At 48.0% G+C, this 115,343-nt stretch carries 112 protein-coding genes and 2 riboswitches (1 of these 114 running past the window's edge); of the genes, 80 read left to right on the top strand and 32 right to left on the bottom strand.

The genetic code is table 11. The features are described 5' to 3' along the window. A protein-coding gene (locus tag BMW94_RS15165) for an FAD-dependent oxidoreductase (RefSeq protein ID WP_090999631.1) crosses the window boundary here: on the top strand, positions 1 to 196 show its 3' end. 1,148 nt of this gene lie to the left of the window's left edge; 196 of the gene's 1,344 nt are visible here — the last part of the coding sequence; its start codon lies off the left edge, out of view; the stop codon is at positions 194 to 196. A gap of 113 nt (positions 197 to 309) precedes the next feature. On the opposite strand, the gene BMW94_RS15160 is transcribed toward BMW94_RS15165, so the two are convergent. From BMW94_RS15160 to BMW94_RS15145, 4 genes are all read right to left on the bottom strand, one after another. Continuing rightward, positions 310 to 960, bottom strand: coding sequence for an amino acid ABC transporter permease (locus BMW94_RS15160; protein WP_063566273.1), 651 nt, complete (start codon positions 958 to 960; stop codon positions 310 to 312). 120 nt (positions 961 to 1,080) lie between these two features. Continuing rightward, complete coding sequence (locus BMW94_RS15155) at positions 1,081 to 1,803, bottom strand: amino acid ABC transporter permease (protein WP_064642730.1); 723 nt, start codon at positions 1,801 to 1,803, stop codon at positions 1,081 to 1,083. A 102-nt stretch (positions 1,804 to 1,905) separates the two neighbouring features. Next, positions 1,906 to 2,736 carry a transporter substrate-binding domain-containing protein gene (locus BMW94_RS15150; RefSeq protein ID WP_090999585.1) on the bottom strand — a complete coding sequence of 277 codons (831 nt, stop codon included), beginning with the start codon at positions 2,734 to 2,736 and terminating at the stop codon, positions 1,906 to 1,908. A 32-nt stretch (positions 2,737 to 2,768) separates the two neighbouring features. After that, positions 2,769 to 3,521, bottom strand: a complete 753-nt coding sequence (locus BMW94_RS15145; RefSeq protein WP_090999583.1) for an amino acid ABC transporter ATP-binding protein — start codon at positions 3,519 to 3,521, stop codon at positions 2,769 to 2,771. Positions 3,522 to 3,958: 437 nt separating this feature from the next. Between BMW94_RS15145 and BMW94_RS15140 the strand changes: the two genes are divergently transcribed. Further along, positions 3,959 to 5,572: a glycoside hydrolase family 28 protein gene (locus tag BMW94_RS15140; RefSeq protein WP_090999581.1), complete on the top strand. Its 1,614-nt coding sequence runs from the start codon at positions 3,959 to 3,961 to the stop codon at positions 5,570 to 5,572. A 115-nt stretch (positions 5,573 to 5,687) separates the two neighbouring features. Here BMW94_RS15140 and BMW94_RS15135 read toward each other — a convergent pair whose 3' ends face one another. Next, positions 5,688 to 6,539 carry a helix-turn-helix transcriptional regulator gene (locus BMW94_RS15135; RefSeq protein ID WP_090999580.1) on the bottom strand — a complete coding sequence of 284 codons (852 nt, stop codon included), beginning with the start codon at positions 6,537 to 6,539 and terminating at the stop codon, positions 5,688 to 5,690. 258 nt (positions 6,540 to 6,797) lie between these two features. Between BMW94_RS15135 and BMW94_RS15130 the strand changes: the two genes are divergently transcribed. Continuing rightward, on the top strand, positions 6,798 to 7,256 hold the full coding sequence (locus tag BMW94_RS15130; protein WP_063566267.1) for a cupin domain-containing protein: 459 nt from the start codon (positions 6,798 to 6,800) through the stop codon (positions 7,254 to 7,256). Positions 7,257 to 7,583: 327 nt separating this feature from the next. Here BMW94_RS15130 and BMW94_RS15125 read toward each other — a convergent pair whose 3' ends face one another. Beyond that, the gene (locus tag BMW94_RS15125; RefSeq protein WP_090999579.1) at positions 7,584 to 8,411 is read right to left on the bottom strand and encodes an aldo/keto reductase; all 828 of its coding nucleotides are present in this window, start codon (positions 8,409 to 8,411) and stop codon (positions 7,584 to 7,586) included. A gap of 336 nt (positions 8,412 to 8,747) precedes the next feature. Here BMW94_RS15125 and BMW94_RS15120 point away from each other — a divergent pair, with 336 nt between their 5' ends. Together BMW94_RS15120 and BMW94_RS15115 are read left to right on the top strand one after the other, a co-directional pair. Next, the gene (locus BMW94_RS15120; protein WP_090999577.1) at positions 8,748 to 10,004 is read left to right on the top strand and encodes a DUF445 domain-containing protein; all 1,257 of its coding nucleotides are present in this window, start codon (positions 8,748 to 8,750) and stop codon (positions 10,002 to 10,004) included. 486 nt (positions 10,005 to 10,490) lie between these two features. After that, positions 10,491 to 10,859: a hypothetical protein gene (locus BMW94_RS15115; RefSeq protein ID WP_090999575.1), complete on the top strand. Its 369-nt coding sequence runs from the start codon at positions 10,491 to 10,493 to the stop codon at positions 10,857 to 10,859. 68 nt (positions 10,860 to 10,927) lie between these two features. Here BMW94_RS15115 and BMW94_RS15110 read toward each other — a convergent pair whose 3' ends face one another. Continuing rightward, a complete protein-coding gene (locus BMW94_RS15110; RefSeq protein ID WP_175480704.1) occupies positions 10,928 to 12,037 on the bottom strand; it encodes an amidase domain-containing protein in 1,110 nt (369 codons plus the stop codon). Positions 12,038 to 12,480: 443 nt separating this feature from the next. Here BMW94_RS15110 and BMW94_RS15105 point away from each other — a divergent pair, with 443 nt between their 5' ends. The 3 genes from BMW94_RS15105 (at position 12,481) to BMW94_RS15095 (ending at position 14,063) form a co-directional block, all read left to right on the top strand. Beyond that, positions 12,481 to 12,762, top strand: coding sequence for a hypothetical protein (locus BMW94_RS15105; protein WP_063566264.1), 282 nt, complete (start codon positions 12,481 to 12,483; stop codon positions 12,760 to 12,762). Positions 12,763 to 12,879: 117 nt separating this feature from the next. Next, positions 12,880 to 13,737 carry a Tle-like phospholipase domain-containing protein gene (locus tag BMW94_RS15100; RefSeq protein WP_139209344.1) on the top strand — a complete coding sequence of 286 codons (858 nt, stop codon included), beginning with the start codon at positions 12,880 to 12,882 and terminating at the stop codon, positions 13,735 to 13,737. A 53-nt stretch (positions 13,738 to 13,790) separates the two neighbouring features. After that, on the top strand, positions 13,791 to 14,063 hold the full coding sequence (locus tag BMW94_RS15095; protein ID WP_053780102.1) for a hypothetical protein: 273 nt from the start codon (positions 13,791 to 13,793) through the stop codon (positions 14,061 to 14,063). A gap of 175 nt (positions 14,064 to 14,238) precedes the next feature. On the opposite strand, the gene BMW94_RS15090 is transcribed toward BMW94_RS15095, so the two are convergent. From BMW94_RS15090 to BMW94_RS15075, 4 genes are all read right to left on the bottom strand, one after another. Further along, a complete protein-coding gene (locus BMW94_RS15090) occupies positions 14,239 to 15,009 on the bottom strand; it encodes a YcnI family copper-binding membrane protein (protein ID WP_254790241.1) in 771 nt (256 codons plus the stop codon). Between the two features lie 276 nt (positions 15,010 to 15,285). Next, the gene (locus BMW94_RS15085) at positions 15,286 to 16,980 is read right to left on the bottom strand and encodes a copper resistance CopC/CopD family protein (protein ID WP_175480703.1); all 1,695 of its coding nucleotides are present in this window, start codon (positions 16,978 to 16,980) and stop codon (positions 15,286 to 15,288) included. Between the two features lie 180 nt (positions 16,981 to 17,160). Then, complete coding sequence (locus BMW94_RS15080; RefSeq protein WP_063566261.1) at positions 17,161 to 17,817, bottom strand: response regulator; 657 nt, start codon at positions 17,815 to 17,817, stop codon at positions 17,161 to 17,163. 1 nt (position 17,818) lies between these two features. After that, positions 17,819 to 18,649, bottom strand: coding sequence for a sensor histidine kinase (locus BMW94_RS15075; RefSeq protein WP_090999572.1), 831 nt, complete (start codon positions 18,647 to 18,649; stop codon positions 17,819 to 17,821). A 302-nt stretch (positions 18,650 to 18,951) separates the two neighbouring features. Between BMW94_RS15075 and BMW94_RS30510 the strand changes: the two genes are divergently transcribed. Next, complete coding sequence (locus BMW94_RS30510) at positions 18,952 to 19,119, top strand: hypothetical protein (RefSeq protein WP_162842449.1); 168 nt, start codon at positions 18,952 to 18,954, stop codon at positions 19,117 to 19,119. 127 nt (positions 19,120 to 19,246) lie between these two features. On the opposite strand, the gene BMW94_RS15070 is transcribed toward BMW94_RS30510, so the two are convergent. From BMW94_RS15070 to BMW94_RS15060, 3 genes are all read right to left on the bottom strand, one after another. Then, positions 19,247 to 21,079 carry a bifunctional diguanylate cyclase/phosphohydrolase gene (locus BMW94_RS15070; RefSeq protein ID WP_090999570.1) on the bottom strand — a complete coding sequence of 611 codons (1,833 nt, stop codon included), beginning with the start codon at positions 21,077 to 21,079 and terminating at the stop codon, positions 19,247 to 19,249. Between the two features lie 251 nt (positions 21,080 to 21,330). After that, entirely contained in the window at positions 21,331 to 21,963 is a 633-nt protein-coding gene (locus tag BMW94_RS15065; protein WP_175480702.1) for a DUF5317 domain-containing protein, read from the bottom strand. 240 nt (positions 21,964 to 22,203) lie between these two features. After that, positions 22,204 to 23,646, bottom strand: a complete 1,443-nt coding sequence (locus BMW94_RS15060) for a hypothetical protein (RefSeq protein WP_090999568.1) — start codon at positions 23,644 to 23,646, stop codon at positions 22,204 to 22,206. A 278-nt stretch (positions 23,647 to 23,924) separates the two neighbouring features. On the opposite strand from BMW94_RS15060, the gene BMW94_RS15055 reads away from it, so the two are divergent. From BMW94_RS15055 to BMW94_RS15030, 6 genes are all read left to right on the top strand, one after another. Continuing rightward, entirely contained in the window at positions 23,925 to 24,956 is a 1,032-nt protein-coding gene (locus BMW94_RS15055) for a BMP family lipoprotein (RefSeq protein ID WP_090999566.1), read from the top strand. Positions 24,957 to 25,060: 104 nt separating this feature from the next. Further along, complete coding sequence (locus BMW94_RS15050) at positions 25,061 to 26,560, top strand: ABC transporter ATP-binding protein (RefSeq protein ID WP_090999564.1); 1,500 nt, start codon at positions 25,061 to 25,063, stop codon at positions 26,558 to 26,560. Then, positions 26,557 to 27,624 (top strand): ABC transporter permease, encoded by a 1,068-nt coding sequence (locus BMW94_RS15045; protein ID WP_063566254.1) that lies wholly within the window; start codon positions 26,557 to 26,559, stop codon positions 27,622 to 27,624. Before BMW94_RS15050 ends, BMW94_RS15045 begins: the two co-directional genes overlap by 4 nt. Beyond that, positions 27,608 to 28,531 (top strand): ABC transporter permease, encoded by a 924-nt coding sequence (locus BMW94_RS15040; RefSeq protein ID WP_024632282.1) that lies wholly within the window; start codon positions 27,608 to 27,610, stop codon positions 28,529 to 28,531. The genes BMW94_RS15045 and BMW94_RS15040 overlap by 17 nt, the downstream gene beginning before the upstream one ends. Before the next feature lie 46 nt (positions 28,532 to 28,577). Further along, entirely contained in the window at positions 28,578 to 29,249 is a 672-nt protein-coding gene (locus BMW94_RS15035; protein ID WP_090999562.1) for a sulfite oxidase-like oxidoreductase, read from the top strand. 1 nt (position 29,250) lies between these two features. Continuing rightward, positions 29,251 to 30,009, top strand: a complete 759-nt coding sequence (locus BMW94_RS15030; protein ID WP_090999560.1) for a nucleoside phosphorylase — start codon at positions 29,251 to 29,253, stop codon at positions 30,007 to 30,009. 183 nt (positions 30,010 to 30,192) lie between these two features. On the opposite strand, the gene BMW94_RS15025 is transcribed toward BMW94_RS15030, so the two are convergent. After that, complete coding sequence (locus BMW94_RS15025) at positions 30,193 to 31,080, bottom strand: LysR family transcriptional regulator (protein WP_090999558.1); 888 nt, start codon at positions 31,078 to 31,080, stop codon at positions 30,193 to 30,195. 210 nt (positions 31,081 to 31,290) lie between these two features. Here BMW94_RS15025 and BMW94_RS15020 point away from each other — a divergent pair, with 210 nt between their 5' ends. The 3 genes from BMW94_RS15020 to BMW94_RS15010 all read left to right on the top strand — a co-directional run bounded on the left by BMW94_RS15020 (position 31,291) and on the right by BMW94_RS15010 (position 33,519). Continuing rightward, complete coding sequence (locus BMW94_RS15020) at positions 31,291 to 32,181, top strand: DMT family transporter (protein WP_090999557.1); 891 nt, start codon at positions 31,291 to 31,293, stop codon at positions 32,179 to 32,181. A 170-nt stretch (positions 32,182 to 32,351) separates the two neighbouring features. Next, positions 32,352 to 32,867, top strand: a complete 516-nt coding sequence (locus tag BMW94_RS15015) for an HXXEE domain-containing protein (protein ID WP_090999555.1) — start codon at positions 32,352 to 32,354, stop codon at positions 32,865 to 32,867. Between the two features lie 40 nt (positions 32,868 to 32,907). Next, positions 32,908 to 33,519, top strand: a complete 612-nt coding sequence (locus BMW94_RS15010) for a hypothetical protein (protein WP_090999553.1) — start codon at positions 32,908 to 32,910, stop codon at positions 33,517 to 33,519. Between the two features lie 65 nt (positions 33,520 to 33,584). On the opposite strand, the gene BMW94_RS15005 is transcribed toward BMW94_RS15010, so the two are convergent. After that, positions 33,585 to 33,770, bottom strand: a complete 186-nt coding sequence (locus BMW94_RS15005) for a hypothetical protein (protein ID WP_090999551.1) — start codon at positions 33,768 to 33,770, stop codon at positions 33,585 to 33,587. A 137-nt stretch (positions 33,771 to 33,907) separates the two neighbouring features. Here BMW94_RS15005 and BMW94_RS15000 point away from each other — a divergent pair, with 137 nt between their 5' ends. The 9 genes from BMW94_RS15000 to nfsA all read left to right on the top strand — a co-directional run bounded on the left by BMW94_RS15000 (position 33,908) and on the right by nfsA (position 41,669). Further along, a complete protein-coding gene (locus tag BMW94_RS15000; RefSeq protein WP_090999550.1) occupies positions 33,908 to 34,246 on the top strand; it encodes a hypothetical protein in 339 nt (112 codons plus the stop codon). A 47-nt stretch (positions 34,247 to 34,293) separates the two neighbouring features. Beyond that, positions 34,294 to 34,476: a hypothetical protein gene (locus tag BMW94_RS14995; RefSeq protein WP_063566250.1), complete on the top strand. Its 183-nt coding sequence runs from the start codon at positions 34,294 to 34,296 to the stop codon at positions 34,474 to 34,476. A 150-nt stretch (positions 34,477 to 34,626) separates the two neighbouring features. Then, on the top strand, positions 34,627 to 35,109 hold the full coding sequence (locus tag BMW94_RS14990) for a GNAT family N-acetyltransferase (RefSeq protein WP_090999548.1): 483 nt from the start codon (positions 34,627 to 34,629) through the stop codon (positions 35,107 to 35,109). A 156-nt stretch (positions 35,110 to 35,265) separates the two neighbouring features. Then, positions 35,266 to 35,667 (top strand): metal-sensitive transcriptional regulator, encoded by a 402-nt coding sequence (locus BMW94_RS14985; protein ID WP_090999546.1) that lies wholly within the window; start codon positions 35,266 to 35,268, stop codon positions 35,665 to 35,667. 48 nt (positions 35,668 to 35,715) lie between these two features. Continuing rightward, the gene (locus BMW94_RS14980) at positions 35,716 to 35,916 is read left to right on the top strand and encodes a copper ion binding protein (protein ID WP_053779829.1); all 201 of its coding nucleotides are present in this window, start codon (positions 35,716 to 35,718) and stop codon (positions 35,914 to 35,916) included. 161 nt (positions 35,917 to 36,077) lie between these two features. After that, on the top strand, positions 36,078 to 38,606 hold the full coding sequence (locus BMW94_RS14975) for a heavy metal translocating P-type ATPase (protein ID WP_090999544.1): 2,529 nt from the start codon (positions 36,078 to 36,080) through the stop codon (positions 38,604 to 38,606). 337 nt (positions 38,607 to 38,943) lie between these two features. Next, positions 38,944 to 40,104: a YhgE/Pip domain-containing protein gene (locus tag BMW94_RS14970; RefSeq protein ID WP_090999542.1), complete on the top strand. Its 1,161-nt coding sequence runs from the start codon at positions 38,944 to 38,946 to the stop codon at positions 40,102 to 40,104. Positions 40,105 to 40,333: 229 nt separating this feature from the next. Further along, a complete protein-coding gene (locus BMW94_RS14965; protein WP_063566247.1) occupies positions 40,334 to 40,942 on the top strand; it encodes a TetR family transcriptional regulator in 609 nt (202 codons plus the stop codon). Beyond that, positions 40,926 to 41,669, top strand: a complete 744-nt coding sequence (nfsA, locus tag BMW94_RS14960) for an oxygen-insensitive NADPH nitroreductase (RefSeq protein ID WP_090999540.1) — start codon at positions 40,926 to 40,928, stop codon at positions 41,667 to 41,669. The genes BMW94_RS14965 and nfsA overlap by 17 nt, the downstream gene beginning before the upstream one ends. A gap of 107 nt (positions 41,670 to 41,776) precedes the next feature. On the opposite strand, the gene BMW94_RS14955 is transcribed toward nfsA, so the two are convergent. The 8 genes from BMW94_RS14955 to BMW94_RS14915 all read right to left on the bottom strand — a co-directional run bounded on the left by BMW94_RS14955 (position 41,777) and on the right by BMW94_RS14915 (position 49,287). Further along, complete coding sequence (locus BMW94_RS14955; protein WP_090999539.1) at positions 41,777 to 42,583, bottom strand: TatD family hydrolase; 807 nt, start codon at positions 42,581 to 42,583, stop codon at positions 41,777 to 41,779. Positions 42,584 to 42,678: 95 nt separating this feature from the next. Next, positions 42,679 to 43,578 carry an ABC transporter ATP-binding protein gene (locus BMW94_RS14950; protein WP_254790240.1) on the bottom strand — a complete coding sequence of 300 codons (900 nt, stop codon included), beginning with the start codon at positions 43,576 to 43,578 and terminating at the stop codon, positions 42,679 to 42,681. Between the two features lie 43 nt (positions 43,579 to 43,621). Next, entirely contained in the window at positions 43,622 to 44,380 is a 759-nt protein-coding gene (locus BMW94_RS14945; RefSeq protein WP_063566244.1) for an ABC transporter permease, read from the bottom strand. Further along, positions 44,380 to 44,670, bottom strand: coding sequence for a thiamine-binding protein (locus BMW94_RS14940; protein WP_024632265.1), 291 nt, complete (start codon positions 44,668 to 44,670; stop codon positions 44,380 to 44,382). Before BMW94_RS14940 ends, BMW94_RS14945 begins: the two co-directional genes overlap by 1 nt. Before the next feature lie 221 nt (positions 44,671 to 44,891). Then, positions 44,892 to 45,932 carry an ABC transporter substrate-binding protein gene (locus tag BMW94_RS14935; protein WP_090999537.1) on the bottom strand — a complete coding sequence of 347 codons (1,041 nt, stop codon included), beginning with the start codon at positions 45,930 to 45,932 and terminating at the stop codon, positions 44,892 to 44,894. Positions 45,933 to 46,153: 221 nt separating this feature from the next. After that, positions 46,154 to 46,266, bottom strand: a riboswitch (TPP riboswitch). Positions 46,267 to 46,411: 145 nt separating this feature from the next. After that, positions 46,412 to 47,167, bottom strand: a complete 756-nt coding sequence (locus BMW94_RS14930; RefSeq protein WP_090999535.1) for an NAD-dependent epimerase/dehydratase family protein — start codon at positions 47,165 to 47,167, stop codon at positions 46,412 to 46,414. A 16-nt stretch (positions 47,168 to 47,183) separates the two neighbouring features. Then, a complete protein-coding gene (locus BMW94_RS14925; RefSeq protein ID WP_090904118.1) occupies positions 47,184 to 47,570 on the bottom strand; it encodes a VOC family protein in 387 nt (128 codons plus the stop codon). Between the two features lie 481 nt (positions 47,571 to 48,051). Next, on the bottom strand, positions 48,052 to 49,287 hold the full coding sequence (locus BMW94_RS14915) for an MFS transporter (RefSeq protein WP_090999530.1): 1,236 nt from the start codon (positions 49,285 to 49,287) through the stop codon (positions 48,052 to 48,054). A gap of 381 nt (positions 49,288 to 49,668) precedes the next feature. On the opposite strand from BMW94_RS14915, the gene serS reads away from it, so the two are divergent. From serS to sdaAA, 30 genes are all read left to right on the top strand, one after another. Beyond that, on the top strand, positions 49,669 to 50,967 hold the full coding sequence (gene serS / locus BMW94_RS14910; RefSeq protein ID WP_090999525.1) for a serine--tRNA ligase: 1,299 nt from the start codon (positions 49,669 to 49,671) through the stop codon (positions 50,965 to 50,967). 217 nt (positions 50,968 to 51,184) lie between these two features. Next, positions 51,185 to 51,832 (top strand): response regulator transcription factor, encoded by a 648-nt coding sequence (locus BMW94_RS14905; RefSeq protein WP_090999523.1) that lies wholly within the window; start codon positions 51,185 to 51,187, stop codon positions 51,830 to 51,832. Continuing rightward, on the top strand, positions 51,825 to 53,210 hold the full coding sequence (locus BMW94_RS14900; protein ID WP_090999521.1) for a sensor histidine kinase: 1,386 nt from the start codon (positions 51,825 to 51,827) through the stop codon (positions 53,208 to 53,210). The genes BMW94_RS14905 and BMW94_RS14900 overlap by 8 nt, the downstream gene beginning before the upstream one ends. Positions 53,211 to 53,376: 166 nt before the next feature. After that, a complete protein-coding gene (locus tag BMW94_RS14895; protein WP_090999519.1) occupies positions 53,377 to 54,402 on the top strand; it encodes a polysaccharide biosynthesis protein in 1,026 nt (341 codons plus the stop codon). Further along, the gene (locus BMW94_RS14890) at positions 54,351 to 55,457 is read left to right on the top strand and encodes an undecaprenyldiphospho-muramoylpentapeptide beta-N-acetylglucosaminyltransferase (RefSeq protein ID WP_090999517.1); all 1,107 of its coding nucleotides are present in this window, start codon (positions 54,351 to 54,353) and stop codon (positions 55,455 to 55,457) included. Before BMW94_RS14895 ends, BMW94_RS14890 begins: the two co-directional genes overlap by 52 nt. Positions 55,458 to 55,907: 450 nt before the next feature. Then, complete coding sequence (locus BMW94_RS14885; protein ID WP_090999514.1) at positions 55,908 to 57,014, top strand: Ig-like domain-containing protein; 1,107 nt, start codon at positions 55,908 to 55,910, stop codon at positions 57,012 to 57,014. A gap of 306 nt (positions 57,015 to 57,320) precedes the next feature. Beyond that, positions 57,321 to 57,872, top strand: a complete 552-nt coding sequence (locus BMW94_RS14880) for a GrpB family protein (protein ID WP_090999512.1) — start codon at positions 57,321 to 57,323, stop codon at positions 57,870 to 57,872. Positions 57,873 to 57,875: 3 nt separating this feature from the next. After that, positions 57,876 to 58,277: a ribosomal maturation YjgA family protein gene (locus BMW94_RS14875; protein WP_090999510.1), complete on the top strand. Its 402-nt coding sequence runs from the start codon at positions 57,876 to 57,878 to the stop codon at positions 58,275 to 58,277. A gap of 18 nt (positions 58,278 to 58,295) precedes the next feature. After that, positions 58,296 to 58,853, top strand: a complete 558-nt coding sequence (locus BMW94_RS14870; protein WP_090999508.1) for a GNAT family N-acetyltransferase — start codon at positions 58,296 to 58,298, stop codon at positions 58,851 to 58,853. 51 nt (positions 58,854 to 58,904) lie between these two features. After that, a complete protein-coding gene (locus tag BMW94_RS14865) occupies positions 58,905 to 59,234 on the top strand; it encodes a DUF952 domain-containing protein (RefSeq protein WP_063566229.1) in 330 nt (109 codons plus the stop codon). 27 nt (positions 59,235 to 59,261) lie between these two features. After that, positions 59,262 to 59,858, top strand: coding sequence for a DUF1572 family protein (locus BMW94_RS14860; RefSeq protein ID WP_090999506.1), 597 nt, complete (start codon positions 59,262 to 59,264; stop codon positions 59,856 to 59,858). Then, positions 59,855 to 60,445, top strand: coding sequence for a histidine phosphatase family protein (locus BMW94_RS14855; protein ID WP_090999505.1), 591 nt, complete (start codon positions 59,855 to 59,857; stop codon positions 60,443 to 60,445). Before BMW94_RS14860 ends, BMW94_RS14855 begins: the two co-directional genes overlap by 4 nt. Before the next feature lie 3 nt (positions 60,446 to 60,448). Then, positions 60,449 to 61,279 (top strand): DUF2785 domain-containing protein, encoded by an 831-nt coding sequence (locus BMW94_RS14850; RefSeq protein WP_090999503.1) that lies wholly within the window; start codon positions 60,449 to 60,451, stop codon positions 61,277 to 61,279. A gap of 39 nt (positions 61,280 to 61,318) precedes the next feature. Further along, positions 61,319 to 62,029, top strand: coding sequence for a 5-oxoprolinase subunit PxpB (pxpB, locus tag BMW94_RS14845; RefSeq protein ID WP_090999501.1), 711 nt, complete (start codon positions 61,319 to 61,321; stop codon positions 62,027 to 62,029). Then, entirely contained in the window at positions 62,026 to 63,051 is a 1,026-nt protein-coding gene (locus BMW94_RS14840) for a 5-oxoprolinase subunit C family protein (protein ID WP_090999499.1), read from the top strand. The genes pxpB and BMW94_RS14840 overlap by 4 nt, the downstream gene beginning before the upstream one ends. Continuing rightward, positions 63,051 to 63,818: a LamB/YcsF family protein gene (gene pxpA / locus BMW94_RS14835; protein WP_090999497.1), complete on the top strand. Its 768-nt coding sequence runs from the start codon at positions 63,051 to 63,053 to the stop codon at positions 63,816 to 63,818. The genes BMW94_RS14840 and pxpA overlap by 1 nt, the downstream gene beginning before the upstream one ends. Before the next feature lie 63 nt (positions 63,819 to 63,881). Further along, positions 63,882 to 64,340, top strand: a complete 459-nt coding sequence (locus BMW94_RS14830) for an NUDIX domain-containing protein (RefSeq protein WP_090999495.1) — start codon at positions 63,882 to 63,884, stop codon at positions 64,338 to 64,340. 510 nt (positions 64,341 to 64,850) lie between these two features. Beyond that, positions 64,851 to 65,267 carry a pyridoxamine 5'-phosphate oxidase family protein gene (locus BMW94_RS14825; RefSeq protein ID WP_076290637.1) on the top strand — a complete coding sequence of 139 codons (417 nt, stop codon included), beginning with the start codon at positions 64,851 to 64,853 and terminating at the stop codon, positions 65,265 to 65,267. 477 nt (positions 65,268 to 65,744) lie between these two features. After that, on the top strand, positions 65,745 to 68,003 hold the full coding sequence (locus BMW94_RS14820) for a bifunctional 2',3'-cyclic-nucleotide 2'-phosphodiesterase/3'-nucleotidase (RefSeq protein WP_090999493.1): 2,259 nt from the start codon (positions 65,745 to 65,747) through the stop codon (positions 68,001 to 68,003). Positions 68,004 to 68,216: 213 nt separating this feature from the next. After that, on the top strand, positions 68,217 to 69,260 hold the full coding sequence (locus BMW94_RS14815; RefSeq protein WP_090999491.1) for an EAL domain-containing protein: 1,044 nt from the start codon (positions 68,217 to 68,219) through the stop codon (positions 69,258 to 69,260). A gap of 182 nt (positions 69,261 to 69,442) precedes the next feature. Beyond that, entirely contained in the window at positions 69,443 to 71,539 is a 2,097-nt protein-coding gene (locus tag BMW94_RS14810; protein ID WP_090999489.1) for a methyl-accepting chemotaxis protein, read from the top strand. Between the two features lie 189 nt (positions 71,540 to 71,728). Then, positions 71,729 to 73,021: an arsenic transporter gene (locus BMW94_RS14805; RefSeq protein ID WP_090999488.1), complete on the top strand. Its 1,293-nt coding sequence runs from the start codon at positions 71,729 to 71,731 to the stop codon at positions 73,019 to 73,021. 779 nt (positions 73,022 to 73,800) lie between these two features. Next, a complete protein-coding gene (locus BMW94_RS14800) occupies positions 73,801 to 74,724 on the top strand; it encodes a phosphate ABC transporter substrate-binding protein (RefSeq protein ID WP_090999486.1) in 924 nt (307 codons plus the stop codon). A 139-nt stretch (positions 74,725 to 74,863) separates the two neighbouring features. Next, positions 74,864 to 75,772: a phosphate ABC transporter permease subunit PstC gene (pstC, locus tag BMW94_RS14795; protein WP_090999620.1), complete on the top strand. Its 909-nt coding sequence runs from the start codon at positions 74,864 to 74,866 to the stop codon at positions 75,770 to 75,772. 2 nt (positions 75,773 to 75,774) lie between these two features. Next, positions 75,775 to 76,662: a phosphate ABC transporter permease PstA gene (pstA, locus tag BMW94_RS14790; protein WP_024632234.1), complete on the top strand. Its 888-nt coding sequence runs from the start codon at positions 75,775 to 75,777 to the stop codon at positions 76,660 to 76,662. Positions 76,663 to 76,674: 12 nt separating this feature from the next. Continuing rightward, positions 76,675 to 77,430: a phosphate ABC transporter ATP-binding protein PstB gene (pstB, locus tag BMW94_RS14785; protein WP_063566217.1), complete on the top strand. Its 756-nt coding sequence runs from the start codon at positions 76,675 to 76,677 to the stop codon at positions 77,428 to 77,430. A gap of 188 nt (positions 77,431 to 77,618) precedes the next feature. Continuing rightward, positions 77,619 to 78,755: a phosphotransferase enzyme family protein gene (locus BMW94_RS14780; RefSeq protein ID WP_090999484.1), complete on the top strand. Its 1,137-nt coding sequence runs from the start codon at positions 77,619 to 77,621 to the stop codon at positions 78,753 to 78,755. Between the two features lie 30 nt (positions 78,756 to 78,785). Next, positions 78,786 to 80,063 (top strand): MFS transporter, encoded by a 1,278-nt coding sequence (locus tag BMW94_RS14775; protein WP_090999482.1) that lies wholly within the window; start codon positions 78,786 to 78,788, stop codon positions 80,061 to 80,063. Positions 80,064 to 80,400: 337 nt separating this feature from the next. Further along, positions 80,401 to 80,524, top strand: a riboswitch (glycine riboswitch). Positions 80,525 to 80,782: 258 nt separating this feature from the next. Further along, the gene (sdaAB, locus tag BMW94_RS14770) at positions 80,783 to 81,472 is read left to right on the top strand and encodes an L-serine ammonia-lyase, iron-sulfur-dependent subunit beta (protein ID WP_076290630.1); all 690 of its coding nucleotides are present in this window, start codon (positions 80,783 to 80,785) and stop codon (positions 81,470 to 81,472) included. Next, a complete protein-coding gene (sdaAA, locus tag BMW94_RS14765; RefSeq protein WP_090999480.1) occupies positions 81,462 to 82,406 on the top strand; it encodes an L-serine ammonia-lyase, iron-sulfur-dependent, subunit alpha in 945 nt (314 codons plus the stop codon). The genes sdaAB and sdaAA overlap by 11 nt, the downstream gene beginning before the upstream one ends. Positions 82,407 to 82,604: 198 nt before the next feature. Here sdaAA and BMW94_RS14760 read toward each other — a convergent pair whose 3' ends face one another. Further along, positions 82,605 to 84,359, bottom strand: coding sequence for an alpha-glycosidase (locus BMW94_RS14760; protein ID WP_063566210.1), 1,755 nt, complete (start codon positions 84,357 to 84,359; stop codon positions 82,605 to 82,607). A gap of 279 nt (positions 84,360 to 84,638) precedes the next feature. Here BMW94_RS14760 and BMW94_RS14755 point away from each other — a divergent pair, with 279 nt between their 5' ends. The 7 genes from BMW94_RS14755 to BMW94_RS30205 all read left to right on the top strand — a co-directional run bounded on the left by BMW94_RS14755 (position 84,639) and on the right by BMW94_RS30205 (position 92,458). Further along, complete coding sequence (locus tag BMW94_RS14755) at positions 84,639 to 85,322, top strand: response regulator transcription factor (protein WP_090999479.1); 684 nt, start codon at positions 84,639 to 84,641, stop codon at positions 85,320 to 85,322. Next, complete coding sequence (locus BMW94_RS14750) at positions 85,319 to 86,863, top strand: HAMP domain-containing sensor histidine kinase (protein ID WP_090999477.1); 1,545 nt, start codon at positions 85,319 to 85,321, stop codon at positions 86,861 to 86,863. The genes BMW94_RS14755 and BMW94_RS14750 overlap by 4 nt, the downstream gene beginning before the upstream one ends. Before the next feature lie 83 nt (positions 86,864 to 86,946). Next, complete coding sequence (locus BMW94_RS14745; RefSeq protein WP_090999475.1) at positions 86,947 to 87,861, top strand: ABC transporter ATP-binding protein; 915 nt, start codon at positions 86,947 to 86,949, stop codon at positions 87,859 to 87,861. Further along, the gene (locus tag BMW94_RS14740) at positions 87,858 to 88,574 is read left to right on the top strand and encodes an ABC transporter permease (protein WP_090999473.1); all 717 of its coding nucleotides are present in this window, start codon (positions 87,858 to 87,860) and stop codon (positions 88,572 to 88,574) included. The genes BMW94_RS14745 and BMW94_RS14740 overlap by 4 nt, the downstream gene beginning before the upstream one ends. 1 nt (position 88,575) lies before the next feature. Further along, on the top strand, positions 88,576 to 89,310 hold the full coding sequence (locus BMW94_RS14735) for an ABC transporter permease (protein WP_090999471.1): 735 nt from the start codon (positions 88,576 to 88,578) through the stop codon (positions 89,308 to 89,310). A gap of 276 nt (positions 89,311 to 89,586) precedes the next feature. Next, positions 89,587 to 92,301: a PAS domain-containing hybrid sensor histidine kinase/response regulator gene (locus BMW94_RS14730; RefSeq protein WP_090999469.1), complete on the top strand. Its 2,715-nt coding sequence runs from the start codon at positions 89,587 to 89,589 to the stop codon at positions 92,299 to 92,301. Next, entirely contained in the window at positions 92,276 to 92,458 is a 183-nt protein-coding gene (locus BMW94_RS30205; protein ID WP_139209343.1) for a hypothetical protein, read from the top strand. The genes BMW94_RS14730 and BMW94_RS30205 overlap by 26 nt, the downstream gene beginning before the upstream one ends. Here BMW94_RS30205 and BMW94_RS14725 read toward each other — a convergent pair. After that, on the bottom strand, positions 92,426 to 93,379 hold the full coding sequence (locus BMW94_RS14725; protein WP_090999467.1) for an L-lactate dehydrogenase: 954 nt from the start codon (positions 93,377 to 93,379) through the stop codon (positions 92,426 to 92,428). The genes BMW94_RS30205 and BMW94_RS14725 overlap by 33 nt on opposite strands. Positions 93,380 to 93,879: 500 nt before the next feature. Between BMW94_RS14725 and BMW94_RS14720 the strand changes: the two genes are divergently transcribed. Continuing rightward, complete coding sequence (locus BMW94_RS14720) at positions 93,880 to 94,539, top strand: MerR family transcriptional regulator (protein ID WP_090999465.1); 660 nt, start codon at positions 93,880 to 93,882, stop codon at positions 94,537 to 94,539. A 113-nt stretch (positions 94,540 to 94,652) separates the two neighbouring features. Then, positions 94,653 to 95,495 carry a serine/threonine protein kinase gene (locus BMW94_RS14715; RefSeq protein ID WP_090999463.1) on the top strand — a complete coding sequence of 281 codons (843 nt, stop codon included), beginning with the start codon at positions 94,653 to 94,655 and terminating at the stop codon, positions 95,493 to 95,495. A gap of 86 nt (positions 95,496 to 95,581) precedes the next feature. On the opposite strand, the gene BMW94_RS14710 is transcribed toward BMW94_RS14715, so the two are convergent. After that, positions 95,582 to 95,788, bottom strand: coding sequence for a hypothetical protein (locus BMW94_RS14710; RefSeq protein ID WP_090999461.1), 207 nt, complete (start codon positions 95,786 to 95,788; stop codon positions 95,582 to 95,584). 207 nt (positions 95,789 to 95,995) lie between these two features. Between BMW94_RS14710 and map the strand changes: the two genes are divergently transcribed. Both map and BMW94_RS14700 read left to right on the top strand, forming a co-directional pair. Beyond that, on the top strand, positions 95,996 to 96,742 hold the full coding sequence (gene map / locus BMW94_RS14705; RefSeq protein WP_090999459.1) for a type I methionyl aminopeptidase: 747 nt from the start codon (positions 95,996 to 95,998) through the stop codon (positions 96,740 to 96,742). A gap of 174 nt (positions 96,743 to 96,916) precedes the next feature. Continuing rightward, the gene (locus BMW94_RS14700) at positions 96,917 to 97,930 is read left to right on the top strand and encodes an NADP-dependent oxidoreductase (RefSeq protein WP_090999457.1); all 1,014 of its coding nucleotides are present in this window, start codon (positions 96,917 to 96,919) and stop codon (positions 97,928 to 97,930) included. Positions 97,931 to 98,032: 102 nt separating this feature from the next. Here BMW94_RS14700 and BMW94_RS14695 read toward each other — a convergent pair whose 3' ends face one another. Beyond that, complete coding sequence (locus BMW94_RS14695; RefSeq protein WP_175480701.1) at positions 98,033 to 98,518, bottom strand: CcdC family protein; 486 nt, start codon at positions 98,516 to 98,518, stop codon at positions 98,033 to 98,035. A gap of 461 nt (positions 98,519 to 98,979) precedes the next feature. Here BMW94_RS14695 and BMW94_RS14685 point away from each other — a divergent pair, with 461 nt between their 5' ends. Further along, positions 98,980 to 100,110, top strand: coding sequence for a hypothetical protein (locus tag BMW94_RS14685; protein WP_090999455.1), 1,131 nt, complete (start codon positions 98,980 to 98,982; stop codon positions 100,108 to 100,110). Between the two features lie 89 nt (positions 100,111 to 100,199). On the opposite strand, the gene BMW94_RS14680 is transcribed toward BMW94_RS14685, so the two are convergent. Beyond that, complete coding sequence (locus BMW94_RS14680; protein ID WP_090999453.1) at positions 100,200 to 100,772, bottom strand: TetR/AcrR family transcriptional regulator; 573 nt, start codon at positions 100,770 to 100,772, stop codon at positions 100,200 to 100,202. Continuing rightward, positions 100,769 to 101,494 (bottom strand): MBL fold metallo-hydrolase, encoded by a 726-nt coding sequence (locus BMW94_RS14675; protein ID WP_175480712.1) that lies wholly within the window; start codon positions 101,492 to 101,494, stop codon positions 100,769 to 100,771. The genes BMW94_RS14680 and BMW94_RS14675 overlap by 4 nt, the downstream gene beginning before the upstream one ends. 437 nt (positions 101,495 to 101,931) lie before the next feature. Between BMW94_RS14675 and BMW94_RS14670 the strand changes: the two genes are divergently transcribed. Both BMW94_RS14670 and BMW94_RS14665 read left to right on the top strand, forming a co-directional pair. Continuing rightward, complete coding sequence (locus tag BMW94_RS14670; RefSeq protein ID WP_090999449.1) at positions 101,932 to 102,396, top strand: Rrf2 family transcriptional regulator; 465 nt, start codon at positions 101,932 to 101,934, stop codon at positions 102,394 to 102,396. Positions 102,397 to 102,644: 248 nt separating this feature from the next. Continuing rightward, positions 102,645 to 103,271 carry a nitroreductase family protein gene (locus tag BMW94_RS14665; RefSeq protein WP_063566195.1) on the top strand — a complete coding sequence of 209 codons (627 nt, stop codon included), beginning with the start codon at positions 102,645 to 102,647 and terminating at the stop codon, positions 103,269 to 103,271. Between the two features lie 114 nt (positions 103,272 to 103,385). Here the strand turns inward: BMW94_RS14665 and BMW94_RS14660 are convergent, their stop codons facing one another. Continuing rightward, positions 103,386 to 104,069 carry an S-layer homology domain-containing protein gene (locus BMW94_RS14660; protein ID WP_090999447.1) on the bottom strand — a complete coding sequence of 228 codons (684 nt, stop codon included), beginning with the start codon at positions 104,067 to 104,069 and terminating at the stop codon, positions 103,386 to 103,388. A 325-nt stretch (positions 104,070 to 104,394) separates the two neighbouring features. On the opposite strand from BMW94_RS14660, the gene BMW94_RS14655 reads away from it, so the two are divergent. The 6 genes from BMW94_RS14655 to BMW94_RS14630 all read left to right on the top strand — a co-directional run bounded on the left by BMW94_RS14655 (position 104,395) and on the right by BMW94_RS14630 (position 111,624). After that, positions 104,395 to 105,450 carry a lactonase family protein gene (locus tag BMW94_RS14655; RefSeq protein ID WP_090999445.1) on the top strand — a complete coding sequence of 352 codons (1,056 nt, stop codon included), beginning with the start codon at positions 104,395 to 104,397 and terminating at the stop codon, positions 105,448 to 105,450. A 248-nt stretch (positions 105,451 to 105,698) separates the two neighbouring features. After that, positions 105,699 to 107,573, top strand: a complete 1,875-nt coding sequence (locus BMW94_RS14650; RefSeq protein WP_090999443.1) for a rhamnogalacturonan lyase — start codon at positions 105,699 to 105,701, stop codon at positions 107,571 to 107,573. Between the two features lie 482 nt (positions 107,574 to 108,055). Then, positions 108,056 to 109,135: a sulfate ABC transporter substrate-binding protein gene (locus tag BMW94_RS14645; RefSeq protein ID WP_090999616.1), complete on the top strand. Its 1,080-nt coding sequence runs from the start codon at positions 108,056 to 108,058 to the stop codon at positions 109,133 to 109,135. 82 nt (positions 109,136 to 109,217) lie between these two features. Then, complete coding sequence (cysT, locus tag BMW94_RS14640) at positions 109,218 to 110,054, top strand: sulfate ABC transporter permease subunit CysT (RefSeq protein ID WP_090999441.1); 837 nt, start codon at positions 109,218 to 109,220, stop codon at positions 110,052 to 110,054. A gap of 228 nt (positions 110,055 to 110,282) precedes the next feature. After that, entirely contained in the window at positions 110,283 to 111,158 is an 876-nt protein-coding gene (cysW, locus tag BMW94_RS14635; protein WP_090999439.1) for a sulfate ABC transporter permease subunit CysW, read from the top strand. A gap of 226 nt (positions 111,159 to 111,384) precedes the next feature. Beyond that, positions 111,385 to 111,624 (top strand): YezD family protein, encoded by a 240-nt coding sequence (locus tag BMW94_RS14630; RefSeq protein WP_062322628.1) that lies wholly within the window; start codon positions 111,385 to 111,387, stop codon positions 111,622 to 111,624. Between the two features lie 146 nt (positions 111,625 to 111,770). Here BMW94_RS14630 and BMW94_RS14625 read toward each other — a convergent pair whose 3' ends face one another. Then, the gene (locus BMW94_RS14625) at positions 111,771 to 112,691 is read right to left on the bottom strand and encodes a hypothetical protein (protein ID WP_090999437.1); all 921 of its coding nucleotides are present in this window, start codon (positions 112,689 to 112,691) and stop codon (positions 111,771 to 111,773) included. A gap of 216 nt (positions 112,692 to 112,907) precedes the next feature. Between BMW94_RS14625 and BMW94_RS14620 the strand changes: the two genes are divergently transcribed. The 3 genes from BMW94_RS14620 to BMW94_RS14610 all read left to right on the top strand — a co-directional run bounded on the left by BMW94_RS14620 (position 112,908) and on the right by BMW94_RS14610 (position 115,182). Further along, positions 112,908 to 113,321, top strand: a complete 414-nt coding sequence (locus BMW94_RS14620; protein WP_090999435.1) for a GNAT family N-acetyltransferase — start codon at positions 112,908 to 112,910, stop codon at positions 113,319 to 113,321. Between the two features lie 222 nt (positions 113,322 to 113,543). Beyond that, entirely contained in the window at positions 113,544 to 113,921 is a 378-nt protein-coding gene (locus BMW94_RS14615; RefSeq protein ID WP_090999433.1) for a ribbon-helix-helix domain-containing protein, read from the top strand. Next, complete coding sequence (locus BMW94_RS14610) at positions 113,902 to 115,182, top strand: MFS transporter (RefSeq protein WP_090999432.1); 1,281 nt, start codon at positions 113,902 to 113,904, stop codon at positions 115,180 to 115,182. Before BMW94_RS14615 ends, BMW94_RS14610 begins: the two co-directional genes overlap by 20 nt. The last annotated feature ends 161 nt before the right edge of the window (positions 115,183 to 115,343 follow it).

Below are 115,343 nucleotides of genomic sequence, written 5' to 3'. Positions count from 1 at the left end.
TCTGCTGGCGGCAGGACGCTGCATCTCCACCACACATGAGGCCCACGCAACGACAAGGCTGACTCCAAGCTGCATGGCTACGGGGCAGGCGGCGGGAACAGCAGCAGCTTTAGCTGTTCAGATGAAGCTAGATCCGTTGGAGCTACCGGTAGCGGTGCTGCAAAAGGAACTGCGCCGTAACGGTGCAGCGATTTGAGGAATGATTCCTGTGCGAGCAGACTATTATGAAATCCAAAGAAGACTCCAAAACCACTGTTGAAGTGGAGCTGGAGTCTTTGGGTTGTAATGGAAGCATCAATCATCGGATCATCAAGTCATTCGTGCTTCAAGCCGCCGGGCCACAATGGACAACGTGTAGTTGATGACGAAGTACAATACGGCTGCGAGCAGCAGGGCAGGGATGACGTAATCGAAGCTCTGCCCACCGAGGATCTGCACATTGTGCATCAGCTCCGGCAGGGAGATGATGATCGCCAGTGAAGTATCTTTCAGCAAGGAGATGAACTGGCTCACCATCGGTGGCGACATGCGCCGCAAAGCCTGGGGCATAATGATGCCGCCAAGTGTCTGCATGTAGCTCAGTCCCGAGGAGCGGGCGGCTTCCACCTGACCACGTTCAATCGATTTGAGTCCGCTGCGGACAATCTCTGCGATCATGGCGCCTTCGAACAGACTCAGTCCAACGACCGTGGACCAGAAGACGGACATTTTGATCCCGAGCTGGGGAAGTACGATATGAATGAAGAAAATGATCAGCAGCAGCGGCAGATTCCGGATTGTATCCACGATGACGGCCACAATCTGTGACAGGACGGGAATTCGGGTGTATCGAACGGTACCGAGCACCGTACCGAGTACAAAGCTGAATACAATCGACAACCCTGCCACTTGCAGGGTGATCAGGAATCCGTGCAGCAGGAAACGAAGGTTGGGCCAGGCGTAGGCCCCGCTAAAGTCCATGGATCATCGGCCTCCTTCTGTGTGCGGACAGATAAATAAATTAGAAAAATGAGTTGCATAGCATAATAGAGTTGCACCTTAAACGGGTGTGCTAAACACAGAGAGAATATTGTTCGTATTTTACATGGTGACCTGACCCGTTGGTTTATTCTTTTTTGGTTTGCCTTTGGCACGGCTGGCGTCAGCATCACTTTGTCCGAATCGGCGCTCCATATAATGAACCAGGAAGCTGAGCGGTAAGGTCAACACCAGGTAGAACAGTGCAACAATGGTGTAGACGCTGAGCGGCAGGAACGTATCCGAGTTGATCAGATCGGCAAAATACATCAGATCCATGCCAGCCACGACCGCAAGGATGGATGAGTTTTTGACCAGATTGATAAACTGGTTGCCAAGGGACGGCAATACAATCTTGATCGCTTGTGGCAAAATGATCAGGTTCATGGCCTGTACGTAGGACAGACCGGAAGATCTCGCCGCCTCTAACTGCCCGCGAGGGACTGTCTGAATACCCGCTCGAATCGCTTCGGCAATGAAAGCAGCCGTATAGATAGTCAGACCGAGTGTACCCGAGATGAATCCATCCAGTGAAATGCCGAGTGCCGGCAATCCGAGATAGAAGAAAAACACGACAAGCAGCAGCGGGATGTTACGGATAAACTCCACAAAGGCCGTGCCGATCCAGTTGAGCGGTTTGATGGGGGATATTCGAAAGATAGCCATGATTGCACCCAGAATAAAGCTACCAATTAAGGCCATGATGCTCACCTGAATGGTATTGAGGAACCCTTCCAGGAATCGATCTGAGTGTTTGATCAGTACGCTGAAGTCCAATTTGCCCATGTAGGCGAAGCCTCCGTTCTCCAGATGTAGAAGCGGCGATTGCCTCTGCTCATGCATTGCATATCACAGGCGAAGTCGCCGCTTAACCATCATTAATCGGGGTTACTCGGGCTTGCTGCCCAGCCATTTCTCGTGCAACGTATCATATTCTCCGCTGTCCTTCATGCTTTTGAGCAGGCTGTTTACTTCTTCGACGAAGGCAGTGTCGCCTTTGCGAATCGCCATGCCGTAAGGTTCGCTCGTGAAATTGCCACCAACCAGCTTGAAGTTGTTATCGGTCTGCTGCATGCCGATCAGGATAATGTTATCAGTCGTCAATGCTTCGCCTTTACCCGCTTTGAGGGCTGTGAAGGCATCCTGATAATTGTCGTATTCGAGCACCTCGGCATCCGGGGCTTTTTCCCGAATATTTTGCGCAGAAGTCGAGCCTTTGACGGCAAGTACCTTCACACCGTCGAGACTTTCGAGACCGGTAATGGCGCTGTCGTTTTTCACAAGCAGGGACTGCCCTGCTTCAAAATAGACATCACTGAAATCCACTTGTTCCTTACGTTCATCCGTAATCGTCATCGTGGCGATGATGATATCAATGTCACCATTTTGCAGCATCGGAATGCGCGTTTTGGACGTTACTTCCTTCAGTTCTATCTTCGTTTCGTCTCCAAGAATCTGTTTGGCAAGTGCTTTGGCGATATCAATATCAAATCCTTCGACTTCGCCGCTTGCGGGGTCCTTCAAACCGAACAATTTGGTATCGTATTTCACGCCGGCAATGAGCTTGCCGCGCTCTTTAATCTGTTCAATGGTGCCTTTGGCTTCGGTACTCCCACTAGAACCGCCGCTGCTGCTTTCCTCTCCAGTGCTACAACCGGACAATACAAGGGATAGAATCAAAACAAGCATAAACGACGGCCACTTTAATACATTTTTCATTTGGTAAAGACCCCTTTCAAAATGGATTATTCTCAGTGGTGAATCAGACGACTCAGAAATTGCTTGGCCCGTTCTTCTCTCGGGTTGTCGAAAAATTCAGCGGCGGAGGCTTCTTCCACAATTCGGCCTTCATCCATAAAGATGACTCGGTCTGCGACCTCGCGGGCGAATCCCATCTCATGTGTAACAACGACCATTGTCATCCCGTTATGTGCAAGAGACCGCATGACATCCAGAACTTCCCCGATCATTTCGGGATCTAGTGCAGAAGTGGGTTCGTCAAAAAGCATGATTTTGGGCTCCATGGCAAGACCTCTTGCAATGGCTACCCGCTGCTGTTGTCCACCTGACAACTGGGAAGGATAACTGTCTGCCTTGTCGGCAATGCCAACCCGGGTCAAATACTTCATCGCCGTAGAGGCTGCCTGTGCTTTGGGCTGTTTACGCACCTTCATGGGTGCAAGGGTAATGTTATCGATGACTTTTTTGTGAGGGTAGAGATTGAAGTGTTGAAATACCATGCCGATGTCACGGCGGAAGAGGTTGATGTCCACCTTTTTCTGATGTAAAGGGACACCACTGACGATAAGTTCACCTTCGGTAATCGTCTCCAGACGATTGATGCAGCGGAGCAATGTACTTTTGCCTGAGCCGGAAGGGCCGATAATGACAACGACTTCTCCTTCTTCAATGTGAAGATGAATATCTTTGAGGACATGAAAATGGGCAAAATGCTTCTGAACACCCCTAAATTCAATCAAGAGACCCCATCCTTTCTGCAGCATCTGTGTGTAAAAGGGATATTAAGGAATAAATTGAAACTAGTTATTTAATCATACATACTCATCCTGCTAAAGGCAATTGGTTTGTGATAAAACATGACATAAGTAATGGGTTTTATAGGGCTATAGCCAGTAATTATGTTATATATTTGTTATATTGCTAGCCTCTTTGTGACGAATCCTGACAGAAAAATGAATCCATTCTCCTAGTTGTTTTACAACCATTGGAATAGATGTATAGAGTATACTGGAAGGGATGTTTACTTTATGACTCTGATCATAAAAACAAATAACATCAAATTCTGAATCGTACATGGCAAAAAAGCTCAACCTTATGCCCTATGGCATTGATATGATGGAGCGAGAATGCGCTTTCCAGTAAGTAATGCAATATTAAAAACAGTCCGATCCAATTATAGGTAGAGAGGATGTTCTGAACGATGAATACATATTACTCCCCACTGGGTACAGGAGAAGGTGTTGAATCCCATACGAAAGCTTATGAAGTGAGTTTACCTGTCATCCCTGCACGGGATTTTCAGATTACGGATTATGGTGCGGTAGGGGATGGCTTGACCGATAATACCGAGATGTTCCGGCTGGCTATAGCAGCTTGTGCAGAAGCGGGCGGTGGCCGAATTGTCATTCCGGCGGGTGTTTGGTTAACGGGTCCGATTGTTCTCCGCAGTCGAATTGAGCTTCATGTTCAGGCGGGTGCTCTGGTTACGTTCAGCCGTAATTTCGATCAATATCCCCTGATTGCGTCCAGCTTCGAAGGTTGGCAGGCGGTGCGGTGTCAGTCGCCTATTGATGGTGAGCAGCTGGAGGATATTGCGATCACGGGTGAGGGGATTTGGGATGGCGGTGGAGAGGCATGGCGTCCGGTGAAACGATCCAAGATGACGGCCTCGCAGTGGAATCGACTGGTTTCTTCGGGCGGTGTGGTGGAGCAGGTTGGCGGAGACGAAGCCATCTGGTGGCCCTCGACTTCTGCCCTTGAAGGCGGTGCGATTGCGAACCGTCTGCATCTGGAGCAAGTGCGTGACGTGGCTGCTTATGAGGAAGTCAGAGACTTTTTGCGTCCCAACATGGTCAGCTTGCGCCAATGTATACGAGTGCTTTTGGACGGCCCGACGTTCCAGAATTCGCCGGCATGGAACCTGCACCCCTGGGCATCCGAGCATGTCACGATTCGTAACGTGAGTGTGCGAAATCCATGGTTTTCCCAGAATGGTGATGGGCTGGACATCGAATCCTGCCGTCATGTCGTTGTGGAGCAGAGTGTATTCGATGTTGGTGATGATGCGATCTGCCTGAAATCCGGCAAGGATGCAGAAGGTCGTGAGCTCGGTTTGCCCTCGGAATATATTACGATCCGCAATTGCACCGTGTATCACGGTCATGGCGGTTTTGTCATTGGCAGTGAAATGTCCGGTGGCGTGCGGCATGTCCGGGTCTCGGACTGTACGTTTATTGGAACGGATATTGGGCTTCGCTTCAAAAGCGCTCGTGGGCGCGGCGGGGTCGTTGAGGATATTCAGGTGGAGCGCATTTATATGAAAGATATCATTATGGAAGCTATTTCGTTTTCCTTTTTCTATGCCAATCAGGAGGGTTCCGCTCGTGGTAGCGACTTGACTCAGGAGGTCAGTGAGGAGACTCCGGTATTCCGGGATATTCGGATATCGGATGTGGTCTGTGCAGGAGCGGAAACCGCGTTATTGGTGAGTGGACTGCCGGAAATGCCTCTGGACGGTCTGGTCATTCAGGGATATACGGTGACGGCTCGAAACGGGGTGCAATGCGCTCATGCGAAGCACCTGCGAATCGCCGAAATGAACGCACATATTACCGAAGGATCGTTAATTCATTTGCATCAGTGTAAGGGTGCGGAGCTGGAAGCGATTGAGGGTGTGGGCGCGGATGGTCGGCTTCTGATGGTGACAGGACATGAATCGGCAGGGATCGTATGTCGGGAAAGTGATGCAGATACAGAGGGACGCCAAATCTCCGTTGGTCCTGAAGTAAGAAGTGGCGTAATTATCCGCAGGTAAAAAGGGTTCGATGTAGCATAGGCTTAACATATCACCGCGGGCATCTCCCTGGCGCGCGGTGTCATGATAGGTTGTCGCATGACAGACGTCCGGCTTCGCCAGTCGCTATGAAGATCTATCGATGTTCTTTGCGATAGCGAAGCGGCGTAGTCCCGGTCACCTGTTTAAACGTTTTATTAAAATGGGCTGTATGCTCAAATCCTACCTTCTCCGCAATCATTTGCACCCGTTCCTGAGTGGACAGTAAACGTCTCTGTGCCTCCCGAACCCGGGTAACACGCAAATATTCGCTGAAGCGAAATCCGGTAAAACGGCTGAACATTCGGCTTAGATAAGATGGACTGATATAAAATCGCGCTGCGGCCTCTTCCAACGTAAGGGGCTCGGTATAATGATTGTTCACGTAAGTGACGATCTCACTGATCTTTTCCTGCATCGGATGATGCGGGACCGGTGAGGATTGCCGAGTATTCTCTTCCACCCGGTGGATCTGAATCAGGATTTGGGCGAGCAGGCTTCTCACTACGATTACATAATGAGGTCGGCGCTCCTTGCATTCTTGTAGCATCTGCCACAGCATCCGTTCGATCTCGGGCTGTTCCGCATCAGGGAAGTGCAGCAGCCTTGAACGATCGAAGGGAAGCAGACCACATATTCCAAGCTCCATCCCGGTGGCAAAAGAAGGCGAGAATCCGATCAGGATTCGTTCAAAGCCGGGCATGCTTCCTTTGGACGTCGTATGTACATCATGGGGATTGATCAGGATCAAATCACCTTTGCGTGCGGTAAGAAGCTGACCATTCATGGAATAGACGCGTTCTCCTTCAAGCAGATAATACAGTTCGTAAAAAGGGTGTGCGTGAGGCTGTGGCATGGCGTTCCCGTCGTGTCTGCTCATGTGCTCAATGGTGAATGAACTCTCGCCAATTCGATATTTGGGTCCAATCCGATCCTCTATAACACTCATAACACGTCTCCCCTCTGCAGCAGCTGATTTACGGTTAATATCCATATCATAACGGAAAATCCAGTTTGTTGTAAACGCTATCATGTGATGAGGGTTCGACCAGTCGAAAATGAATAGAATGCGGGTGGAATGATTTTCGGGGTGCTTATATATGCTGTAAAGGTGACAAAAGTCTATTCATGTTTTACAGTAGGGGGAGTGAGGCTAACCTCTGGATAGAGGTGTCTCCAATTTGATTTGGAAGGAAGGAAACAGAATATGACGACACATGAATTATCGCCACTGGTTGCTGCATTGAATATGCAGCCACACGTTGAAGGCGGTTGGTATAAGGAAGAATGGAAGGCATCGTATCAAATTCCACAATCCGTACTGCCGGATACATACTCAGGCCCTCGATTCTCGGCAAGTTCGACGTACTTCCTGCTGCACTCCCATGAAGTCTCGGAATGGCATACCGTTTTGTCTGATGAGCTCTGGTTGTGGCATAGCGGCAGTCCAGTAGAATTGAAATTGGGCGGCAACGGCGAAAACCCGGAAAATGAAGAAGTTCTCGTGCTGGGTATGGATATTGCTGCGGGTCAATCGCCGCAGGTACTCGTTCCAGCCGGAGTATGGCAAACCGCACGTCCGCTGGGTGATGAGCCTGTGCTCGTAACGTGCGTTGTAGCACCAGGCTTCCATTTTGATGATTTCAAACTGGTTTCCAAAGGCTAATATAACTATAAATGAATAAGCAAAATCCCGATCCAGGTGCGTGTGCATCCAGATCGGGATTTTTTGATGTTTTCTATATAAGTTGAACTAAAGATATATTCACACGTGCACTCCGATGACAGAATAACCTTCCAATCGCTGTTATCCCCAGATTTTTTTGATTCCCTTTTCTTAAGGGAAAAATCCGGTGATAAGCCTATGCTTACGATGTAGCTTTCTTTCAGAAAGCTTTCAGGCGAACGCTTCGCTTTTCCAGGTTTTTTCTGTCCTCTCCGTTTCTGTGTAAATGATTAGTTCAACTTATATAGCTTTGATTGTATGTTGGGGTTAGAAGTTAAAATTGTCCGGATCGGAACCAAAGCGCTTATTCTCGTTCAATTGATTGATGCGCTCGATTTCTTCCGTGGTCAACTCAAAGTCATACAGGTCCGCATTATCACGAATGCGCTGTGGTGTAATGGATTTGGGTATGGTCACAATGCCATTTTGCAGATCCCAACGAAGAATGACCTGTGCTGGTGACTTGCTGTACTTGGCAGCAATGTCTTGAAGAAGCGGATGCTCCAAAAGATGTCCCTGACCCAGTGGAGACCAGGCTTCAATCTGGATCTGATGTTTGCTGCAATACTCCCGAAGCTCCGTTTGGATCAATAGTGGATGCAATTCCACCTGATTCACAGCAGGTTTAATGGTCGCATCGATCATCAGGTCTTCCAGATGGTGGATCTGGAAATTACTCACCCCAATGGCGCGGATGCGTCCTTCCTTATGCAGCTTCTCCAGCGCTCTCCAGGTATCCTTATACTTACCTTTGACAGGCCAGTGGATCAGATAGAGATCCAGATATTCCAGTTCGAGTCTTTCCATGCTTGCTTCAAAAGCGGCCAGTGTCGATTCGTAACCTTGGTCCCCGTTCCACACTTTGGTGGTAATGAATAGATCCTCGCGGGCGATTCCAGATTCACGAATACCCTGAGCTACACCGGTTTCGTTGTTATACGCTTTCGCTGTATCGATACTGCGATAACCAGCTTGAATGGCCGTTTTGATAGCTTGAACGACTTCGTCTCCGTCTTTAACTTTGAATACCCCAAAACCCAGCCATGGCATTTTGACTCCGTTATAAAGTGTCGTTGTGTCCTGCACGTGTTTCATGGTCCGAAATTCCTCCTCTGATTCATTCATTATTCCATTATGTAATTACCCTGTTGATCGCCAGCCAATCGTAAATGGATGACCGTCTGTATCAATTATACTAAAACCTTTTTGGTAATTGGAAAGAATACGACCATTTCGATAGGAAAAACCCCTCTTTTATCTTTTTTCACCAGCCAGAGGTTTGGTTTTGACGCCTACGGGTGATAAGATGAAGTATACGAAATATGGAAACAGAAGCTTCCCTATGGAAGGGATCATATGAAGAACAGAGGAGCACGGGAAATTTGGGTGTTATTGAACCCGTGTGATTAACGATAAAGGAGTAAGAATACAATGGCTAAACCTAAACAAACCAAAAAAGCAGCAGCTTGGTCTCTCGTTATTATGGGGGCGGGATTTGCCGCATCATTGCCGTTTCAGGGCGGTGTAGTAGGCAAACTGCTTGTAGGTTCATTTGAAGCGGGGCTGGTAGGTGGACTTGCGGACTGGTTCGCCGTAACAGCGTTGTTCCGTCATCCACTGGGTATTCCGATTCCCCATACGGCTTTGCTGCCCAAAAATCGGGACAAATTGACTGAAGGCCTTGTCTCCGCGGTGGAAAACAATTTGCTGAACAAGGATAGCATCACCGAGAAAATTGAGGGCTTCAAGGCGGCAGAAATCGTTCTGGATACCATGACAAGGGAACTTCACAACGATGGAGTCAAAAGCATGATCGATACGCTCTGCAAACGTATCCTTGCCGGCCTGCCGTTGGAGCAGATTGCTCCGCTGGTTGCGGGTGAGATCAAATCACAGGCGGGAGCCTTCGACCTGGGTCCGATTCTGGAGCGGGCTTCGATCCAGATGAGTGAGCGTGGATATGATGCCAAAGCACTGGATTACGGTCTGAAGCAGGCAGAGGAATGGCTGGTGAAGCCGGAGACGATCATGTTTTTGGGTGAAAGCGGCCTAAAGGCAATCAGTGGCATCCAGATGAACGGATTAATGCAATTTGCGATGAATGCGTTCATGGGTTATCTGAACGAGGAGCGTCTGGGCAGTATTTTGCAAGGATATCTGTTTGACCGGGTGGAGGACATGAAGCGGGAGGGCAGCGCTCTTCGTTACAAAGTGCTTGATCTGTTGCGAACCCAGGCTATCCGGCTGGCGATGAGTGAAAGTGTGCAGGATGGAGTCAACGGCTGGAAAAACAACATGCTGGATGGATGGAACGCAGAGGAAACCGTGCTGAACAAACTCACTGAATTGAGGGAAAAGGCGCTCGCTGCAATGGAAGATGGTCAGTATGTGGAGACGTTTGCTCTGCCTGCGATTGAGCGGGTATTGTCCGATTTGCGGTCAGACGATGCTTTATTGGCAGGGTTGAATGCAAAGATTGTGGAAGGTGTAACGACGCTGCTAGAGAAAAACCATTCCAAAATTGGCAACCTCGTGCGCGAAAACGTGGACAAAATGGACAATGCCTCATTGATCTCCTTGATTGAGGATAAGGTTGGACAGGATTTGCAATGGATTCGGATTAACGGGGCCGTTACCGGATTTATAATCGGGATTGCACTGACCGCCCTGCGGATGGTATTGGAGTAACTCATTGATAATGGCAAGATTAGGGCCGCTCTCTGGAGCAGGCTCTTTTTTTGTCTGGGCAAATGATAAATAGAGAAATGATGCAAAAACAGTTGAATTGGGTAATGTACACCCGAATGCTCTATTGGAATCATTTAGGAACAAAGTTACATAAAAACGATGCCAACAGCCGATGTGATCATGTTGATTTTGTACTATGATGCAGATAACTCGTTAATATGGATATCCGCTTGGATCAAGTGGAGGGAACGCTCTGTGCCTGACTTTCTTAAGTTACGAATAGGGCGCATCGGGGTGGAGAGTTGATTCGTAAGGGTCCACAGGAGAAATAGGATTTCTCCTCACAAACTTCTTATTGTAAAAATTTAAATTTAATATATGGGAATTAATTGGAACTGCTGTGAGCAGCTTGATTCGAAGGATAATATTAGCCCATTGAAACCATTTATGTTTTGACGTCGTCTAGGAGTAAAAGGGGGAGATGAGATGAATAGAACTTGGAAAATTGTCATGCTAGTTATACTTCTTTTAATTGTCATTGTACTGATTTTAGCCGGAGCCTATATTAAAAATGTTGGATATCATAATGTAAAGCTTATGTACACTTTACAAACGACAGATGCGAAAATCGTTGAGATGAATGAAGAGGGGAGTTATTTGGCAATAGAGAATTTATCCATTGAGCCTCTTATGAAAGAGCGAATGAGCAGGGAGGGTTGGAGTTATGTTGAGCAAGAAGGCTCTAACTATTTTTTTGAGAAGGGGCACGAAAAAACGATTGTGAACGTGAAGCAATGGAACCATAAATATGTAATTTATAGTGTAAAAGGTAACGTTACCAATTTAGCAGATTAGCATATAATAGATTTTGATTTTAATACCCGCCCCACTATCATAAAATCAATGGTGGGGCGGGTGTTTATTTAATTAGTAGCTTTATCTATTTCATATCCATACACTCTGTAGCCTGCATCATACCAATTCTTAAGAGTAGTTTCTTCTTTTCTATCAGAAGTGTGTTGAGTGAGGTATTTATTGGCACTACTGCTACCTGTATTTTTAGTAATAATTGCGGTATGATCCGGATCACCATCATTGCCAGCGTCATAACTTACAGCATCTCCGGTTTGCAAATCTGACACACTAGAAGCTACAACAGCTCGATCTTTCCAGTGTCTATAGAAGTTGGTGGCACCGCCCCAGGTATGTGAGGGAATAAGTGGACCAAAATGCCAGGATTCATTGCTCGTAAAACTAGCTCCGTATTTAAATTTCATTCCTCCAGCGTATAACGATTGTGAAACAAAATTAGCACAATCCCTCCAACATTTATCCGATATTTTGCAACCGTTATATTCAGCGTAATAAGTTGAGTATACCGGGTTTCTGCCATTCCACCATTGATAGGCATAGTCACGGGCAGCAATATTATCGTATCCATTAGCAAAAACAGTCTGAATCGACATGTCACTTGTGCTTTCTTTAGTTGTGAGAGAGGTTGTTGCGCTATCTACTGTATACGGTGCACTTAAGTCAATGGGCATAAGGCTGAATATTTCCTCTGTTTCTTCAGTGGAAAGCTGTGATTTCTGAGAAAGTTTATTTTCGTAATTTGCTAGTATTTCGTTCTTTGAATAGTTTTCATATAGATCTATGAATTTAACAAAGGAAACAATCTTCTTCATGTCTGTAGCATCGAATAGATCAAAGGCTGATCCCAAAGACATTACATAATTCTGATATCCAATATTATCGAGATCTGCTTTAATTTCAGTACCGTTTTCCAAAAGATACTGTTGATTGACCAGTTCAATCGCTTCCTGATGTTCCACTAATCCTTTTTCTTTGGCTTCTTCGGGACTTCCTGGGAGTGTTTTATAGTACCGAATGTCCGCTGCCCTGAGAACCTCCGTTTTGCTGGATATATCCGTCTTTCCGATGGATTGTTCTTGTGGCTTAGCTTGTACACTAGCTAGAGGGCTTAAACAAAGAGCAAGTGAACAAATAATTAACAAGTTTTTTCTAAACTTCACTTTTAAATCACTCTCCAATCAAATGTATTTTTAGAGCGAAGTACTTCGCTCTACTATAATATAGACGATAAAAATTGGAAATTGTTTCATTTATTTAGAAAAAATTATATAAAAAAATGCACAGAATGTATTGAAGAGAAAGCTTTTTGTTATATATAGAAAAACGGAGTAGTTAAAATAATGCATAATCCAGAAAATGGGGTAATGTACACCCAAATGCCCGATTGGAATCATGTAGGAACAAAGTTATATAAAAACGATGCCAACAGCCGATGTGATCATGTTGATTTTGTACTATGATGCAGATAACAGAAGAAAAGAGTGGGTATACGAATATATTTAATGATAAAGAAAAGGTGATTGATATGAGGTTGAAGCGACGACTCGCATGTATATTTTTTTTGACCATACTATCTACTTTCATTTTGGGAGGGTGTCAGAACATGAAGGAAAGTGAAAAACAGGCCTATTTTAAAGAAGCCGAAGCGGAAGCCGTAAAATATCTGAAAAATAAATATGAACTGGATGTCGTGATCACAAATAAAGAGCTGTTACCTGAGATGGCACTTGATTCTATTGCTATGGAAGGGCATGTGGTTGAACATGAAGAGCAAGAATTTACGATCTCGTATGACTATGAGGATAAAAAAATCAAAAATTTTGGCATGAGTCCGGCAATTAAGGAAGCCATTATAGCTAAGGGATATGATCCGTTTAACAAATAAATCATAATTCAGGATTGATTTTCTTGGAGGTGCAACGGTTGTGAGTAAATCACCAAAAATTGATGATGAAACATACAACAAGATGTCTGAATTAGCATATGAGAATCTGACAACCAAATGTATGAAGCGGAAGATTACGCCAGAGATATGCAGAAAAAATACAAGGATTTGGATTTTTCGCTGACAGGGCATTCGCTTGGAGGGGGCAATGCCCAGTATGCGGCCGCATACACGGGTCTTTCCGCGGTGACGTTCAGCGCGCCATCCGTAATCTCCAGTCTTACGCCAGAGGCAAAACGAAAGGCCGAAGAGGGTGGGTTTGATAGCCAAATTATCAATTATGGGCATCCCGGAGACTTTGTAACGAGCGGCTTTTTTGGTGGTTACGATCGTCACGTAGGTTCCATGTATTACATCAATTCCAACTATGAGGATATGAATGATGACATGGGCATGTGGGATAAAATCAGCAACACCTTTGGTGGTAAAGAGTATCACAGTTTGAAGCAGTACAAGTTCGAGAACGGCTATATTTCCAACGATCTATACGATCCGGTTACAGGCGAGCAAATCCATTATTCACCACGTCAGCCGTTCAATGTCCTGTCTGATCTCGTAGCATTCATGCGGAACCTGGGTGGGCAAGCAGGCAACCTTGCAAGAGGTATGGCCGCAGCAGCAGGAGCATCTGGCCTGATTCAGGTAACGCCCGAAGAACTCAAAAGTGTCGCTGCCCGGTGGAAGCAAAATGCACAACAGTGTAATGCAGAGTTGAATACGGTACGGAGCCGAATGGCGCAATACCTGCATTCCAGCCGTAGTCGCAGACTTGAGCCTATCGTCACTCATTTGGATGCGTCTATTAACGAATTGAGCACATGGCATATGAAGCATACGAGTCAGTTCTTGAACTTTATCGAAGAGAAGGCGGAAGCATTCCGTCAAGCGGATGAGAGTCAGGTCAGTTTTAGATAGAATTTTGCGTGAAGGGCCTGGCGATTGGCACTTACATAAGGGAGGGAACACGAGTGAGCGGACAATTGCTGGTAGAGCTAAATGATCTTCGGATTGCTGAAAAAGAATTGACCCAGCTGCTTGCCCGTCTCCAGGCAGATGAGCAGGAGGCAAGAAGCCTATACAACCGTCTCGACGATTGGAAGGGACAATCGGCCGATTATACAAGGCAGCAGATCGAAGCGTTTTTCGCGGGTCTGTCTGGACGAATACAGTCGATTGAACAACAGAAGAAGAGCTTGCTGCAATATATTGAAATCATGATCCAGACGGATCAGGGACGATAGGGGAAAAGTTGTAAGGGACGCTGTTCTTAATCAGTGAACTTAAGCATGGAAATTTGAAATCGAAGTTGGCGTATGCATACAGATATCAAAAAGGAGCCTCGGCACATCGGGAAAGATCCCGTTCGCCAAAGGCTCCTTTCTTTTTCAGTCTACATACAAGACTCTATGTTAGCTCTTAACGTTTTTTGCGGCGTGTTGCGAGAGCAATACCCAGGAAGGACAGGATCAACGCCAGAATGGATACGATCAGTGTTGCCTGCTGCAGCTTCAACGTGCCTGAATCTGAATTCGTATTGTTTGGCTCACCAGTAACGGTGTCGTTCAACGCATCACCCAATGTGGTATCGTCTTTTGCCTTCGTATCGTCACCCGTTGCTGCTTCATCATCATGACCCGCATTGCCGGCTGTACCTGCACTATCATGACCTCCGCCTGCAGCAGCATTCCCTGCAGCAGCAGGATCTTGGCTGATAGCCGTAATACTGTGCGGATTGCTGTCACTTGGTCCGCCTGTCCATTCCACGATGCTGCCATCGCTATAATACTGGAACGCATCCCAGGCTACTTCCGTTTCGGCATCCGGATTCTGTGCTACGAAGTTGAACTGCTGGAATTGACCAGCCAGAATTCCTTCGTTATCTCCGTCCACTTCCCAAGTGATTGACGTTACTTCATTGGAATCATTTTTTTCGGTGGAAATTTTCCAGCCTGCCAGTGGTTGGTATTGCTTGAATGCAACGCCTTGAGGTACTTTCAGCGTGATTTTGGTGGTCGGCAGCTCTTTTTCGGATGGAATCTTGATGCTATACGTCTGCCATGCACCTGTCTGTGCCACGGTTGGGTTAACGGTAACGTGTGCACTGGCGAATCCTGCGAACAGCATCAGCGCAGCGGCTCCAGCAGTAAGGCTGGATGTCAGTTTGGAAGTCCATGATGTTTTCTTCAAAATAAATTACCCCTCTCAAATCTTATCATTTATGTTTCGGCCCATTTTCTAAAATAAGTGCCTGATGTGCTGCAAAGTCACCGTTCCGGTTACGAATCGTTCTTTCAATCGCTGTTATTCCCAGATTTTTTTGATTCACTTTAGAAGTGAAAATCCGGGAATAAATGCGAACGTTACACTTTTCCAGAATCGATTTCGTCCCCTTCACTACAATTGCAGCTTGTTGAGACACTGATTTTAGACTGAGTCGCGTTTCAAATCTGAATCGGTTTATACCTACGGATTAGCGGTGTCGATCTCAAATTCGGTATCCAGTGAATCCAGAGATCGGGTTAGCAGATGCACCTTGATGTTCCAGCGTCCTGGCATGGAGATATATTCTTCTGCTTCGTAAACGCCAGTATCATTTTTCGGAATCGTGATCTCGTAAATGCCCATATCCATATCCAGGTGGGTCAGTGACAGTGTGATTTGTTCCAAATCGTTAACTGTACTGCCGTCTGGTTTCTTCACGTCGACCTTGAACTGGTTCTCTCCGGTACGATTGGGACTTACCTGAAGCGTAATTGTAGTCCCGTCATCCGTAGTCTGCACTTCTTTATAAGGTCCTACGGCTGCGGGTTGTCCGGGAGACAAGTGTGTCAGCACGGCGGCCAACGCAAGCACGACGGCTCCAGCAATCAGTTCGGCCTTCAGGCTGCCAGCCAGTCGGTTGCCGCTGCTTGCACGTGCCATTCTGGCATGACGCCAGGCCAATAGAAGCATCGCCACAAGCAAGACAACTTTAGCGATAAGCACGAGACCATACGCCGTTGTGAACAAAGACGTAAGGATAGGTCCAGGCAAAATGATCAGGCTGCTGTATATCCCCGTAGCGACGAGAGCAGCAACAGCGCCGATGCCCCAAACTGTAAATCGTCGAATCGCCGTCCAGTAGACCTCACCTCGCACCGTGGAAGGCAGTTTATCCGCGAGCGGAGGCAGACACGCAGCCATGGCAGTTAGAGCGCCGATCCAGAAAGCGGCTCCGATCAGATGAACGAAGTCCATTGCAATGGCGAGCGCGCGATGTTCTGCTGCTGCCGGATGTCCTGTCATCGCATGGGTGAACAACCAGCCAAGAACGAGGACCAATGATCCGTATGATGACCAGATACGGATACGCAGCGAGCGATCCCGGTCATATCCGGAGAGGATGGTAACCGCCAGCAGCATCACAATAAGCATCTGTACCATCCAGATCTGCCCAAATGACGTCAATTTGAGTGCGCTGCCCATCAGTGCCCAGCTGAACTCCCCGATGGAGACGCCTGATTCATACAACGTGTTCAGGGGCAGACTGATCAGAGCGGCAACAGAAGCGGCGCCATAACTGATCCATAACAACTTGTAGCTCCTTGGCACTTCCAGTGGTTCTCTCGCCATGGAAGCAGGCGCAATCCGGAACAGCAGGAAAGCAAGTGTGCCCAGAATCATAGACAACCCCAGATATTGAATCCAGTCGGTCAGCGACAAAATCCATTTTAACGGTCCGCCAACCTGGCCTGAACCTGAGGTTAAATCAGCGAGACCAGCAGGAGCGCCAGATGGTTCCCCGATATGAAACACATAGGCCCCTTGAATGGGGTGACCATCAGCAGATACGGCCTTCCAATTCACGGCGTAGGTTCCGTTTCCAAGTCCGGTCCGCAGTCCGGTCTCCAGAATATGAGGGCGATCTTCATCGACATGCACATTGCCGTCATCTGCCTGTGTTCCGTCAGGTCCGGTGATTTTAATATCAAAAAAGGCCGTCTGTAGAGACTCGTTGAACTCCAGAGTCAGGCGTTCAGGTGCTGTCGCAATAAGTTCATTTTCACCTGGTGAGGCCTGCACAATATAAGCATGGGCGGATGCCCATTGTGGCATAACAAGGCAACACAATAACATCAGGGCGACCATCAGTGCCCAGTGCCGTTTGCCCAATTTCATGGTGAACCTACTCAAAATCAAAAAATCATCACCCTTAGGTCTAGAATTGTAAGTCATTCTTTGTTAACCGAGCACAATCTATACCATTATAACTTTGTCCAAAATAACACCGTATGACTACATTGGGCTATAAAAAAACGAAATGATCCATGGAATTGTGACAAAAACATGAATGTGCCGCTATTTACGCAGCTTACGGCCTGCGAGTCCGCTTTCCAATGCATAGCGGGTTAATTGAACACGATTTTCGAGATGCAGTTTCTGTAAAATATTCTTCAGATGATTCTTCACTGTTTGATCCGAAATGCCAAGTTGGTCGGCAATCTCACGGTTAGTATATCCCGCAGATACCCATTGCAGGATCTCAAGCTCCCGCGTAGTCAGCGGATTATCGGGTACATCTTCCGTGCGAGGTGCGGGGAACTCCTGAAGGATTCGATAGGCAAGTTCTTTGCTCAGGGGTGCATCATCACTGACGATGGCGCGAAGGTATTCAAGCCAAGTGGACGGAGATAGATTTTTGAGCAAATATCCTTGAGCCCCTTGCTTCAGCGCTTCGAACAGGTACGTGACATCATCCGATACAGTAACCATGACGATAATGACATAAGGAAAGCGCAGTTTAATCTGGCGGGTGGCTTCCAGCCCATCCATATCCGGCATCTGCACGTCCATCAGAATAAGATCGGGCATCCATTGCCCGGTAAGCTCCAGCGCCTCTAGTCCAGTCGAAGCGGTACCAATAACTTCAAACAGGCTGTCCTCGGATAAAATACTGCAGATCGCCTCACGCGCATGCGCGTGATCATCGACAACCAATACCCGTACAAGTTCCATATTAAGCATGCCCCTTTCCAATGGTTATTCGAGTGTAACCTGGCCTTGAATCAAGAGCGAAAGACCAGCCCATCTGAGCTGCACGTTCCTTCGTAATTCGTAAGCCGTACCGATCCTTCAGGTGCAGTGGATCACCGCTCACACCAACACCGTTATCCTGAATAAAGATCGCCCAGACAAAAGGAGTACCTTCTGCAATCACCCGAATATCTGTAGCCCGGGCATGTTTGCGTACATTAAGCAGTGCTTCCCGAATGCAGGCGAGCAATTCTACCTGCTCCTTGGGGGAGAAGAAGGTGCTGTCCAGATCCCATTCCAGACGCGCCGAAGGAACCGTCTCCTCTATAAGCAATTCCACCTGTGACAGCAGGGAAGTCCCCTCCGGTACTGCTGTTTGTCCAGGGACGTAGCGGAGCTGCGCGATGGCCTGCCGTACGTAAGCGTTAACCTCGTGTACGGTTTTGCGTATTTCCTGAATTTCATTCTCGTGACCACTTCCAGCCAAACTGCGCTCGGCCTTGTCTGTTTTTACCGACAGGAGAAAAAGAGACTGCGAGATGCCATCGTGAAGCTCGCGGGCCAGTTGATCCCGAGCTTCGAGTGCCACTTTGGAGGCACGCTCCTGCTCCAGAGCGGCCCTGGCACTCTCCAGCATATTAAATAAGCGACTTAGCAAGGTGACGCTTATGAGGTACAGGATAAGGGGGGTAAGCCAGTTACCCACATCCATGGAAAGGTAAGGCATCAGGAATTGGTGACGGATGTATTCCCAGAGCCCAACCGTGAATGTGGGGACCAGCAGAATCATCCATTTAATCTGTTTGTATGACATGAATACAGAACTCCTTTGAGATAAGGTCCACTTCTATGTATCCGTTTCAAGGGTTGGCACCATTATAACGCATGCTTGCTTCAGACCCTAGTCTGGCTTTCTTCGGAGGAACCTCGGGTGGATAAGGGAGCATTTAGAAGGATATCTAAGAACAACATGGGGTGAAATTATGTCACGCAGGGTGAGCCTTGATGAGTACAGATGAGCGGAGCTGTATCCATTTTCCCTATTGGAGAAGGTCCTCTATACTTATATAGAACACAAATTCATTACAAAAGATGTTAAGGAGTGAACGCAACAACATGAATCAAGAGGTATTGGAACGTCGCAGCGAGTTGCTCAAGAAGAACATTCATCAAATGCTTCTTCAAGACAATCAGCACGGAATCAGTCGTCAGGATAACATGTTTTTGCAGCAGATGATTAAAGAGCTGCATCAGACTTCACATGAGATGAATACCACTCGATAAGGCAGAATCTGCACAAGAATGAAGTAATCTGGTGCATGATTCATTCCATGATGAACATGAAAATGGCGCTATCCCCGATTAGGCCGGGGGTAGCGCTTTTGGCTTTTTAAGGGGGATTTCTGAGGTGTTACACAAGTTGTTGCTGCACCGTTCGTGTCTGAATATATCGGATGAACAGTTCGGCTAACTCGGGATCGAACTGAGAACCGGAGCACATCTTCAGTTCCTTGATTGCTTCATCCACATTTTTCGTTTCCTGATACGGCCGCTCTGTCGTCATTGCATCAAAGGAATCAATTACCGTAAGCATTCGGCACAACCGTGGAATTTCAGAGCCTTTCAGACCATAAGGGTAGCCTGCCCCGTCATACCGTTCATGATGCAATTCGATATAGGGAATGAGATCGGCTAAACGCTCATTGGTCATGGCCATTTTTTTGCCCCAGGTGACATGGCCCTTGATCGTTTCCCATTCTTCAGCAGTAAGCTTTTCTTTCTTGTTCAGGATGGACCACGGAATTTCGAGCTTTCCGATGTCATGAATCAAAGCGCCCAATACAAAATTCCGCTTCTCCACATTATCAAGTTCCAGCAGCTCACTTATATCGAGAGCATACTTATATACGCGTTTGGAATGTTTGAATGTATCCATATCCTTATACCTGAACAAGTTGAGCTGCTGCTCAATGTCGCGCACATCCTGCACCAGATCAATCTCATGCTCCATGCCGTCGTTACTGCCGTGGCGATGCACATTGTTTTTGCCCTGTTTTTTGGCATAATACAGCGCTTTATCCGCCTGATCCACCAGTTGTGACTTGTTGTACATATCGACCTCATAACGTGCAACACCTGCGGAGAACGAGAGACAACCGTGCGGAAACACTTCAACTCCTTCAAAAGGTGTATCGTTCAGCTGCTTGCGCAGCTTGTTCATGAACGCATAAGCCTCGTCCAGATCCATGCCTGGCATGAGCAGGGTGAACTCTTCTCCTCCATAACGGAAGGCGGTGACCGGAGTACCTTCCGTCTTCCGACTGAGGAAATCTCCGAGAAGAGCCAGCAGGCTGTCACCCTGGAGATGACCGAAGCGGTCGTTGTATTTTTTGAAATCATCAATATCGATGAGTCCCAGCGAAAGCGGGGTTCCCTGGGAACGGGCGATACCCAGCTCGCTCTCCAGCATACTTTCAAAATGGCTGTGGTTAAACAAACCTGTGCGTTGATCCGTATTCGCCTTTTCCTCAATACTCTGATACATCACAAACAGCTGTTTGAACGCATGCGATAGCAAAATGCTAAGACTGAGATAGAGCAGCAGGCCGAGAACGCCGTTATGCACAACGAGAATGGTCAGCACAAGCGCCAAAATCAATGTACATAAATAGACGAGCAGCGATTCGGTAACAAACACACGCTTCATCTGCTGTAATGCATCCTTTGTTGAGAAATGAAAGAACAGGCCAAGCGTGATTGTATTAATGATGAAGTAGGCTGCGAGTGCCGCGAAATAGGGCAGCAGGTTATATCCATCAATTGCTCCTGGAATTCCTCCAGTCCAAGTAAATACATAAGCCGCTCCAGCAATCATAAGGCTGTAAATGCTGAAATTGATGATATGTTTCCACCAGGTGAGTTTGCGATCCTTGATTAACAGAATGAGGGAAACGGGCAGCAGTACAGACAGACTGAATGCACCACCAAACATGAAGATCGAGGCGAGGTACACGGAAGAGTCCATGGATTGCTGATTGCCTTTGGGCGGAATTTGAAACGTGAAGTAATCCAAAATCAGCGCCGCACCGAGCATCGTGTATACCATCACCCATTCTTCAGTGGATAGATGGAGATAAGACCACTTGTTCATATACAGAAAAATACCGATGCCCGTGCAGCTAAGCAACACGACATACATGCTGCTCCGATCTGCTTTATGGATAAGGTTACGAATAAAGTTCATAAAAATTCTCCTGCTTGGTTTAGTCTGCTCTTGATGTGAATATATCGGCTTGCACTATATTGATGTATAACATAACAAGTTACCTCCCAAAAATCCAGAAAGAAAAAACAGGCCGCTGGCAGCCTGTTTGTCATGGTGGCGAGTAATGTACTAGCCGCCCAGTTTGTATCCCGAAGTCAATGCAACAACGACAGAAGCTACGATGATTGCGTTGATCACGAGACGAGAATATTTAATGCCTTCGAATTTTTTCATGGAAAAGACCTCCCTTCCTTGGAGTCTGTCCGAATCTCTTCAGGCCTGATGGAATTCACTGGCTGCAAAGGTGCTCCGGTTCGATTCACCATCATGTACTGGATAAACAGGAATATGCCAATGTTCATGACCACATCGCCGATGCTGATCACCTGGGTCCGCGGATAAGGGCTGGACAGCGGGATGATATCACCTAGAAATGAAAGATGTGTGGAAGCATCCATCATATAATGCTTTGATACCGCTCCGCCTTCGCGTAGCATGTCCACATAATAGGGCCCAAGAACAGCAGAGGCGTCTACGGAAACAGGCATACGCCCACCGTTCACCGCCATGACGATGAAATTGAGAAAGACACCGATCCAGATCAACGTAAAACCCTTATAATGTCGATTAAGCCACAAAAATGCTAGACCTGTGACATAAACGGCAGCAAACAGGTATCCATTGATGGATGCAACCCAATCAAGCCTTTCCTGCAAGAAAAAGATGAAGAACTGGGCCAGCAGCAACAGCGGGAAAATCCATCCGCCTCGCAGCTTGAGTGCTGCAAACTGGTGGAGACCATACCGAAATCCACCCCGGAACAGTCCAACGATCAAGCCGAGCAGAATGCCGTCGTATACCATGATTAACTCCTGTCTTACAGATATGTGTAAATGTGATTGCGTGTTTGTGTACCTATGTTATTCGACCTTTTACTGGTAAATCCTGCAATGGAAAATATTTTTTTTGACAAGAAATTTGCAAAAAAATAAACAAAAAACCGGCTTTACGAACCAATGGGTCGAATCCATTGTGAGGTTCGGTAAAGTCGGCTTTATATTATGTCAAAATGCGAGCTTTAATGCATGTGGCACATGTTTTATTTATTCCGATTCTCCATTCAGATAATTGAAGAACGGTTGGTCAACCCAGAAGGTGTAACTGGAAATGTCCGCATTAGGTGCCAGCTTACGGAATCCTTCCTGAATCGCCTTGGAATTCTCCTTCAGAGAGAAGGATTGTGCGTAATAGTTGCCAAGTGAAATTTTATTGTTGGCAATGACCGGATATTCTGCCAGAGCAGTCGGCGAATAATACAACGGTTGCCACCAGGAAGCATGAATCAAGGCGGAGGTGTCATCGCTATTCTTTTTGGCATACTTCAATATAATGTCGTTGAAGCGGGCTTTGTCCGCTGTGTTATTGAACTCGAACTGAATGTCATATTCTTTGGCGTAGGCAATGTAGTTGCCATTCTCGATCTGGGTTACTTTGTAATCCGGTGTTTCTTTGGGCTCTCCCCATTCCTTCAAATAGATGAAGGCAGATGTCTTCGGCTGGAACTGTACGTCGGCATCGATGCCTTCACTGCGCAACAATCCAATTAACTGTACCGCGTGTTTAATATCATCATGCCCGTAAGTTAAAGTCAGTTCATCGATGAAGTTGGAATCGAAGCGACTGTCCTTTAGATTGTAACCTGTGACGAGATCATTCCGCAGAGCTTGATCCACAATGGTCCGCAGTTCGGGTGCTTCTATTAAATCAGCGGTGCGATAGGCAGCGTACAATTTGGAGTAAATGTCAGCGTCGCCGGAACGGCCAATTTCATTTTTATATTTACCCTGACTGGTCAATACTCGTCCAAGCAAAATGTTGGCAAAATCGGCACTTGCTTCGCCGCCCTTACGGAGAGCGGGGTACAGGCTTTCCGGGATCAGACCGGTATCAATGGCAGCGGCTAGTTCCTGCGCAGCTTGTCCCTGCACGCGGCTTGGGCTAATGCCCAGTTTCGCAAGTGCCTTCGCTGTTTTGGCTTCAGGATATGTATAAGCCAGCTCTTTGAATCCAGCTGCTTTGACTGCGATGAAGACAGCGGCATAAGTGCTCAGTTTGTCGTTGGCACGTACTTCCGTACCGGATAGGATGCCGTTGTTATATAAGGAAACGGCGGCTTTATATGCAGAATCATTCGAATTCAGATCAGTGAAGGCAGGAGCCTTAACTGCACTGTCACTTGCTTCATCTGTAGTAGTAGCTGCTTGGTCAGCTTCAAGAATGGCAGCAATTGCCTTGATGAAGTCACCCTTGGTTAGCTGCTTCGGCAATTGGATATTGTATTTGGCTTGCAGGAATTGGGCGTAATCGGCTGCACTCTCGGTATAGACTGAAGGAGCTTGTGCTACCGGTCCTTTAACTGCTTGCGAGGTCGTTTGTCCGGCGGGAGTGGGGGATGCTGCGGATACCGAAGCGGGCAAGCTGAGGCTGCCGAGTGTAACGGGAGCGGCTAGCAGAGCGGCCAATGTGATCTGGGTGATTTTTTTCAAATGAATAGCCTCCTCAAAATAGGTTGGAAAATAAATAAGATTGCGTTATAATTCTGACAAATCCTATCTGAATATAATAATTGGATTGACTTTAGCATGGAGCAGCTCTGGATGTCAACGAAAAAAAACCTTGGTACAGAGAGCCTTCGGAGGCTTTATGGAGGGTAAATCAGCTATTATATTCCAATTAGTGTATACGCTCAAAGATTTATTGACAAGGATCGACAGTATCCGCTAGGATTATAAAAAAAAGAATAGTGAAAAGGGGAATTTTCAAAATGAAAAGAGGTTTATCGTTCGTCTTATCGATCATCATGTTGGCTATTTTACTGGCGGCTTGTGGAAATTCTGCTTCCAAAGACGAACAATCGGCCCAAGGTGGCGACAGTGAGAAATCACTTCGCATGGCGCTTGTACTTCCTGAAAAAATCGGGGTTAACCCGTTCTTCGTACAGATGGATGAAGGTTTCAAAAAAGCAGGCGAGGAATTCAAAGTAGATACCAAAACGATTGAATCGACTGACCCGGCTGCATTTGAGCAAAACCTGCGTGCTGCAGTTGCTGAGAACTATGATCTGATTATTACAGCAACCTTCCAGGCAGAAGATGCATTGAAGAAAGTGGCTGCTGAAAACCCGGACAAGTCCTTTGCTATTGTGGACACAACGGTTGATCTGCCTAACGTACGTAGCGTTGGTTTCCATGAATATGAAGGAGCGTACTTGCTTGGTGCAGCTGCCGGACTGTCTACGAAAACAGACAAAGTCGGTATGATTGCCGCGATGGACGTTCCATTGATCAAGAAATATACAGAAGGTTTCAAAGCTGGTCTGGAATCGGTTAACCCGAATGCGGAATTCCTTGTGAACTACGTTGGTGGATTTAATGACCCGGCCAAAGCAAAAGAGCTGGCTTTGGTGCAATTCGGCAAAGGTGCTGACTTCATTGCTGGAGCATCTGCTGTAGGCGATCTGGGCGTGTTCGAAGCTGCGAAGGAAAAAGGCTTCTATACTTCCGGTCAGGATACAGACCGTACCGTTGAAGATCCGGAGCATATTGTGTTGTCTCAATTGAAGTCAACCGATACGGTTGCTTATCAGACCGTGAAGGATTTTGTAGAAGGAAACTTCAAAGCAGGCGCTGTGAACTACGGCTTGAAAGAAGATGGCGTAGGCTTGACGTATGTAACACGTGACAGCGAATCTCCATTGAATGCTTTTGTTGGACAAGAGGTTATCGACAAGGTTAAAGCGATCAAGGATGATATCGTATCCGGCAAAATCGTTGTGAAAGATCCATTGCAACAGTAGTATTCTTTGTTCAATAGGATGGAGTGATTGAGTTGATCAGCCGGCTGCCCGATCAGGCAGCCGGTTTTGCTGCTATTTGAGACCGAGAGGAGAGAACGCGAGATATGCTGTTGGAGATGGAGCAGATAACGAAGAAATACGGCGGCTTCACCGCTAACCGGGACATCCGTTTTAATTTGCGAGAAGGAGAGATTCATGCCCTCGTGGGTGAGAACGGCGCTGGTAAAACAACCCTGATGCGTATGTTGTACGGAATGGAGCAACCGACATCAGGCACAATCAAAGTTCGTGGACGCGAGGTAAGCTTCGCTACCCCGTCTCAGGCCATGGCAAGCGGTATCGGCATGGTGCATCAGCATTTCATGCTGTTTCCTTCCTTTACGGTTGCCGAGAACATCGTGATCGGGCGTGAACCGTCTGCGGCAGGTGTATTTGACCGCAAACAGGCAGCGGCCCAGGTGAATGAATTGGGCAGAACGTATGGCATGCCAGTTGATCCGTGGAAAAAAGTATTTGAATGCCCTCTGGGCATGCAGCAGCGTGTTGAAATTCTCAAGGTGCTGCATCAGGGCGCGGACATCATTATATTGGATGAACCATCAGCGGTACTAACACCGCTGGAAGTGAAAGAACTACTCGCGAATATGAAATCCCTTGCCAAGTTGGGCAAAACCTTTGTATTGATCACGCACAAGCTGCAGGAAGTTATGGATGTGGCAGACCGGATCACGGTTCTTCGTGATGGTCAGGTGACAGGTACATTGGAAGCAAAAGACACGAATGTAGAGGAACTGTCCCGCCTGATGGTAGGCCGTGAGCTGGTTCGCATGGACAAGCAGCCATCCGTTCCGGGAGAAGCTGTGCTTCAGGTGGAAGCGGTAAACTTGTCAGGGGCAGAGGACCGTTCTGCACTCAAGGATATCCATTTGCAAGTTCGGAAAGGTGAGGTCGTTGGAATCGCGGGTATTTCCGGCAACGGCCAGTCTGAATTGATCCAGATCATTGGGGGACTACGCAAGGCAGATAGCGGCCGCGTCCTGCTGTCAGGGCAGGATACAACCAATTGGCCAGTGCGGCGCATTCGGGAGCATGGACTTGCCCATATCCCGGAAGACCGTTATATGTGGGGAGCAGCGAAAGATGCGAGCGTTCGTGAAAATGGACTGATGGGCCACCATCACCGGCTTCAATCACGCGGTATCATTAAAGCGAAGGCAGCACGGACCATGGTGGAGAACTGGATCAAGCAGTTCAGCATCAAAACAGGTTCTGCGGAAACGAAGGCGCAGTTCCTTTCCGGCGGTAACTTGCAGAAACTGATTGCTGCGCGTGAATTTGCCCAGGATACGCCATTTCTGATTGCGGCTGAACCTACGCGGGGTGTAGACATCGGAGCGATGGAGACCATCCACGCTGAATTGCTGCGCAAACGGAATGAGGGTGCGGGTATTCTACTCGTTTCCTCGGAATTGTCCGAGATTTTGCAATTATCGGATCGAATCATTGTCATGTATGAAGGCGGAATTGCCGGGGAACTGAAGGCAGATGAAGCAACAGAAGAACAGATCAGCTTGTTGATGGCAGGAGGGAAAGAGCGGATATGAATCGGGTAAAAGAAACACTTCGCGGACTCATACAGCCGCTGCTTGCCGTATTCATCGGTTTACTGGCAGGTGCTGTAGCCATTCTGATCGTTGGCGGGTCTGTGGTGGATACGTATGCGGAGATGTGGAAAGGGGCCTTCGGCAACTTCTACTTCTTCACTAACACACTGGCGCGTTCGACGCCCATTATTCTTGCGGGGCTGGGCGTAGCACTGGCGTTCCGCGCCGGATTTTTCAACATGGGTGCAGAAGGACAGATGGTTCTTGGCGGACTTAGTGCAGCGCTGACGGCGCTCTACCTGCCGGGTCCAGGCTGGTTTGTCTGTATTGCAGCCATTGTGGCGGGGATCATCGCCGGTGGGGTCTGGTCGCTGTTTGCAGGTTGGCTGGATGCCCGCTTTGGCATGAATCTGTTGATCACAACACTGCTGCTCAACTATATTGCGATTTATTTTGGAGGATACATGGTATCCTATCCGTTTAAAGACCGCACGGGATCGGCGGCAATGGCCCAGACGCCGATGATTGATCAGAGTGTCTGGCTGCCGAAGCTGTTCCAGGGTATGGGACTGCATGCCGGATTCATTATCGCCATCGTGGCGGCGATTCTCATCTACTGGTTCACACACAAGACGGTAACTGGTTATGAGATTCGCATGTTGGGAAGCAATCCTTCGTTTGCAACGTATGGCGGTGTGCGCCGCATTCGCATGATGATGCTGTCCATGATCATCAGTGGTGGACTTGCAGGTCTTGCGGGTGCAGGGGAAGTGCTGGGGACACAGTATCGTTTCCTTGATGGATCGTTGTCATCTGCAAGTTATGCATGGAGCGGCATTATGGCGACCTTGCTTGCCCGCTCGCATCCGCTAGGAACAGCTGTGGCGGCAATCCTGCTTGCAGCGTTGCAGACAGGTGCCATGGGGATGGAACGGAATACGGATGTGCCGCTGGAAGTCGGCAGTGTCATCCAAGCAGTATTGACGTTATTTGTATCGGCTCAGATCGGATATTCATTCCTGAAGCGGAGAAAGGAGAAAAAGTCCAATGCAACAACTGTTTGATGCAGCCATGTTTGGCTCTACTCTGCGGATTATGACGCCGATCCTGCTTGCAGCGCTCGGTGGGGCTTTATGCTCTCGTGTCGGTCTGTTCAACGTGGGTCTGGAAGGACTCGTACTGATCGGTGCTTTCTCCGCTATTGTCGGTAACTATCTGTTCGGCAATGTACTGTTGGCTGTAATATTTTCTATTGTGATCGTCATGTTGTTCTCTGCGCTATTTGCCTTTATCAGTATTAATCTGAAGGCCAACGCCATTGTGGTCGGGATCTCGCTTAACTTTCTGGCGACAGGACTGACGACTTTTGCACTGCGGGCGATTTTTGATGTAAAAGGTGCTTACTATGACAAGGATATGGTGGGACTCCCCAAATGGGACATTCCTCTTATTAAGGACATTCCGTGGGTAGGCGATGTTATCTCAGGGCATAGCCCGCTCGTATATCTCGGGATTATTATCGTAATTGCCTTGCAGTTTTATCTGTTCAAAAGTGTCTCCGGTTTCCGTCTTCGTTCGGTTGGCGAGAATCCGGTAGCGGCACAGAGTATCGGCATCAAGGTGCGCGGCATTCAATATGGTGCAGTTCTGATGTGCGGCGTATTGTGCGCCTTGGCGGGCGCACAGTTATCGCTCGGTCAGGTTACGATGTTTACCGAGGGAATGACCGCAGGTCGCGGCTTCATCGCATTGGTAGCAACGATGCTGGGTCAAGCCAATCCGCTTGGCGTTATGGGGTCCAGTGTGCTGTTCGGGTTCATGGAAGCTCTTAGTATCCGATTGCAGGGCTTTGCGCTGCCAACCCACTTTACCATGATGCTTCCTTATATTGTGACACTGGTGGCGATGTTCTTCTTCAAGGACCGTACTTATGCACAAGACGCACTGAAAGCGGGCGGAAGCTCACGTTAATTCCTGAGTGTTATGCTGGAAGCATATAAAGAAGGAGGAATCACACTTGCATAATAAGGCTGAACGTCTGAAAAAAACGAAAAGCCCGGCACCCAAAGCGGGTGTCGAGCATGGAGATCGGCTGCCGCCGGGGCAGGTACTGACCGAAAAATTCCCGATTCTGCACGAAGGTGAAGTGCCGGAATACGACCTTTCCACTTGGGATTTGAAAGTATTCGGCGAGGTTGAAGAGGAGAAGGTGTTCTCCTTCGACGAGCTTCAGGCGATGCCTCAAGTGAACACGGTGAGTGATATTCATTGCGTTACCCGCTGGTCGAAGTTCGACACGCCGTGGGAAGGCATCCGATTCTCGGATTTTATCAAGCTTCTTGGCGTCAAACCGGAAGCGAAATACGTCATGATTCACGCAGATCATGATTACGAGACAAATGTTCCACTCGAAGATCTGATGCATGATGATGTATTGCTTGCTTTTAAATTTAACGGTGAGCCGCTCACACCGAAGCATGGTTATCCGCTGCGCTTGGTTGTTCCACAACTCTACTTCTGGAAGAGTGCGAAGTGGATACGGGGTCTGGAATTCATGAAAGAAGACCGCAATGGCTTCTGGGAAGTCAATGGCTTCCATCATTTTGCCGATCCGTTCAAGGAGCAGCGCTTCTCGGGTGAAGATATTCCGATTCCGGAAGACGAATGGACGAAGAAGGAGTTTGATTAAGATGTTGATGCCTATTTTGCAAATTCATTCTGAGGATATGCCTGCATACGCCATTGTCTGTGGTGATCCGGCACGTGCGGAGAAAATTTCCCGCAAGCTGGAGCAGGCGAGAGAACTGGCGTTCAGCCGGGAGTATCGCACGTTTGTAGGATTGTATGAAGGTGTACAAATGGCCGTGGTCAGCCATGGCGTAGGATCACCCGGAGCAGCTGTCTGCTTCGAAGAACTGATCCGGGCAGGGGTAACGACCCTGATTCGTGTAGGTACAGCGGGCTCGTATACCGCGGATTATCCTGCGGGCAGCGTAATCGTCAGCACGGCCGCTGTGCGTACGGACGGGCTGACACGTCAGCTGGTACCAGATGGTTTCCCTGCGGTAGCGGACCTTGGTGTTACACAAGCGTTAATCGAGGCAACTCGTGAGCATGCAAGTGCAGCGAAAGCTTCAAGTGCGGGTAAAGTTGGCGTGGGCATTACCGTTACGCTGGATGCATTCTTCACAGGCGTTGAAGAGATTCCTCACCGCATGTACAAGCAGGCGGGTGCTCTTGCCGCTGAGATGGAAATTGCCGCGCTTTACATCGTCAGCACACTGCGCGGCGCTCGTGCGGGAGCTATTGTCGCTATCGACGGATTCGCAGACAGCGACCTGGCGGCCGAGTATGATCCGCACACAAATGCGGTAGCTGATGCAGTTGAGCGGGAGATCGAAGCGGCACTGCGTGCACTGGCTGCACTTGCTCGCCAGGATCAAGCGTAGGCTGGGTTTAGCAGGGCATTTTGTAGTACTACTGCTGGTAAAAAGCTAAACTCGTAAATGATGTCCATCTGAGGTGGACAATATAAAAGGGCGTCCCATAAGGTCATGAACATGACTTTGGGATGCCCTTTTGAGTTTGAGATAGAAGCGACTGGCGCTAGATTGGAAGATGCAATCGATTCGTTAGCGTTGTCCAAACAATTGCTGCGCCGTCTCAATAAATAACCGGGATGCGGGAGAAGCATCGATAAGTGAAGGAACGGCAATCTCAATATTGCGGTAGGCTTTCGGCTCTGTGGGGAGTGCTTTGACACCCGGAGGCAGCCAGGATAGTGAGATTGCAGGCAGCATGGCGGTTCCCAGTCCCTGCTCAATCATGCTAAGGCAAGTGTTTACGTTATACACCACAAATCCGAAATGTAATGCTGCATTTGCTCGATTGAACAGATCAACTATCGGCACCTCGTAGCCGCCTTTGCAGATAATCATGGGGTGTTTATCCAGCATTTGTACGGGCAGAATTTCCTGATTCGCAAAAGGTTCATCTTCCCGAAACACCGCAAGCATCTCCTCGCTATAGAGTGGAAGCGTCTCATAAGCCACATCTGCTGGCTCTTTGTCGGTTGCAATAATGAGAGCCACATCAATGGCGCGTGAGCTTAACCACTCCTGAATTTCAAGGATGTTCCCCTCGTGCAGCTCAAACTGAATCTGAGGGTAGCGGTCCCGAATGGAGCGGATAATTTTCGGCAGCAGATGGGCAGATGACATGGGAAAAGACCCAATACGAATCGTACCAATCTCCAACCCTTTCTCGGCCGCAACGACCTGCTGTACCTTATCAAATTGCTGTAAAATCCGGCGGAAAATGACCAAAATTCGCTGTCCCACATCCGTAAGCACGATGCCGTTCCTACGATCTCGTATGATTAGAGTGACATCCAGTTCATTCTCCAGCGAAGAGATGGCCCGACTGACTGCGGGCTGTGTCATATTCATTTCCTGGCCTGCACGGGTGAAACTTCCCGTCTCTGCAATTTTCACAAATAACTGCAACTGTGAGTTGTTCATAACAAATATGGTATGCTCCTTATGATTAACATGCATTTCAATTATTTCGATCACTATTGTATCATGGAGACAAGGAACGATCAAAGAATGAATGTAAAACGGGTCTGGATCGAATTCCAAATGGTTTGCAGGCATAGAAAGAGCGCAGGATAATGTACACGATTGATTAAACTGCGCCTGTAGATGTGTGCCGGATAGGAGAATAAATATATGGCTTTATCACGTGCAAAAGCAGGCTGGGTCCTGGCTTTTCTGGTACTCATGTGGGGAGTAAACTGGCCCCTGACCAAATACGCATTAAATTTTACACCGCCGCTTATATTCGCAGGCATGCGCCTGTTAATTGGGGGTCTGGTGCTGGGGTTGTATGCATTTCCCCGCTACAAAACGCTGCGGCTGAAGCAAACCTGGCATATTTATGCCATATCTGCAGTGCTTAATATCATCTTTTTCTACGGTTTTCAGACCGTGGGGCTGACCGAAGTGCCGGCAGGCTTATTTTCATCCATCGTGTTCCTGCAGCCTGTGCTGCTCGGAATCGGAGCATGGTTGTGGCTGGGTGAGTCCATGTATGGACTGAAGATTGCTGGATTGGTGCTCGGTTTTGTAGGGGTGGCTACGATCAGTATTGGCGGCATGACAGGCAAAGTATCCCCTGAAGGGGTTATGCTTGGGCTGTTCAGCGCAATTAGCTGGGCGATCGGGACCGTATATATGAAGAGAAATTCAATGAAGGTCGATGGAATCTGGATGACAGCCATTCCGATTCTGATCGGTGGAGTTGTTCTGACTTTAACAGGTACGGTCACAGAGAGCTGGGCTGATGTGCAGTGGGTGCTTCCTTTTATATTGGATACGCTGTTTATTTCGGTGTTTGTCATTGCGTTGGGCTGGCTCGCGTTCTTCAAGCTGGTCAGTTCCGGCGAAGCCAGCAAAGTAGGATCGTTCACGTTTCTGATTCCGCTGATTGCCTTGCTATGCAGTGTGCTGTTCCTCGGAGAGTCGGTGACGGTCAATCTGATCGCAGGTCTGGTCATGATTATTGCAAGCATTCTGCTTGTAAATGTTAAAGTGAAAGGCAGTAAGGTAGCGAAAATATAAAGTATGCGGTGAACTTTCTCAAAACGGCTGTTAAGCCGGGCGGGAGGTTCGCCGTTTTTTGTTAGATGGTGGTGCGGAAATGAGAAGAAAACGAAAAGGGGATGGGACGATAACAGCGAATTGTATTCTTAGTATAGTGTTTATATAAAAGGAGGTGTCTTGCTTCGCCGATGTCGCTCACAACACTTATCTGGTTATTTCTTATCACTTTTCTGCTGCATGATCTCGAAGATATAATTTGGGTTGGTCCCTGGATTCGGCAAAATAAAACGAAAGTTCTTCAGCGTGTTCCGCCGAAGGTCTCCAAACGTCTGGAATCGATGCTGCGGATCAACAGCAGCCAGTTCGGTGTAGCTGTATTGCTGGAATTTGTCGTCTTTATACCCTTTGTTTATATTGCTGCAGAGTACGGACACTATTTTATGTTTTTGGCGTTTAATACGCTGTTTTTGTTACATGTGTTCACACATATTGGACAAATCTTGTTTCTGAGAATGTACACACCTGGGGTAGTCAGCGCTGTATGTATTACGTTGCCGTATGGTATCTATCTTTTTTATAGGCTTCTAAACGAGGGGGTCGTGACCTTGGGCGGGGTGCTGGTAAGTATACCGGTTGGGCTTATCGTTCTGCCCATTGTAATGCTAGGCCATGAGCTTGGGCGCAGACTTGTGCCGGATACATAAATCAGAAGTGGAACTTCATTATTAGGAGGCGTATAACAATATGGGCTGGTCAGAATTTCGTGCAATTCCGTTTGAATACAATGATGAGGTACGGCAGATTGATGAACAGCTGCTTAGACTGGTCGCTGCGAGGAAGAAAATAACGGGAGCAGTTCAATACCATCCGCCTCAAGAGATCGTTGATGAATGGGTAATATCACTGGATATGAAGGAGGAAGACCTCCGTTATGTTCTTCGCAGTGTCCAGCCCATGCCTCAAAGACATTTCTTCCCACGCGAAGAAATCAAACTGACCGGTGTAGTACCGATTATGAAGAAAACAGTAAAAGATTCATGCGAGTACGTCATAACCCATTCCATGCAATATGAGACGGAGAGTATCGTACATGTGGAGATTCAATATAAGGGGAGTGAAGCTGAGCGTGTACATGTGGTGCCGCATTTGGCTCTTGAGATTATTAGTGAACAGGGTCATGTGTCGATGAGGCATAGCAGTCGTGGAGGAGGTGGGGAGACACAATTGAGCTACCGAGTGGTCCCTGCCCTGCCTTCTTCTCTGGAAAATGTCCAATTCTCACTGATCCCTTCGATCCCAGAGCTTGAATATAAGGTGGAAGAAGTCATTTTGGATAAACAGGTGGACTTCGATTAACAGGAATCAGGATATATCATGAAAAATGACGTATGGATGATGCGCATGTACTAAGGGCGCACGATCTATACGTCATTATGTTTATCAGGAGAAATAACGCCTTTCTCCTTTTCATAGGCTTCAATATGCTGCTCAATCAGATACTCAATTTGCATCGCAATGGATCGTTTGTTTTTGTCAGCAATCACTTTAATTTTCTCGAAATTCTTTTCTCGCAGCCTAAGTGTAAAGACTCTTTTATCTGTAGCCATGAAATATAAAACTCCTCTAAAAATGATATTAATATTGTAGCATTACAAAATTATTCAATATACAATCATATTGACATCGAAGTGATATCACTTTAGTATTTATATGCAAAGTGACATCACTTTAAAGGAGGATTTATATGGAAGAGTTAGAGGATGTATTTAATCAGTTCAAGGCTCTTCGCATGGAGAGTCCCGGAAATGTAGTCAGTTATAGTTCAGAAGAATACAAAAGGCTGATTCAAGAAAGTGATCGTTTATTTACGGAGCTTTGTGAATATATGCGCCCAGAGGGAATGGCGGTATTTCTGGATTATTGTAACGTAAGCACCCTCCTTCAATACATGACAGAGTCCGCAATGTACGAGCAGGGCTTCATAGATGGGTGCAGCATGCTGAATTTCATTTTTCATCAAAGTAAAATACATAAATCAGAGGATATACTTGCTCATCAGAATGACAATGCAAAAAATGGGTAAGTTATATACAGGAACATCACCATGAATACGAAGAGGAGGACTCCAGCATGACACAGAACAATCAACCTCAGGATGAGGCGGCAATTCGCAACAAACTGGATGAAGACGGGGATTCCTTGATGGAGAAAAAGAAAATTTTGAGCGGTGTGGATATTGAGCCGCAAGCAGACGAGTGGTCTGCCAAACCTTCACCTGTAGCATTTGATGAAGGTAAATCATCCAAAGAATAAGAGGAACCAGATATTAGGTTGAAAAGAAGCGGGTACCGTAAAAGGTATCTGCTTTTTTATATCAGAATGGTTAAGCACGTTTCGGAGCATCATTTTCCCGATATCTTATTGTATAATCATGGGAAACGTTTGTGAGAGGAGAATGTGAAGATGAGTGAGATTAACATCAGAAGGGCTGTCATCGGAGATTACACGGGAGTATCTGCCTTAATGGATGAACTTCATCACTTGCATGTGGAGGCCAGGCCAGACGTATACAGAGAGCTGCAGACGAGAATGAGTCATAAGGAATATGAAGAACTACTGGAAACGGATCATCGTTATCTCTATGTTGCGGAATTGCTGGAACAGGGTGAGATTGTTGGATATGCGAGCGCACAGTTGAATGTTATTCAGAAAGTGGATTTGTTAAAGGATCGAAGGATGTTATACATCAATGAAATCATCGTTGGCAGCAAACATCGCGGACATGGGACAGGTAAACTGTTAATGCAGGTGTTAATCGAACTTGGTAAAGGAATTCAGGTTGACAGCGTTGAACTGACCGTGTCTACATTTAATACCGGTGCCCAGGCTTTCTATGAGCAGTTGGGTCTGTCTGTACGCAGCAGCAGAATGGAATACATACTATAATGTGCCTGTACGAAGACTGATGAGATGTCTGGCGCGTTAGTGCAGTCGTAGGAAGCATGGAATACATCCATTTGGAGTAAAATAAAGAAATAGTCTTGCATACCCCCATGGGGTATGTTACTCTTATTACAGAACGAAAGAAAAGGGGTGTTCGCGATGGAACATCAGAGCCATCCCAAGGAACCTTCGGAATCATCCGCAACAGAGGTGAACGAAGTTTCACAGACCGATGATCAGCAAGCTGATTCATGTCATACGGCAGGCAGTGATGGAAAACATGTGCGCAAGAGCCATCACTCCCAAGAGATGAAGGGCAACCTGATTTCTCGCTTGAACCGTGTTGAAGGACAGATTCGCGGGATCAAGGGATTGATCGAGAAGGACACCTATTGTGATGATGTGCTGACGCAGATCGCGGCGGCTCAGTCTGCTCTTAATTCAGTAGGCAAGCTGTTGCTGGAAGGTCATATGAAGAGCTGTATCGTTGAGCGCATTCAGGCTGGAGAGCATGAGGTTGTGGATGAATTACTGGTAACGGTAAGGAAGTTAATGAAGTAATTATTTTTGAATGAACTCATCATTTATATATCTAAGGAGGAACTACTCATGTCTAATATTACGTTGAATGTTACAGGAATGTCTTGCAATCACTGTGTGAAATCGGTTGAAGAAGCGGTGAAGAATGCGGGAGCGAATGGTCAGGTTGATCTGGCAGCAGGAACTGTCGCAGTTGAATATGACGAGCAAAAAGTCAATGTGGATCAGATCAAGGCAGCCATCGAAGATCAAGGATATGACGTAGTCTAATCATCGCAGGCTTAAACTGAACTTCCCTTTGCATGGAAAGGAATTCAACAGATCTTTTCCAATAAAGGAGTTCCTGGTTTAAGCCTGATTTTCCGTCTTTTATATACCCCTTGGGGGTATTTAGTGAATAGAAATATTTCATAGAGAAAGGAGCCAACAACATGGATAAGTCATCAACAACGGACAACACAACAGCATCAGAACCCGTACCTTCACCGGAAGCAGCGGGATTGCAGACAACACTGCAAATTACAGGCATGACCTGTGCTGCCTGCTCTACCCGGATTGAGAAGGGATTGTCCCGAATGGAAGGGGTCAATCAGGCGAATGTGAACCTCGCCATCGAACAAGCAACGGTATCCTATGATCCGAAGACAACGAACATCAATGCTCTGCGAGATAAGGTGGAGGCGCTTGGGTATGGTACAGTAACGGAATCCGTGGATCTGGACATTACAGGCATGACCTGTGCTGCTTGTTCTACTCGAATCGAAAAAGGTCTTTCCCGGTTGCCGGGTGTATCCCGTGCAAACGTGAACCTGGCGCTGGAAACAGGACATGTGGAGTTTGCAGCAGGAGCATTGAAGGCATCCGATATTACGGCGAAGATCAAGCAGCTCGGTTATGGTGCGGAATTGCAGCAGACACAGGAAGATACCCAATCGGTGCGCGAGCGTGAATTACAGCGCAAAAAGTGGAAGTGGATGATCTCCGCCCTGTTATCTTTGCCGCTGCTTTGGGCCATGGTGGGTCACTTCTCATTCACCTCGTGGATCTGGGTACCGGACCTGTTCATGAACCCGTGGTTCCAACTGGTGTTGGCAACGCCAGTGCAGTTTGTGATTGGATGGCAATTCTATGTGGGAGCCTATAAAGCGCTGCGTAATGGCAGTGCCAATATGGATGTACTGGTTGCTTTGGGTACAAGTGCGGCGTTCTTCTACAGTCTGTATCTGACCCTGACCAGTGGCAATGCAGCTTCGACCATGATGGATCATGGTGGGACGGGAATGGCTACAGCAGCCATGCCAACCGTGGAGCTTTATTATGAGACGAGTGCAATTCTGATTACGTTGATCCTATTGGGAAAATGGTTTGAGGCCGTAGCCAAGGGGCGCTCCTCTCAGGCAATCAAGAGCCTCATCGAACTTGCTCCGCGTGAAGCCAGAGTGATTCGTGATGGACAGGAGGTTATTGTACCGTCTGCGTATGTCGCGGTAGGTGATCTCGTTCTGGTAAAACCCGGAGACAGCATTCCTGTCGATGGCGTCGTGGAGGAGGGGCAGTCTTCTGTCGATGAATCCATGTTAAGCGGAGAGAGCCTGCCCGTGGATAAAAAACCAGGGGACGCCGTTACAGGCGCTACGCTGAATAAAAATGGAGTATTAAGACTGCGTGCGACCCGCGTGGGCTCGGACACGGCGTTATCCCAAATTATTAAAGTGGTTGAACAAGCGCAGGGTTCCAAGGCCCCTATTCAGCGGATTGCCGATGTGATCTCAGGTATCTTTGTTCCGATTGTTGTAGGCATCGCGGCAGTCACGTTCCTGATCTGGTACTTTTTCGCCAGTCCCGGTGACTTTGCTGGTTCGCTGGAGAAGGCGATTGCTGTACTTGTCATAGCCTGTCCTTGTGCGCTTGGACTCGCAACCCCAACGTCCATTATGGCTGGATCAGGACGTGCGGCGGAGTATGGTGTGTTGTTCAAAGGCGGCGAACATCTGGAATCGGCACAGCGGATCCAGACTGTTGTACTGGACAAAACAGGTACAGTTACCCAAGGCAAGCCCGTGCTTACGGATGTAGTGGCGGCTTCAGGATGGACGGAAGCAGAGCTGCTGCAGCGAGTGGGAGCAGCAGAGCAGAATTCGGAGCATCCTTTGGCTGAGGCGATCGTAGAAGGAATCAGAGGCAAAGGTCTGGAGATAACCCAATCAGAGCAATTCGAGAACATACCGGGATATGGAGTGCGAGCTCGGGTTCAGGGACAAGAGATCCTGGTCGGGACACGTAGGCTGCTTACGGATGCGAAGGTGAATGTCTCGGAGGAAACCATGCAGCAGATGAATAAACTCGAAGAACAAGGGCGCACAGCGATGCTGGTCGCGGTGGATGTTCAATGGGCTGGGGTTGTTGCTGTGGCGGATACCATCAAGGAAACTTCACGGGCAGCCATTCAGCGACTTCATGCTATGGGAATCGATGTCATCATGATTACGGGAGATAATGAGCGGACAGCACGCGCTGTAGCGGAGCAAGCCGGAATTAATAAAGTTCTGGCTGAGGTACTGCCAGAGGGTAAAGCGGCAGAAGTGAAAAAGCTTCAGGAGAGTGGCCTCAAGGTAGCGATGGTTGGAGATGGAATCAACGATGCTCCGGCCCTTGCTACAGCCGATATTGGTATGGCGATTGGAACGGGAACCGATGTAGCGATGGAAGCAGCGGATATTACGCTAATGCGCGGTGATCTGAACAGTATTGCGGATGCAATCGAGATGAGCCGGCGCACGATGGGCAATATCAAGCAGAACCTGTTCTGGGCACTTGGTTATAACGTGATTGGTATTCCAATTGCAGCAGTGGGCTTCCTCGCTCCTTGGTTGGCAGGTGCGGCGATGGCGTTTAGCTCTGTGTCGGTTGTACTGAACTCGCTGCGTCTGCAACGAATGAAACTGAAAAGCAATGACTGACGTCCATTGAGAGACGTGATACAACTTTTCATTATGCTCAAGAGTAAGCATAGGGTGCGGTCCGCTACGGCGGATCGTGTTTTTTTTTTGTTGGAGAACGATGTTTGAGATATATGTTAAAGGAGCTATCCTTTCCTTGTTAACAGAGGTGAGGATGTGAAGTGATGTCCTCCTATGAAATGAAATTCATTGTTTGCGAAACACATCTTTATCTTTCTGAACCTTTCAGAAATAGATTGACAATATAGACATATAGACTTAAAATTTAAAACGATCGTTTGATTTAAACAATCGTTTACATCAAATTCGAACTAATGAGTAATGGAGGACATCATTTATGTTGCAGGCTTTACGTATATTGTTGAAAAAACCGCCAGTAATTGTGGGGATCGTGACGGCACTTATGTTCCAAGTGATCTTCAGCGTGATCTGGATGACAGCATATTCCGGAGTGAATGACCGGATGAATGAATTGACGGTTGCCGTTGTCAATGAGGATGGAGAGCAGTCCAAGGGGATCGCAGATCGTATGGCTGAGACACTTCCTTTTCATACCGTAACGAATCTGAGTGCTGCTGAAGCACTTGACCAGTTAAATCATCGCAAGATTCATATGGTGCTCAATATTCCTGCAGGGTTTAACGAGATGATTCAGACAGCCGGTTCCACTGCCGAAATCAAGTACACCATTAACGAGGCGAACCCGGTTACGATCAAAAGCATGATGCAGGGTGTATCGCAAAGCGTGACGAACACAATTAACAAGCAAGCAACCGCTCAAGGTGTGCAAGCTGTGTTGACGGCTTCCGGAGCGCCTGCTGATCAGGCAGCTGAAGCTGCTGCCAACCTGACTACCCGCGTGGAAGGTACAACCACTTCCATTAATCCGGTTAACGGCATGAACAACCAAATGGTGCCGATGATGATGGTACTCGCTTCTTATGTGGGAGCCATGATTATGGGTATGAACCTGCAGACAGCGATGGGAATGCTGTCGGCTACTCACTCCCGTTGGACATTGTTCGGTGCCAGAGTGGTTATCAATCTGGGGTCCGCTCTTGTGGTTTCCCTGCTGGGATCATCACTGATTGTTTCGCTGGGCGGACAGATCGAGCAAGGATTTATCGCATTCTGGTTGTTCCAGGCGTTGTTCCTCTGCACGTTCATGTTCTTCTCCCAGTTCTTCCTGATCTGCTTTGGACCAGCGGGAAGCCTATTCAACATCATTTCCCTGTCCCTGCAACTGGTATCCTCCGGTGCAATGGTGCCACGTGAATTGCTGAACAGCTTCTACAGTGGTATTGGGCAATATCTGCCAGCCACATATGCCGTTCAAGGTGTTCTGAGCGCTCAACTGGGCGGTCCTGGAGTTCAAGCCGCTGCTGGCTCGATTACCATTGTATTGCTGGTTGCTGTAGCCCTCTCTCTGGTGGTGACGTTGTTGAAAAAACAACGCATGCCAGCTGGGGCACCAAGCCCGGCTCAAATGAGCAGCTAATATTGCAGACGTAATGGTTGGTCGTCATAGGATATGATCAAACACCCCGGTGATTTTCACCGGGGTTTTGGTTTAATAGTAGGTTGAGGTAGTTAGTTTTGCAGAACCACAGGCGGCACATCTTGCGCTTTGATGCACAAACTTTCATAATGAAATGATAGAGTAGTCTTGCTGCAGCCTGGTAAGCTGGAGCAACAAATGAATAGAACGGACAAGAGGAGCGGACGGAATGACGGAACCGGAATTGGATATAAAAACGAGGATTTTGCTTGCAGCCAAGAAGCTTTTTGCACAGCAGGGGTATGACGGGACAAGTGTTCGTCAAATCTGTGATGAGGCGGGTGCAAATGTATCGCTGGTCTCGTATCATTTTGGTGGAAAAGAAAAGGTGTTCGAAGCATTATTTGAGCACTTTTTTCCCGATCATATGATGAACGAGTTGGCTGAAGAGTCCATGTCCTCCCCCGTGGAGGGTATCCGACGAATCATAGGTGAAGTCGTAAAATTCACGATGACGGACCGGGAGATGAGCGATATTGTGCAGCTTGAAATTACGCTGCGTACCCATCGCACAGCTACCGTGTTTCGTTTTTTGGACCCCGTCTGGACCAGAGTGAGAGAACTGCTGCAAGAAGGCAAGGAGCAGGGCGTGTTTCAGATCGAGTCCGTATCTTATGCGATGCTTCAGGTCATGGGTGTGGCTTTGGCGCACAAACGGGCTAAGAATTCGCGGTTTAGCTTTGACTATCAGGATATGAACACAGATGAGCTGGCTGAACAAACCATTGAATTCGTATTACGAGGATTGGGAGTGAATAGCAATGAACGAAACCATTGAATTGATGATGAAGCACCGCTCTGTGCGGAAATTCAAGCCAGACCCGATAAGTGAGGAGCAGCTGGCAGCCATCGTGGCGGCCGGGCAGATGGCTTCCTCTTCAAGTAGTGTGCAGGCCTATACAATAATTGCTGTTACCGAACAGGAGCAGAAGGCCAAAATGGCTGAATTGGCAGGCAATCAGTCTTACGTCAACGAATGCCCTGTGTTTCTCGTATGGTGTGCTGACCTTTATCGGCTGAGTGATGCTGCCAAGCGTCATTTGCCTGAAAAGGAATCCTATGAGGACTCTACTGAAAACTTTATGGTGGCCACCATTGATGTTGCACTCGCATCGCAAAATGCTGCACTTGCAGCAGAGTCACTCGGTTTCGGAATTGTATATATTGGCGGGCTGCGCAACCGTATTGAGGAAGTGAGCGAAGTATTGGGCTTGCCTGACGGCGTCTATCCAGTATATGGAATGTGCATTGGTGTGGCTGATCAGGAGACGGGTATTCGTCCACGTCTACCGCTGGATGCGGTCTTACACCATGGCCGTTATAACGCCGAGCAGACCCTCAAAGGCGTCGAGAGCTATGACGAAACGACCGCTGCATACATGAAGGAGCGTACCCAAGGGGAACGCTCTACGCCGTGGTCCGAAATGATGGCGAAACGCCTCACAGAACCGGTACGTCTACAGATGAAGCCATTCCTCGAAGGCAAAGGATTCTTGAAACGTTAAGGGTAAATTCAAAAGAAGTCAGTTCGGCAGATGCCGACTGACTTCTTTTTTGCATACTATATCTATTTAGTTGAGGAACCAGCACATGAATAGATGCCAATTCGGAACTAAGGAAGACCGTAGAAGCGTTTCGTATTCTGATAAAAGAGACGCGCAGCCCGCTCCGTTCCCATACCGGTCACTTCACTCCACGCCTGAATGACCTGTCTCGTCATGGCAGGGTGCGTCATTCTTCCCTGGAAAGGTCCCTCGAAAGGCCAAGGTCCATCGGTCTCTGCCATAACCTGTTCGGAAGGATACTGGCGAGCTAATTCGCGAATTTCCTCTTCGTATATGATATCAGGTGTGAATGAGACGAAGTATCCGTTGTCAGCCATTCGCTGGACGGTCTGCTTGGAGCCTTTGAACCAGTGAAAGTGAGCCCGGCGATGATGATATTGCTCGAGCAGGTCACAGGCGATATCGGCATCCTCATATACAGCGTGCAGTACGATCGGTTTACCGTGCCGCTTGGCTAGCTGGATAAATTGCTCCAACAGATCGATATAGCCGCTCTGATCAAAGTGCTGTCCTGCCTGTTCGGCTTCCTGTCGGTTGTAATAGGGCAATCCAACTTCTCCAATCGCTGTGGCTTGTCCCATATGCTTTTCGATCCAATTGAAGAACAGAGTCTGCTCTGCCAGAGACGGCAGGGGCTGCTCGGGATGGAAGCCAAAGGCCGGATATACGGTACGGGGGTATTGTGAAGCGAGTTCCAGGTTGGTCTGGGCAGATGCCAGATTCATGGAGACGGCGATGACGGCCTCAACCTGCTGGGATGGGAAGGAATGCAGCATCTCACGTTGTTCTTCAGGTGTATATTTATCCAGGTGAAGATGGGCATCGATCAAGGGTGCAAAAGCGGTTGATTGCATGGCTGGACCCCTCCTTTTTATCTTTTACCAATGATACGCAGGGTGGTTTGTGTTGGATCACCCATTTCAGGAAAATAATAACTTAAAAACCCGCGCTATTTAGATAGGCGGGTTTTCTGCTGTTCTTCTCTCATCCACTGGGAAATCTGCCGTTTCCGTTCAAGAAAAGCAGATTCCTCCGTGATCGCTTCGCGACGTGGACGATCAAAGGGAACATCGACCTCGTGAAGTACAGCCGCAGGCCGATTCGATAAAACATAGATACGGTCCGCAAGCAATAATGCTTCCTCGATATTATGCGTGATGAACAGCACCGAGCGGCGGTTCTGTTCCCAGATATCGAGCAGCCAGCGCTGCATGTCGCTGCGGGTCAGTGCATCCAGCGCACTAAAAGGCTCGTCCAGCAGCATCAGCTCCTGCGGACTGAGCAGGGCGCGCAGAAAGGCAACCCGCTGCTGCATGCCGCCCGATAACATATGCGGATAGGCTTGTTCAAATCCGGCCAGTCCGACACTGCCCAGCCACTTCCGGGCATCTGCAAGCGCCTCTGCTCGGGGTGGCACATCCGCAGACACTTCACCTGCGAGCAGCACATTGTCTTCAATGGTACGCCATGGGAAGAGGGCAGGCTGCTGCGGCATATAGCTAATCTTGCCGCGTTGCCCGGTAACATCCTGACCATTCATCAGGATTTGGCCCTCCTGTGGTTTCAGCAGGCCGCCGATGATGTGAAAAAGGGTGCTTTTGCCACAGCCGGAAGGGCCGACGATGGCTACGAATTCGCCTTGTTCCACGGTCAGGGACAGGCCATCCAGAACGGGCAATGTGCTGCGTCGCTCTCGGAACGAAGCATTCACGTCTAATACTTCCAACGCTGGTGATGAATGATGTGCAGGTAAGGCCACGGTTCCATACTCAGGACTCCCGCTACTCGTTGGAGTGGTTGCACCTTCATCCGGCGCAGTAGCTACCCGCTCGTTGTGTTCGGGTGTCATCTTGTCATCACTTCCTAACCTTTATATGGTGCATATTTCAAAGTTATCGCTTTTGTGGTCGCCAGCGTACGAGCAGCTTCTCCAATAGCGCAATGAGCAGGAAGAGCAGCAGACTCAATGCCACAATAATCATGATTGCCACGAAAAGACGATCCGTCCGATAGGCTGATTTTTGCAGCATCATATAATAACCGATCCCCTTATCTGCACCGATCCATTCGGCGATAATCGCACCCATGACGCTGTACGTAGCGGCGATTTTAATCCCCGAGAATACCGAGGGCAATGCATGTGGAAGTTCGAGCTTCCAGAAAATTTGGCCGCGTTTTGCACCAGCCATGCGCATATAGTTCATCATCGCCGCATCGGTGCGGGTCAACCCATCCATGGCAGCTACAGCCACCGGGAAGAAGCAGACCAGGATGATGGTAATCAGTTTGGGCAGCAACCCAAATCCGAACCAGATCAGCAAGAGCGGAGCAAGCGCAATGGTCGGTATATTTTGACTAAGAATAAGTAATGGGTAGAGTGCAGATTTCAAAAATGGAATCAGATGCAGCACCATCGCAATCAGTAATCCTACGAGCGTACCTGCTGCGAACCCAATCAATGTCAGCTGGATTGTTGCCCATGCATGCATACCAAGTCGCTCGGCCTGGGACGCTGCTTCATGGGCGATGTCCGATGGCGCAGGCAGCATCCATTTCTCAATATGGAACAGGGAGACGGCTCCCTGCCATATCGCTATAAAGAGAATAACCGCCACAAAGGGCGGCCATACGCTTTTCCAATAGGCATGCATTAGCGATATTTCTCCGTCAGGGTGTCCATGCTGAAGCCACTTGGGCTATGGGCGATTTTGATCTGTGAGATGATGCTAGGGCTGCCAGCTTCCACGAGAACTTCGTGCATTTTGCGGACAACCTCCAGCAGTTCCTCCAGTTCTCCCTCCATCGTAGTATCCAGTGGATTAACCTGATATTTCAAGCCAGACTGCTGAATAACTTCAATGGCACGATCAACGTAAGGATAGGAATTTTCGCCATTTGGCGTTTTGGGAATGACTTGAATGCTAAGTAGTGTGCTTGCCATGAGAGATCACTTTTCCTTTCGAGTTAAATTGCATGAGTTAAACCAGCTTTACACTTGACCACTCCGATTGCAGTACCCTCTTCCGATCGCTGTTATCCCCGAATTTTTTTGATTTCATTTTCCACAAGGGGAAAATCCGGGGATAAAGGCGACCACTTCGTTTCTTCAGATGGGTTCTGCACTCTTCGTTCTGGTGTAAAAAAGTTAAACTTAAACAATTTTTATTGGGGTAAGAACTCGTTTGTATATGCTTTGGATACATCTACCTGCTCATCGAGCAGTTTTTTGCTAAACATCCAATCCGTGTAGTTCTGCCATACTTCCTGCTTCTGCTCACCCCAGCGCGGTGCGTCATCCTGATATTTTGGACTCAGCCACTTCTGGCTTGCGAGTACAAGATCCTTATCCAGATCCGGTACGGCCTTGATCAGAATGTTGGCAGCGTCTTCGGGATGTTCAATCGCGTATTGATATCCTTCGGAAGTCGCTTTCAAGAACGCTTTAACCAGCTCGGGATCGTTCTGAATCGTCTTTTCATTGGTAACGAGTACAGGTGTGTAGTAGTCCAGTGAATCGGAATAATCTTTCACATATAACATGTCGATCGGTTCCCCGCGCAGTTCGGCTTCAATGCCCGTCCACGCGTAGAAGATCCAGGCAAAGTCGATATCGCGTTTCACAGCGGTGAAGAAGTCTGCATCGCCCATGCTAATATTTTTTACTTTGGATACAACGGCGCCTTCGCCTTCCATAATGGACTGCATCACAGCTTCTTCCACCGGAGAGCCCCAGCCACCATAGGTTTTACCTTCAAAATCTTTGGGGGATTTGATGTTCCGATCCGCCGGAGCGGCAAATCCGGACGTGTTATGCTGAATGACTGCAGCAATGGACACGAGCGGTACGCCCTGTGTGCGGGCCTGGGTCACACTCTCCTGATAACTTACGCCAAAAGGCACTTCGTTCGAAGCCACCATTGTATCCGCGCCTCCGGCACCTGGTTGTACAATCTCGACATTTAAGCCTTCAGCTTTGTAAAAACCTTGATCTACGGCCGCATACAGTCCGGTATGATTCGTATTTGGTGTCCAATCCAGCACCACTTTAATGTCCTTGAGGGCTGCGTTGTCACCTTCATTGCTGTTTTCGGTGTTGCTGCTGCCATTTTCTCCTGAAGGTGCAGCTTCTTTGCCGCCACATGCGGCCACAGCCACGAGTAGTACGCACAAGAGCATTAGGCCCATCATTTTACGCCATCTCATCTTCATTTCTCTCCTTCATGTTGTCCGGCCAGTGGCGCGGGGTACTCCTTGGCTTCATATCCAAGCTTCTTGCATAAATCGACAGATTTATACCAGCTATGATCCGGATGACGTCACTTTTTTTAGCTCTCTGGCTATATAAAAGAACATTAAAAAAGCGCCCCGTTAATCCGGGACGCGTGCAGGCGTTAGAGATGTGGCACTCAGCAAAGAGGCTGGGCCAGTTCGATATACTCCGATTCCTACGCTGGCATGATCCAGATCAGGTCTAAGGGTCAGTATCTTGGTGGGATACACTCTCAGCCGGCCTATTCCGACTCCCCTGGGAAACTATGAAGTTACGGGCATTACTAGGTGTAATTATAGGCCAGAGGCCCACGCATGTCCAGTCAGGAACTGGATAGGGACACGTATGAATGAATCAAAGAGGCCATTATACATGCGTATAACGACCTCTCTAGATGTGTAATTTTCAACAATTATCGTGGCGAATCATATAAGGAAATCTGACTGAGTGCAAAAGCATCGGATTTCGGGTCATAGCCTACCTGTTTCTGAGTGGTTTCCAGATTCAATCGTTTAAACCGATTATTCGAGATCCCATGCAGTATGGTGAAGGGCTCCAGATCTGGAGCTGTAATGGCTTTGAACATCAAATCACACAAGTCAGCCGGACTAAGATACGCGCTCATATCCCTTGCCTCCAGCGCGGGTCCATCCGGTTGGAAATCATCATATGCACCTATACGTATTGCTACACTTTGTAAACCTTCGGTATACGCAAAATAGGAAGCGAGCGATTCACCAAAACATTTACTAACCCCGTACAAATTCCGTGGGCGTGTCGGCATATCCGGATAGACTTGAGCATCAATGGGATACCCCTCAATCGTCTGTGCACTGCTTGCCAGAATGACTCTTTGTACACCCTGGTCTTTAGCTGCACGGAATACATTAAACGTGCCCTTGATATTGATATCCAACAACGATTCATAGAACCCTGCATGTGGGGAGGGATCTCCCGCCAAATGTACAACCACATCCATGCCTTTGCAAGCGTGCTGACAGGCTTCAGGATCTGTCACATCCAGTGTCATGATCTCATAGCTTGTCCCTTGATACGTATGCAGTCTGTCGATATTCAAATCCGTTAGTCGCAGGTGAAATGCTTCTGACAAGTGTTGGGACAAGTCACGTCCAATTTTTCCGGCTGCGCCGGTAATTAAAATGTTCATAAATCAGCTCCAATTCTTAGCGCTGGAAGAACTCAATCCATTCCTTTTCAGGTCCATAGATGAAGAAATAACGGTAACCGTTGGGCAGTGTAATCATCTCTCCATCAATAAACTCGGCCTCAGTTTCTTTAATGCGGTTGTATTCAGCCTCAAGGTCATCGACATGGATCGCAAAATGGTGCACCGTACCTTCGGAAGGCAGCTTGTCGCTGTATCCCTGAATCAACTCAATCTCAGTCTCATCGCTTCCGTTGAAGCCGAGAAAGGCGAGCTGAATGACACCGTTGGTGTGAGTTACCCGGTCTTTCAATTCAAGACCAACAATCTCCGTATAGAAACGTAGCGTGGTCTCTAGATCACGAACGGCAATGCCGACGTGGTCAATGCGCTTTTGAAAACTCATAATCCAAATCCTCCTTATATGCAGTGGATCTTTTCTACCATTTTAAGGGATATCATAGGGCTGTACTACGAGGTTGTCAAACAGGAATTTTAGATTTTAGCACGACGAGAGCCAACATGAAATACCTGCCTATTGTTATAAATTTAACAAAATGTTTACTTATATGGAGGCAGGAATGGTCATCGTCATGATGACTTTCAATTTATGGCACAATGGGTTATTGAGCAAGATGTCAGCGCTTGAAATACTGCTCCAATTCGTATTGTGCTTCACCATTGCGTTCCTGGTGGAGTCCTACAACCTAAATAACGTTAGTTCCGATTTAGAGCATCTGAAAGTATTTCCTGGGCAATCGTCCACTGCACTAAGATAAAGAAGTAATTGTTATTTTCAAATCAAAAAAGGCCTCGTAGCATTCACGCTACGACGCCTAACTTTTTACAGCTATGATTCATTGAATTTATCTTCTGTTCGGTAGATATTACGATGCTGAACTCACAGTATGCCTGCGCTGCCATTGATACGCGATCACGCTGATAATCAGCAGACCAACTGCAAAAATGGCAAGCATCCACGCCGACTGGTTAACTTCCAGATGGTCCAAACTCCAGCCTGTAACCAAAGGTAGAATGGCACCACCAACACCACCTGATGCAATCAGGATGCTGGGCGTTGATTCTTCTGTTCCAGGCAGCATTTTGCTGGCGAAGACGAGGGCAATGGAGAACACGCCCGATAGTGCAAGCCCGAGTAACAGAATGATCAGAAATGCCGACCAGATCTGGTTGGTAAAAGGAAAGATCATCAGCAGTACAACTGCTGCAAGGCAACTGTACAGAACGTAGACGCGATATTGGAATTTCTCCGCAATATATCCGGCAAACAGTCGTCCAACAGACATGGCGATCCAGAAGCAGGTAACACTAAGTGCAGCGCCTGCTTCCTTCATGTTCATTTTCTCAATCAGAATGGCTGGCATGAAGTTGGCAAGGCTCATTTCAGTGCCGACATAGAGAAAGAAAAATAAAACAAATAAAGACAGAAGAGCCAAGTTACGGCCGTGATAGGTTGAACGGGTTGGTTTAATGTCTTCAGGATTCGTTCCATTTGGCGATTCAGCAGCGTGAGTGTGTACAGGAGTCTGGTCTGAGCTGCGGCGACTCAGCTCGTTGTCCAGTTCACCGAATGAACTTTTGGCCCAGAAGATAAAAGTCATCGCTGCACAGACGGCAACCACGAGGAACGACACGCGCCAGTACCCGGCAGAAATCAGACCGCTTGCAATGAGAGGCATGACCATGGCGCCGATACCAAATAACACTTCAAGTCGGCTCATGGCAACCGCCGTATTATCTTTAATTGCAGCAATAATGATTGTACCGATGACAGCTTCTATCATACCGAATCCGAATCCGGCTGCAGGTGCAATGACGAACATCCAGCCCCAAGGAGGCAGCAGCATATAGGATAACTCTGCGATGCAGAGCAGAGCTGCGGCAATTAATAGACCGCCTCGTTTCCCGAAGCGTTTATTCAACCACGGAGATAACAATACACCACCCAGGAACCCGGCAAATTGGGCAAATATCAGTGTGCCTCCCTGACTATAATCCTTGCCATAATGTTCAAGAGCAACGGGTAGGATGGAGCCGAGAACCACATGGGCAAGTCCGATGAGGAAATAGGATAAGCATCCAATCCAAAGCAATTTTTTCATGAAGAAAAACTCCTTCTAGATATTATGTTATGTAGTAAGTCTGCCATTCAGGAGTATTTCCTAAAAACAAACAATCTCTATCATAACAGGACATGTAAGGGTGTGCACGGATAACTTGCAATGGAGACTAAAGTTCGTATATACTGAAAAACAACAATTACAGATCGGACCATGCCGTTGAAGAGCATCCAACTCGGAGGCGTTTTCGCCAGGGGAGCGAACCATTCCCCAAGTTAACCGGAACCGCCCGTTATCGCGGACCAAGAGGCTGAACCAGAATATTCTGGTTTGGCAAGTTGGGTGGCACCGCGAGCAGAGCGCTCCTCGTCCCAAGGGATGAGGGCGCTCTTTGTATTTTTACAGCCAAAGGAGACGGTGACCATGTTGGAAATGAAGTGGATTCGGGAGCATGCAGAAGAGGTGCAAGCTGCGGCAGTTGGCAAGAGAATGAATATCAGTATTCGCGAATTGTTGGAACGGGACGAGGAGCGCAGAGCACTTTTATTGGAAACGGAAGAAGGACGTAGAGTACGTAATTCGTTATCTGCAGATATTGGCAGACTGATGCAAGCTGGTGAGCGTGAACAGGCCGAGGGTTTAAGGGAACAGGTGAAACAGCTGAATGGTCAGTTAGAGCAAGTTGAAGCCAAGCTTGCCGTTGTGCAAGAGGAAGTGACAAGGCTGCAATGGTTGGTACCCAATGTTGTATCGCCGGACACGCCAGTGGGTGCATCGGATGAGGATAATGTGGAGCTGAGACGTGTGGGTGAGCTGCCGGTATTCGATTATGAGGCCAAGGATCACGTAGAGCTCGGTGAACGGCATGACCTAATCGACATCCCACGTGGGGTGAAAATCGGCGGAACACGAAGCTATGTGCTCAAAGGAGCAGGGCTGCTCCTGCACCGGGCTGTACAGCAACTTGCGCTTGATCTGCTGCTCAAGCATGGATTTACGCCAATGGAAGTTCCTCTGATGGTGAGGGAGAATACCCTTTTGAACACGGGGTTCTTCCCCACAGGACGGGATCAGGTCTATGAATTAGTGGGCGAGAACAAGTGGCTGGTGGGAACATCGGAAGTGCCGCTGGTTTCGTATTATGCGGATGAGATTGTGGATGCACAGGAGCCAATCAAGCTGGCAGCCACATCGACATGTTTCCGCAGTGAGGTTGGCTCAGGCGGGCGGGATGTACGCGGATTGTACCGGGTGCATCAATTTGCCAAAGTGGAACAAGTCATTATCTGTGCACCGGATGCGAAAGAATCGGAGCGAATGCTGCAGGAGATTACGGGACACGCCGAGGAATTACTGCAATTGCTGGAACTGCCTTATCGTGTTGTGGCTGTGTGTACAGGGGATATGTCGCAGAAAACGTACAAACAGTACGATATTGAAACCTGGATGCCAAGCCGCAATGCGTACGGGGAGACACATTCGTCGTCGAATCTGCATGATTTCCAGGCTCGGCGTTCGAATATTCGTTGTCGCGATGCCCAAGGTAAGCTTGCCTACTGCCATACGTTGAACAATACGGCTGTGGCTTCACCACGCATTCTGATTCCATTGCTGGAGAATCATCAGCAGGCGGATGGGAGCATTCGTATTCCAGCCGCACTTCAGCCTTATATGGGCGGTGCCGAATATTTGATTTTGCCGCACCAGGATGAAGAGGTTTAAAAGGATTACAAGCTGTGTTGAGAAACAAAAGGGAACCCTGTTTTGGGGTTTCTTTTTGTTTTGCCTCTGATCTTGGGAGCAGTGAAGGTGGGCAGCGTTTTTATGCTACGGTTACCATAATACAGGAATGTGGGAAATGGCCAACCAGACGGGTATGTCACACAGCTGTAACGTACAGATTGTATAGTAGAATGCAGTTTGGAAAGGAGGCGCAGATATGAACCTGCTACTCGCGGATGATGAGCCGCTGATGCTGCAAATATTAAAAGCCTATTTCGTTAAAGAGGGCTTTCAGGTGTTTTTAGCCGAGGATGGGGAAGCAGCCCTGAATCTCTTTTATAATAATCAAATTGATATGGCGGTTTTGGATTGGATGATGCCAGGACGCAGCGGTGTTGAGGTGTGCCGGGAAATCAAGCGTACGAGTCGGGCGAAGGTACTGCTGCTGACAGCCAAAGGGGAATCGGATGATGAATTTCTTGCCTTGAAGGCCGGGGCGGATGATTATCTGCGCAAGCCGTTTGATTCGCGTATCCTGCTATTGCGTGTAAAGAAGCTGCTGCAACTTTCCTCCAAAATCATTGTGGGAGAACTGACTGTCGATCTGGAAGGCCAGAAGGTTTACCGTCGTGGAGTGGATGTAGGGGCTACCCATAAGGAATTTGAATTAATGAAGGTTCTGGGAATGAATAAGGGGCAGATCGTAACCCGTAAAATATTGCTGGATCAGGTGTGGGGTTTCGATTACTTCGGCGAGGAGCGTACGGTAGACACTCATATCCGCAGACTGCGTGAGAAAATTGGAGAAGATTCAATCAAAACGTACCGGGGAATGGGCTATTGCCTAGAGGATCAAGATGAGTAAACTGACCCGTAAACTGCTCGTGCGCATAATCAGTGCATTGTGTGTTGTCTTTTTCCTATCCTTTATCGTCAATACATTTTTCCTGCCTAGCTATTTTTTGTATCAGAAAAAGCAGAAATTGGCCGAGTTAACGACTGAAATCTCTGCTTCAGAACATGGCGATCAGCTATCACGGATTGAGAGTCTTGAAACGCAATACGAGGTCGCTATCGCTTATGCATCGTTGAAGGATAGTGTGAATGATATTAACGATCAATTGTTATTTCAATATAACCGCAAGGGAATTGCTCTTAGTAAATTTTGGCTGACAGAAGAGAGTATCTCTGCGCTGCGTGAGGGTGCCCGGGTTAATAAATTCTATGATCAGACCAAGCTGAAATCAAGCTTTCTCGTGAATTTTGTGAAGGTGGGGGATTCCGTGTTTGCTGTCGGCGAATCCATCTCCCATTCATCGGAGACGATTCGAATTATTAATCAGTTCAACGCGTACATATGGCTCGGCATGCTGCTATTGCTTATCCTGCTTTCAGTGCTGTATACCGCCCGGATTGTTAAACCGCTCGCAAAACTAAGCGAAACGGCTGAAGCCATTTCCAATTTATCGTTTACAAAGGTGGATATAAAGACAGGTGATGAGATTGAGTCTTTAGGACGCAGCATCAATGTGATGAGCGACAAGTTGCAGCAGGCGCAACATTCTTTGGAAATAAAAAACGCCAATCTGCGAACGTTCATTTCGGATATCTCGCATGAGTTGAAAACACCGCTCTCCCTGATTCGAGTCTATGCCTCTGGCATTCAGGATGGCCTGGATGACGGAACCTATGCTGGAGTTATCCAGCAACAGAGCGAAGAGCTGGCTGGTTTAATTGACCGTCTGTTGGAGCTATCCCGTCTGCAGGCTGAAGTATATGATTTTGAACCTGTTGATCTTCGCCAACTGCTCACGGAGACACTTCATACCTATGAAACCGTATTTCAGCAGCATGGCTTGCATGTGGAAGTGGAGGATCGATGGACTGCCGAGACCTGGGTGCTGGCTGATCGACGGAAGCTGGAGTCTGTCCTGCACAATTGGATGACCAACGCGGTGAAATATACAAGCGGTGACCGAATAACTATTACACTTGAATTGAAAGGGGAAGCGGCATATTTTGGTATCGCCAATGAAACGGATAAGGAAGAGCATGAACAGTGGGATCAGGTTTGGGAGCCCTTCTATGTAATGGATAGTTCGCGCAGCAAAAAGTTTAGCGGGACGGGACTGGGCTTGTCTATTGCCCGGACGATTCTGGAGAACCACCATGCCGACTATGGCCTTAGCGTAGCCGATGGAAAAGTGATGTTTTATTTTTCTTTACCTTTAATACAACGTTAATGAAGGAGCCGCCATGCAAATGGTGGTTTTTTTTGTGAGAAGCTACCTGAATTAAAGCATGTTCACGCTGGGGAAAGCCGATTATCCCCTGTCATACTGATGTAACACAATTGCCTTAGGATAGGCCTATCACCAAATCAGAACTTAATTCATGGAGGGATATCCGATGTTCAATAAAACCTTTTTAATAACGGGAGGCACTGGCTCATGGGGAGAAGAGTTGGTCAAACAATTGCTCGTTCAGGAGCCGAAAGAGGTTCGTATTTTTTCACGAAATGAATCGCTTCAGGCTCAAATGAGACAAACCATCTCTGACCCGAGAGTGAAGTTTGTACTGGGGGATATCAGAGACCGATGGGAGCTGACAGGTGCCTGTAAGGATGTAGATTATGTCTTTCATCTTGCAGCGCTTAAACATGTTCCGGTCTGCGAGGACCAACCGGATTGTGCGGTCAAGACCAATATAATCGGAACGCAGAACGTGATTGATGCTGCAATCGAGAATGGCGTGCGGAAGGTGGTATATGTCTCTACGGACAAGGCTGCGAATCCTTCCAGCATGTACGGGATGACCAAAGCCATCGGGGAAAAACTGATTTTATTGGCTGACAGCCGTTCCGCTACAAGCTTTGCTTGTGTGCGAAGTGGGAATGTTCTTGGTTCCACGGGCAGCGTAGTACCGTTATTCAAACGCCAGCTTGAGTTGGAGCAGCCACTCAGCGTTACCGATTCCAGAATGACACGTTTTTTTCTTCCCCTTGGAGATGCCGTGGAAATTCTCCTGTCGGCCATGGAGCAATGCGAGGGCGGCGAGATTATTGTGCCCCGAATGCCATCCTGCAAAATAACGGATATCGCACAGGTTTTGGCAGAGGATGCTGGGCAAAAGCATGTTCCGATACATTTCATCGGTGCCCGTCCGGGAGAACGGCTTTATGAAACGCTGATTTCAGATTGGGAAAACGTTAAAGAAGTGGAAGAGGAGAAGTCCTACTTTGTTGTCACCGCCTCATCTTCAACCAAATTAACGGATAAAGAGGGTTGTGAGACATCTGTTCTTCCTGGCAGAGGATACCATTCGGAAGATGTCATCATGACCAAGGCAGAGGTTCGCGACATGCTGTGGAGAGGGGGATTTCTGTGTTCAAGCGGAGGATCATATTTACAGGAGGCGGCTCCGCCGGTCATGTAACAGCTAACCTCATTCTGATCTCCAGATTGCTTCAGGAGCAATGGGAGATCCATTATATCGGTTCCAAGCATGGCATCGAGCGTCAATTAATCGGCAAAATCCCGGCTGTTCATTATCATGCGGTTGCCACAGGCAAGCTGAGAAGGTATTGGGCGTGGGCGAACATTTCCGATGTGTTCAAAATTATACTTGGAGTGCTGCAGGCTTATCTGCTCATTTTACGAATTAAACCACATGTATGCTTTTCGTTAGGGGGATTCGTGGCTGTTCCTGCTGTAGTGGGTGCCGGGTGGAATCGGGTTCCGGTGCTGATTCTGGAGCCGGATCTTCATCCGGGACTGGCCAACAGGCTGTCACGGCGATACGCTCAAATGATGTGTACTACGTTTATGGATACAGCGACATTCGCTTCCTCTAAGGCGTCAGACAAGACGATGTACGTGGGACCTGTAATCAGGGAGGAGTTGAAGCTTGGCAGCCGAGCACGGGGGATTCATTTTTGCCGATTTGTCTCCGACAGACCTATTCTGTTCATTATGGGTGGCAGTCAGGGCTCGGAAAAGCTGAATCATATGGTACTCGAAACCCTGCCGGAGCTGCTCAAGCGTTTTCAAATCATTCATATATGTGGTACAGGTAAATTGAACTCATCTTTCCCACGGATTGCAGGCTATAAGACATTTGAATACGTGCATGAGGAACTTGCGGATTTGATGGCTATGGCAGATATGGTCGTGTCACGTGCTGGCTCCAATGCCATACATGAGTGGCTGCTGCTCCGCAAGCCGATGCTCCTGATTCCCCATGCCAACGGCGGGTCTCTTGTTGGACAGACGCTGAACGCGAAGTATTTTCAGGAGCGAGGTTATGCAAGAGTTCTCCAGGAAGAGGAGCTCAGTCCTCAGACATTCCTGCGAGATATTGACCTTGTATATAAGGAGAGAGATCATATGGTGGGCCATATGAAGGCGAGTGGAACGGACAACGCCGTTGACAAGGTTCTGCAGCTTATTCATACAACGGTTTCTTCGGTAGAAAGAGCTGAACATGAATAAAAGATTTCCCGAACTGCTGCTGGTCATGTTCTTTTTGCTCATCGTATCGATCCTGATTATCTCAAAACGTTTATTGTATTAAACTATATAAGTAGAACTAAAGATTTTACACTGAACACTCCGATGACAGAATAACCTTCCAATCGCTGTTATCCCCAGATTTTTAAAATTTCCTTTTCTCAAGGGGAAAATCCGGTGATAAAGGCGAACGCTTCGCTTTTCCAGGTTTTTTCTGTCCTCTCCGTTTCTGTGTAAATGAATAGTTTAATTAATATAGGATTGCAACCTGTTACAATCCCGTTCTTCTTTTAAATAAGGAGGCATTTTTCAGTCACTTCCTAGTGACTTGAAGAATGCCTCTACTTATTTGGGATATTCACTTTTATGTAATGAGTTTCCGATATAATATAATAGAAGTAAAATATTGGATTACAGGAGATGAAGATTGCAATGAATGGAATGAAATTAGCAATACGAGGCAGCTTGGCCTTTATTTTAGTATTGGTATTACTGGCTCCTTCGTTTGCCCTAGCAGCCACGGGTGACGTGACATCTATCGAGATTACCAACAGTAGTCCGCAACAGATGAGTGTATCCCAGACAACTACGCTTCAGGTAATGGCGGTTATTGAAGGGTTTGATAATAAGCAGGATGTTACTGGAGGCGTCACATGGTCCACGAGTAACGAAGCTGTTGCCACCATTATTAAAGGCAAAGTGAAGGCTGTGGCAGCGGGAGAAGCGACGATATACGCACAGGTAGATGGCGCCAAAGCGCAATTGCTTGTTAAGGTTCAGGATAAAATTAAAAGCATCAAAGCTTCGCCAAGTTCCTATAATTTTGTCAAAGGTAGTGAAAGTACGCTGCCTAAAGTAAGCATTGTGCGTGCAAACGGCAAGGAAGAAGACGTCACATCCGAGATCGTATGGACGGTATCGAGTGCTTCCGCGGTGCTGGAGAGTGGTAAAATCAAAGGAATCACGCCTGGTAGAGTGCTGTTACAAGGCAAATATGGCTCGGAGACGGTTAAAGTTCCCGTAGCGATTACGGACGAGATTACCAAAGTCGAAGTGACTCCTGCTGTCATGCAGCTGAATATTAAGAAATCGAAAGCGTTGAAGGTCATCGGTACATATGCCAATGGGAAAACGATTAATCTTTCGAAACAGGTAACGTGGACCTCTTCCAACAATAATGTAGCCATTGTCAAAAATGGTACAGTCAAAACACTGACAGAAGGACAAGCCACCTTGACAGGAACTTATCAAAATCAGACAATAAAGGCAGAGGTTACCGTTGTTCCTTTGCTCAAAAAGCTGATCACAGGCCAGAAAACACTCATTTTATCGCCACAAGCAAGTACAACACTGAGTGTGATTGCACAGTATGATACAGGCAAAACCACGATTGTAACGAGCAGTGCCGTGTGGAGCAGCACCAAACCAAGTGTAGCCACAGTAACAGGTGGTAAGATTGTGGCCGTGGGTAAGGGCAAAACATCCATTACCGCCAAATGGGGCAATAAAAAAGTTACTATACCGGTGACGGTAAAATAAAGTTTCAACGAATGAAATATATCAATTGAGGTAAATTCATCATCGTGAACAGAAACAGATGGGGCGTAGATATACGCCCCTTTTAAGTATAAAAAATTGGATGTGATGAAAACTGAATTCTTCAATTATAAGCTCAGATACCAATCTCAGTGGGTTGGCTTACATGAAGTATCTTCTTCTGACCCTACTTTCGATACTGACACTTGGGATGATTGCCACAGTGGAGGACACGAAGAAACGAGCCCATCTCAAGTACCTGGAACAATACCGATTGAAATTAAATCCTGCAAAGGAGGAAGCATCCGAATGACAGATCATCTGCAACCGGAAAATTGGCCTGCGTGGGCGACAGAATCGGTAGAGATTGTTGAGGCTAACCCCATGTGGAACCTACAGGCTCAGGAAGAGATTCGCCAGCTCAGAGTATTATTAAAGCAGCTCAATATTCATAAGTTTGAACATATCGGAAGCACGTCCATTCCGGGATTGCCCGCAAAGCCCATTATTGATTTGATGGGAGAGGTGCAGTCATGGGAGGACATGGACTTGATTGCCGATCAGCTGAATCCGGTCGCCTGGAACTACGTTCCACCTGAACTGGATGGTCGGGAATATAGACGTTTCTGGGTCAGAGTGAAAGATGGCAAGAGGGCTGTACATCTTCATCTGATGCGCCCAGGCGAAGAACGTTGGGATCGCCAAATCCAGTTTCGGGATGTGCTGAGACAGCGGCCGGATCTGGTAGAGGCTTACGCAGCCTTGAAAGCTAAACTTGCTGATGAGAATAAGGACGACAGGGAAGCGTATACCGCTGCCAAAACGGAATTTATTTTACAAGTGCTTGATGAAGGCATTTGATCGATGATGAAGGCATTTTTCAAAGAGAGGCTGATTTATTTCATCGCTGTGATCATAACCATGGCGGCAGGGTTGGCATCCAGACACTATGGTGAACTTTTACCGGATTTTGTACGTGAGCATTTCGGTGATGCCTTGTGGGCAGCGATGATTTATTTTGGGGTACGCATGGTTTGGATTAAGCGCAGCAGGGAGTTGGCGCTGATCGTGAGCCTGATTTTTAGCTGGGCCGTTGAATGTTCGCAAATGATTCAGATATCTTGGTTGAACGAAGTGCGTTCCACGGTGCTGGGTGCGCTTATTTTGGGACGTGGATTTCTGGTGATGGATCTGCTGAGGTATGCTGTTGGCATTCTGTGTGTGTATGGGATGGATCGTTATTTCCTGAGAAATAAGAAGGCTTGATAATGGGGAGGGACTTAAGTGAATGTAGAGAAGCTTTTTACGGAATCACCCGAATTTGAGACAGATCGGTTGGTACTGAGACGTCTTACGCTCAACGACCTCGATGATTATTTTAGGTTTGCCTCCGATCCGAAAGTGAGTCAGCAAAGTTTGTGGAACTGTCATGAGACGTTGGATGAATCCGTTCAATATATTCAAAGAGTGTTAGATAATTATGAGGAGAAAACGGTCTATATATGGGCCTTTATTCTGAAGGAAACGGGGAAGCTGATCGGGCGAGGTGGCATTTTTCATCTGAATGAATCCATGCAAAGTGCTGAACTGGGGTACGCGATTGCCAGCAGTTGCTGGGGCAAAGGCCTCGCAGCAGAAGCGATGCAGCCGATTGTTAAATATTCTTTTCAGGAATTGGACTGCAATCGGCTGGAGGGGACATGCAATGCAGGCAACATCGGCTCTGCACGAGTGATGGAGAAGCTGGGCATGTCGTATGAAGGTTTGCTGCGTAAACAGTTGAAGATCAAAGGTGTGTTTACCGATCAAAAATTGTACTCCCGTATCCGGGATGATCTATAATACTTCCAATGACGTACAGGATACATAGAAGAAATTGAAGGAGGCGGAACAATGATCTACAGTATTATTTCCCAAGCGGTATGGGAGCAGGTATCCAAGCAGAGCGTGTATGCACCGGATAGCCTGGAGACGGACGGTTTCATTCATTGTTCCACTAAAGAACAGATTCCATGGGTAGCGGCTCAATTTTATCAAGGACGTACGGATTTATTATTGATTGGTATTGATGAGAGGGCCTTGAAGCCGGAACTGGTGTATGAGGACCTGTATGAGTTGAATGAACTATTTCCACATATTTATGGTGAACTTAATTTGGATGCTGTACGGAAAGTCATTTCCTTTGAACCGAATGAGGACGGGACCTTTTCTTTTCCTGAATAAACACTTTTTGTGAAGGGTTGTGAACGTGTGGATATGAATCAGGTATTTCTGGATACAGCCGAGAAGCAATTTTTGTATTACAAGCAGCTTGGGGAAAAGGCCATGGAGCAACTGGAATCTGAGCAACTATTTCAATCCTGGAATGAAGATGCCAACAGTATTGCAGTTATTGTGAAGCATCTATGGGGCAATATGCTGTCCCGTTGGACGGATGTACTGACAACCGATGGAGAAAAGCCATGGCGTGAACGTGATGCGGAATTTGTGAATGATATTTCGACTCGGGAAGAGCTGCTCGCCAAATGGGAGGAAGGCTGGAACTGTCTGCTTGGAGCCATTTGTTCTTTTACACCGGAGCAACTGTCTCATATTATATATATTCGCAATGAAGGACATACCGTCATGGAAGCAATTATCCGGCAATTGGCGCATTACCCCTATCATGTGGGGCAGATTATCTATGCAGCCAAAATGCTCAAAGAAACCGCATGGAACAGTCTTTCTATTCCGAGAAATGGTTCGGATCAATATAATGGTGGCAAATTTGCCAAGCCGAAGGCGCGAAAACATTTTACAGATGATGAATTGCGCATAGAAAAAGGTAAAGGTGAGGAACAGCAATGACACAGATCGCATTGATTCGCCATGGAAGCACGGCATGGAATAAGGAAAAACGTTCACAGGGACAGACGGATAATCCACTGGATCAGGAAGGAAGAGAACAGGCGCTATTGCTTGCTGCGAGACTGAGTGAGGAAACGTGGGATGCCATCTATGCAAGTGACCTGGAGCGTGCAAGCGAGACGGCCCGCATCATTGGCGACCGTTTGGGAATACAGGAGATTCATTTGGACCCCAGATTGCGTGAAATGGGCGGTGGGCAGGTGGAGGGTACGACCGAAGCTGAACGTATAGCCAAATGGGGAACGGGTTGGAGTGATCTCGATTTGGGCCGGGAGCTTGCGGATGCAGGTACAATTCGAGGCAGCGCCGCGCTAGAAGATATTGTACGGCAGCATCCCAATGGAAAAGTGATCGTTGTCAGCCATGGCGCTATTCTCCGAAATACACTGAGAGGTCTGGTGCCTGAACTTGATGTGAGCGCAAAGCTGTCCAACACGTCGATCACCCGGATTTCTCGGGAAGCGGAGTCCTGGCAATGCGAGCTATACAATTGCAGTGCACATCTGGAATCCTCCAAGGAGTTGTGATCGATGGATGCTCTGGCATTAAAACAGAAATTGCGGCAGATTCAGTCGGCTAACCTATCCGCCCATGAAGTGGAACATCCTTACGAATTGGCTCTGCATATGATGCAGCATATCGGCAGTCCAGACCCGATTCTGCGGGATGAATTAATCTATGTTACGTTTGCAACCTGGATTGGACAGGGTGTATTTTCGGAAGAACAGCTCAGTCAGCTGTTACATATAGCTCTGGATGATCAGCATCTTTTTCATGGTATTGGAGAACAAGGCACGGACAGTGTGTTTACCCGAACCTTCTCTGTGCTGCTCCTGCCTCCCATTCTGAGTGTAGATCGTCAGCGGCCCTTTCTGAAAAAGGAAGATATAGAGGTTATTTATCATCGGTTGACCACGTATCTGGAGTGTGAAAAAGATGTTCGCGGCTATGTCGATGATAAGGGCTGGGCGCACGCCCCGGCACACGCGGCAGATGCGGTTGAAGATCTTGCACAGTCGCCTTATATGGAGCGTGCCGCCTTGCGGGAGCTTTTGCATGCGCTCACTGTGAAAATTACCGAATCAAGTGTAGTCTACATGCATGATGAGGATCAGAGGATTGCTCATGCAGTGGTCACCATCCTTGGTCGCAATCTGCTGGAGCAAAACGATATTTCGTCTTGGATCGATTCACTGAATCCAAACGATAAGAAGGAGGGGAAATCGCTTCTGGATATCAGCCAGATGAGCTTGAATGTGCGCGTTTTTCTGCAGACGCTCTATCTTGCCATACGGACAGAAGAAGCAGAGCCCCTTCCCGCTGTTCGTTCACTTATTTTGCAGGCTTTGGAGAAAAAATGATCATGGGAATATAAACTTGTGGACAAGGAGGGTGATAGCATGACTGAACTGTCGTATTCATGGACTGAGGATGTGCTGTCTCCTTTGGGCGAAACAGGGGTTATGATCCGTTGTGGGGACGCGATATCCGAAGCGGTGCACCGGAGGGTGATGTCGGTATGTACTTTGCTGGAAAAGAGCCAACTACCGGGCATCTTGGAGTGGTTACCTTCGTTTGCATCGGTAACGCTATTCTATGATCCGTTGATTTCCCCGTACCACGAGGTATGCGGAAGGCTGCTTCATGAGTTGAACAAGATGCAAGTGGCAACGCTGGCTGAACCCAGAACGATCATTATTCCCGTATGTTATGGTGGTGAATTGGGTCCTGATCTGGAATATGTCGCTACTGAACATGGGCTTACGCCAGATGAGGTCATAGCTATTCATACATCCGGAGATTACCTGGTTCACATGATCGGATTCGCGCCGGGTTTTCCTTATCTGGGCGGATTATCGGAGAAGATCGCCACGCCCAGACGACCTACACCTCGGCTTCGAGTTGAGGCGGGAACGGTGGGCATTGGTGGCAAACAAACGGGAGTTTATCCGGTGACGACTCCCGGCGGATGGCAATGTATCGGCCGCACACCGCTGGCGCTATTTCGTCCGATGGAAAATCTACCAAGCCTTCTGGCAGCAGGGGATCGGGTTCGTTTTGCATCGATTTCACTTCAGGAGTATCTGGAACAAAAGGAGGGCGAACGATGAGTATTGAAGTCATTCGCCCAGGTTTGTTATCCACCGTTCAGGACGAAGGGAGAATGGGATTTCGCCGGTATGGAATTCATCCGGGCGGGGTTATGGATACCTTTGCGGCCATAGCAGCCAATGCATTGGTTGGGAATTCCCGCGATGCAGCTGTGCTGGAGATGACGATGACGGGACCGGAGCTTCGATTCCATGAAAATCGGCTGATCTCTTTATGTGGTGCGGATCTGACAGCAACTGTGGATGGTCTGTCTGTTCCACTATGGTGTCCGGTCGTGTTGCTTGCTGGAAGTGTGCTGAAATTTGGACGATGCCGTTCCGGTTTGCGGTCTTATATGGCGATTGCTGGTGGAATCGTGGTACCTGAGATCATGGGCAGTCGCAGCACGGATCTCAAGACAGGTTTTGGTGGGTTTAAAGGACGTGCCTTGAAGGTGGGAGACAGGTTGTCTGTGGGGGAAGCTTCTCGTGAAGCGCAAGCGGCGTTGCATGGATTGATTGTAGAAGCTGAAAAGAATAACTGGCGGATGCATGCACCTGCCTGGTATTTGTCCAGCAGGGAATGGCCCGCCTACCATGCTGAACCTGTTATTCGTGTCATGCCGGGCAAAGACAGTGCAGCGTTTAATGAAGATAGTCTGGAACGATTCCATAAAGAACGATATGTGATCTCTCCTCAATCGGATCGGATGGGTTATCGATTGGAGGGTGCAAAGCTAGAACTCGTTCAACCGATGGATCGGCTGTCCGAAGCCGTCACCTATGGCACAGTTCAGGTGCCAGCAGATGGTCAGCCCATCATATTGATGGCGGATCATCAGACGATCGGGGGCTATCCTGTGATCGCACAGGTAGCCCGAGTAGATTTGCCGATACTGGCTCAGGCTAGGCCGGGGGCACGGGTTGCTTTTGATCGGATTACATATGAAGAAGCACAGCAGCTATTCCTGGAGCAGGAGTTGGAGTGGCGGCTAACCGATCAGCTGATTCGCAGGAGATTGGCAGAAATGGGGGACCATTAATGAACACGGTGGATATCAACTGTGACCTTGGCGAAAGTTACGGGGTGTACCGGATGACGTCGGATGAGTCGATTCTGCCGCTAATCACTTCAGCCAACATCGCTTGTGGATTTCATGCGGGTGACCCGGCAACGATGCGGCAAACCGTACAGCAAGCATTAGAGCATCAGGTTGCCATCGGCGCCCATCCCGGTCTGCCGGATTTGCAGGGTTTTGGCAGAAGACGTATGGATATTACACCACGGGAAGCCTATGACATGGTTGTGTATCAGATTGGTGCGCTGGATGCTTTTGTCCGTTCATACGGGGGGCGTATGCATCATGTGAAACCTCATGGAGCCTTGTATAACATGGCTGCTGAAGATGATCGTCTCGCTGAGGGAATCGCCGAGGCGATCTATAGAGTACAACCGGAACTGTATCTCTATGGCCTGGCCGGCAGTGCGCTGATACAGGCAGCAGATCGCATTGGACTGCGCAGTGTCAGTGAAGTTTTTGCAGATCGAACCTACGGACCGGATGGGACTCTAACACCGCGCAGTCAGCCCGGGGCTGTCATTCAGCAGACCGAACAAGCTCTTGCTCAAGTGCTGCGCATGGTGAAAGAGGGAATCGTTGTGTCGACGGAAGGTACACCTGTATCCATAAAGGCAGAGACCATTTGCATCCACGGCGACGGAGCTCATGCCCTTGCATTTGCTCAAGAGATACGTACGTTGCTTGAATTTGAGGGAGTTACCCTGTCTGCACCTGGAGATGCTAGATGAATGCTATAGTATCCGAGGGCCAGAGGTCGAACTATACGAGTTTGTAAGGAGTGAAAGTAGAGCATGAAACCGATACGTAATTCGGCGAAGGCTGTTATTGTACAGGATGGACGTTTGCTGGTGATCCGGTTGGAGGATCAATATGGGGACGCTTATGTTTTCCCTGGCGGAGGACAGGAGAAAGGCGAAGAACTCAAGGATGCCGTTGCCCGTGAATGTCTGGAGGAGATTGGACAGGCGGTGACTGTGGGAGAACTGCTGCATATCCGGGAGTATATCGGAAAAAACCATGAATTTGCCGAGTGGGATGCCGATGTCCACCAGGTTGAATTTTATTTTGAATGTAAATTAATTGATTCGCAAGCTACGATCTTTGAAGGCTCCAGCCCAGACGACCATCAGGTAGCCGTAGAATGGATTCCTCTCGATGAGCTGTCCAAGGTTCGTTTATATCCAAAAACAATTGGTGAGTTGTTGCAGAATAAGAATTCATCACGCATTTATCTTGGAGATTTGAATTAAAACTGTCACGTTTACGAACGAGTTCATGGATTCACCATAGATGAGGTGGGTACACTATAAGTACAGGCTTATATACAACAATGTGATATAAGCGAAGAGATCAGAGATAGGCAATCAAGTATGCTTATCTTTGAGATTTTAGCTTATCTACCCTAATGTTGAAGAACAATGGAAGTAGTGAAGGGGACGGAATCGATTCTGAAGAAGCGAAGCGTTCGCTTGCATCCTAGATTTTCACTTATATATCCGTTGAATTAAACATTTACACGATAACGGAGAGGACAGAAGAAACCTGAAAAAGCAAAGCGTTCGCCTTTATCACCGGATTTTCCCTTGAGAAAAGGGAATCAAAAAAATCTGGGGATAACAGCGATTGGAAGGTTGTTCTGTCTTCGTAGTGTCAGTGTAAATCGTCTGCGAGACAACAGCGATCGAAAGAACGATCCGTACCCGTAACGGTCGACTACAACGTTCTTCAAATATTCCCCCAAATCGAAAGGAGCATGTCCCATGAACCAGACTGAATTGGAACAAAACATTGTAAAAGCATTGGAAAACAACCCTTTTTGCAGTTTCTCCACGGTGGAGAACGGTAAACCGAAATCCCGCTATATGGCGCTTTTCAACGATGGAATGAACATTCATCTAGCGACCAACCGCCGTACACACAAGGTAGAGGAGTTGGAGAATAATCCGAACGTCAGCCTTTTGCTAGGTTATGAAGCGGGAGGCTCCAAGGAAGTGGTCGAGATTGAAGGAACATGCGAAGTGACGAAAAATGAAGGTTTGCGGGAACAGGTATGGAATGATGAACTAAAAGCTTGGTTTGACGGCCCAAACGATCCCAATTATGTCATTCTGGACATTACCCCGAATCGGATTGAATACACTGGCAAGGATCATGAGCATCAGGTGTGGGAGCAGTAATTTGATATTGAAAATCACCTTTTCTGAGTCGAAGGCCATGCCAACGATTTGGAAAAGATATAGCTAACCGTGAACGCCAGATGGCTTCACGGTTTTTTGAATATGAATCGATTCAGCTAATATGGATATAGATGTAAGACACATGTAATATACGTTTTTAACAGCGTAAGTAAACTATTTTCATCCAAAAACATGCAAAATATGTCGAAATCACGCATGTTATTGTAAACTGGGGCAGGTATGTGCGGATAACGTAAAAAATAATGCTTTTCAATGGCCGAACATTGCGTTATGATTTGGAATGTAAACGATACGCACAGATATGAATAGATGTTCATGTGAGATAAACTAACCTGGAATTCTGAACTATAGGATCAGAAAATCAGTACGCACAACCCATGAGATCTTTCGCATTTCTGCGCTTATTCGTTTGCTCACTAATGCATGATTCAATGTACATAACCGGGAGGGGTTATTTTGAGAAAGAGTAAAAAAGTATTATCAAGCCTGACTGCCGCTTTGGTTGCATTAAACGTGCTTGCGGTATTTCCGGTACCTGTATCGGCTGCGGACGCTACCAAGGTTAAATTGCGGATCATGGAAACAACGGACATTCACGACAACCTGATTAACTATGACTACTATTCCGACAAAGAGACAGACCAGTATGGTCTGGCGAAGACAGCTACGCTGATCAAAAAAGCCCGTGACGAAGCGAAGAACAGCTTGCTGTTCGACAACGGTGACCTGATCCAGGGTAACCCGCTCGGGGATTATGTAGCGAAGATTGATCCACTCAAAAAGGGTGAGACTCACCCTGTATATAAAGCGATGAACCTGCTCGATTATGATGCAGGAAACATCGGTAACCATGAGTTTAACTATGGTTTGGATTTCCTTGACATGACGCTGGAAGGTGCAAACTTCCCTTACATCAATGCCAACGTATATGTAGATGACGGTGACGACGATGAGACGAATGACAAGAACTATTTTACCCCGTATAAAATTCTAGACAAAAAAGTGACCGACGAGAGCGGCAAAGAGCACACCATCAAGGTGGGTGTTATCGGATTTGTACCACCACAAGTTATGCAGTGGGACAGCGCTAATCTGGAAGGCAAAGTCATTGCCAAAGACATTATCGCTACTGCGAAAAAATTTATTCCTAAAATGAAAGCTGAAGGTGCCGACATTATTGTGGCTATTCCTCACTCCGGTTTTGAAGATATTCCGCAAACGGATCTGATGGAAAACTCGGTATTGTATCTGAGCCAGGTTGAAGGCATTAATGCCATTCTGTTCGGACATGCCCACAAAGTATTCCCGAGCGCTGATTTTGCCGGTAAAAAAGGTGTAGACCTTGAAAAAGGTACAATCAATGGCGTTCCTGCTGTAGAGCCAGGTTTCTGGGGTGACCACCTTGGAATTATCGATCTGGATCTGGAACTGGTAGACGGCAAATGGAAAGTGGCAGACTCCAAAGTGGAGGCACGCCCAATCTATGACACAGCCAACAAAAAAGCTCTGGTAGATGCTGATCAAGAGATCGTTGATGCTGTTCATGACGAACATGAAGGTACGCTTGAGTATGTGCGTGGCCCAGTCGGCGAAACGACAGCTCCAATCAACAGCTTCTTTGCACTGGTTCAGGATGATCCATCCATTCAGATCGTAACCAATGCACAGAAATGGTATGTTGAAAAACATATGCAAGGAACAGAATATGAAGATATTCCAGTCTTGTCTGCAGGAGCTCCGTTCAAAGCAGGCGGACGTTCAGGTGCTTCGTATTACACGAATATCCCTAAAGGCACCATTGCGATCAAAAACGTAGCTGACTTGTACGTGTATCCAAATACGGTACATGCCGTGTTGGTTAATGGCGCTGAGCTGAAAGAATGGTTGGAATGGTCTGCTGGCCAATTTAACCAGATCGATCCGGCAAAAGGTGGAAAGCAACAGTTGGTCAATATGGACTTCCCAACGTATAACTTCGACGTTATCGATGGTGTTACGTACCAAATCGATGTAACTCAACCAGCGAAATACGATAGCAAAGCAACGATTGTAAATGCATCCGCTAACCGGATTAAAGACCTGAGCTTCAATGGTAAACCGGTTGATCCAGCACAAAAATTCATCGTGGCAACGAATAACTATCGTGCTTCTTCATCCAAACTGGCTAACCCGGACGGTAAACGGATCGTCTTGGCTGCACCGGATGAGAACCGTCAAGTGATCATTGATTACATCCGTGAGAACAAAACGATTAACCCGGCAGCAGATGGCAACTGGTCGCTTGCGCCAATTAAGCCTTCTGCAGGTGTAACAGCAGCTGCACTTAACGATCTTGAAGTGGTGTTCGCGTCTTCCCCAGATGCCAAAGCATTGGTTGAAGCGAACCCGGCGATGTCCTTCATTGGGACAAACAAAGACGGTTTTGCTGAGTATGGCTTGAAATTGACAGGAGAAGCAACAACGACTCCAGAAACAGGTGTGGAACCTGCTCCAACGCCTACGAAGCCAGACCCAACTCCAACTAAACCTACAACCAAGCCACAACCTGAGAAACCAACAGGCGGCAAAGTGGTATATGTAGTGAAAAAAGGAGATAACCTTTACCGCATCGGCTTGAAATATGGTGTGGACTGGCGCAAGCTGGTTTCCGCAAACAAAATTACAAATGTGCACAATCTTAAAGTTGGACAGAAAATCGTAATTCCCGCTTCTTAAGATTAATTAGCGGTAAATGAAGACCGACAGTCATCAGACTGTCGGTCTTTTTCATGCTATGCTGATACGTTATTGTATCAGTAACCGTCATAGTTGAAGTCATCAAAACAGTAGAGATAAATTTCAATACCCATGCTATAATATTTACAAACTTTGGGTATATACCAGTAAACATTAATGAGATAGAATCACAAACTGGCAAGGGGGTTCTACATGAATTGCAGTGGCTGCAGTCCAATTCATCCTATAGAGGATCAAGGTACCCTGTATATGCGTCCCATCTCCCCCGCTTTGCTGGAAGCACTGCATATGCAGGGAAGACATGTCGAACATTCGGATGAACTCGTCTGGATGCATTTTTTGAATCTTGAATCTGCACAGCAATGTATTGAGGATATTCGGAAGATTGAATCGACCCTGCCGGATAAGTTAACGGTTCAGGTCGCTCCACTGTATGGTCAGGCAGATGCGGATAGCTGGATCAGTCTCTCCATGCAGGAAGCGCGCCTCAACCATGCGGATCTGGTTTCCGTTATCCTGGAGCACCAATTCAGCAGTCATATGCAGCCGATCGTAGATGCATCGGAGCAGATTATCGGATTTGAATTTTTACTTCGTCCTGCTGAACAGGGTAGACCCTTCAGTGCATATGAATTATTTGAAGTTGCACGGGATACCGGATTGCATTCTTTTCTGGATCGGACAGCACGTATTGCTGCCATTGAGACGAGTGCTGTTCTTTTACCGCATGGGGTCAAACGTTTTGTGAATTTTCTGCCTTCCTCCATCTATAACCCCGAATATTGCCTGACGCACACATTTGAAGCGATTGAACGTCTTTCGCTAGACCCTAAGGATTTTGTGTTTGAAGTGGTGGAAACGGAACAGATTCAGCATATGTCCATCTTGCAGCATATTTTTGAGGTGTATCGTTCTCATGGTATGTCAGTTGCCTTGGATGATGTGGGGGCCGGATTCTCGACGATTGAAGTCATGAATCGACTGGAGCCGGATTTTGTCAAAATAGATCGGAGTCTCATTGATCGTTGTGATCATGATTTGAACAAGCAGCAGCAAATTATCGATATTGTCGAGATGTCGCGTCGATTTGGCGGGCGAGTACTGGCCGAAGGCATTGAACGAATCGAGGAATTTGATTTCTGTCGATCCGTGGGTATTGATTTGGCACAAGGATATTATTTTGGTAAGCCAACCGCATATCCGCCACAAGGTCCCTACGGAAAAACCTCTGCGTGAATGGAATAAAATATGGATGTACCAACAAGTCACTTCGCATAATCGGAGTGGCTTGTTTAACATGCTATGTAAATTTATAAATACGCTCATCCAACCGATATATAGGATAGGCCTTTACATTAGAGAGGTCCTACATAAAAAAAGAAAAAGGGCAGATTTATATTTGGAGGGGGAGAAGCAAAATGGGGAACATTCGGGGGAATGAGCAAGAAAAGGCAGCAAGCAAGTCAGCCAAGCCAAAAGATAATAAACCAAAAAAGAAAAACAAAAAGAAAAAAGGCTTCGTCTGGAGCATAAGGAACAAATTATTGGTATCCTTCCTGGCGGTTCTGCTCTTGCCGAGTCTAGCCATTGGGATCGTTACGCTGATTATCGCTGATCATACGGTGGAAGACCAACTGATGGACAGTGCCAAACAAAGTGTAGACACAACGAATTCAATCATTGGGACACATGTGGATGCGAAGATTCATGATATCAATTATTTTGCCAGTCTGATTGTGACTGACATGATTAAAGGGCAAAATGAAAGCCCTGAGCTTGAGCTGAAATTGAAACAGTATCTTGGATTGCATCCGGATGCTTTAAATATCTTTGTGGGAACCAAAGAGGGAGTCATGGTCCGTGGGAAGGAATCTGCGGGCAGTTCACAAGGGTCCGCTTATGATCCCCGGGAACGAGAATGGTACAAGCTCGCAATGGAGAAGCCAGGTACTCCAGTAGTTTCACCTGTGTCGAAGAATACGGACGGTATTGCTGTTGTCTTTGTCTCCAAAACGCTTGATGATCAATCGGGTGTCGTAGGTCTCTCCATGGATTTAACAAAGTTGCGAGAACAGGCATCCATTAAGGTTGGCAAGGAAGGGTATGTCATCATCATGGATGCGGAGAAAAATTATATTGTATCTCCAGTCGTGGAAGCTGGTACACAAGAACAAACTACAGCGCTGGATCCAATGTATGAAAACAAGGAAGGCGAGTTCAGCTATATCTATAATGATGATCCCAAAACCATGATTTTCTCTACTAATGAAGAAACCGGGTGGAAGATTGGCGGCACAATGTTCAAAAGTGAAGTATCCAATGCAAGTAAAGACATTCGGATGGCTACACTCATCGTTATCCTGGCTGCCACATTACTTACTCTGATATTTATTATCTGGTTTACACGTTCCATGTTGCGTCCGATTAAACGTCTGCAGGAATCTGCCAGAGCTGTAAGTAAAGGCGACCTGACGGTGAAATTGGACACAGGACGCAAAGATGAGGTAGGCGATCTGGCGAAGTACTTTGAACGGATGGTCGACAATCTGCGCATGATGATTCTGGGTGTGCAGGAAACGACAGAGCAGGTATCTGCCTCCTCGCAGGAATTGTCCGCTAGTGCCGATCAAACAACCAAAGCTATTGAGCATTCAACGATGGCAATTCAGGAACTTGCCGAGGGTGCCGAGCAGCAAGTGAAGAGTGTAACCGATGGATCAGGACAAATGAGGCAAATCGCCGAAGATGTTCGCATGATGTCTGAGCGTGTACAATCCATTACAACGAATATGCGGCATACATCCGGAGCGGCCTATTCAGGTAATGAGGCTGCAGGTCAGGCAGTAGAGCAGATGAATAGCATTCAGGAGACGGTGGAACAGCTGGCGACAGTGGTTCAGTCACTGAATGCACGGTCCGTTGAAATTGGCAGCATGGTAGATGTGATTGCCACAATCTCGAAACAGACCAATCTGCTGGCTCTGAACGCTTCCATTGAAGCGGCAAGAGCGGGTGATGCTGGCCGTGGCTTCGCAGTCGTAGCGGGTGAGGTGCGGAAGCTTGCAGAGGAATCGGGAAGCTCGGCTGCGCAGATCGGTGAACTCGTTCATAATATCCGTCAGGATATGGATGCTGCCCTGAACGCTATGAATGCAGCTCAGACTAGGGTTGGAGACGGAATTCAGGCCGTGAATACGTCTGGACAATCCTTTGCACAGATTCGGGAGGCTGTAGAGGATGCTGTTCATACGCTGGATGATTTGTCCGAAACAACGAAGCAATTGGAGAGTGGTGCTTCCCACGTTGCCAAAGCAATGAACGATATTTCGATTGTGACCCAAGAATCTGCTGCGAATACGGAATCCGTCTCGGCATCTTCTCAGGAACAGCTGGCATCTGTGGAGGAGATCGCTTCGTCTTCAGCACATCTGAACAGTATGGCAGAGCAATTACAAGGATTGTTAGGTATGTTCAAAATGGTAGAGGACACACCGAAGGATGGGGACAAGTCCTAACCATTAGACGATATCTTGTACGGAACGTTCTATAGAAATTAGAAGGAAATAAAGATAGACATTTCTCCTGCAGCCCTGTATAACTATAGCGTCTGGTATATCCGCAAGAATTGCGGTGTAATCATATCTGGCAGGCCATTCTCATATCATGCTCCAAAACATGATGAATATAACGGCGCAGGAGGCTTTATGACATATGTAGCAATTCTAATTTTTGTCCTGACCATCACATTGGTTATCTGGCAACCGCGCGGATTGGGTATTGGCTGGTCCGCCATGGGTGGGGCTTTGCTGGCATTGATGTGTGGTGTCGTCAGTCTGAACGATGCCTCTGACGTGGCATCCATTGTATGGAATGCAACGCTTGCTTTTGTAGGCATTATTATGATTTCATTAATTCTCGATGAGACAGGTTTCTTCGAATGGGCCGCACTTCATATGGCAAGATTGGCGGGAGGAAATGGACGCAGGCTGTTTATCTATTCCATTTTGCTCGGGGCGGCGGTGTCGGCTCTCTTCGCCAATGATGGTGCAGCGCTCATTCTTACTCCAATTGTGCTTGCAATGGTACGTGCATTGAAGTTCGATGAGCGGATGGTGCTTGCCTTTGTTATGGCTAGTGGATTTATCGCGGATACAACGTCGTTGCCGCTAGTCGTTAGCAACTTGGTGAATATCGTATCTGCGGATTATTTCGGTATTACATTTGTGGAATATGCAGTGCGGATGATTGTGCCTAATCTCTTTTCCATCGTGGCGAGTACGGGGATGTTGTTCTTGTTTTATCGCAAAAGCATCCCGCTTCGCTACGATATCTCTGCCGCACGTGATCCACGGGAAGCCATTCGTGACCCGCGAATGTTCCGCATCGCTTGGTTCATGCTGGTGCTGCTGCTCGTGGCCTATGCCTCCAGTGAGTTTTTGCCGATTCCCGTATCGGTTATCGTCGGTGCCGTAGCTCTTTTGTTCGCTATATTGGCAAGAAAGAGCGAAGCTGTGGACCTGAAACGCGTGATCAAGGAAGCCCCATGGTCCATTGTGGTGTTCTCGGTGGGCATGTACATCGTGGTGTATGGGCTGCGTAATGCCGGCTTAACCGATCACCTGAGCCGCTGGCTTGATGCCATCGCAGACCATGGTCTGCTGGCTGCCTCAGTGGGGATGGGCATGATCGCAGCGATATTGTCATCTGTAATGAACAATCTGCCCACCGTGTTAATTAACGCATTGGCGATTCAGGGTGCACATTCCGAAGGTATTGTGCGTGAGGCACTGATCTATGCCAATGTGATTGGTTCCGATCTGGGTCCCAAAATGACGCCAATCGGTTCACTTGCCACATTACTGTGGCTGCATGTGCTGTCCCGCAAAGGTGTAAAGATTACATGGGGATATTATTTCAAGGCAGGCATCATCTTAACCATTCCCACACTATTAATCACCTTGGCCGGATTAGCGTTATGGCTATGGATTTTGGGTTAGTAAAATTGCATTTTACATTAACAATCATCAAATGATCCAATATATTGTAAAAAGCTGCTCTCACACGCTGGTGCTCCTACTAGCTATGAGGCAGTTTTTTGTTTCTTCTATAGAAGAAACAAATTCTCTTTCTTCATTATGCATGCATGTACACAATGGCCAGCCTTCTACAGTGCTGGCCTTCTTTTTTGCCATCCCCCAGTCTGAGGATTAAAATGCCTGAGACACAACCAGCGCTGACACAGCGCAGGGAACGGAACGATTGTGTAAAAGCGAAGCGTATTCTGTGCAAGGATTTTACCTATAAGAAAAGATCAAAATGATCATTTGTTCTTGATGGGTAGATTGAGTAGATAAAACACTGAACGTAGTGGAGGGGACGGAATCGATTCTGAAGAAGCGAAGCGTTCGCCTTTGTCTCCAAACTTCAACATTTAAATTGTTGATCAAGGAAGTTGGGAGACAACAGCGATCGGAAGAACGATCCGTAACCGGAACGGCCACTCAGAGTGATTTATTTAAAATTTATTTTAGTAATATGTAAAATCTTCACGAAAAACTGGACACAATACGGATTGAAACAACATCCGTTCCCGAAGCTGCCACTTCAGCCGCAATTTGTCCCGGATGTATTTCAATCCACAGTAAACATTTTTAACATTGCGTTTACAAAACATTGATTTTGAGATGACATAACGAAACTACAATGAATAAAGAGTTGATGGTGAACAAAAATAAAAGCAAATCGCCATCACTAATTTGGGGGAGGAAAACAAAACATGTTTAAAAAGTTGCCGTTCATTTTGATGACCTTAACGTTCGTACTGGTACTCGCAGCATGCGGATCGAAAAATGACGCTGGTACAGAGGGAAGCAATAATTCCACAGGAGAAACTGCTACTGAACTTAGCGGTAACATTCTGGCTGTTGGTTCAACAGCACTGCAACCTCTGGTAGAGCAAGCTGGACAAAAATTTATGGCAGTTGATGAATATAAGAACGTAACAGTACAAGTGCAAGGCGGCGGTAGTGGTACGGGTTTGACACAAGTATCCGACGGACAAGCTACAATTGGTAACTCTGACGTATTTGCAGAAGAGAAGATCGATGACGCAGCAAAAGTAAGCGAACTGAAAGATCACCAAGTGGCTGTTGTAGCCATCGCTCCAGTAAGCAACAAAGATGCAGGTGTACAAGATTTGACGAAGCAACAACTGATCGACATTTTCTCTGGTAAAATCACAAACTGGAAAGATGTTGGCGGTAAGGATCAAGCCATCGTTATCGTAAACCGTCCTAGCAGCTCCGGTACTCGTGCAACCTTCGAGAACTTTGCACTGGGAACGAAAGTAGAAGATATCCAAGGTTCTATTCAGGAAGATTCCTCTGGTACAGTTAAAAAGCTCGTAGCTGAAACGCCGGGCGCTATTGGTTACCTGGCTCTGTCCTACCTGGATGACAGCCTGCAAGTTTTGAAATACGAAGGTGTAGAAGCGACGGTTGAGAACGTAGAAGCAGGAACTTATCCGGTATGGGCTTACGAGCACATGTACACTAAAGGTGACCCGGATGCAGCAACAAAAGCATTCCTCGACTACATCCTGAGTGACGAAATTCAACAAAACGACGTAACGGAGCTTGGTTACATTCCAGTAGCCGGCATGAAAGTAAAACGTGACGCAGCAGGCACTGTGACTCAATAATCTTTGAACTTGCGCATACAGCGAGAGAGGCGGACCCAGGTCCTGCCTCTTTGCGCGGTTTGCTCTGGAATAATCCCATATTTATGAATTCTACTATAGAAGGATGGTTGTTATGGAACAGACCGAAGGGGGAACGGTAATGAACAACAAGTTGAAACCGCGCCGGCCCTTGAGAGAGAAGCATTATTGGGAAGAGTGGACGGGACGGATCTATACGTCGATTTGTGTCGTTTTCCTGATTGTTGTCATGTTTTCCATCGTTTATTTTGTAGCGTCCAAAGGCTTGTCGACCTTTTTCCAGGATGGCGTGAGTATTCGCGAATTTTTAACCGGAAAAACGTGGAATCCGACGGGGGAACCTGCTGCCTATGGAGCGTTGCCGTTCATTACCGGTTCATTCATAACAACATTGCTTGCAGCTCTGATTGCAAGTCCGCTTAGCTTGTGTGCAGCGCTCTTCATGACCGAGATTGTACCAGGTAAAGGCAAAAAGATCTTGCAACCTGCGATTGAGCTGCTGTCCGGTATCCCTTCCGTTGTGTACGGGTTTATCGGTCTTAGTGTAATCGTTCCTTTATTGCGAAGCATGTTTGGCGGAGCCGGTGTCGGGATTGCAGCCGGATGTTTGGTTCTGTCTGTTATGATTTTGCCTACCGTAACAAGCATTATGGCAGATGCATTGTCTGCACTGCCGAAAGGTCTGCGTGAATCATCCTACGCGCTGGGGGCAACACGCTGGCAAACAATCTACCGTGTCATTATCCCGACGGTTCTTCCAGCTTTGCTGACAGGGATTGTACTGGGTATGGCTCGCGCATTTGGTGAAGCTCTGGCCGTACAGATGGTCATCGGGAATGCCCCGCATGTACCGACATCACTGCTCGAATCGGCTTCAACGTTAACGAGTGTAATCACTCTGAGTATGGGTAACACCACGATGGGATCTGTTCATAATAATGCACTGTGGAGTATGGCGCTTGTCCTGCTGGTGATGACCTTTGTCTTCGTCATTCTGGTTCGCCTGCTTGAAAGGAGGAACCGGGTATGAAAATGAAGGCTAAAACGGTAGATAAAGTTGCCACATCCATTATCGTTGTTCTGGCGCTGTTCATTGTTGTTCTCTTGCTCGGTTTGCTTGGCTTCATTCTGGTACGTGGGATTGGGCAGATTAACTGGCACTTCCTGACCAGTGCACCACAGCTGCTCAAAGGTGGAGGCGGGATTGGACCGCAATTATTCAACTCGATATTCCTGCTTGTTCTGACCTTGATTATTACGATTCCGCTCGGATGGGGCGGCGGTATTTATATGGCTGAGTACGCCAAGCCGGGCCGGATCACAAGCTTTATTCGACTGGTTGTCGAAGTGTTATCCTCGTTCCCATCTATCGTTATTGGTTTGTTCGGACTCTTGTTAATTGTTAATACGTTTGGTCTCGGGTTCTCCCTGTTATCAGGTGCCATGGCCTTGGCTATATTCAATCTTCCACTCATGGTGCGGACAACGGAGCAAGCGTTCCGGGCCGTTCCGAAAGAGCAGAAGGAAGCGGGTCTTGCACTCGGATTGTCTAAATGGAAAATTATTACCTCCATTCTGCTGCCTGTGGCATTGCCAAGCTTAATCACGGGTACGATCCTGGCATCGGGCCGGATCTTCGGTGAAGCAGCAGCCCTGATGTTCACAGCGGGTATGAGTAGTCCACCGCTGGACTTCACGGACTGGAATCCAACGAGTCCAAGATCGCCAATCAATCCATTGCGTCCGGCAGAGACGCTGGCCGTGCACATCTGGAAAGTAAACAGTGAAGGCATTGGCCCGGATTCCAAAGAAGTAGCAGCTGGCGCTTCAGCCGTGCTTGTACTTCTCGTACTGGCGTTCAATCTCAGTGCACGCTGGATCGGTCGGGTGGTTTACCGCCGCATGACAGCTTCGAAATAAGGAGGAACCAACATGGCCATACCTTTTGGTACGGAACAGTTAAGCATATATTATGGGCATTTTCAGGCCGTTAAGCAGATCAGCCTGACTTTTCCCGAAGCCAGTGTAACAGCACTCATTGGACCATCCGGCTGTGGTAAATCTACGTTCCTGCGTTCGCTCAACCGGATGAACGACGAGATTGCCGGTTCCCGCACGGAGGGACATATCTGGATGGATGGCAATGATCTGAATGAGCCGGGCACAGATGTAATCAAGCTTCGTCAGAAGATTGGCATGGTGTGGCAGAAGCCGAACCCTTTCCACAAGTCTATCTACAATAATATCGCGTTTGGCCCCCGCTACCGCGGTATTAAGAACAAGAAGGCATTGGATGAAATTGTGGAAAAAAGCTTGCGCCGCGCTGCGCTCTGGGACGAAGTGAAGGACAGACTGAATGAGTCTGCCCTGGCCCTCTCGGGTGGACAACAGCAGCGGCTCTGCATCGCCCGCGCGTTGTCGGTTGATCCGCAGATTTTGCTGCTCGATGAGCCGGCATCTGCGCTTGACCCGGTATCAACGGGTAAGGTGGAGGAGTTGATCTCGGAGCTCAAGAAGGAGCTGCGGATCGTGATTGTTACCCATAATATGCAGCAGGCGGCACGCATCTCGGATTATACGGCTTACTTTTATCTGGGAAGCATGATTGAGCACGGGGATACGGAACATATTTTCACCAACCCGGACAATCGTCTGACTCAGGAATATATTATGGGACGTTTCGGTTAACTGTTAAATTGGATGGAGTATGAGATTGAGATAGATTTATAGAGATAGAAGGAAGCATAACACTCGGGCGAGGTCGTTCGGGGGTTATGCTTTTTTACATCATTCTACATATGGAATAGTTTGCCAACATAAAAACAATCATGCTACGATATTTGTGAGCACCACCTTTAATTTGATAAGAGAAGGAGATGTGGATCATAACTACCCATAAGATTGCCCATGACACCATGGCAACTGAAATTATCTCGCATTATTCCATAGAGAAGCCTGCAATTTCCTTTATCCGACATAATGAAAATCTAACGTATCAGGTGGTTGATGAATCAACCGGAGAGAAGTACCTATTGCGTATACATAAAGCCGCTTTTGCAAGCATGACGGGCATCCAGCATACACGACCTGCACTTGAAGCAGAGATGAATCTTCTTTATGAATTACGGGCTACCAGACCATTGCGGGTGCAGACTCCTGTACGCAATACATCGGATGAGTGGGTCACCGTCTGGTTGGACGAAGCAGGAGAAGAGATCTGTTGTACTGTTCTGGAATGGATTAAGGGCAGGGATATTAAGCAGGGAGAACGTCTGACAACAGCGCAGATTCATGATTTGGGCGTACAGTTGCAGACGTTGCACCAATATGGACGACGACCAACGGGAGCTCCTGAGCCACAGGTGGGTTCACTGAAGTCTGAAAGCGGGCAGAAGCCGAATGACCGTGAACAGCACGCTGATAAGGCGATCATCGCAGAGATGTATACGGATAGTGATAGCCCTGCCTTGGAGCAAACGGAAGTAAGACCAGCCTATGGCTCGATCAAAGAGAATCTGGTCATGCTGGAGCAATTGGAGGAAGGCGTTAGACGTGGTATCTTTACTCCTGAAGATTTCAATCTGATTCGGGAGACGTTTGAGAACATTAACGGGCAACTTGAAACGTATCCGCACAATGCCGAGACATGGGGAGTGATTCACGGGGACATCACCCGCGGCAATCTGCTAGTGACGGATCAGGGCATATCTATGATTGATTTTTGTTTATACGGTTATGGCTACTATCTCTTTGATGCCGGAGGTGCGGCTACGATTTTCAATCGGGAGGAACGGGATGTCTTCCTATCGGGATATACGGAGCAGACAGGACCACTGACGAAGCGTGATATTCGGTTAATGGAAGGATTCATGCTGATCTTTACGTTCGGCTATTTTGCATTTCAGATGGAGAATGAGTCCAGGTACGAATGGATGAAAGAGCGAATGCCTCTTATATGCAGCAAATTTTGTAGACCATATCTGCAGAACGAGAGTATTTTCTATGAGTTATAATTTGTGATTTCTAGTTGGGTGGGTAGCGCTATGAAGAACATTCGTGCAAAGAGAGTTGCATCGAAGGGGCAGTCTGGTGGCTGGAAGCATGCCGGATTGCTGCTTAGCGGAGTGGGCATATCCAATCTGGGTGATTTCATATATATTGTGGCGATTAACCTGATGGTATTGAATATGACACAGTCTCCAGCGGCAGTCGCAGGATTGTGGATTATCTCGCCGATTGCTTCGGTGTGCACTAAGTTTTGGTCAGGCAGCCTGATTGATCGTTATGATCAGCGACAGCTGATGATTGGTGCTGATATGCTACGGGCATTGTTGGTGGCTGCGCTCCCACTGATGTCCAGCCTATGGATGATGTACGCAGTGATGTTTCTGATCAGCATGTCCTCATCTATATTTGTCCCTTCCTCTCAGGTATACATTACCCGGTTGGTACCTGCTGAACGGCGCAAGCGCTTCAATTCCCTACAAGCCCTGATCAGCTCAGGGGCATTTATTACCGGCCCGGCAGTCGCAGGAGTGATGCTGATTTATCTATCTCCGGAGGCAGCCATTTATGCCAATGCGGTTTCCTTTGCTGCTTCTGCGTTGATTCTAATGTTTCTTCCCAAACTGGGCATTGGAGAACAGAATATCGGAACGGGAAGCAGACTGACACCTCGGATGATTGCGCAGGATTGGAGAGCTGTACTGAGCTTCAGCCGAAAGTCGGGCTACGTGGTCGGTATATATGCCCTGTTCCAGATTATTCTGGTGGTCGGCATGTCGCTGGATGCTCAGGAAGTGGTGTTTATCCGTCAGGTGATGAACCTGCCTGAATCACAGTACGGAGCATTAATGAGCATCACCGGGATTGGTTATTTGGCAGGTTCCATGCTGGTTTGGCTGTTCGCCAAACATTTGCCGATCCGTCACATGATGGGTGGCGGTGTACTTCTTGTCGCGCTGGGTTATTTTCTGTTCTCCCGTTCATTCTCGTTTGAGCTGGCGGCAGTTGCCTTTATTCTGCTCGGTCTGTGCTCGGCACTGGCGAATACGGGCCTGGTTACCTTTTATCAAAATAATATCCCTGTCGATCTGATGGGGCGAATGAGCAGTGTACTTGGACTAGTGTTAAGTATGCTGCAGGTGGCTTCCATTTTGATTGCAGGCGTAGTGGCAGAGCAGTTGTCACTTCGTATGGTATATACAGTTGTATCCGGGGTTATGCTGCTGGCTGCGTTGGGATTGTGGGTGACGAGTATGCTTCCTTCCCGAAGCAGGTATTACGATGAACCATCGAAGCCCAAGGCGATGGTGGGGTGACAGGCAGAAATACGGCGATTCTAGTACAGAATAATGGTTGCCTGAATACCCGAACCGTTCAGTGGAACATAACATAGATAGTATTAAATACAGATATTCACTAATAGAAATTGAACAATGTATACGCTTTCGAGAAGAAACGCATTAACACATTCATGTGATGAAAGTTTACAGTTTGTCAGTTTATTTTGTGTATAAAATGGAAAAAAGCAAATATTCAGAAAGAAATCGTTAAGTTTGTTGACACTGATCTTCCGGTCGATTAATCTTAATGAGAAAGTATTAAAAACTTCAATTATCGTTCTGGTACAAGATCAGAATGGTTCCATACAGCGAATGATAGCGAGCGGGAGAGACCTGGGCATGTCGAGTAAAATGGCAGCTGTCGGGCACCGAAGGAGCAAGCTGCTGCGCACCCGGCGCAGTGGTTAATCTCTCAGGTAAATGTACCATCGTTGGACGCAACTCTGGAGAGTGCGCGAAACTGCGCCACCCAAGGGGTATATGGTCAAGCAGCACGGTGTGCAGGGTGACATCACCTGTGAATACAGGAATGCATCGATCCGCCGCGCTGCTTATCATGAAACTCTCAGGTATCGAGGACAGAGAGAGGGCCTAGGGCCTTCTTCTGTCCTTTTTTGATGTCATCATTCAGTAATAAAGGAACATTATGGGTGTACGTCTGGATGAAAATGACGATTATAAATGGAGGGTTTGCGATGCGTTTTAAAGACGTTTTTTCAATTATTGGTCCGTCCATGACAGGTCCATCAAGTTCACATACGGCTGGAGCGGCAAGATTGGGGCGAATTGCTCGTCAGTGGCTGGGATGCACGCCTGAACGTGCCCGATTAACTCTATATGGCTCGTTCGCCGATACGTATCAGGGGCATGGTACGGATCTGGCATTGATCGGTGGCCTGCTTGATTATGTGACGGATGATCCACGTATACCGGATGCAGAACAATATGCAGAGGAAGCGGGTATGGAGGTAGAGTTTTTCACAAGCGGCCTGCCTGCTCCTCATCCGAATACAGTCAAGATTGAACTGTGGCATGGAGACCGTCAATGCTCACTAATTGGTGCTTCCATTGGCGGTGGTAGTGTATCGGTGCATGCCTTGAATGATTTTCGTGTACAGATTAGCGGAGAGTTTCCCACACTTGTACTGCGCCATTCGGACAAAGCAGGGGTGCTTGCTTCGGTAACCTCCACCATCAGTTCGTCCGGGGTGAACATCGGGTACATGCAAGTGGATCGGAAAGCCCGGGATGGTGAAGCATTGACAGCGATGGAGATGGATGGTGTGCCTAATCCTGAGATGTTGAACCGTCTGCGGTCGCTGGATCATATGCTGGACATTCGTGTGATTGATTTGAAGAGAGGGGTCGAGCCTGATGCGGTTTAAACATCTACATGAACTGAATACCATCTGTACAGCAGAGTCCAAAACCATTGCCGAGCTGATGATCGAAGAGCAGGTTCAGGAGACGAATATCCCGGAAGCGGATGTTGTGCGGCAGATGTCGGATTACTATCAGGTGATGAAGGAAGCTGTACACAAAGGGCTGACAGAAGATACGACATCACGCAGCGGTTTGACTGGCGGAGACGGCAAAAAAATGGCTGAGTACATTCGTAAAGGTGAGACTTGTTCTGGAGATGCTTCTGCACTGGCCATGGCGTATGCCCTTTGTGTATCGGAAGTGAATGCCTCCATGGGCCGGATCGTCGCGACACCGACAGCCGGTTCTTGTGGCATCATTCCGGGTGTATTTATTAGCTCACAGGAGCGTTTTGGCTGGAGTGACGAGCATCTGGTGAACGGTCTGTTCTGTGCGGGAGCGATCGGATATGTCATTGCCAACAATTCATTTATCTCCGGTGCCGAGGGTGGCTGTCAGGCGGAAGTGGGTTCTGCCATCGGCATGGCCGCTGGAGCCATGGTGGAGCTGCGTGGAGGGACGCCGGAGCAGGTAGTTCATGCGGTTGGCCTCGCGTTAAAAAATACATTAGGCCTTATCTGCGATCCCGTCGCAGGCCTCGTGGAAATTCCGTGCATCGTGCGTAACGGACTGGGTGCCGTAACTGCGTTGGCTGCGGCCGACATGGCGCTGGCCGGGGTACGAAGTGCCATTCCTTCTGACGAAGTCATTGATGTCATGCTGGAAGTGGGCAGTGCGATGCCGAGCAGGCACCGTGAAACGGCCCAAGGTGGGCTTGCTCAAACGCCGACAGGACGGAAAATGATGGAGAAGCTTGCTAAACCAAAGGCGAAGCGTGCGGAGCCTGAGACTGAAGCTGAGTCTCCTGCTGAAAATGAACCAGAAGCCAAGGCATAACATGCATGAACGAACATGAACGAACTTGAAATGAATTTAACTCGTGGAGCCTGGATCATGAACGGTAATGATCTGCTCCCATTATGATAAAAAAGCCGATACGAATTCTTTCTGATGAAGAAGCGTATCGGCTTTTTTTGCTTATTCGGCGTTGCTTGCAATGCGTTGGAATGGCAAGGATACAACAATATGAAAAAGCTACGCGATATCTGTACTTAGTACAGCATATCCATATGCGGGCAGCTCAACGGCCAGGATGCCCTCTTCCTTGGCTGTACGATAATTCTCGCCAAATAACTCCGTCCATTCCCCGGCACCCGCCTCGAGCTCGACGATCGCTGTTTCTTCCGAACGATTGAAGAGGATCAGAATACGCTCCTCCTCATCCTGTCGTTCCATCACAAGCTGGCTTCCGCCTTCACGGGCCTGCAGGAATCGAATGCTGCCTTCTGCACGCAGGGCAGGATGGGCATGGCGAAGTGCGATTAGCTTCTGATAAAAGGTGAACAACTCGCGATCCTGCTTCGTCTCATCCCACTCCATACATTTCCGACAGCCGGGATCATGATCGCCGTCCAGCCCAATCTCATCCCCGTAATAGATGCACGGGGCACCCATATAGCTGAATTGGAACAACGCGGCCAGTTTCATCTTCCGCTGGTCACCCTCACATAAGGTGAGCAGCCGTGGTGTATCATGGCTGTCCAGCAGATTGAACGCCACTTCGCTGGCTTGCAGCGCATAGCGGGACAGTTGTCGACCGATCGAGTTCGCGAACTGTTCGGCGTGCATGGCATCTTTTACAAAAAAACGATTTACGGCTTCCGTAAATGGATAGTTCATCGAGGCATCGAACTGATCACCTTGCAGCCAAGAAGAAGACTCATTCCATACCTCACCCAGGATATAGGCATCCGGATTCGCAGCCTTCACTACACGGCGGAAGTCACGCCAGAACGCATTGTCCACTTCATCCGCGACATCCAGCCGCCAGCCATCGGTACCCACTTCCTTGATCCAGTATTCGGCGACCTCCAGCAAATACGCCTTCACCTCGGGATTTTCCGTGTTCAGCTTCGGCATGTGGGCTTCGAATCCGAAGGTTTCATACGTAGGAATGCCATCCTTCACGTCCAGCGGGAATTCATGCACATGGAACCAGTCCTTATATTTGGACTTCTCCCCGTTCTTCTGCACATCGACAAACGGCGCAAACGTCTTCCCAGAATGATTGAACACCGCATCCAATAGCACCCGGATTCCGCGTGCATGGCACAGTTCAACAAGCCGTTTGGCTGTATCTGCATCACCAAAATGCCGATCTACTCGCAAATAATCTTCGGTATCGTATTTGTGATTGGTCGTTGCCTCGAAGATTGGTGTGAAATAAATGGCGTTAATGCCCAACTCTTCAAGGTAATCCAGATGGTCGATGACGCCCTGGAGATCACCGCCGAAGAAGTTAAACGGGGTCGGCTCACCACCCCAGGGTTCCACTTTTTCTGGATCAAGGTCGGGGTTGCCATTTGCGAATCGTTCAGGGAAGATCTGATAGAAGATCGCATCCTTCACCCATGCAGGCGGTGTAAATACAGCTCCGGGATGGATGTACGGAAACTGGAACATGTGACCAGGATCGTCGGGTTCATGCGTTTGGAAATCCGTTTCGGTCATCCAGATCTGTTCTGTGCCGCTTTTCAGCAGGAAGGAATACTTCAGTCGATGATACGGAGGCTTTACTTGCCCCTCATAATAATCGAACATGGAATCGGATGTATATTTGGTTAAAGGAACCAGCTCTTTGGTGCGATCCCAGGCGTATTTGTCCCCAGTCAGGGCATGTACCTCGGTGAGATCATTCTTTTTGGCACGCAAACGCAGACGAATGGTATCCTTATCGTAGGCATAGGCCCAGTTCCGTTTTGGTTGATGATAGATGGCTTCCAGCAGCATGTTGAATCTCCTCCCGTCGTATACAAACGTAGTATGTGAGCAAGTAGCCGCATTCGATGCAAATCAATCTCGGGATGAATGCCACATGCTGATGTTGTTGAATCAACCTCTCAATCCCTGTATGAATTATGCGAAGCGGATGATTAAGGTATAATTTAAAATAAAAGGATATCCATGGTCGTGTGATCATCATTCATACGTTTTATATAAACAAGATATATCATTATGTTTCAAATATATAATTAACCCAAAGGGTGCAGAAAGGAAACGGATGCGCGTATGAAAACGAAACTGTTATACATTGAAGACGATACGGAAATTGCTACATGGGTTAGGGCCGACTTGGAGGAGCGTGGATATGAGGTGGTGTGGCTCGGAAGTGGTGAAGGTGCGGCTGAAGCTGCCGGGGGCTGCTCGTTGGTTATTCTGGATGTCATGCTGCCGGGACTGGATGGATTTACGGTAGGACAGCGACTCAAAAAGGAACATCCTGGAGTGCCCATTGTCATGCTCTCGGCCAGAACGTCCATTGACGACAAGCTGCATGGGCTTGATTTTGCCGATGATTATGTAACCAAGCCCTTTCATCCCGATGAACTCGCCGCACGGATTGAAGTCCAGCTTCGAAAGGCAGGGACAGCGATCTCGGCCGATACCGTGGTGAAAATGGATCACTTGTCCATCTACGAGAAGGACCACCGGATCGTGAATGAGGAGACAGGGGAAGAAATTATTTTATCGGGCAAACAGTTTCATATCTTCGCCTACTTGCTAAGGCATATGGGCATGATTCGAACCAAGGAACAGATCTACGAAGCCGTTTGGAACGAGCCTTATCTGGACGGGGACAAGACATTAATGGTACATATCCGGCATCTGCGCGAGAAGCTGGAGCGTGATCCGGCGAACCCAACCATCATTCAAACCGTTCGTGGTGTTGGGTATCGTGTGAAGAAGCCATGAGCAAAAAGGCGACGATGCGCGATTCATCCAATAGGGATAGAGGAGTGAAACGAAGCTTTCCAGGCAAACGGAAAATGCGTTTTGGACGGACCCTGATGTCCCGATATATTCTTCTGATCTTGGCAGCGGTTTTGTTTGTGCCGGTCATTCTCCCCATTACATCCATCATCTATGTGGTGGTGGTGAACAATACAAATAAAGAGAATACGGCACCTTATGGGGATAGCACGAAAATCAGCAACCTGTGGACCCGGGAATCCGAGAAGCTGGATGGGGCGACATCTGAAAAAATCCATAAACGTATGGAGCAGCTGCACCGCAAATATCCCAAATCTTCGATGTACCGTGTGGACCAAAAAGGTGAAACAGCATTTATTCTCGCTGGAGAGGATGTTGATGTATCGGAATCCACCGTGGATGGAACAACAATGACGACATTGAAGTGGACGTTGAATCATCAGACAACCGAGACCCGGATTCCTTCGATATGGAATGCAAACACCTCCCTGGAATTTATGAAGGAAGCCTCCTATCGTGATCCGCTAACGGTGGTTTCTTTTGTAGGGGGAGATAGCGAAGACAAGGGACAGGGCTTTATGGTGATTGAGGTCCCGCGGTATCTTTTGCAAAAGCCACAAAACAACGAGCCTATGGAACTTTTGTATTTGGGTGGATTGATGATGATCATCTTCCTGTTATTTATCATCATGTCGATCCTGTTCTTTGCACGAATTCGCAAGCGGCTCATCCGGCTCCAGACGGCGATGATCACTACGGGCAAGGAAGGCATTCCCCTTCCTGTGGAGATTCGCAGATGGGACGAGATTGGACATCTGGAGGAATCGTTCAACGAGATGGTGCATCAGTTGACAGACAGCCGTCACCGGGAGCGGGAGGAAGAGCAGCTTCGCAAACGTCTTGTCGCGGGATTGTCGCATGATCTGCGTACACCGCTGACGGTCATTCGTGGACATATGCATTCCCTTCACAAAGAACCACTAAGCACGGCTGCGGATACTTCATTGCGTCGTATGGAAGCGAAGATGGATGATTTGAGCGGATTGATCGATAACATGTTGTCGTACAACCTGCTCACCAGCGGAAAATATACATTGAAGCTGGAACAGAAGGACGTCCTGCGTATCGTGAGAGAAACGGCAGCGGCCTGGTATCCAGTGTGGGAGAAAGAGCAGTTTGAGATTGATATCGACTTGCCGGAAGAACCGTTGTTCTGGCAGGTGGATGAGCAGGGATTACGTCGTGTTCTTGATAACCTGTTTCAGAATGTCATCCGTCATGCAGCGAGTGGAAAATATGTTGGCATATCAACAGAACAGATCCATGGGGAGAAGGCTCTTGTTATTCAGGATAGGGGCCCAGGATTGCAGGAAGATTCGGATACCAAGGGAACAGGTCTGGGGTTATCCATCGTGGATCTGCTGATTCGTGAGATGGGGCTGCGGAAGAGGGTAGACAGCTCTGAGAATGGATTGCGCGTGTGCCTCTATAGCGGCGGGGGAGCTGGCAAACCAAGGACCTAACCTTTTTTTAAACTAAACTTAAACTTCAGCCGACTTCAGCTTTAACCTTGGAAGGTTACGATGATATCCGAGGTGATCAAACAGTGAGTGAAAACATTATTCAAACCGCTAACTTATGGAAAACATACCGGGACCGTGCGGCGGTCCGTGAACTTGATCTGCATATTAAAAAGGGAGACATCTATGGCTTCCTTGGTCCCAACGGCGCTGGTAAAACAACAACCATTCGTATGCTTCTTGGCTTAATCAAGCCAACCAAAGGTGTCATCCGTATATTCGATAAGGATATTCGCAAGGACCGCATGGACATTCTGCGACGTGTAGGGTCATTGGTTGAGTATCCTTCATACTATGGTCATCTGAACGCGGTGGAGAATCTGGAAACCTTGCGCCGGATTTTGAATGTACCCAAATCGAGGATTGCCGAAGTGCTTTCCATCGTGGATCTGACCCGGGATGCCAAACGTTCCGTAAAAGGTTACTCGCTTGGAATGAAACAGCGTCTGGGGATTGCAAGTGCCTTGTTGGGTCAGCCGGAGCTGCTGATTTTGGACGAGCCGACGAACGGTCTTGATCCAGCGGGCATCCAGGAGATCCGGGAATTAATCAAACGCATGCCCCTGGAACACGGCATTACCGTCCTGGTATCCAGCCATTTGCTGAGTGAAGTGGAACAGATGGCGAGCCGGGTTGGCATTATCCGTGAGGGGAAAATGGTCCTTCAAGATACGATCGCCAATCTGCATAGCCAGACGGGCAGCTCCATTCGACTGACCGTTTCCGAGCCGGAAGAAGCGATGAAGCTGGCTAGAGAGCAGGGACAATTCGGTCAACGTGAAGGAGCTGCGCTCACGTTCCCGTATATGGATAATAGCGCGATTGCATTGCTGGTTCGTCGATTGGTTGAGCAGGACCACGCGGTCTATCGTGTGGAAGAGCACCGTCAATCCCTGGAAGACTTGTTCATGCGGGTCATCGGTGAGGGGGCAACGGTATGACGGGCCGTGCGTTATCGTCCGACTGGCTCAAAATTCGTGGCAAAGGCATCTGGTTTCTCGTTTTTCTGGCACCCATTGGACTGACGGCGATGCAGGCTCTGAACTTCGGGCTTCGTTTGGGCTATCTGAAAGAACAGTATGGGAATCATCTGTGGGAGGGTTTGCTGGACAATGTGGTTGTTTTTGTACCGCTTGCCTTGATGCTGGGGGCGACGATTCTCAGTTCGATGATCGCAAATGTTGAACATGAACAGGGATCATGGAAGCAGCTGCTGGCGATGCCGATCACGAGACCTGCGGTGTATCTGGCCAAATTTCTACTCGCTTGTATGCTGCTCATCATCTCCTGTTTGTTATTAACCGCGGGAACTATTGGTCTGGGACTGCTGCTTGGGTTCGACGCGGGTGAGATTCCCTGGACGCATGCAATCAAGCTGGGTTTACTGCCACTGGCTGGCGCACTTCCGGTGTTATCGCTGGAGCTATGGCTGACGATGGTAAGCAAAAATCAGGCTCTTCCCGTTACACTTGGCATTGTACTCGCCGTAACGGGAATGTTCGCACTAAGTATCTCACCGTACTTTCCACTCGCGTGGGCACAGATGGCTTGGCTCAGCCCAAAACCATTTGTGTACGCCGGTATGGGTGTAGGGGCGGGTCTCCTGATCATGTTGCTGGGTATGGTGCATTTTAGCCGGAAGGATGTGGCCTAAGATGAATTTTGCAACAACCTATTTCCGAATCCTGTCCTCTGAGCGACTCAAAATGGGCAAATCACCTATCTGGCTTCTGATTCTGCTGAGTCCGTTAATCGCACTGGTTATTGGGCTGCTGTCCACACCATCAGGTCAATGGAATGTGCTTATGGGTTCAATGGTCTTTCTGCACGGTTTGTTATTACTGCCCATCCTGACTGGCGTATTTACCTCTTTCGTCTGTCGATTCGAGCATGCGGGGGGAGGCTGGAAGCAAATGCTGGTGCTGCCGCTTACCCGTACGGGCGTGTATGCAGGCAAACTGACCATCGTGATTTTGCTTCTGGCGGGTACACAATTACTGTTATTGGGTGCCATCCTGCTGACGGGTACGATCCAGGGCATGACGGACCCCATCCCATGGGGATTCCTTACAGGTAAGCTGCTGCTGGGGCTATTCGCTTGTGTGCCACTCGCTGCTCTCCAAATGTTCGTTTCCTTGGTATGGAGCAGCTTTGCCGCACCGCTGGCATTGAATTTTGCGTTAACCGTACCCAACATTCTGATCGTGAACTCGGCCACCTATGGTCCATATTACCCTTGGGCGCAGCCGATGATTCTAATGACACCGTTTGAAGGTGGAGGTTTCGGAGCTTATAATGTTCCGCTGGGTACGATGCTGGCGGTTGTCGGGGGCAGTGCAGTTCTTTTCATTTTAATTGGCGTTTTATATTTTAGAAAAAAAGAAATTTAATCTTAGAAACTATTCATTAGTTGTGTAATAAATTCCTTTTAAGCAAAGATAGACCTCGGTTATTGACGGACTATGTCGCTTAAAGGGGATTTTTTTGTCGTTTTTACATGGTTATGGTGAAGAGATTTTAGGCAAATTCGAACTGGAATCTGGTAAAATAAAAAAAGCTGTTTCTAGGAGGGCTTACATGGTTATTCGAGGGTAGGCCCATTTCGCCGAAAATTATATTTTTGGGTTGTTAGATGAAGATATAGGCTAAGAAAAGAGGGGTAAGCCTTGGATATTAATAAAACGGAAACCCTAAAGCGCATTATTTCTGAGGGAAGTTCTTACCAATCCTTGTTTTTTAATCACCCAGATGCCATATATGTGATGGACATCCATGGAAATTATATTGATGCCAATCCCTCAATTGAGAGGATTTCAGGGTATACATTTGAAGAACTCCGTCGGTTGAATCGAGATGCGATCTGCCCTCCTGAGAGCGAGGAGTTACGAGGAGAATACATTAGTGAGGTACTGGCTGGCCATTCAGTCAGTAAGCCGATCACGTTTTATCATAGAGACGGTTCCCTGAAACAGGCCAAGATTACCTATGTGCCCATAACGGAGAAAGAAGAGATTGTGGGGATATACGGTATTGCCAGGGATGTAACCGAGATCGTGGAAGTGGAACGTAAATTGCATGAAACGCAGGAGAAATATCAGATGTTGGCGGACCATGCTCAGGACCTCATTACAACGAGTTCGATGGACGGGAAGCTGCTCTATGTTTCTCCTTCCGTCTATTCGTTGCTGGGCTATCGTCCGGAAGAGGTGACAGGAAAGTCCTTGAAGGATTACTGTTACCCTGGGGATTATCCTGAACTTCTGGAAATGTCGTCGAGTGGGAATGGCTGCAAGATGCGAGTGCTTCATAAGAAGGGGCACTATATCTGGATGGAAACGCTGGCGAAGCCTGTGGCTGACGAAGAAGGCAAGAGTACTCAGATTGTCAGTGTCAGCCGGGATATTACCCAGCATAAAAATGCAGAAAGACGCCTTAGAGAAAGTCGTCAACGGTACAAATCTCTCTTCGAACATAATCCGGCAGCGGTATACTCACTGAATCTTGAAGGCAAATATACGGCAGTGAACCGCAATCTGGTCAAAATGCTGGATGTGCCTCGAAGCAAATTGATTGGGCAGTCCTTTCTTTCGCATCTGGATAAAAGTGAAGTACACAGCGGGCAGGCATACTTCGAACTGGTGAAGCAGGGTAAACCCCAACATTATGAAACTCGGATCGTGAATTCCAGTGGCAGGAAGGTTGATGTGTCTATCATTAATGTTCCCATTATTGTGGACCAGGAACTCGTGGGGGTGTATGGGATCCTGTCTGATATTACGGAGCGTAAGGATTATACGGAGCAGATTCAGGAGCTTAGCAAACAGCACGCCTTGATTCTTAACTCGGTTACAGAGGGCATCTATGGATTAGACGCAGATGGCATCACCAGGTTTATGAATCCAGCTGCTGCTTCCATGTTTGGCTACGAAGCGGAAGAGTTTGTTGGTAAAAACTCTCATCCCATCATCCATCATTCACGTGCAGACGGCAGTTATTTTCCCGAAAATGAATGTCCTATTCATATGACGGTGATGGACGGGCAGTGTCGCACGGTGAAGGAAGATGTGTTCTGGCGCAAAGATGGAACCAGCTTTCTGGTAGAATACCAGGTTACACCGATTATTGATGAAGGTCAGATTCGTGGAGCCGTTATCGTGTTCAATGATGTGACGGGTGATCGCGAAATTGTGCGCGCCAAGGAAACCGCTGAACTCGCGGCACAGGCCAAGTCGGAATTCCTGTCCATGGTCAGTCATGAAATTCGCACACCAATGAACGGAATCGTGGGGATGACTGAATTGCTGATCGGCACGGATTTGTCGGAGGAACAGCGAGAATACGCCGAGATCATCCGTGAGAGCGGTGATGCACTGTTAAATATTCTGAATGATATCCTTGATTTCAGTAAATTGGAATCCGGTAAAATGGCTCTGGCCTACGAACCGTTCTCGCTGCGCATCATGTTGGAACAGGTCGCGGAGCTTTTCTCCCCTAGAGCGGAAGAGAAACAGTTGAAGATCCGGTATCGGCTCAATCCCGATATCCCTGAGTTTATGGTGGGGGATGTGATGCGTATTCGACAAATCCTCGTCAATCTGGTGAGCAATGCCTTGAAGTTTACGGATCAGGGGGGCATTGATGTCACGGTAGATATTATTCGTGGCAATCGACCGGAAGCGAGTGTGCTGGACTTTGCGGTGAAGGATACGGGGATCGGTATTCCAGAAGATAAGCTGGATCAGTTGTTCCAGTCGTTCTCTCAACTGCATCCTGTGATTAACCGCAAATACGGCGGGACAGGTCTTGGATTAGTCATCTCGAAGCGGCTCGTGGAGATTATGGGGGGCAGTATCAGTGTGGAGAGTGAAGAAGGAAAGGGATCAACCTTCCGGTTCGCTGTGCCTGCCACAAGTGTAGATGCGACTGCAGAGGCAGAGCAATCTGCACGTCAATTCAGCCATGATCGGACACGCCAGGGGGATAAGGTAGCGATACGTATTCTTGTTGCCGAGGATCACCCGGTAAACCGAAAGATTTTATCGGAGTATTTGGAGAAACTTGGTTACCAAGCAGATGTATGCACCAATGGGGTTGAAGCGATCGAAGCCATTTCGCAAAATGCTTATGATATTGTCCTGATGGATCTTCAGATGCCTGTTATGGATGGACTCAAGGCGACAGACCTTGTACACCGATTAATTCCGCAGGAGCGTATTCCTGCTATTATAGCGGTAACCGGAAATGCCAAACGTGAAGACAAGGAAGCTTGTTTGGAGATTGGGATGCGCGACTTCATCAGCAAACCAATCATGCTGAGTGAATTAAAGCGGGTATTGCAGCAATGGGGGCCAGCAGATGAACCCCAGCTTGCACCAAGCTGAAGACTCCAAGGTAGGTAAAAAAACAACCACAAAAACGCCAATGACGCTTCTGTATCAGGAGGTTATTGGCGTTTTTGTGGTTCTGAATATTTGGTTATGGACCATCCTTGAATGGCTGAACTGGTCAAACCAGGGTAAGACGATTGATGTTACCTGACAAAACTTCGCATGAACGCTCGAATTTCTCACGTTCAGATGCATCCAAATTCAATTCGATAATCTCCTGAATCCCATCCCCGCCAATAATGGCCGGAACACCTGCACAGACGTTGGTCTGTCCGTACTCTCCATCAAGGATTGCGGAGACAGCAATGATCTTATGTTCATCGTTGAGAATCGAACGGGTAATATGTGCGAGTGCGTTACCGATTCCGAATTGCGTCGAACCTTTACGAGTGAAAATTTCCCAACCGGCATCTTTCGTTTTGCGGGCGATATCTTCCAGGTCCAGATGTTTGAAGCGTTCCTTGTGCTGCTCCATAATGTGCATAATCGGTTTGCCTCCGATGGTGACATGCGACCATGCCACGAACTGGGATTCCCCATGCTCCCCGAGAGCATATCCGTGCACGCTGCGTGGATCGATGGAGAAGACCTCTGACAACAGCGTTTTGAGCCGGGATGAATCAATAGACGTACCTGTACCGATGACTCGTTCACGCGGAAGCCCGGACAGCTTCCATACCATATAAGTTACTATGTCAACCGGATTGGCCGCGACGACAAAAATCCCCCGGAATCCGCTATTCATGATAGGAACAACGATATCTTTGGCGATGGACTCCGCTTCCTCCAGAATATCCAGACGCGTCTGTCCTGGCTTCGGATTCCCTCCGGCAGTCAGGATAATGACGTCCATGCTGCCGCAATCTGCATAAGTACCAGCGTATACCTTCGTGCGGTTATGTGTGAAGTCCATGCAATGGGAAAAATCCAACGCCTGTGCAACCGCGCGATCATACGTCCGGTCAACCATCATAATCTCTCTGCATATCGATTGATTAATCATGGAATACGCACAACTTGAACCGACAAGTCCCGCCCCGATCACCGCTACTTTACCTGATTTGCCTAACACTGCCGTTCAGCCCCCATTTACATTTGATTTATCCGTTCTTAATGAGACATATGTTAAGTATAGTCCTTTATTTTATGTTAATAACAATTTCTACGTTACATAAGATAACACATGAAAAAGCAGTGCAGCAATGATTTCCTCTGTCGCGGGAGCGTATTGGAGTGACGGAGTTAACAAAATTGACATGATTGATTTTTCTTCATAAAAAGTGACGGCGTTTGCACTAACGAATTTCGACATGACAGCATTCATGTTCATTGTCGGATGAAGGGTTATTTTTACGAATGAGGCAACTGACAAAAGTTCTTATGAATCCTCAGAAACAGAAGAAAAGCGTCAAAGGGATCTGCAAAGAGATTGACGAATACATACGGACAAGCAAATGAAACATGCGTACTTGATCCATGAGACAGGTTGACCCGATCCGATGACAGTTCCAGAAGGGAACGCTGAAGCCACTACCTTGTATCAAAAAGACTTCATTCCGGGAGGGAATAATAATGATTGAAGAAGCAGGAGCAACGACGGAAACGGCCAAGAGCCTGGGCATTGGTGCCAGTACTCTTCGTAAATATGCGGCAGCGCTTGAGGAACAGGGGTACCGATTCGAGCGTTCCGCCAACAAATCGAGATTGTTCAAGTCGGATGATATCGAGTGCATTGAACGGCTGATGACCGAACTTAGGGAACATAACCTGCCACTTGCAGATGCTGTGGTGACTGTACTGTCCCCAGGCGTGCCTGTAATGGCAATGGAAAGTTCTTCGATGGCAGAATGTGCGGCAACCGTTATGCCTGCGATATTCCCAGAGGAGCCTGAACCAAAGCCAACGGGTACCCTAAGAGCCTATGAAGGCCTTGGGCAACTGGTAAGTGAAGTGACTCACGGCGCTGTAGAGCAGCAGGATGATCGCGTACAGCTCCTGCAACAACGAGTTGACGAGTTGGAGTTAACGCTGCAACATCTGGCCGATAGCCATCTTGCTCTCCAGGAGCAGATGGAGAAGCAGCGCCTGTGGATGAATGAGAAGCTCGAAGAGGAGCGGGACCGTGAACTGGTCACCAATCTGCGCAGCTTCCAGGGAAGAAAACGCAAACCCAAAGGAATGTCGCTCCGAATGTTGTTCGGGCTGCTGCCCAAAAAGCACAAAGAAGCCTGAATATCTGGCCCATGCTCGTCGTGATTTTACACAGGCAGCTTGATATAATGAGCGCATACAACAACAAGACTGGCTGCTGATCTGTTCTGCTTAAACGGAGAACAGGAGATCAGATGGCTGGCGTGGGAGGACCTGTGGAGCTGCGACGAAGCTGGCAAAAACTGCTCGGCCTATGGACTGATCGTCCTCGGCGGAAAGGTACGAAGATCGCCGGGCGTTATACAATATATGACTTGCTCGGCATGGGAAGTTATGGACTGACATATCTGTGTACCGATGAACAGACTGGCATGGATGTGGCGTTAAAAGAATCCAAACCCAGCAAGGGTAAACTGGCTGTACGGTTGCTGGACAGAGAGGCGAATGTGATGAACCGGATGGATCATCCGGCGATCCCTGAGTTGCTGGATGTGTTCACATACCGGGCGCGCAGTTACATTGTTACCGAGTATATCCTTGGGGAGACACTGGAACAGTGCATATTCGATCAAGGCCGCCAATATACGGAACAGCAGTGTCTGGAGCTGGTAAAGCAACTGCTGTCTCCTATTATGCATGTTCATGAGCAGGGATATATTCATGGGGATGTTCGTATTCCAAATGTCATTTTACGTGAGGGGCAGGTGCATTTGATTGATTTTGGCCTGGCGCGGCGCATGGGGGAGCCGTTGTTGCCTGAGCTGAAACGCCGGATGCGTGAATTGCCCGAGCCGGAAGATGAGCTGGCTGCACCTGACCAGGATTTGCAGGATCTCGGTCATTTTCTTTTGTTCATGCTGTATTCCGCTTACGAGCCGGAAAAGGGCCGCAAACCGGCCAGCTGGCAGGAAGAACTCAAGCTTGCGCCGGAAGTTCGCGATATGCTGGAACGACTGCTTGGACTTCGTCCAGGCTATGAAGGCGATGGGCTGGAATTACAGGCGGATATTGACCGTGTGCTGATAAAGTTGCGATGAAGAAATAAATAAGGGTTGTTTTGCTAACCGTGAAGACGGCTGGCAGAACAACCCTTTTAATACATATACGATGATTTAGCGCCAGTCTAGCTGGAGCTGTATTTTCTGCTTTTATAATAACCGGAGCCGTGACGGCTATCCCGACGCTTCGCATCCGAAGATGAATAGCGTTGGTAGGTACGCTTGCCAGAGGAACTGCTGTAACGTTTATATGAACGTCGATCTGATGAGCTGCGCCTACGGTGAGATGAAGATTTAGAATCCAGAAGTTTGCCTATAATCTTTTTGAACATGAACGTTCATCCTTTCGACTTCAGCCGTTTTAAGCATATACGGAGCTTCAATTGGACGGGTTTCGGATTTTTTTTAGGAGGATTAAATTCATTGCACAGGGGCTGGGCGTATAATAGGATGTTGGGATTACACGGAATTTTTTATTTTGAGCATTTCGCGTTACAATAGAAGACAGGATGAGATTTTAACGGACAGGAGTAGTTGTAATGATTACGTTGAAGACTAAAGAACAAATCGAACTTATGAAGAAGGCCGGAGAAATTCTTGCCGCATGCCATAGAGAAATCGCAGGAATGATCCGTCCAGGGATCACGACACAGGAAATTGATCAGTTTGCAGAAGCTTTTATCAAGAAAAATGGCGCTACGCCGGAACAAAAGGGATACAACGGATACCAATATGCGACATGTGCGTCGGTTAATGATGTGATCTGTCATGGATTTCCGGGAAAATATGTACTCCAGGATGGAGACATCGTTACGATTGATATGGTCGTGAATCTGAACGGCTGGCTCGCCGACTCCGCGTGGTCGTATGCGGTGGGGCAGGTGACTCCAGAAGCACAGCATCTGTTGGACGTCACCAAAACATCCCTTTATAAAGGGATTGAACTGGCTGTAATTGGCAACCGAATCGGTGATATCTCCCATGCGATTCAGACATATGCGGAAGGTGAAGGTCTATCGGTTGTTCGTGAATTTATCGGTCACGGAATCGGCGAGAAGATGCATGAGGAACCACAGGTGCCTCACTACGGCCCACCACACCGTGGTCCACGTCTTAAGGAAGGCATGGTTATTACGATTGAGCCGATGCTCAACATTGGTACGTACCGTAGCAAGCTGGACTCGGATGGTTGGACAGCACGTACTCAGGATGGAAGTCTGTCTGCCCAATATGAGCATACGATTGCCATTACAGCAGATGGTCCTGTCATTCTGACTGCTCAATAATGGCTCCCAATGTCTCAAATGTGATGATATTTGCATATTTCAAGGCGGCCCACGTTTGTGATCCGCCTGTTTCGGTTTAAACTACTTAGAGGCGATACACATAGAGCCGGTGGTGAATGATATCAGCTGACAGAGGGTTGACCCCTGTCCACTGGCAAGAAGGAGGTCATTTTGGTGTCTGAAAATAAACAGATTGTACTTGCGTCTCGTCCCGAAGGTGCCCCATCCAGAGCAGACTTTAAATTCATTGATGCACCGCTTCCAGAACCGGATGCAGGACAAGTCCTGGTACGTACGCTATATTTGTCTGTAGATCCATACATGCGGGGCCGCATGAAAGATACGAAATCCTATGCTCCCCCCTATGCGTTGAATGAAGTGATCAAGGGCGGAACGATTGGGCAGGTGGTGGAGTCTTCGGAACCTAATCTGCGCAAAGGGGATTTGGTTTCCGGCATGTGGGGCTGGCAGCAGTATGCAGCCGTAAATACGGGAGATATTTCCTTGATCGATACAGAAGAAGCTCCAATTACGGCTTACCTGGGTGCGCTGGGCATGACCGGTTTGACCGCTTATTTTGGCATGGAAGATATCGGTAAGCCGAAGGACGGCGAAACGGTGGTCGTATCGGGAGCAGCCGGAGCGGTGGGCATGATCGCGGGCCAGATCGCCAAGATTGTAGGTGCGCGTGTAGTCGGGATTGCAGGTTCTGACGAGAAATGTGCTTACCTGAAAGAACAACTGGGATTCGACGTGGTGTTGAACTATAAGCACGAAGAGGATATGTCTGCTGCCATTGAACGGGCTTGCCCGGCTGGCGTAGACGTTTATTTCGACAATGTTGGCGGTGAAATCTCCGATGCTGTACTGCGTCATATTAATCGGAATGCACGTATTCCGCTCTGTGGACAGATTTCGTCATATAATCTGGAGAAACCGGACATCGGCATGCGCCCGCAGACGTTACTGTTAACCAATACAGCGTTGATGAAAGGCTTTCTGGTGGGTGACTATGCCAAATCCTTTAAGGAAGGCCGGGCCAAATTGGCAAAATGGATCAAGGAAGGCCATATTCAGTTTGAAGAAAACATTGTGGAAGGTTTTGACCGGACGCCGGAAGCATTTATGGGCCTTTTCTCTGGAGATAACCTGGGCAAACAGCTAGTAAAGGTTGCGGACCCTGAATAGATATAGAATCCCTTGAACATATGCCAGAACAGGAAAAGACACGTTCCGCACGGTGAGGTGCACAGAACGTGTCTTTTTAGTTGTTAGGAAGTTGCGATGATGCTAAGATTCCGCAGCAACAACTTCATTATAGTGCTTGTACATATATACCCGCCAGCGCACGATCATGCCGAAGGCCAGAAGGAAGAACAAGCCACCCGTTTGAGGAATGCTCACATAACGCTGAATAACTTCATGCAGGATTAAACGTATAGCCAGCAATCCAAGCAGAATAAACGCGAAGCTTCGTGAACGTGTGGCAAAGATTTCACCGTTAACTCGTTCAAAGCGAGTACTGCGAATGAGGGGATACGAGAATATAAACCAGCCCACCAACAGCGCGATAAGTGCCCATAGAAGCGGGACATGTGTCTGGGGTACAACAAACATGAGAAAACCCGTGCTCATTCCCAACGGGGGAATAAGTATTTTGCGAATGGTAACCGGACGATGGCTGGCTTTCATTCGAATGAAAATGGCAAGCAGGGCCATGACAAGCATACCCAGAGTTGCACCGATCTGAAGGTAAGACGGACTGATTTGAGCCACGTAAAACTCCCTCTTTCTGGAATAATATGTTATCTGGACATCCGGAACATGATGCGGAATGCCGGAATTTTCTGTTTCTATTATATCACAAACGAAGAAAGCCGATAGAATGCTTAGTGTATCATTTACCCGGATTGTATATGCAGGGTTCATTTGAAAAATTTGTATTATTGTACCCACTGTGAGGCGGTTTATTCGAATAAGGGGAATTCAGGAAATGAACGAACATTTAGGGTCATAAAAATCGGCGATTACAAGACAGATAACCAAGTGGGTCATATAGAGCTTGTCATGCGAGTGCACAAACATATGAAACAGATGAAAGAGCGTGGACGTATTATATACATTCCCGATCCGATCTATGGGTGGATGGGCTACAGGAGGAAGGACAGTAAGAACGGAAAGGAGTAATATGCCGATCATAGGAATACCTTGGAACAGAGCAAGGAGGAATACGCTTCATGAATAGAAATCACAGGCCACTCACGGTATGGACTTTGGCTTGCCTGACCGTGGTATCAGTGGTCCTGGTTATCCCCTGGATTTTGTGGCAATCACAGGCACCGACACAGCTTAACATCATGATTGTCGACAAAAGTAAACCGGACTTGTCCTATGTGGGGCATAAGGGACTGGTATGGATTCTGAATCAGCAGAAGATTGTCCAACAGACAGGGGAACATTATACGTATGAAGAAGACTACTACGGATATGATATACAGGACGGGATCTCCCGTATTGAGCGGAAATTGCCGGATGAGGTGACAGACACGGACCTGATCTATCTGACGGCGAATCATCATCTTTCATCTACAGATACGAATGAACGTAAACAAGGCAACATCTACGAAGGTCTTACGATATATGATGCGCACAAAATTCGTGAAGCCGCAACCAAAGGTGTAACGATTGTCGCTGAATTTAGCGCCTTGTCAAATGCTGTTTCGAACATGACCAGAGAGCAACTGTATCCGATTCTGGGCATGAAAAGCAGCGGGTGGCAGGGGAGAACGGTATCGGATCTGCAGAGCTGGGATGAAGTGCCGCAGAGGGTAAGAATGAACTACGAGCGTAGGGAGAAAAAGGAGTGGCCCTATCATGGAGCAGGCATTGTACTGTTTCATGAGGATGGACGGGTGATTGTACTGAAGCAAGGCCAGGATGTAAAGACCGGTGACATAAAGCTCGCCTTCACACAGGAAGGCGGGGAATGGAGTGGAATTACCCGGGATATCCATTACAGCGAATGGTTCGACATCATTGTGCCTGAAAAAGAGGCTACGGTACTGGCCTGGTATAAGACGGATCTAACGGAGAATGGTCAGCAGAAACTGATGGACGCAGGTATTCCGGCGGAATTCGCTGCTCTTATCCGGTATGAGGGCTATAATCGGACGTATTATATGGCAGGATCCTTCGGAGAGCTGGAGCATTATTCGTTCTGGCGCCGTATCAAGGGATGGGATGTGGTAAAAACGAAGCTCACACCGGATCAAAAGGGCGTTCCGGATCGGTTTTACTGGAAGGTATACGTACCCGTGATGAAGAAGATTTTGCAGGAAGTGCAGACAGGGCAAGCACCCTGGCAATAGAAAAACCGTTCCTTCGGTAGCGGGACGGTAGATACATAAGGAGGGCTGCAGATGATCTGCAGCCCTCCTACATTTGGCATCGAGATATATCAGGCTTTATGAAGTTGTCGCAACCCATTCAGGAAAGCAGTCACGGTCAGCTGTAGGCTCTCATTCGGGTCAAAATTCATGCCGAAGCCACCTTTTTCACCGATGGAGGCGAAGCCGTGGCAAAGACTGCGTAAACCGCGAACGGCATGGAGCGCTTCCGCTTCACTTAGCGTATAGGTCTGCAACAGGCGGAGTAGCAGATCCAGGGCAGCTGAACTCTCCATAACGAGCTGCGCTTCCTGACGGTCGGGGGCGTGGAAGAAGGCTTCGTATAGCCCTGGATGCTTGCGGACGAAGCCGATATATGCGGCAGCGACCTCCTGAATGGCTTCGTCACCCGAACGGCCGACAGAAGCCTCAGTTAATGCATGCCTGAGCTGCTGTGCGGACATCAACGCCAATTCCTGGCGAAGCCCCGGAAGACCGTTGATGTGGTTGTAGAGCGACGGAGAGCGCACATCCAGCCGCTGGGCCAGAGCGGCCAATGTTAGCGAATGGAATCCGTCGCTGTCGGCAAGCTGGGTGGCGGCGCTTAACAGAGCGCCGCGATCCAGCCCTTGGCGGGGGCTCACAGATGCCCCCCGGCAGGGCGCAGCCGCTGCTCTGCGTCTGCCGTAGCTGCGCGCATGGCCGCGGCGGGCTGACGCAGCATTCGTCCGTGCCCTACAGCGAGCACGGACGGCTCCAGCTCAGCCAGGCGTTTGGCGCTGGCAAGAGCCAGTTCTCGGTTCCACGTCGCCAGCGAGGGGAACGGAAAGAGCGGGCGCAGGCGGCCGGATACGGCGAGGCCGCCGTGCAGCTGATACGCGTCGCCAGCGATAAGCATGCGGCTGCGCGTATCCATGAAGGCCATATGGCCCGGCGTATGGCCTGGAGTGGCAATGGCGACCAGGGAGCCAATATGGTCGCCGTCATCAAGCAAGCGGTCCGGCCGGGTGCGGATCGCTTTGGGGACACTGCCGCGTACCGGAGTCTGCGGCTCGCCGGGAAGCAGGGAAGGGTCTCCGGCCAGCAGCGGGGCATCTCTTCTGGAGATGCAGACCTCGGCTTTAGGCAGCGCATCCTTCAGACCATCCAGTGCACCAACATGGTCGCCATGGGCGTGAGTCAGAATAATTCTGGTAATCGGTTTGCCCAGAGATTGTGCAGTAGCCAGAATCCCCTTGAGACTGAATGGCATTCCGGCATCAATAAGGGTAAGCCCCTCTTTTTCTTCAACAAGATATACGTTCACAGGGAAGAGGCGTGGAAGGAATGAAACTTGGACAACATCATGCTCACGTGTAATTCGCATCATTGGAATCCTCCTTAAAACTAATGTTGTTAGTAATATAACTAATATCATTAGTTTTTGCAATACCCCCTGTTGAACTGCTTAAAAAATAGGATATTTCAAAATCCCCAAACACTTTACAAAAAAAGCGTTTTCAAAATAGGAATAACCGATTATAATAATCTCGTAAGCCCTTTCATATGTCTATCTTATTGGAGCCTTTCGCGAAGCGATCGGCTCACTTTTTTTGTTCTGTTCCATTAAAACACGGATGGAACTCAACCTTTTTACTAAGCCTATGAAGGGCCTATATATACTGGTATGACAGGGGGAATCAGGTTTTCCAACCACCCGATGGAGAGTGTTGACAAACATAACTGTTATTCCTATAATAACAGTTATACTTACCTTGGATTGCATTTTTATCGGTGAACGATATGCCGGGAAGGGAGTAAGTAATGAACAGTGAATTTACCATTGCTGTACACTGTCTGGTCTTTCTGTCCATGAAGGAGGAGTGTATGGCCAATAGTGAAGACTTGTCTCAAAGTGTGGGTACGCATCCTGCCAGAGTGCGCAAGGTGCTTAGTGTGCTGCGGAAGCATGGATACCTGACCACCAAGGAAGGTGCCCACGGTGGATATCTGCTCAGCCGTCCGAGTGATGAAATCAAGCTTGGAGAACTTTATAGATTGGTAGCAGGTGGATCACTTGGTCCCAGCTGGTGTTCGGGAGAATCCGGTTCAACGTGCGTTGTTTCTTCCAATATGCAGGATGTGATGGGAAGTATCTACGATGGAGGCGAAGAAGCACTAAGCGCTTATTTTGACCGTATATCCATTGAGGATGTGAAGCATCGTATCGGTAATGGGGAAGAATGTTCCTTGGCTATGGAACCCTTGTCCATGAAGGATAGGTCATGACAGATTTGATCGTTAACAGCTCTTCATGACCTGGCCTTGGACTGCTGCTGTCAGGCATGGTGGACAGCCTATATAAGGGCGTTTGCTCCGGTTGTAAGATCCGTTGGTGTTTCAGGCGATTCCGGGCATAACGTGAACACAGATGGAAGCGATCGTCTGCGCTGATGTTATTTTCGGAAGGTGGGTACTCGGTAGAGTTTGGCCTTGCGAACGTAAATAAATTAAAAAGAACTTGGGGAGTGGAACGCATGTCCAGCATTGAAAACAATGAAACACTTCGCGTGATTAACGAACGTCACGCTGTCAAAAAGTACGAAAGTGGTTTTGTTATGCCTGAAGCAGATCTGAACGCTATCCTGACTGCCGCTTCCGAAGCGCCGTCTTCATGGAACCTGCAGCACTGGAAATTCCTCGTGATCGAATCCGAAGCAGACAAAGCCAAATTGCTGCCCATCGCTTATGGCCAAAGTCAAATCACAGACAGCTCCGTTACGATCGCTGTACTCGGAGATTTGGAAGCAAACCGCAACGCCGTGATTTATGATCAGGCTGTTGAAGCAGGTGCGATCCCGGCTGAAGTTCGTGACGCATTGGTTGGACAGATCAACGGTGCTTACCAAAATCCGCAAATCGCTCGTGACGAAGCAATCCGCAATGCATCGTTTGCTTCACAGAACATTATGCTTGCTGCGCGTTCCCTGGGATATGATACTTGCCCAATGGGTGGTTACAACCCGCAACAATTGATCGAAACATTCAACATCCCTGCGCGTTATTTGCCAACGTTGTTGATCACTGTAGGTAAAGCTGCAGTTCCAGCTCGTCCGGCAGGTCGTTTCCCGCTGTCCGAAGTTGTTGTTAAAGGTTCTTTCTAAGACTGATTTTGGATCAGTTATCGCTATAGAGAGTAATATATATAACGTAAATAGCCGCATGTCCTCTCTGGAGGGAACATGCGGCCGTTTGGTGTTTAAAATGACTCTTGGGCATTATTTCTCTGGTGTTTCCGGGATTTTTGGTGCATTGAAGTCTTCCAGATACTCAATTGCGTTATACATCATAACCGCAGCTTCGGCGCGGGTAATCGTTTCCTTCGGATTGAAGTTGCCCTCTGCATCGAGCGTGTTAATCTTCAAGACAAGGGAGTGTTGAACTGCACCTTGAAATTCTGGCGTAAGCTCTTTTTCATCCGTGATATCTACAGGTTTGATGTTAATCATCGGCAGGCCGCCTTTGGCTTCAATGCCCTGCATCAAGAAAAGGGTATACTGTTCACGGGTCAACGCCTTGGAAGGATCGATATCGTTGGACATCTTAATGCCATTAAACTGGGCACGGACAAAAGCATCGCTGTACCATACGCCATCTTTTACGTTGGAGAAGTAGTCACTTGGCAGGGGTTGTTTGATAAAACGAATCGTGTCCAAATTCAGATGGAGACCATCTGCAATGAGCTGGATACCCTGAGCCGTGTTTAGTTCCTGTTCCGGTTTGAACAAGCTATCACTCACGCCTTTGATTAAACCATCCTGATGTAGGGATTCAATCTTGTCTGCCCCCACAATACCTTGAATATCAGTGAATTCCGCTTGAGCGGCGTGAATTGGACCAGCGCTCAGAGAAAGGGTAAGTAAAGCTCCGGCTGTTAATGCAGCCAATATATTTTTTTTCATATCAGATTCGCCTCACTTTTCCAGGGAGTATCCCTTTGTATAAAAGTTATTTGTCCCTATAGACGACCCTATTCCTCAAAAGGTTGCTGTAATTTTCCATTGTTTTTCTACAAGAAATTCTGTTGGAATATGTACAAAGTGAATGGACTATTGTAAGGCCTTATGCTTTGTATTATGGTGAGAAAAGATAACCACTGAAGCAAAATTCTATGATTTAGGTAAGTACATAACAGTGGAATCAACTATTCGGGTTACAACTTCTTATCATTGCATGTAATTAGAGTGTAAGGTTAATCATTTGAATCAATAAGGAGAGAATGAGACGATGGAACCGACAGCAACGAATGAAGCTTTTTTCTATACAGGTACTTATGCATCAGCAGAACAGCCGGGGATTTTTCTATGTGCGTTAAACAAGGAAACAGGCGAGTTGCGGATTGTAAATCATATGGATGGGGTGGATAATCCATCCTATCTGGCTTTATCTCCGGATGGGAATAGTCTGTACGTGGTAAGTGAGACAGATGAGGGAGAGGTGCTGGTCTATCGCAGGGATGCCGCAACGGGTGAGCTGCACCTGATGGATCGCAAGTTAACGAAGGGCGCTTCGCCTTGTTATGTGTCTGTCACGGAGGACGGCAAGTGGGTGCTGACTTCGAACTACAGCAGTGGTAGTGTGAACGTATTCCCGGTAGGAGATCAAGGCACGCTGGAAGAGATGAGTGCCCTGATTGAGCATACAGGAAGAGGGCAGAATGATGACCGTCAAGAAGGGCCACACGCCCACTCCATTCAACCAGACCCTTCGGGTCAGTATGCCGTTGTCTGTGATCTGGGTCTGGATCAGATTATTGTTTATCGTCAGGAAGAAGGTCGCCTGGTAACGCATCGTGAGACGAATCAGCCTCCAGGCTCCGGACCGAGACATCTCGTCTTCCACCCAAGCTCGAAATGGGCCTATGTGATTAATGAATTGAGTAACACCGTTACGGCGTTCATGTATGATCAGCGTCGAGGTGAGTTCACTACGTTGCAGCATATCACCACACTGCCTGAAGGACATTCTGGAGAAGGTACGGCAGCGGATATCCGTGTGTCCCCGTGTGGTCGTTTCCTCTATGCTTCCAACCGTGGGGACGACAGCATTGTGCTGTATCACATTGACCAGGAATCCGGTGAGCTGGAGGCCATAGAGTGGACTTCGACTATCGGTCAGACTCCGCGTAACTTCAGCCTGCTTCCCGGTGGTATTCTGCTGGTTGCCAATCAGGACAGCAACAACCTCGTTGCTTTTCAGATTAATGGTGAAGATGGACGTCTAACACACAACGGATTCAAGCTGGAGATACCCCGCCCAGTGTGTATTGCTCCGGTAGTATAAGGTGGGATGACACAACATTCTTTGTTACGTTCAGATTCCGATCGAGCGTGTGAGAAAGAAGTATCCAAGTCGAAAGATTCATCTTTCGGCTTTTTTCCTTTTTTTCATACATGAAATTACTAAGTTAGACCTATAGATGGAATTATATGTTTAATTTAAAATGAATATATTAAAGCGCTTACATGGATGTGAGATGGCGCTACCAAGGGCATCGGGCTTACCAATTCGATTGGGGAGGCAATGGCTTTATGGGAAAACGATCGTTATGGAAGCGTACATTGCGGACCGCAGGGGTATCTCTGCTGAGTTCTGCGTTACTGGTGACTTCGCTCGGTCTTGGAAACACGCCGGCTACTCATGCTGCGGGTGCCCGTCAGATGGAGTTTCTGGACCGAGGTGTAGTTGCAGTGAAGACAGGCACAGGTGTGTTTGTCAGTTGGCGGCTTCTGGGTACGGAAGGGTCGAATGTATCGTTTAATGTCTATCGGGATGGAACCAAGGTAAATGCATCGCCCATAACGAACAGCACCAACCTCCAGGATGCAAGTGGGACAAGCAGTTCCAAATATACGGTTCGAGCCGTAGTCAGTGGAATCGAGCAGGCTGCTTCGGCGGCAGCGAGCGTATGGGGCAATAATTATTTGTCTGTACCTCTCAGCGTACCCGCAGGAGGCACAACACCGGATGGTGTAGCCTACACGTACAGTGCCAATGATGCGAGTGCAGGAGATGTAGACGGGGACGGCGAGTATGAACTGATTGTGAAGTGGGACCCGTCCAACTCCAAGGATAATTCCCAAAGCGGCTACACGGGTGAAGTATTTATCGATGCCTACAAATTGAATGGAACGCGCCTATGGCGAATTAGTCTGGGTAAAAATATCCGTGCCGGTGCTCATTACACCCAGTTCATGGTGTACGATCTGGACGGAGATGGCAAGGCCGAAGTGGCGATGAAAACGGCTGATGGTACGAAGGATGGTACGGGAGTAGTCATCGGGGATGCCAGCAAGGATTATCGTAATTCAAGCGGATACGTTCTGTCCGGACCGGAGTTCCTTACGATCTTTAATGGACAGACCGGCAAAGCACTTTCCACGGTGAACTACGAACCGGCGCGCGGTAATGTGTCTGATTGGGGAGACAACTACGGCAACCGGGTCGATCGATTCCTTGCAGCCATTGCGTATTTGGATGGAGAGCGGCCAAGTCTGGTCATGGCGCGTGGATACTACACTCGGACCGTGCTGGTGGCGTACAACTGGCGGGATGGACAATTGACGAAACAATGGACTTTTGATTCCAATACATCTGGTAATTCCGGTTATGCTGGGCAAGGTAATCATAATCTGAGCGTGGCGGACGTGGATGGAGATGGCAAAGATGAGATTATATATGGCGCGATGGCGGTAGATGATAACGGCAAAGGACTCTATACGACAGGACTTCATCATGGAGATGCCATGCATCTCAGTGATCTGGACCCGGATCGTGCGGGACTTGAAGTATTCCAGGTGCATGAGACAGCGTCCAATGCCGGAGTGGAATTCCGTGATGCGCGTACAGGTCAGTTGATCTGGGGCATACCTACGACCAAAGATATTGGACGCGGCATGGCAGCCGATATCGATCCACGTTATAAGGGTGCTGAAGTCTGGGCAGATGGTGGTTTGTATACAGCCAAAGGGCAGAAAATGGGGACTACCCTGCCTTCCTCTACGAATTTTGGTATCTGGTGGGATGGTGACCTGCTCCGCGAATTGCTGGACAGCAACCGGATTGATAAATGGGACTACGCCAATAGCAAAACGGTTAATCTGTTGACCGCATCCGGTGTTTCTTCTAATAATGGAACGAAGTCCACACCGAATCTGCAGGCTGACCTGTTCGGCGACTGGAGAGAAGAAGTGGTATGGCGGACCAATGATAGCTCTGCGCTGCGCATCTATACGACAACAGCCGTTACGGACAAACGGATCTACACCCTGATGCATGATCCGGTATACCGTCTTGGCGTAGCTTGGCAAAATGTAGCCTATAACCAACCGCCACATACGGGCTTTTATTTGGGAGATGGCATGAGCACACCTCCCGTACCGAATATCCGGTACGCTGGCAAATAAGAGCGAAAGGGCATGAACTCATGCCAACCCCAGGGATGATGTTACAACGAATTAAACTTACCGCTGACAAGGGAACAACGGACTTTGGTCCGTTGTTCTTTTTTTCCCTGCCATTTCCACAGATATTCGGTAGAAATCGGAAAAAAACGTTTGACAGTCCTATGTACTGCCCTTATGATACGTATATAACTCACTAAACAGGTAGGAATAATAAAAATGACGATGCTCTATTTGCAGAAGCAGTCATTTACAGTCACATGAGAGATCGTAACTTGAACAGAATAACGTTCTCACCGTATAGACGGAGGAACACCGCAGCGCATCATTTCTGGATGAAGCATACACGGCCTTTGGGTCGGCATGACTTTTATGAGGGAGAAGTGCGCGGGGGGTTCCTCCGTTTTTTGTTTTTTTCGGTGCGTTCCATGCTGTTCAGCCTGCCTGAGGTAATCTTGCAGATCCATTCGGGGGGAGTGTTGGCTATGAAAAAGAGAATTCATAAGGGTATTTTGGTTGGTCTGGCATTGGTGTTAACAGGGGTACTGGCGGCATGCGGATCGGATAACGGTGGCACGAATGCGACAGCGACATCGGGAGGAACGGAAGGCGGCAAAGAAGGGGCAAAAGCGATCGAGCTGCTGAATGTATCCTATGATCCGACACGTGAACTCTATGAGCAATATAACAAGGCATTTGCGGCGTATTGGCTGAAAGAGAAAGGTCAGGAAGTAACGGTTAAGCAGTCTCATGGTGGGTCAGGTAAACAAAGTCGTTCCGTTATTGATGGGCTGGACGCGGATGTGGTTACGCTGGCATTGGGATACGATATCGATGCTATTGAAGATAAAGGTCTGATCAATGCGGGGTGGCAGGACAAATACGAGCACAACAGCTCCCCGTATACATCAACGATCGTGTTTTTGGTACGCAAAGGCAATCCGAAAGGCATCAAGGACTGGGATGATCTCATCAAAGGAGATACCCAGGTCATTACCCCTAATCCAAAAACGTCCGGTGGAGCGCGCTGGAACTATTTGGCGGCATGGGGATATGCCCTTAAACATAACAACAATGATGAAGAGAAGGCCAAAGCATTTGTTGCAGAACTGTTCAAACATGCGCCTGTCCTTGACTCTGGAGCACGTGGAGCGACGACTACGTTTGTAGAGCGCGGTATTGGTGATGTACTGCTTGCATGGGAGAATGAGGCTTTCTTGTCAGTTAAAGAGCTGGGTCCGGACAAATTCGATATTGTTGTGCCTTCGGTCAGTATTTTGGCTGAACCACCTGTAGCGATTGTAGATAAAAATGCAGACAAAAAAGGCAGCCGCGAAGTGGCGGACGCCTATCTGAAATACTTGTACAGCGAAGAGGGGCAGACCATTGCTGCCGAGAACTATTACCGTCCAACCCTGGACAGCGTGAAGGAAAAGTTCAAGGATCAATTCCCGCAGCTTGAGCTGTTCACATTGGACGATGTATTTGGTACATGGCGCGATACCCAGGCCAAGCACTTTAATGACGGCGGTATCTTTGACCAGATTTATGTGCCGGGCAGCTAATGCATCTGCCATCGATGATGTTGCGTGACCATGTAAGCGGCCAACCAGTCCGACCGACTGAAGGCAGAGAGGATGAACGTGCATGAGCAAGGTGATGGTGGCCCGGAGTCGCACACTGCCGGGATTCGGATTAACGATGGGTTACAGTGTGCTTTACCTGAGCCTGGTTGTACTTATTCCACTCGCAGCGCTCTTGTTTAACTCCACGGGGCTGACCTGGTCCACATTGATTGAGGTGGCGACGAATCCCCGGGTACTGGCTTCTTTTCGGGTGAGTTTTCTGACTGCAGGTGCAGCAGCCCTGATCGATCTGGTTCTCGGGCTGCTCCTGGCTTGGGTACTTGTCCGGTATGAGTTCCCTGGAAAACGGCTGTTTGATGCCGTTATTGATCTGCCTTTTGCGTTGCCAACGGCAGTGGCAGGGGTCGCCTTAACGGCGCTGTATGCCGGAAATGGCTGGATTGGGCAGTTTGTGGAGCCTTTGGGCATCAAGCTGGCCTATTCACAGGCGGGTATTACACTCGCGCTGATGTTTATCGGGATTCCCTTTGTGGTGCGTACGGTACAGCCGGTTTTGCAGGAACTGGAGACTGAGGTGGAGGAAGCTGCGGCTACGCTGGGAGCGGGAAGATGGCGGATATTCCGGAAGATCCTGCTTCCGGATCTGATCCCGCCGCTGCTGACCGGTTTTGCGTTAGCCTTTGCCCGAGGCATTGGCGAATATGGTTCAGTGGTGTTTATCTCAGGCAATATGCCGATGAAAACGGAGATTGCGCCCCTGCTGATCATGGCGAAGCTGGAGCAGTTCGATTATGCGGGAGCTACGGCGGTAGCCTTGCTGCTGCTGCTGGTCTCTTTTGTCCTATTGCTGATCATTAATTCACTTCAACGCTGGAGCCGCAAGGCAGGCAGAGCCTAATGCATATAAGCCGACCTATATAAGTTGAACTTAACATTTACACGATTACGGAGAGGACAGAAAAATCTGGAGAAGCGGAGCGTTTGCCTTTATCCCCGGATTTCCCCTTTTTAGGAGTGGTTCATAAAAAATCTGGGGATAACAGCAATCGGAAGATGTTCTGACCGCGCAGTGGTTTAGTGTAAAAGCATTTGTTCAACTTATATAAACCAAAAGGAGGTACATAATATGGCGGGTTCCGTTCCATTGACGCCTGCTTCCCGTGTGCGAACCGGGCCGGGGCCAAACCGTGCAACCACTGAAGCACCATGGGTCAAATGGTTTTTGATCGGATTGGCAAGTCTGGTGCTGCTCTGGCTGCTCATCTTGCCGCTGGTAATCGTGCTGATGGAGGCGTTAAAGCAAGGCTGGGGTGTCTACATCGCCGCGCTTACCGAACCGGATGCGATGTCGGCGTTGAAACTTACGCTGCTGGTTGCCGGGATTACCGTACCGCTCAATACGATATTCGGTGTAGCGGCTGCGTGGGTCATTACCAAGTTCCAATTCAGGGGCAAAGGACTCATGATCACCCTGATCGATCTTCCTTTTTCGATCTCGCCTGTGGTAGGCGGGTTGATCTTTGTCCTCATCTTTGGTTCAAATGGATGGTTTGGACCGTGGCTGGCCGAGCATGATATCAAAATTATTTTTGCCCTGCCCGGCATTGTCATCGCGACGTTGTTCATTACGTTTCCCTTCGTCGCCAGAGAACTGATTCCGCTGATGGAGGATCAAGGCACGAGGGAAGAAGAAGCGGCAGTTACGCTTGGCGCCTCCGGGTGGCGGATCTTCTGGAACGTGACACTTCCGAACATCAAGTGGGGACTGTTGTATGGCATTATTCTGTGTAATGCGCGGGCAATGGGTGAGTTTGGCGCCGTGTCTGTTGTATCGGGACATATTCGCGGGGAAACCAACACCTTGCCGCTGCATGTCGAAATCCTGTATAACGAATATCAATTCTCCGCTTCGTTTGCCGTCGCCTCCTTGCTGCTGATTTTGGCTCTGGCAACGTTGCTGCTCAAGAGCTGGTTGGGTCATAAAACGATTCCCGAAAAGTGATGTAACACTCCTGTATCCATGCCGATCATCTTGGTTATGAAGAGGGTTCCGAATGAAAATGGATTTTGTTTAAACTTCATGAAAATTCGGATTGACAGCTACTGGAAGCCCTGCTAATGTATAAACCAAGTATATAGGTTGGATAAGAATGAATTATAAGTCGGGTTGGATGACAGCGCACTTGAGGAATATAGCGGGCAGTAGCCCGAGAAGAGGAGGCGGCTCTATGGCTAAGCCGTTAAAAGTGGATGAGGTATGGATGGATCGCATTGCCGGACAACTGAATGACATGGAGTTTGGCTCGTTACACATCGTTGTACACGAAGGCCAGATTGTGCAGATGGAGCGGACCGAACGCAAGCGTTTTGAAAATACGCCCTCCGGCAGCGCCTCCAAATCCGGTAGCACGGCACGAAGCAGCTCACCCCGTTCATTGCGCTCATCGAATGCAAGCGCGAAGGGATAGGCTTCATGTAATTCGGGATCGAATTAGGCATAATGCAAAAAATAGTAGAAACCAAAAAGAGAAGCCGCGATTTTCCGGGCTTCTCTTTTTTGATTTTGAATGAACTGAGTCTGATGATACCAAGCCAACCGAGTTAACAGAGAGGTTCACTTTTCAGAAATGGCTCCGGATGTGCGTGGTTTATAGAGGTTTAGCTCCATGTTCAAGCTCTCATCCTCATGTGCTTCTGTACTGTGATTCAATTCCTTATCCGAATCGGTGTGTCCCGCGTAGGGGCGATCACTGCGAGAAGGCGCTCCTGTCAGGCTGAAGCCGGAGATGAACAGGATGAGTTGTAATCCCAATGCATAGGGAGCAGCAGCAAGTCCGATCAGATGAAGAAGTGAGCACAGGGCAATTAGGGTAACAAGTGCTCTGGTTACTGTGCCCGATGGACCCTGTCTTGGACTGGACCAGAGCAGATAACCATAGAACACCGTGATGATCAAGGAAACGAAGCGTATCCATGGCAAAGCATTGAACCATGAATGCCAGAAAGGATACAACAGACCTTGTTGACGAAACACAAAATCAGCGATTAGGTACAGTACAGCTACTACAGCGGTGGGCTCGGCAGCTGGACGAATGACATTCCAGATCGCTCTTCCCCAATGGTCAGGATGTACGGATCGATTCAATTCATCGGACAATGCTGCACTCTCTCGTTCCAGAGCCCTGTGCATCAAGGCCAGTCGAGCGGGATCAACATCGATGATACAGCTGCGGATCTGATCCTGAAGCTGTGGAGACAGATGCACTGCGGCTCTGCAGGATAGCATGGCGGTTAATAATTCATGATGCTCATGTTCCGTTAGATCAACATTCCGATGTTCTTTGGCTGTGAGTTGTGCCAATAGGGTTGTACTTATGTATAAAGTATCTCGTATCGCGTGCATTCGCCTGTCACGACTTCGTCTGACCTCAGTGGCAGACCATATGTAGAGCCCAAGCAGCACAGCGATCATTCCGAGTAGTACCGCCACGAAGCCCGGATATGAGAATAGAGCAAGCATCCAGCGTTGAAGCACAATGGTTCCTCCTTTGCAAAAACTGTAGTGTAGCATGAAACACGGTTCACATCAGCTTTCTCTCACTATTACACAGGAATTGCATGAATTCAAGCAGGAACAGTAGGAATTTGCTGTCATAAGAAGGACCAGAGCACCCAAGCAAAGAAGATGTAATTTCAATGAATTTTTAATTCTGCACATAATCATCGGTTTAATAGGAGAGGAGCAAGATCTATGGACCAGATCAATATTGAACATACACCGCCCTCAGCAGCAGAATACCTAGCGTTACGGAAAAGCGCAGGTCTTAGTGCGATGAGCAAGGAGGGAGCGGAGATTGGGTTGCCTAATAGTCTTTTTGCCGTATGTCTGCGTGAAGAAAATGAAATCGTAGGCATGGGCCGGGTCATCGGGGACGGTGGTTGCTTCTTTCAGGTGGTGGATATCGCCGTGCGCCCTGACCAGCAGGGAAGAGGATATGGCAAATTGATCATGAGCGAAATCATGAATTATTTGCGTGAACATGTGCCTGCACGTGGTCTGGTTAGCCTGCTGGCAGATGTTCCTGCCGATCGTCTGTACGCTCAATTTGGCTTCACCTACACCAGTCCGAAATCGGAAGGCATGTGGTGGAGACAAGGGGAATAGAGCGGAAATAAGCTGAGTTAAGCCTGTTTAAATAAAATTAGCCTTATATATGGGAAATAGCCTATCAATATCTCATTCGTGTATCCAACTAATTAAACCTTTGGTTATCCATAGGTTTTTTTGCTTTACATCCATTTATTTACAAGTATAATGTAACTTGAATACAATTTACGATTTACAAATTACGATAATCGCATTAATTGCAGAATGGAGGATATGAATTTGGATAAGAACCAGCGGACTCAATTTAATCAAATGGTGGAGCGATCCATGGAGCAGGCCAGCAGAAACCTTTCGGGAACCAAGGGGGTTGTCTCCGTAAGATTAAGTCAGGAAGAGATTGATATTATTGATCAGCTTGTATTTCTTGAACTGGCCAAGAATCGATCTGATGCAACGGCGATGTTAATCAGGGAAGGAATTCGGACGCATCAATCGTTATTGAACGAGATTCAGGAGTATACGGCAGAGCTTGAGCGGGTGAAGGCCAAAATACAACAGTCCATTCGCAATTCAGGTTTGTTGGCACGTCTGCAAAGTGAAACTGGAAGTGAGATTGAGGGGAAAGGAGAAGGAGTGAATGAACCAGACGAAAAATGAAATCCATAACGACAGTTACGCATCTGTTCTGCGTCTTCCATCTTTTTGTGTACTTCTTGCAGGCAGGCTGATATCTGGTGCAGGTCAGATTTTATTTTCCATGGCTACGATGTGGTATATTCTTCAACTGACCGAGTCAGCACTCGCAGCAGCACTGATTCCTATGTTGCCATACTTCATCTATGCTTTTTTGGGTATACCACTGGCTACAATCAGTGATCGGCTGCCCAAAAAGCAGCTCTTGATCTGGACCGATATACTGAGAGCGTGCGTGGCCTGTATATTGGCGCTTTTATTCATGAGTGGTCAGATGGTACCGTGGCATATCTATGCTGCCAATTTGCTCATTGCGATTCTTGGATTTTTGTTCAATCCGGCAACCCAGACCGTCATCCCCGCAATTCTGCCCGACCCGTCGAAACAGTTGGCACCAGCCAATGCACTTCTAAACTCATCTTCCAAAACAATTGAATTGCTTGGATATGCTTTAGGCGGCATATTGGTGGCGTTCATCTCAGTCCAGTCCATCCTTTTCATCTATGCACTTACCTTTCTGCTATCTGCTTTCTCCATCGTCTTCATTCATATTCCGGTGACCAAAGTAGTCAAACAAAAAGGAATTTCTGGCTTTATGAAGGACAGTTTGCAAGGGATTACCTTTTTGTTCTCGCGTAAAATTCTGGCCAGCTGCATCATTTTTGGTGCCATTATCAACTTTGCTGGTGCGCCTCTGCACATCTTCACTCCGATTTTTGCTGACATGGTTCTTCATGCCGGACCACAAGGGTACGGTCTTCTCCAATCGGCCTTTGCCGCTGGCAGTATTGCAGGCTCTTTGCTCAGCGGGAAATATGCCAAACGGCTTTCGCTTGCCCGATGGTTCCTGATCAGTTACCTCATCTCAGGTGCAAGTTTGCTGCTCATGCCTATGTTTCCTAATCTGTATATCGCCATCGCCTGTTCATTCTTGTTGATGCTGGGGCTTGCCCTCGTAAATGTACCTCTGGTTACCTCGATCCTTCTATCCACACCGGAAGAAAAGAGGGGGCGTGTCATGAACAGTATGGGGGTCCTAATGAGTGGCATCAGCAATCCGCTGGGTTTATTGCTTGGAGGCTGGCTCATTGAAACGTATAATCCATCCTGGGTGTACATGGGGATTGGTATATTTGTTATTGTGATGGGGCTGGGGAGCATGTTTGTTCGGCCTTTCCGAGAGGAGCAGGGGCAACATTCCAGACAGCAGGCGGCATCCATTTAATTATAACCAATGTAAGAATACCTCTGTTTTTTATACGATAATTCCGATTGGGTTAACATGTATATGTCACATAAATGGATATATTAAATAATTTATGTAAAATAATTCAATTAAAAAGAAGGAATATCAGAATTTATGTAGAAATTGGTTATTAAGAGGGG

The organism is Paenibacillus sp. OK003 (assembly GCF_900109515.1).
Lineage (GTDB): Bacteria > Bacillota > Bacilli > Paenibacillales > Paenibacillaceae > Paenibacillus > Paenibacillus marchantiae.
The sequence above is the reverse complement of the archived record's forward strand: the minus strand, read 5'-3'. Positions and strand labels throughout refer to the sequence as shown.

Coding starts and splice junctions, on each gene's coding strand:
- BMW94_RS15120 (WP_090999577.1), top strand. CDS start 8,748: ATGGCTAAACCTAAACAAACCAAAAAAGCAGCAGCTTGGTCTCTCGTT.
- BMW94_RS15005 (WP_090999551.1), bottom strand. CDS start 33,770: ATGGCTACAGATAAAAGAGTCTTTACACTTAGGCTGCGAGAAAAGAAT.
- BMW94_RS14610 (WP_090999432.1), top strand. CDS start 113,902: ATGAACCAGACGAAAAATGAAATCCATAACGACAGTTACGCATCTGTT.
- BMW94_RS14715 (WP_090999463.1), top strand. CDS start 94,653: ATGGCTGGCGTGGGAGGACCTGTGGAGCTGCGACGAAGCTGGCAAAAA.
- BMW94_RS14780 (WP_090999484.1), top strand. CDS start 77,619: ATGTGGATCATAACTACCCATAAGATTGCCCATGACACCATGGCAACT.
- BMW94_RS15045 (WP_063566254.1), top strand. CDS start 26,557: ATGAATCGGGTAAAAGAAACACTTCGCGGACTCATACAGCCGCTGCTT.
- BMW94_RS15105 (WP_063566264.1), top strand. CDS start 12,481: ATGAAGGAAAGTGAAAAACAGGCCTATTTTAAAGAAGCCGAAGCGGAA.
- BMW94_RS14885 (WP_090999514.1), top strand. CDS start 55,908: ATGAATGGAATGAAATTAGCAATACGAGGCAGCTTGGCCTTTATTTTA.
- sdaAB (WP_076290630.1), top strand. CDS start 80,783: ATGCGTTTTAAAGACGTTTTTTCAATTATTGGTCCGTCCATGACAGGT.
- BMW94_RS14740 (WP_090999473.1), top strand. CDS start 87,858: ATGACGGGCCGTGCGTTATCGTCCGACTGGCTCAAAATTCGTGGCAAA.
- BMW94_RS14895 (WP_090999519.1), top strand. CDS start 53,377: ATGTTCAATAAAACCTTTTTAATAACGGGAGGCACTGGCTCATGGGGA.
- BMW94_RS15075 (WP_090999572.1), bottom strand. CDS start 18,649: ATGTCATACAAACAGATTAAATGGATGATTCTGCTGGTCCCCACATTC.
- BMW94_RS14900 (WP_090999521.1), top strand. CDS start 51,825: ATGAGTAAACTGACCCGTAAACTGCTCGTGCGCATAATCAGTGCATTG.
- BMW94_RS14990 (WP_090999548.1), top strand. CDS start 34,627: ATGAGTGAGATTAACATCAGAAGGGCTGTCATCGGAGATTACACGGGA.
- BMW94_RS14985 (WP_090999546.1), top strand. CDS start 35,266: ATGGAACATCAGAGCCATCCCAAGGAACCTTCGGAATCATCCGCAACA.
- BMW94_RS14925 (WP_090904118.1), bottom strand. CDS start 47,570: ATGAGTTTTCAAAAGCGCATTGACCACGTCGGCATTGCCGTTCGTGAT.
- BMW94_RS14930 (WP_090999535.1), bottom strand. CDS start 47,167: ATGAACATTTTAATTACCGGCGCAGCCGGAAAAATTGGACGTGACTTG.
- BMW94_RS14875 (WP_090999510.1), top strand. CDS start 57,876: ATGATGAAGGCATTTTTCAAAGAGAGGCTGATTTATTTCATCGCTGTG.
- BMW94_RS15000 (WP_090999550.1), top strand. CDS start 33,908: ATGGAAGAGTTAGAGGATGTATTTAATCAGTTCAAGGCTCTTCGCATG.
- BMW94_RS15115 (WP_090999575.1), top strand. CDS start 10,491: ATGAATAGAACTTGGAAAATTGTCATGCTAGTTATACTTCTTTTAATT.
- BMW94_RS14670 (WP_090999449.1), top strand. CDS start 101,932: ATGAACAGTGAATTTACCATTGCTGTACACTGTCTGGTCTTTCTGTCC.
- BMW94_RS14650 (WP_090999443.1), top strand. CDS start 105,699: ATGGGAAAACGATCGTTATGGAAGCGTACATTGCGGACCGCAGGGGTA.
- BMW94_RS14800 (WP_090999486.1), top strand. CDS start 73,801: ATGTTTAAAAAGTTGCCGTTCATTTTGATGACCTTAACGTTCGTACTG.
- BMW94_RS14950 (WP_254790240.1), bottom strand. CDS start 43,578: ATGACACCCGAACACAACGAGCGGGTAGCTACTGCGCCGGATGAAGGT.
- BMW94_RS30510 (WP_162842449.1), top strand. CDS start 18,952: ATGAATCAAGAGGTATTGGAACGTCGCAGCGAGTTGCTCAAGAAGAAC.
- BMW94_RS14945 (WP_063566244.1), bottom strand. CDS start 44,380: ATGCATGCCTATTGGAAAAGCGTATGGCCGCCCTTTGTGGCGGTTATT.
- BMW94_RS14880 (WP_090999512.1), top strand. CDS start 57,321: ATGACAGATCATCTGCAACCGGAAAATTGGCCTGCGTGGGCGACAGAA.
- BMW94_RS15050 (WP_090999564.1), top strand. CDS start 25,061: ATGCTGTTGGAGATGGAGCAGATAACGAAGAAATACGGCGGCTTCACC.
- pxpA (WP_090999497.1), top strand. CDS start 63,051: ATGAACACGGTGGATATCAACTGTGACCTTGGCGAAAGTTACGGGGTG.
- BMW94_RS14865 (WP_063566229.1), top strand. CDS start 58,905: ATGATCTACAGTATTATTTCCCAAGCGGTATGGGAGCAGGTATCCAAG.
- BMW94_RS14965 (WP_063566247.1), top strand. CDS start 40,334: ATGACGGAACCGGAATTGGATATAAAAACGAGGATTTTGCTTGCAGCC.
- BMW94_RS14955 (WP_090999539.1), bottom strand. CDS start 42,583: ATGCAATCAACCGCTTTTGCACCCTTGATCGATGCCCATCTTCACCTG.
- BMW94_RS14755 (WP_090999479.1), top strand. CDS start 84,639: ATGAAAACGAAACTGTTATACATTGAAGACGATACGGAAATTGCTACA.
- BMW94_RS15070 (WP_090999570.1), bottom strand. CDS start 21,079: ATGAACTTTATTCGTAACCTTATCCATAAAGCAGATCGGAGCAGCATG.
- BMW94_RS15145 (WP_090999583.1), bottom strand. CDS start 3,521: ATGCTGCAGAAAGGATGGGGTCTCTTGATTGAATTTAGGGGTGTTCAG.
- BMW94_RS14915 (WP_090999530.1), bottom strand. CDS start 49,287: ATGAAAAAATTGCTTTGGATTGGATGCTTATCCTATTTCCTCATCGGA.
- BMW94_RS15020 (WP_090999557.1), top strand. CDS start 31,291: ATGGCTTTATCACGTGCAAAAGCAGGCTGGGTCCTGGCTTTTCTGGTA.
- BMW94_RS14815 (WP_090999491.1), top strand. CDS start 68,217: ATGAATTGCAGTGGCTGCAGTCCAATTCATCCTATAGAGGATCAAGGT.
- BMW94_RS14850 (WP_090999503.1), top strand. CDS start 60,449: ATGGATGCTCTGGCATTAAAACAGAAATTGCGGCAGATTCAGTCGGCT.
- BMW94_RS15100 (WP_139209344.1), top strand. CDS start 12,880: ATGTATGAAGCGGAAGATTACGCCAGAGATATGCAGAAAAAATACAAG.
- BMW94_RS15015 (WP_090999555.1), top strand. CDS start 32,352: ATGTCGCTCACAACACTTATCTGGTTATTTCTTATCACTTTTCTGCTG.
- BMW94_RS14735 (WP_090999471.1), top strand. CDS start 88,576: ATGAATTTTGCAACAACCTATTTCCGAATCCTGTCCTCTGAGCGACTC.
- BMW94_RS15010 (WP_090999553.1), top strand. CDS start 32,908: ATGGGCTGGTCAGAATTTCGTGCAATTCCGTTTGAATACAATGATGAG.
- BMW94_RS14935 (WP_090999537.1), bottom strand. CDS start 45,932: ATGAGATGGCGTAAAATGATGGGCCTAATGCTCTTGTGCGTACTACTC.
- BMW94_RS14980 (WP_053779829.1), top strand. CDS start 35,716: ATGTCTAATATTACGTTGAATGTTACAGGAATGTCTTGCAATCACTGT.
- BMW94_RS15155 (WP_064642730.1), bottom strand. CDS start 1,803: ATGGGCAAATTGGACTTCAGCGTACTGATCAAACACTCAGATCGATTC.
- BMW94_RS14675 (WP_175480712.1), bottom strand. CDS start 101,494: ATGCGAATTACACGTGAGCATGATGTTGTCCAAGTTTCATTCCTTCCA.
- serS (WP_090999525.1), top strand. CDS start 49,669: ATGTTGGAAATGAAGTGGATTCGGGAGCATGCAGAAGAGGTGCAAGCT.
- sdaAA (WP_090999480.1), top strand. CDS start 81,462: ATGCGGTTTAAACATCTACATGAACTGAATACCATCTGTACAGCAGAG.
- BMW94_RS14655 (WP_090999445.1), top strand. CDS start 104,395: ATGGAACCGACAGCAACGAATGAAGCTTTTTTCTATACAGGTACTTAT.
- cysT (WP_090999441.1), top strand. CDS start 109,218: ATGAGCAAGGTGATGGTGGCCCGGAGTCGCACACTGCCGGGATTCGGA.
- BMW94_RS14775 (WP_090999482.1), top strand. CDS start 78,786: ATGAAGAACATTCGTGCAAAGAGAGTTGCATCGAAGGGGCAGTCTGGT.
- BMW94_RS15140 (WP_090999581.1), top strand. CDS start 3,959: ATGAATACATATTACTCCCCACTGGGTACAGGAGAAGGTGTTGAATCC.
- BMW94_RS14710 (WP_090999461.1), bottom strand. CDS start 95,788: ATGTTCAAAAAGATTATAGGCAAACTTCTGGATTCTAAATCTTCATCT.
- BMW94_RS15135 (WP_090999580.1), bottom strand. CDS start 6,539: ATGAGTGTTATAGAGGATCGGATTGGACCCAAATATCGAATTGGCGAG.
- BMW94_RS15085 (WP_175480703.1), bottom strand. CDS start 16,980: ATGAAATTGGGCAAACGGCACTGGGCACTGATGGTCGCCCTGATGTTA.
- BMW94_RS14995 (WP_063566250.1), top strand. CDS start 34,294: ATGACACAGAACAATCAACCTCAGGATGAGGCGGCAATTCGCAACAAA.
- BMW94_RS15080 (WP_063566261.1), bottom strand. CDS start 17,817: ATGGAACTTGTACGGGTATTGGTTGTCGATGATCACGCGCATGCGCGT.
- pstA (WP_024632234.1), top strand. CDS start 75,775: ATGAAGGCTAAAACGGTAGATAAAGTTGCCACATCCATTATCGTTGTT.
- BMW94_RS15160 (WP_063566273.1), bottom strand. CDS start 960: ATGGACTTTAGCGGGGCCTACGCCTGGCCCAACCTTCGTTTCCTGCTG.
- BMW94_RS14905 (WP_090999523.1), top strand. CDS start 51,185: ATGAACCTGCTACTCGCGGATGATGAGCCGCTGATGCTGCAAATATTA.
- BMW94_RS14940 (WP_024632265.1), bottom strand. CDS start 44,670: ATGGCAAGCACACTACTTAGCATTCAAGTCATTCCCAAAACGCCAAAT.
- BMW94_RS14720 (WP_090999465.1), top strand. CDS start 93,880: ATGATTGAAGAAGCAGGAGCAACGACGGAAACGGCCAAGAGCCTGGGC.
- BMW94_RS15150 (WP_090999585.1), bottom strand. CDS start 2,736: ATGAAAAATGTATTAAAGTGGCCGTCGTTTATGCTTGTTTTGATTCTA.
- BMW94_RS14685 (WP_090999455.1), top strand. CDS start 98,980: ATGAATAGAAATCACAGGCCACTCACGGTATGGACTTTGGCTTGCCTG.
- cysW (WP_090999439.1), top strand. CDS start 110,283: ATGGCGGGTTCCGTTCCATTGACGCCTGCTTCCCGTGTGCGAACCGGG.
- BMW94_RS14830 (WP_090999495.1), top strand. CDS start 63,882: ATGAAACCGATACGTAATTCGGCGAAGGCTGTTATTGTACAGGATGGA.
- BMW94_RS15130 (WP_063566267.1), top strand. CDS start 6,798: ATGACGACACATGAATTATCGCCACTGGTTGCTGCATTGAATATGCAG.
- BMW94_RS15055 (WP_090999566.1), top strand. CDS start 23,925: ATGAAAAGAGGTTTATCGTTCGTCTTATCGATCATCATGTTGGCTATT.
- pstB (WP_063566217.1), top strand. CDS start 76,675: ATGGCCATACCTTTTGGTACGGAACAGTTAAGCATATATTATGGGCAT.
- BMW94_RS15065 (WP_175480702.1), bottom strand. CDS start 21,963: ATGGTATACGACGGCATTCTGCTCGGCTTGATCGTTGGACTGTTCCGG.
- BMW94_RS14660 (WP_090999447.1), bottom strand. CDS start 104,069: ATGAAAAAAAATATATTGGCTGCATTAACAGCCGGAGCTTTACTTACC.
- BMW94_RS14665 (WP_063566195.1), top strand. CDS start 102,645: ATGTCCAGCATTGAAAACAATGAAACACTTCGCGTGATTAACGAACGT.
- BMW94_RS14805 (WP_090999488.1), top strand. CDS start 71,729: ATGACATATGTAGCAATTCTAATTTTTGTCCTGACCATCACATTGGTT.
- map (WP_090999459.1), top strand. CDS start 95,996: ATGATTACGTTGAAGACTAAAGAACAAATCGAACTTATGAAGAAGGCC.
- BMW94_RS30205 (WP_139209343.1), top strand. CDS start 92,276: ATGAACCCCAGCTTGCACCAAGCTGAAGACTCCAAGGTAGGTAAAAAA.
- BMW94_RS14645 (WP_090999616.1), top strand. CDS start 108,056: ATGAAAAAGAGAATTCATAAGGGTATTTTGGTTGGTCTGGCATTGGTG.
- BMW94_RS14975 (WP_090999544.1), top strand. CDS start 36,078: ATGGATAAGTCATCAACAACGGACAACACAACAGCATCAGAACCCGTA.
- BMW94_RS15025 (WP_090999558.1), bottom strand. CDS start 31,080: ATGAACAACTCACAGTTGCAGTTATTTGTGAAAATTGCAGAGACGGGA.
- BMW94_RS15030 (WP_090999560.1), top strand. CDS start 29,251: ATGTTGATGCCTATTTTGCAAATTCATTCTGAGGATATGCCTGCATAC.
- BMW94_RS14620 (WP_090999435.1), top strand. CDS start 112,908: ATGGACCAGATCAATATTGAACATACACCGCCCTCAGCAGCAGAATAC.
- BMW94_RS15040 (WP_024632282.1), top strand. CDS start 27,608: ATGCAACAACTGTTTGATGCAGCCATGTTTGGCTCTACTCTGCGGATT.
- BMW94_RS14855 (WP_090999505.1), top strand. CDS start 59,855: ATGACACAGATCGCATTGATTCGCCATGGAAGCACGGCATGGAATAAG.
- BMW94_RS14825 (WP_076290637.1), top strand. CDS start 64,851: ATGAACCAGACTGAATTGGAACAAAACATTGTAAAAGCATTGGAAAAC.
- BMW94_RS14840 (WP_090999499.1), top strand. CDS start 62,026: ATGAGTATTGAAGTCATTCGCCCAGGTTTGTTATCCACCGTTCAGGAC.
- BMW94_RS14970 (WP_090999542.1), top strand. CDS start 38,944: ATGTTGCAGGCTTTACGTATATTGTTGAAAAAACCGCCAGTAATTGTG.
- BMW94_RS14630 (WP_062322628.1), top strand. CDS start 111,385: ATGGCTAAGCCGTTAAAAGTGGATGAGGTATGGATGGATCGCATTGCC.
- BMW94_RS15125 (WP_090999579.1), bottom strand. CDS start 8,411: ATGAAACACGTGCAGGACACAACGACACTTTATAACGGAGTCAAAATG.
- pstC (WP_090999620.1), top strand. CDS start 74,864: ATGAACAACAAGTTGAAACCGCGCCGGCCCTTGAGAGAGAAGCATTAT.
- nfsA (WP_090999540.1), top strand. CDS start 40,926: ATGAACGAAACCATTGAATTGATGATGAAGCACCGCTCTGTGCGGAAA.
- pxpB (WP_090999501.1), top strand. CDS start 61,319: ATGACTGAACTGTCGTATTCATGGACTGAGGATGTGCTGTCTCCTTTG.
- BMW94_RS14810 (WP_090999489.1), top strand. CDS start 69,443: ATGGGGAACATTCGGGGGAATGAGCAAGAAAAGGCAGCAAGCAAGTCA.
- BMW94_RS14750 (WP_090999477.1), top strand. CDS start 85,319: ATGAGCAAAAAGGCGACGATGCGCGATTCATCCAATAGGGATAGAGGA.
- BMW94_RS14760 (WP_063566210.1), bottom strand. CDS start 84,359: ATGCTGCTGGAAGCCATCTATCATCAACCAAAACGGAACTGGGCCTAT.